We start from the raw sequence: 113,974 nt of genomic DNA on the forward strand, positions 1-113,974 counted from the left end.
CCAGCGGCCCCTTTTGCTGCCCCCCCCCCGTCCCCGCGGGGCGGCCCCCCCCCCCCGCTGTGGGGCCCGGGGGGGGGGGGGGGGGCCCCCCCCCCCCCCCCCGCCGCCGTTAGCCGACCCCGGGTTTGGCGTGAAGCTCGTCTAACGCCCGAGCCCGTCTCCCCGGCTCGCTGGACGAACCGACACGCCTCGTCCCCGAACCGCGACAACCAGCCACTCCACCCCACAGCACACGCGGCACTCGTCCAGTCACCACCAGCCACCCGGCTACAGAGTCATAACGAGCAGAAGGCGACTGAGACGCAACGGCCCCCCGCCGCTTCCGCAGGCACCCGATACCGGATTAAGCTCCGCTAACGCTCCTGATGAAGTCATGCCACACATAACGGGCAACAGGACGCGACAGCACAATCGGCACGGCTGCGCAGAACAGCCGGTTGAACGGAGTGACCACGAACATGGCAAGCAAGAAGTTCCTGAGCCTCACTGCCGCAACCGCGGCCCTCGTGCTCGGGCTCACCGCGTGTGGCAACGGGGACGCCGGCGGCGACAGCGCCGACGGCGGCAACGACGGCAACGGCGGCTCCGGCGAGGAGTTCACCTTCGGCATCCTCTACCCGCAGACCGGCAGCCTGGCCTTCCTCGGCCCGCCCCAGATCACCGCCGCCAAGTACGCCATCGACGAGATCAACAACGCCGGCGGCATCCTGGGCACCCAGGTCCCCGCCATCGTCGAGGGCGACGAGGCGGGCGACGCGGCCCAGGCCAACCAGGCCGCCAACGACCTCGTCTCCGCCGACGTCAACGCCGTCATCGGCGCCGCCGCCTCCGCCATGACGCAGGCCAGCTACGACACCATCACCTCCGCCAACGTCGTCCAGTGCTCCGGCTCCAACACGGCGCCCGACCTCAGCGACATCGACGACAACGGCTACTTCTTCCGCACCGCGCCCAGCGACCTCCTCTCCGGTCCGGTCCTGGCCCGCCAGATGGTCGACGACGGCGCCTTCGACGTCGCCGTCATCGCCCGCGCCGACGACTACGGCGACGGCTACCGCAGCGCCGTCGAGGCCGAACTGGAGGCCCTGGGCGCGAACGTGGTCGCGACCGAGAACTACGACCCGGACGCCACCAACTACGACTCCGTGGTCAACTCCGTCTCCAACGCCGACCCCGACGCCGTCGCCCTGATCTCCTTCCAGGAGGGCGCCCAGGTCATCGCCGAACTCATCGAGTCCGGCATCACCGGCGACCAGCTCTACATCACCGACGGCCTGAACGACCCCGAGCTCGGCACCACCGTCAACGAGGACGACCCCGACGTCATCACCGGCGTCACCGGCGTCGCCCCCGGTGCCGACAACCCCGAGTTCAACGAGGGCCTGCGCGCCTTCGACCCCGACCTCGACGTCTTCCAGTTCGCGCCGCAGGTCTTCGACTGCGTCACCGCGATCGCCCTGGCCGCCGAGTCCGCCGGGACCGTCGACCCCGCCGAGTACGTCGAGCACCTGCCCGAGATCAGCCGCCCCGAAGGCACCGCGTGCGGCTCCTTCGAGGAGTGCCGCGACCTCCTCGCCGACGGTGAGTCCATCGACTTCCAGGGCACCAGCGGCAACATCGACTTCGACGACAACGGCGACCCCACCTCCGCCACCTTCGAGGTCTTCCACTTCGGCGACGACGGCTACGAGACCCTCGGGTTCGAGGAGTACTCCGTCAACGAGTAACCACGGACGACCCGCCCCGCCACGGGCCACCACACCCCGGCCGAGCGGCGCCGCCCACCGCACACCGTGCGAACCGTCCGGGGGTGGGGGGGCCCCCCCCCCCCCCCCCCCCCCCCCCCCCCCCCCCCCCCCCCCCCCCCCCCCCCCCCCCCCCCCCCCCCCCCCCGCCCCCCCCCCCCCCCCCCCGCCCGGGGGCCCCCCCCCCCCCCCCCGGGCCCCCCCGGGGGGGGGGGGGGGGCCCCCCCCCCCCCACCCCCGGCCCCGTCCCACCCCCGCCCCGACCACCGCGAGACCCCGGCACGGCCGCACCCCGCGCGCCGTGCCTCGTCGTACACGGAACGGACCACGCGCCACGGCACACGCGCCCCGGGGCCCGACGCCCGCGCGTCCCCACCCCCCGGACGCTCCACGCCACCCGAACGGACGCCCCACATGCCCCACAGGCCCCTCGCCCTCCCAGCGGCCGCCCTGACCCTCGCCCTGACCCTCACCGCCTGCGGCGACGTCCTCGGCACCGGCCCCGACACCCCCGACAGCGACGAATTCACCTTCGGACTCCTCTACCCCCAGACCGGCAGCCTCAGCTTCCTCGGCCCCGCCCAGACCGCGGCCGTCAACTACGCCATCGACGAGATCAACACCGCGGGGGGCATCCTCGGCGCCCCCGTCCCCCCGCCCGTCATCGCCGACGAGGCCGGCGACGCGGCCCAGGCCACACAGGCCGCCAACGACCTCGTCTCCGCCGACGTCAACGCCGTCATCGGCGCCGCCGCCTCCGTGATGACCCGGGCCAGCCACCCCGCCGTCACCGGGGCGGGCATCGCCCAGTGCTCCGGCTCCAGCACCGCCCCCGACCTCACCCGAGTCGAGGACGGCGGCTACTTCTTCCGCACCGCGCCCAGCGACCTCCTCGCCGGACCCGTCCTCGCGCGCCGCATCGTCGACGACGGACACCTCGACGTCGCCGTCATCGCCCGCGCCGACGACTACGGCAACGGCTACCTCACGGCCGTCGAGACCGAACTCCAGGCCCTGGGCGCCAACGTCGTCCTCAGCGAGACCTACGACCCCGACGCCACCAACTTCGGCGCCGTCATCAGCGCGGCCGCCGACTCCGGAGCCCACGCCGTGGCCCTCATCTCCTTCCAGGAGGGCACGCAGCTCATGGCCGCCCTCATCGAGAGCGGGACCGAGAGCCAGTTCTACCTCACCGACGGCCTCAACGACCCCGACCTGGAAGCGAGCGTCGGCGCCACCTCCACCGGCGCCGTCACCGGCACCACCGGAGTCGCCCCCAGCGCCGACAACCCCGAGTTCAACGAGGGCCTGCGCGCCTTCGACCCCGACCTCGACGTCTTCCAGTTCGCGCCGCACATCTTCGACTGCGTCACCACCATCGCCCTAGCCGCCGAATCCGCCGGGACCGTCGACCCCGCCGAGTACGTCGGACACATCGCCGACGTCACCCGCCCGCACGGCACCGCGTGCACCGGCTTCGAGCAGTGCCGCGACCTCCTCGCCGACGGCCAACCCATCGACTACCAAGGCATGAGCGGCGACATCGACCTCGACGACAACGGCGACCCCACCTCCGCCACCTTCGAGGTCTTCCACTTCGGCGACGACGGCTACGAGATCCTCGAGTACATCGAGTACACCAACGACTGACCCCCGCGACCGGCACACGACGAGGGGCGGGACCCGACACGGGTCCCGCCCCCCACACACACCCCGATCAGCCCTTGGCGAGCGTCCCCAGGTACAGCTCGATCACGTTCGGATCGTTCAGCAGTTCCCGACCCGAACCCGTGTACGCGTTCCGGCCCTGGTCCAGCACGTAGCCGCGGTCACAGATCTGCAGGCACCGCCGCGCGTTCTGCTCCACCATGATCACCGAGACCCCGGCGGCGTTGACCTCCTTCACGCGCTGGAAGACCTCCTCCTGGTAGATCGGCGACAACCCCGCCGTCGGCTCGTCCAACAACAGCACCGACGGGTCCATCATCAGGGCCCGGCCCATCGCCACCATCTGGCGCTGACCACCCGACAACGACCCCGCCTTCGCCCGGCGACGGTCCGCCAGCAGCGGGAACAGCCCCGCCACCACCTCGAACCGCTCCGCGAACGACCTCGGCCGCAGGAACGCCCCCATCTGGAGGTTCTCCTCGATCGTCAGCGACGGGAACACGTTGCGCGTCTGCGGGACGTAGCCCACGCCCCGCTCCACCAACGAGTGCGCCGCCAACCCCGCGATGCTGGAACCCCGCAGAGTCAGACCGCCCTCGCGCACGGGGATCAGGCCGAAGATCGTCTTGATCAGCGTCGACTTACCCGCGCCGTTCGGACCGATGATCGCCACCACCTCACCCTCGGTGAGGGTCAGCGTGCACCCGTTCAGGATGTTCACACCAGGCACGTAGCCGGCCACCAGGTCCCTGGCCAACAGCAGGTAGTCGTCCGGACCACCCACCTCCAGCGACTCCGCCCGCGCGTGCTCCAACACCTCCTCGCGGTGCTCCTGCACGGCGGCGGCCTCCTCCGCCTCCACCGGGACCTCGTCCGGCGCCGGGCCGACCCCGCCGCTGCCCTCACTCATCGCCACTCCCCTGGGTCTCACCCTCGACGTCCTGGGCACCCAGGTAGGCGTCGATCACCTGCTGGTTGGACCGGATGTCCGAAGGACGGCCCTCCGCGATCACCTGCCCCTGCGCCAACACCACGATCCAGTCGCTGATCCCCATGATCACGTCCATGTCGTGCTCCACGAACAGGACCGTCTTGCCCTCGTCGCGCAACGACGTGATGTGGTGCAGCAACGACTGCACCAACGCCGGGTTCACACCCGCCATCGGTTCGTCCAGCATGATCATGCTCGGATCGGTCATCAGCGCCCGCGCCATCTCCAACAGCTTGCGCTGACCTCCCGACAACGCGCCCGCCATGTCGCGGCGCTTGTCGATGAGCTTGAACCGCTCCAGCAGGTCCAGGGCCTTCTCGGTGTTCGCCTTCTCCTGACGGCCCCACACCGGCCGCAGGAACGCGCCCGCCATCCGCTCGCCCGTCTGACCCGGCGCCCCCAACAGCATGTTGTCGAGCACCGTCATCCGGGTCAGCGCCTTGGTCAACTGGAAGGTCCGCACCATCCCGGCCCGCGCCACCTGGTGACCCCGGCGGCCGTTGATGCCCCGGCCCTCGAACGACCACTGTCCGCCGTCCACCCGCTCGAACCCCGTGAGGAGGTTGAACAGTGTCGACTTGCCCGCGCCGTTCGGACCGATCAACGCCGTGATCGTCCCGCGCTGCACCTCCAGGTGCCGCACGTCCACCGCGGTCAGACCACCGAACGAACGCTTCACGTCGTCGGCCACCAGGATCGGGTCGGCCTTCGCCGAACCCGGCTCCGGCACCGCCCCCGCCATCCGGTCGACCTCGACCGCCGCCTCGGAGGCGTTCACCTCGTCACTTGACATTGATCAACATCTCCTTGCGGTCACCGATCAGACCCTGCGGCCGGAACACGATCAGCAGCACCAGCAGCAGACCGACGAACGCCAACTGGATCGCACCGAAGTCCGGCCCCTGAAGGAACGGCAGGTAACCCTCACTGCCCAACCCGCGCAGCAGCTTGTCCGTGAAGTTCATCAGGAACCAGAACACCATCGAACCCACGATCGGCCCCAGCACACGGCCCGCACCGCCCAGCAGCAGGATCACCCACAGGAAGAACGTCACCTGCGGCTTGAACTGGTCGGGCGCGATCGCGCCCTGGTGCACCGCCATCATGCAACCGGCCAGGGCACCGATCAGACCGCCCAGGACCAGCGCCTGCATCTTGTACGCGAAGACGTTCTTGCCGAGGCTGCGCACCGCGTCCTCGTCCTCGCGGATGCCCTTCACCACACGGCCCCACGGGCTGTGGATCAACGCCCAGGTCAGCGCCGCCATCAGCGCCACCAGACCCCACGTCACCGTCATCAGCCACATGTGGTTGCCGGTGAACGACAGCGCGCCCACCCCGTACCGGGCGCCCGGGTCGAACAACCCCAACGCCTCGTTCCAACCGCGGAACTCCGCCGACAGGTTCTGGAGCCCGTACACACCGTTGGTCAGGGGCTCGGCGAAACCGGCCCGGTACACCAGCCGCAGCACCTCGGCGGCGGCGATCGTGGTGATCGAGAGGTAGTCCGCCCGCAACCGCAGCGTCGGAATACCCAACAACAGCGCCAACACCACCGCGCAGGCCAGGCCCACCAGGAACCCGGCCGCGAGCGGCAGGTCGAACACCGCCACGCTGATACCCACGCCATAGGCGCCCACCAGCATGAACCCGACCTGACCGAAGTTCAGCAGCCCGGCGTAGCCGAAGTGCATGTTCAGGCCGATCGCGGCCAGCGCGTAGATCGCGGCCACCGGTCCCACCGCGGATCGGGCGGACTCGGCGAGGATCAAGAAAATATCCATCGTCTACCTCTCCTAGCCGACCCGCTCGCGCCGACCGAGCAGACCCTGGGGCCTGATCAGCAGCATGAGGATCATCAGGGCCAGAGCCCACGCTTGCATGAGCTGTGCGGGGAACCACAGGGTGGACAGCATCGCCACCAGGCCGACCGCGATACCGCCGACCATCGCACCGTAGGCCGTGCCCAGGCCGCCCAGGATCACCGCGGCGAACATGAGCAGGAGCAGACGGAAGCCCATCTCGTAGTCCACGACCTGGTTCAGGCCGAACAGGACACCGCCCAGGGACGCCAGACCGCCGCCCAGGAACCACACGTACAGCGTCACCCGGTCCACGTCGATGCCCGACGACTCCGCCAGGTCCCGGTTGTCCGAGACCGCGCGCATCGCCTTGCCGATGCGGGTGAACTGGAGCATGCACGCCACGAGCACCAGGACCACGACCGCGACGGCCATGATCACCAGGTCGCGCGGAGGCATGGAGATCGGGCCGATATGCACCAGTTCCTGCACCTGGAAGCCCGCGTAGCGGCGCCGGTTGGCGCCGAAGAGCACCAGCAGCACGTGCCGCAGCACCAGCGCCAGACCGATCGAGACGATGAACATCTGGATCAGGGCGACGTTGCGCCGGCGCAGGGGGCGCCACAGGTAGCGCTCCATCGTGCCGCCCAGGACCGCGCCCATGACGACCGCGATACCGGCGGCCGCCCACAGCGGCACCTGCCAGTCGAAGCCGTCACCGATGACGCCCATCAGCGTCCCCAGGGCGATGCCGCCGAAGACCGAGGACCACTGGAGGACGATCAGCGTCGTCCGGTTGAGCCGGTCCTCCAGGAGCGCGCCCAACAGGACGGCGATCCCCAGCCCGGCGAAGATCGCCAGCAGGGAGTTGCCCAGCCCCGCGGCGCCGGTACTGAACAGCAGTGCCATCATCGCGCCGAAGGTGACCATGTCACCGTGCGAGAAGTTGATGACCTGCGTCGTACCGAAGATCAGGGAGAGGCCGATCGCGGAGACCGCGATGACCAGACCGAAGAGCAGACCGGCCGCGGCAAGCTGCACGAAGCGCTCACCGAACCCGCCGCTGACGCCCTCGACCGCGACCGACTCGTCGTCGGCGGCCGCGTCCTCCTCGGCTTCGTCGGACGCCTCGGCGTCCGGGGAGGGGGAGCTCTCACCCTGCCCCGCCGAGTCGCCCGGGTACTCCAGTCCGACGAGGAGGAGCCTCTGCTGCCCGGGCTCGACGTCGACCTCGGCCACACCGTCCGCCATGAGGGACGTCTCGCGTACGGCGAACTCGCTGGGGACGGACTCCTGGTCCACCACTACGCGGTAGTCGCCCGGTCCGGGCAACCCCACTTCCCACTTTCCATCAGGGTCGGTCTCCACCGCATCGATCTCGTCCTCACCCTGGAAGACCGTGATCAGGATGCCCTCGACACCCTGGTCCCGGTCGTCCGGCTGACCGATCTGACCGTGCAGCGACTCACCGCCCTGTTCGTCTGCCGTCGCCGCCGCCCCGGGGATCACCAGGAATGCGGTGATCAGGGCGAGCAACACGGTCACGAGGCGTGTGCGCACGCGCGCTCCTTGCGCATCTGAGGTCGGCGGAACCCGAATGGGGGGCATACGGGCTCCGCTGTCCTTTAGCTGTTCGGTGCGGTGAGTTTAGCCCCATTTATGCCAGTCATTCAGTGCCGCTTAAGCCACGTGATCCAACCGTCACCCCATCGTGCGCAACCGAGATCAAACCGGTACGGGATACGCGTTGACGCTGAACAGGTGTCGACGTTCCGGAGCCGTAACCTGCCCATCCGTACACAGTTTCCGGGAACGGACACACGAAGGGGCCGCGCCCGGACGGGCGCGGCCCCAGTTCGGTCGGCCGGGGATCGGATCGTTAGCCGGACTGTCCCCCGAGGGTCTCCACGACCGTCTCGGCGACCCTGCGCATGGTCAGTCGGCGGTCCATCGAGTTCTTCTGAATCCAACGGAAGGCCTCGGGCTCGCTCATGCCGTGGCGGGCCTGGAGCAGCCCCTTGGCCTGCTCCACCAGTTTGCGCGTCTCCAGACGGTCCTGGAGGCTGCCGACCTCGGCTTCCAGCGCCGCCAGCTCGGCGTAGCGGGAGGTGGCCATCTCGATCGCCGGAACCAGGTCCGACTTGCTGAACGGCTTGACCAGGTAGGCCATGGCCCCGGCCTCGCGGGCCCGCTCCACCAGCTCCCGCTGGGAGAAGGCGGTCAGGATCACGACCGGCGCGATGCGCTCGGCGGCGATGCGCTCGGCAGCGGAGAGACCGTCGAGCACCGGCATCTTGATGTCGGTGATCACCAGGTCGGGTTTGAGCTCCTGGGCAAGCCGGATGGCGGCCTCACCGTCGCCCGCCTCCCCGACGACGGCATAGCCGTCCTCCTCGAGCATCTCCTTGAGATCCAGGCGGATCAGGGCCTCGTCTTCCGCGATCACCACACGGCTCTGCGTCCTCGTCACGTACACGAGGTTACCGAGATCCGCTAGTATGCTGACCGTTGGCCCCGGCAATGCGCGTCAATCGTGACTCCACCGTTGACCGAGCGACGCCCCCGGAACTCCGGACAGGCAAACCGGACAAACCAGCCGGAATGATGGAATGGTAGACATAGGGGACTCAAAATCCCCCGTCCGCAAGGACGTGTGGGTTCGAATCCCACTTCCGGCACCAGCCAGCACAGCCGCCCCCGGGCGGCTTTTTTGCTGCCCAGAGCCCCCTTCCGGAGAATGTCCGAAGCGTGAGCAATCATGCACGCTATGTACTCACGCAAGATCGTTGACAAGGCTCTCGCCCTCCACCGCTTCGGTTGGAGCAACCAGTACGTCGCTCGCGCCTGTGGTGTGTCGGAGAAGGCTGTCACCCACTGGATCAACGGAACGCGCAGGGCGCGGGCCAAGGACGCGGAGCGTACCGCCTACTGCCCCAGGTGCGACGACGCACAGCTCGACGCCCCCGCCTACTCCTACCTCCTCGGCCTCTATCTCGGCGACGGCTACATCGGTGCCATCTCCAAGGGCGTCTACTACCTCTCCATCATCTGTTCCGACACCTGGCCCGGCCTCAAGGCGGAGTGCGAGACCGCGCTCGCCCGTGTCTACCCCGTATCGGTCTTCAAGGTGCAGCGGGAGGGCGCTACCGAGGTCAAGTCCACGTCGAAACACTGGCCGTGCGTCTTCCCCCAGAGGGGTAAGGGCCCGAAGCACTCCCGTCCGATCGTCTTGGAGCCGTGGCAGAAGACCATCGTGGACGAGCACCCCGAGGCCCTGATACGTGGCCTCATCCACTCGGACGGTTGCCGGGTGACCAATCGAATACGCAAGAAGACGCAGTCAGCAGACGGCCAAGCGGACTACTACGAGTACCCGCGTTACCACTTCACGAACGCGTCGACGGACATCATCCACATCCTCACCAGGGGTTTGGATCGGCTGGACATCGCGTGGAAGGTCCACGTGATCAAGCAGGAACCGCGCTACCGGGACAGGCACGTCGTCTCGGTCTCCCGCAAGGACGCGGTGGCGCGGATGGACGCGTTCGTCGGGCCCAAGTACTGAAGGCGCCCGCGCGCGGTGAGCGCGGGCCCGGACACGCGTCTCACCCCTCGCCGCGCCAGCGCTGGATGTCCTCCTCGGTGATCTCCTGCATCGGTGTGGGCTGGGTGATGCGGAGGTGGTTGCCGAAGGGGTCGCGCAGGGCGCAGTCGATGCCGTAGGGCTGCTGGGTCGGTTCCTCGGTGAACGTGACTCCGCGCGAACGCAGGGTGTCGTAGGTGGCCCGGCAGTCGTCGGTGTTGATGATGGCGGCGACGCCGAGGGCGCCCTTGGTGAGGAGTTCGCGGAGCTGGGCGACGGTCTGTTCGTCCTGGGCGGGCGGTCCGGGGACCTCCAGGAGGATGTGGCGTTCGGGGTCGGCGGGCAGGGTGATGGTGAGCCACCGCATGAACCCCATGTCGACGTCGTCGCCGACCTCGAACCCGAGTTTGCCGACGTAGAAGTCGAGGGCCTCGTCCTGGTCGAGAACGGTCACGGCGTGGATGGCGATCTGAGTGAGCATGCGTCAACGCTACGTCCGGGCTGGTCAGCCGTGCTTCTACGCCACGTCAGTTTCGGGTCTGGCTCAGGAGGCGCGCAGATGGTCGCGCAGGGTGCGGGCGGCGCGTCCGATGAGCGCTTCGGCGGCGGGTTGGTGGCGGGCGGGGACGGAGGAGGCGGTGAGGGCGGCGATGGCGTAGGCCTCGCCGCCCCTGTGGTCGACGACGCCGACCTCGTGGCGGTGGTTGAGGACGCTGCCGGTCTTGGAGGACCAGGTGCTGGCGTCGGTGCTGAACTCGGGGGCGAGTCGGTGGCGGATGACGTTGTCGGCCATGAGCGAGCGCAGGCGGGCGGCGGTGTCGGGGTGGATGGTGGTGGGCCTCCAGACGGCTTGGAGGAGGTCGACGTGGGCTCGGGCCGATCCGGAGTTGGCTCGTGTGACGTCGAGTTGGGGGATGCGGTGGCCGCGCCCGGCACTGGCGGCCTGGATGGCGAGGGTGTGGGCGAGGTGGGTCTCGTCGGGGGCGAGGCGTTCGGCGGGGGTCTGGTTGAGGTCGCGGACGCGGTGGCGGACGGTGATGCCGTGGAGGTCGTGGGCGCGCAGGATGTCGGTGACGTGGGCGGGTGGGGTGAGTTCGAAGAGGGCGTCGGCGGCGACGTTGTCGCTGACGCACAGGGCGAGGTAGAGCAGGTCGTCGACGGCGACGGTGGCGGGGTGGCGGAAGCGGCCGAGCCCGAGGGGTCCGGTGGTGGGGCCGTCGGGTGGGACGCGGACGGGGGTGGCGCCGTCGATCTCCCCTTGGTGGAGGCGTTGGAGGGTGGCGAGGGCGAGGGGGAGTTTGACGAGTGAGGCGGTGGCGTACTCGGTGTCGGGGTCGATGCCGATCTCGTGGCCGGTGTTGAGGTCGCGGACCAGGAGGGAGGCCTGGAGTCCGGCCTGTTCGAGTTCGGTCCGGAGTCGTTGGGTGATCACGGGGTGGGCGCTCCGAGGCATTGGGCGACGTGTGGGTGGAGGTGTGTGCGGAGTGTCTCGGCCTGTTCTCCGGTGGCGGTGTAGGTGCGGGTGGGTTGGATCTCTCCGATGGGGCGCCAGTGGAGGTCGAGGTCGTCGGCCTGGCGGGGTGAGCAGAGGAGGAGGTCGTGGGTGGTGAGGACTTCGGCGGTGGCGGTGGTGAGGTCGGCGGCGCGGGCGATCTGGGTGGGGTGGAGGCCGAGCGTGTCTCCGGTGTGGGTGAGGGGGTCGCGGATGTGAGGTGTGTCGTCCTCGGGTTGGAGCCAGAGTCGGCGGGGCGGGTCGGTGTCGTAGCGGTGGGGTCGGAGGGTTTCGAGGTAGTGGGTGCGGGCGTGGGGCGGGTGGTGGGTGGCGAGTCCGAGGGGGACGGTCCAGTGTGCCTGGTCGCGGGGGACGGCGGTGAGTGCCGTGCGGACCTGGCGGGTGTGGAGGAGTTCGTCGCGTTGGGCGGGGGGTGCGGGGTGGGGGTCGAGGTGGAGGTCGTGCGCGCGGGCGCGCGCGGTGAGGCGGGCGAGGTCGTGGGTGGTGCAGGTGGTGGGGACGGCCAGGCGCAGGGGTGTGCGCCGGGCCTGGGCGGCGTCGTGTTCGAGGGTGTGGGCGAGGTCGACGAGTCGGCGTGCGGTGGGCAGGACGGTGTGGCCGAACTGGGTGAGGGTGGCGCGTCGGGTGGTGCGGTCGAAGAGGGGGGCGCCGAGGTGTTTTTCGAGGGCGGCGATGCGGCGGCTGGCGACGGGTTGGGGGATGCGGGCGGCGGCCGCTCCGAGGGTGAAGCTGCCTCGGTCGCTGACGTGGATGAAGGCGGTGCAGGCTCCGACGAGGTCCATGGTCTGAGGTTATGCCGGAATCGCATGGAAGTGGCCATTGGTGTCTTGGACAGCATGGGTGGTGGTTGGTGAGACTGCGGGGGCGGGCCGGTTCTGGTTCGTACCTCTTCTGATTCGTGTTCCTTTGGGGGCTGTTGTGAGCTTTTCTGTGCGCGGTGTGTGGTGGCGCGGTCTCGTCGCGTCAGTGGCGCTGGTGCCCGTGGTGGGGTGTGGCGCGGCCGGGGGTGAGGGGGGCGCGGGCGCTTCGGCGGAGTCGGCGTCGGTGACGGTGGACTTCGTGGCGGAGTTCGAGGCTCTGGAGGAGGAGTTCGACGCGCGGTTGGGTGTGTACGCGTTGGACACGGGGTCGGGTGATGAGGTGGCGTTCCGGGAGGATGAGCGGTTCGCGTTCGCCTCGACGTTCAAGGCGCTGCTGGCGGGGGTGGTGCTGTCGGAGAACTCGTTGGAGGAGATGGAGCGGGTGGTGACCTTCGACGAGAGCGTGCTGGTGCCGCACTCGCCGGTGGTGGAGGAGAACCTGGAGTCGGGGATGTCGCTGTTGGAGCTGTGCGACGCGACGGTGCGGTTCAGCGACAACGCGGCGGCGAACCTGTTGTTGGAGGAGATCGGTGGCCCGGAGGGGTTCGGTTCGGCGTTGGAGGAGTTGACCGGTGACGAGGTGACCAATCCGGTGCGGTGGGAGCCGGAACTCAACGAGGCGGTTCCGGGTGACGAGCGCGACACGAGCACCGCGCGGGCCCTGACGGGGAGTCTGGAGGCGTTCGCCTTGGGCGAGGTCGTGCCGGAGGACCGTCGTGAGGTGTTGGTGGACCTGCTGGTGCGGAACACGACGGGTGATGACCTGATCCGCGCGGGTGTGCCGGACGGTTGGGTCGTGGGCGACAAGACCGGTGGCGGGGGTCACGGGACGCGCAACGACATCGCGGTGCTGTGGCCCGAGGGGGGCGAGGGCGACCCGATCGTGTTGGCCGTGCTGTCGAGCCGTGACGTCGAGGATGCGGAGTACGACGACGCGTTGGTCGCCGAGGCGGCCGAGGTGGTCGTGGAGGCCCTGGGGTAGGGGTGGTCCGGCGGGTGTCGCGGGGGTTCTGGTCGGGTCGGGGCAGGTCGGCCAGAACCTCTGTAACTACCCAACCCATTCGCCCCCAAAGAGGCCTTTTGTCACTTTATGTAGCCGCAAGCGGGCCGAACCGGTCACATCACGGCCACAACCTGAGCACAACCCGTGGGTTCGGTCGCCGGAAAGCCGACCCGTCCCTGATCCTTGATGTCGGAAAGCCCGGTCGGATCGGGCTCGCAGCGAGAGAGGGGCGACGGTTGTTGACCGCGGTGGCCGGGGTGATCGGCGCGCTGGTGATCGGGGCCTGGGTCGTGGTGGCCTGGGGTTCCCGGCGGCGGCAGCCGTGGTTGTGGACCCCGGTGGCGCTGCTGGTGGTCCTGCTCGTCGCGGTGGACCTGCCCGGCTGGTCGTTCCTGCCCCTGGCGGCCCTGGGCGCGGGCTCCTTCGCCGAACTGGTGGTGGGTTCGCGCGAGTCGCCTGCGATCCGAACCAAGGACCCCGACGCCCCGTTGAGCACGCAGCGGTGGGCGGCCGCGGCGGCCGCCCCCTTCCGGGTCGCGCTGGCCGAGCCCTGGGACGTGGTGGCGCGGCCGAGCCTGCGCCGCCGCTACCGGCGGATGCTCGAACGCCAGTGGTCGGTGGTGGACCGCGAGTCGTTGCTGGCGGCCGTGGACACCCTCTGGGCCGGGTTGCACCAGGGCCCGAGCCTGGACCTCGCGGTGGACCTGCGTACGGGTACGGCCCGTTCCCGCCTCCCCCTGGACCAGGGCGGCCTGGACACCGGCGAGACGGTGGAGCTGACCCCGGAGCAGGTGGCCCGGCTGCGCGCGGTCACGGGCGTGGACGAGGGTGACGAGACGGTGATCATCGGCGCCTACCAGTGGTGGAAGTCGGTGCACGTCATCCGGTTGGCGTGCGGTGGGGCGACGCTGGACTGGCTGAGCCCGGTGGAGACGCAGACGCTGTTGCGGCGGGTGGCCTCCGACCTCCAACGGCGGTACTCGTCGTGGGGACAGCTGTCCACGGCCTTCCACGCCGGGTACCTGCTGTGGCCCGACAAGGGTGTGGACGACGACCCGGTGGAGGACGACCGTCCGGACGCCGACCGTGTGTGGGTGGCGCTGGGCCTGTTGGACGAGGACCCGCGCAGCCCGTGGAACCTGCTGCCGTGGGACATGCCGCTGGACCGGGTGACGTTCGAGGGCGGGGTCTCCACCACCCAGGAGTAGGCCCCCGGACTTCCGGCGGTTCGACCGCTCCCCCGCGGCCCTTCCCGGTGCGCCACTCCCCCGGTCTACGGCCCCGGACACGACTTCGGCCGCACCGGTCGGCCCGGAGAGGTCGGCGCGGCTCAGTACGCCTTCCCCCGGGCCGGACCTGATGCGGCCCGTCGGTCGGCGCCCGCTCGGGGCGCCCGTTCACGCGTCGGTCAGCCGTTGCCGAGGGCGACGGCGTCGCCGAGTCGGTGGACGCGCAGGGAGTTGGTGGAACCGGTGGTTCCGGGCGGGCTTCCGGCGACGATGACGACCTTGTCACCCTTGTGGTAGTCGCCGAGCTGGAGCAGTTCGCTCTCCACCTGGCGGACCATGTCGTCGGTGTTGTCGACCCAGGGGACGAGGTTGCTCTCGGTTCCCCAGGTGAGGGAGAGACGGCCCCGGGTGTCGGCCTCGGTGGTGAAGGCCAGGAGCGGGATGGGTGAGCGGTAGCGGGCCAGGCGCCGGGCGGTCTCACCGGACATGGTGAAGGCGACCAGGGCCTTGGCGCCGACGGTGGCGCCGATCTCGGCCGCGGCGCGGGCGATGGCGCCGCCGGTGGTCTCCGGCACCCGGTTGAGGATGTGCGAGGCGCGCAGGGACTCCTGCTCGGCGGCGCTGACGATGCGCGCCATGGTCTCGACCGTCTCGATGGGGTACTGGCCCACGCTGGTCTCGCCGGAGAGCATGACGGCGTCGGCGCCGTCGAGGACCGCGTTGGCGACGTCGGAGGCCTCGGCCCGGGTGGGCCGGGGCGCGCTGATCATGGACTCGAGCATCTGCGTGGCGACGATGACCGGCTTGGCCTTGTCGCGACAGCGTTCGACGGCGCGCTTTTGCACCATCGGGACGTTCTCCAGGGGCAGTTCGACGCCGAGGTCGCCTCGGGCGACCATCACGCCGTCGAAGACCTCGATGATGTCCTGGAGGCGCTCGACCGCCTGGGGCTTCTCGATCTTGGCGATGAGGGGGACGGTGACGCCCTCCTCGTCCATGATGCGGTGGCACTCCTCGGCGTCCGCGGGGCTGCGGACGAAGGAGAGGGCGACCATGTCGACGCCCTGGGCCAGGGCCCAGCGCAGGTCGGCCTCGTCCTTGTCGGTGAGGGCGGGCACGCTGACGGCGACTCCGGGGAGGTTGAGTCCCTTGTGGTTGGAGACGGTGCCGCCGAAGACGACGCGGGTGTGGACCTCGGTGCTGGTGGTCTTGGTGCACTCCAGCACGACGCGGCCGTCGTCGATGAGGACGCGGTCACCCGGGCGGACGTCGCCGGGGAGGCCCTTGTAGGTGGTGGAGACGCGCTGGGCGTCACCGGGCACGTCCTCGATGGTGATGGTGAACTCGTCTCCGGCGGCGAGTTCGACGGGGCCGTCGGGGAAGGTTCCCACACGGATCTTGGGACCTTGGAGGTCGGCGAGGACCCCCACCGCTCGGTTGGCGTCCGCCGCGGCCTGCCTGAGGTTGGCGAGGCTGGCGCGGTGGTCGTCGTGGGTTCCGTGGCTGAGGTTGAGACGGGCGACGTCGAGGCCCGCGTCGACGAGGCGCCGGAGTGTCTCCGGGCTCGATGTGGCGGGGCCAAGGGTCGCAACGATTTTTGCTCGACGTGTCACGTCTATCACTTTAGAGCGTCCGGGGGATGGAGTGGTCTAAACCAGGTTGCGAATACACGTATCTGAGGTGGAGTCGGGGCGAACTCGGTCACCCTGCGTGAGTGGTGTTGGATGTGGGCGCGGCCCCGGGGGCCGTGTTCGTGTCCGAGGGAAGGGGTGTGCCGGTGTTCGATCGGTTCGCGGTGGAGTCCGCTCTGGCGGCGGAGGTGTCGGCGTTGGAGGAGGTCCTGCTGGGACTCTCCGAGACGGAGGTGGTGTTGCCCACACGGTGTGTCCCGTGGGATGTGGCCGCGTTGTCGGTGCACACGGTGGGTTCGTTGCACCAGGTGATGGTGGCGCTGGAGGGGGAGGCACCGAGCGTGTCGGAGCCCCTCGTGTCGGCCGCGGGGTACTACGTGCCGGAGGTGCGGTTCTCCCCGGAGGTGAACGCGGCCCGGGTGGAGGGGGCGGTGGAGCGGGCGGCGCGGCGTGAGGACGCGGCGGAGCCGGGACGGGTGCTGCGGGAGTCGTGGCGGGCCCTGGGGCGGCGTCTGGCGGACGAGTCTGCGGACCGGCGGATCGTGACGCGGCACGGCGACCCGATGCTGTTGACGGACTTCCTGGTGACGCGGGTGGTGGAGACGGTGCTGCACGGGTGGGACCTGGCGGACGCGCTGGGCCGGGAGCCGTGGACGGCGGGTGCCGCCGTGGAGGTGGTCCACGGGGTGGTGTTCGGTGCGGTGGACCCGCGCGAGCTGCGGCGGGTGCTGCCGGACCTGGCCGGGCCCGGGGGTGCCTCGGCGGCGGTGCGCGCGGTGACCGGGCGATCGGACTCCCCGGTGGACCGGGCGGCGCTGGAGGCGGCGGGGGTCCGCTTCCTCGCCCTGGGCTGACCCGCTGCCGGACGGCGGTGGGGCCGACCCGCGTTCGCGGCCCCGGCACCGCCCCGGGGCGGTGCCGTCCGGTGCGGGACCTCAGTCGGGTCGGCGGGGGCTGGGCAGGTCGGGCTGGACGTGTCCGTAGGCCCGCAGGACGCGCAGCCGCTGGATGGTGCGCATGCCCTCGCGTTCGAGGGTGGCGACGGTGTCCCACTCGTCCCAGCAGGCGTCCCATCCCCCGTCGGGGCGCTGCTGGTCCTCGAACGCGGTGAGGTTGCGTTCGAGTTCCTCGTCCGTGAAGAGCGGGCGGGCGATGTGGTGCGGGTGGGAGGCCAGGTCGAGCGGCGTGTGGACATGCCCGGTGGAGCGCGGGTGCACGTCGATGACGGCGCGGATCATGTGGGAGAGGTGGTTCATCGCGACGACGGCGCGGGCGCGGTCGGGGACGTGCTGGAGGAAGCAGCAGATACCGATGGCCTCGTGGGGGTCGGTCCACTTGAGGGTGTCGATCCGCTTCCAGCAGTAGGCGGTGGCGCGGTCCCGCCACGGGTGGGTGACGTTGTTCTTGTGCAGGAGTCCGGCGATCATCGCGGTGATGTCGAGTCGGCTGCCGAAGTCGTCGTTGTGGCGGAACCAGGGGGCGGCCTCGGTGTAGCGGGCGCTGGGCAGTGCCAGGGGCAGCCCGCCGTCCTCGTTGCTGACGGAGCTCAGGTATCGGCAGACGCCGACGCCCAGGGAGTCGGGAAGGGGTCCGAGTTCGTCCAGGTAGCGCAGGGCGATCTCGGTGGCGGCGGGCTGGCTGCCGTGGCCCCTCAGGTCGGGGTCGAGTCCGTTCCCGTAGCCGCCGTCGAGGTTGCGGTAGGCGGAGAGGGTGGCGCGGACGGGTTCGGCGGGGCCGCCCTGGAAGAGGTAGGCGAAGCGGTGCCGGTCGACGAGCCGGGCGCTGCGCATGGTGAAGTGTTCTGCTGCGCGGTACGAATCCCAGGTCACAACGGTCATGGTTCGACGGTACGACTGGGCCGGGGTCAGGAGAACAGCACCGCCTTGATCCATTCGCGATCTTTACGCGGTGTTCTCGGCGCGCTTGCGTTGGCGGTACAGGTAAAGGGTTCCGGCCCAGGAGAGGGCGACGCTCAGGGCCACGAGGAGCTGGATGGTGATCAGGTGTTCGGCGGGGTAGACGACCCCGGTGAGGTAGTGGGCGATGAAGCCCTCGGGCGGGAGCCCGGCCTGTCCGGCGTTGCGTCTCCCCCAGTCCTCCACGTGGGTGAGGGGGCAGGTCCAGCCGATGACGGTGATGCCGAGTCCGTACAGGGCGCAGGCCAGGTGGGGCCAGATCGCGCGGGGCCAGCGCCAGGCCAGGAGGCCGCCGAGCGCGACGTAGACGAGGAAGGCCAGGTGGAGGACCATGGCCCCTTCTCCGATGACGCGGTACACCATGGGTCGATGGTAGGCGCGACGAACCCCCCGTGGCGGGGCCACGGGGGGTTCGGGATGTTCCGGGTCAGACGAGCGGGCGCTCGGTGGGCGGGATGGCCACCGGCAGGACGGTGTCCTCGGAGAGGTAGCGGTCCACCCCGGCCGCCGCGGAGCGTCCCTCGGCGATGGCCCAGACGATGAGTGACTGGCCCCGGCCCATGTCCCCGGCGCAGAAGACGCCGTCGACGGTGGTGCGGTACTGGTCGTCGCGGACGACGTTGCCGCGCCCGTCGAGTTCGACGCCGAGCTGGTCGAGCAGGCCCTCCTTCTCGGGCCCGACGAAGCCCATGGCGAGGGTGACGAGGTCGGCGGGGATCTCCCGCTCGGTGCCCTCGACCGGAGCGAAGCCGTCCGGGCCCCGCTTGACGTCGACCAGCTTCAGGGCGCGCACGTTGCCCTGCCCGTCGTCGAGGAACTCCAGCGTGTTGACGGAGTAGATCCTCCTGCCGCCCTCCTCGTGGGCGCTGGTGACCTTGTACAGCATTGGCATGGTGGGCCAGGGCTGGTGGTCGGGGCGTGAGGCGGGCGGCTTGGGCATGATCTCCAGCTGGGTGACCGAGGCGGCCCCCTGCCGGTGGGCGGTGCCGACGCAGTCGGCCCCGGTGTCGCCGCCGCCGATGACGACGACGTGCTTGCCCTCGGCGTGGATGGGTGCGCGGTCGAGGTCGCCCTCCTGGACCCGGTTGGCCAGGGGCAGGTACTCCATGGCCTGGTGGATGCCGTTGAGTTCGCGGCCGGTGGCGGGCAGGTCGCGCCAGCGGGTGGCGCCGCCGGTGAGGACGACGGCGTCGTGGTCGGCCCTGAGCCGCTCGACGGTGACGTCGACGCCGACGTTGACGCCGGTGCGGAAGACGGTGCCCTCGGCGCTCATCTGGGCGAGGCGGCGGTCGATGTGCCGCTTCTCCATCTTGAACTCGGGGATGCCGTAGCGGAGCAGGCCGCCCACGCGGTCGGCGCGTTCGTAGACGGTGACGTCGTGTCCGGCGCGGGTGAGCTGCTGCGCGGCGGCGAGGCCGGCGGGGCCGGAGCCGACGACGGCGACGCTCCTGCCGGTGCGGTGGGTGGGGGGCAGGGGCCTGACCCAGCCCTCCTCCCACGCGCGGTCGATGATGTTGACCTCGACGTTCTTGATGGTGACGGCGGGCTGGTCGATGCCGAGCACGCAGGCGGACTCGCAGGGCGCGGGGCACAGGCGGCCGGTGAACTCGGGGAAGTTGTTGGTGGCGTGGAGCCGTTCGACGGCCTCGGCCCAGTCGTGGGTGTACACGAGGTGGTTCCACTCGGGGATGAGGTTCCCGAGGGGGCACCCGTTGTGGCAGAACGGGATACCGCAGTCCATGCAGCGTGAGGCCTGCTTGGTGACGGTGCCCCGGTCGAGGTCCTCGTGGACCTCGCGCCAGTCCTGGATGCGGACGTCGACGGGGCGGTGGCGGGGGAGCTCGCGCTCGGTGATCTTCAGGAAACCCTTGGGGTCAGCCATGGTTCCTCCTCCTCTCGTGTGCTGACTTCAGGACTGCGCGGAGGCCATGACGGCCTCGTTGACGTCGCGCCCCTCGCGCTCGGCCTCGGCGCGGGCGAGCAGGACCCGCTTGTAGTCGCGCGGCATGACCTTGGCGATGCGGCCGAGGCCGTCGGCGCCCTGGGCCAGGAGGCGTTCGGCGACCGTGGACCCGGTCTCGGCGTGGTGGCGGGTGAGGACGTCGGTGAGGAAGTCGCGGTCCTCGTCGGTGAGGTCCTCGATCTCGACCATCTCGGTGTTGACGCGTCCTGGGTCGAGGTCGAGGACGTAGGCGGTGCCGCCGGACATGCCCGCGGCGAAGTTGCGCCCGGTGCGGCCGAGGACGACGGCGCGGCCCCCGGTCATGTACTCGCAGCCGTGGTCGCCGATGCCCTCGACGACCGCGAGGGCGCCGGAGTTGCGGACGCAGAAGCGTTCGCCGACCACGCCCCGGAGGAGGATCTCTCCGGAGGTGGCGCCGTAGCCGATGACGTTTCCGGCGATGATGTGTTCCTCGGCGGCCAGGGTGGAGGCGGCGGCGGGGCGGACGACGACGCGGCCGCCGGAGAGCCCCTTGCCGACGTAGTCGTTGGCGTCCCCGAACAGCCGCAGGGTGACGCCGCGGGGCACGAAGGCGCCGAAGGACTGTCCCGCGGACCCGGTGAAGGTGACGTCGATGGTGTCGGCGGGCAGGCCCTCGGCCCCGTGGCGCTTGGTGACCTCGTGTCCGAGCATGGTGCCCACGGTGCGGTTGACGTTGCGGACGGGGAGCTCGAGGCGGACGGGGCGGCCGAAGTCGAGCGCACCCTCGCTGAGCTGGATCAGGGTGTTGTCCAGGGCCTTCTCCAGGCCGTGGTCCTGGGCGCGCCGGTGGGCGCGGTGGTCTCCGGCGACGGGTTCGACCTCGTGCAGGATCGGGGACAGGTCCAGGCCCTGGGCCTTCCAGTGGTCGACCGCTTCGGTGGTGTCGAGCAGGTCGACGGAGCCGATGGCCTCGTCGAGGCTGCGGAAGCCGAGCTGGGCCAGGTACTCGCGGACCTCCTGGGCGATGTACTCGAAGAAGGTCACGACGTACTCGGCCCTGCCGGAGAACCGCTCCCGCAGGACGGGGTTCTGGGTGGCCACGCCGACGGGGCAGGTGTCGAGGTGGCACACGCGCATCATGACGCAGCCCGACACGACGAGGGGCGCGGTGGCGAAGCCGAACTCCTCCGCGCCGAGCAGTGCGGCGATGACGACGTCGCGGCCGGTCTTCATCTGACCGTCGGCCTGCACCACGATGCGGTCCCTCAGGCCGTTGAGCAGCAGGGTCTGCTGGGTCTCGGCGAGGCCGAGCTCCCAGGGCGTGCCCGCGTGCTTGAGGGAGGTCAGCGGCGAGGCTCCGGTGCCGCCGTCGTGGCCGGAGATGAGGACGACGTCCGCGTGGGCCTTGGACACGCCGGTGGCGACGGTGCCCACGCCCGCCTCGGAGACCAGCTTGACGTGGACCCGGGCGGACGGGTTCGCGTTCTTGAGGTCGTGGATGAGCTGGGCGAGGTCCTCGATGGAGTAGATGTCGTGGTGGGGCGGCGGTGAGATGAGGCCGACTCCGGGCGTGGAGTGGCGGGTCTCGGCGACCCACGGGTAGACCTTGTGGCCGGGCAGCTGGCCGCCCTCGCCGGGCTTGGCGCCCTGGGCCATCTTGATCTGGATGTCGTCGGCGTTGGTGAGGTAGTGCGAGGTCACGCCGAAGCGGCCGGAGGCGACCTGCTTGATGGCGCTGCGGCGCAGGTCTCCGTTGGCGTCGGGGGTGAAGCGGGCCGGGTCCTCGCCGCCCTCTCCGGTGTTGGACTTGCCGCCGAGGCGGTTCATGGCGATGGCGAGGGTCTCGTGGGCCTCCGCGGAGATGGACCCGTAGGACATGGCTCCGGTGGAGAACCTCTTGACGATCTCGGAGACGGGCTCGACCTCGTCGACGGGGACGGGCTCGCGCACGCCCTCCTTGAGGCGGAACAGCCCGCGCAGGGTCATGAGCCGGGCGGACTGGTCGTCGACCCGGTTCGTGTACTCCTTGAAGATCTCGTACTTGCGCGCGCGGGTGGAGTGCTGGAGCCGGAAGACGGTCTCGGGGTCGAAGAGGTGGGGTTCGCCCTCGCGCCGCCACTGGTACTCGCCGCCGACCTCCAGGCGCCGGTGGGCGTTGGGGTTGGCGGTGTGGGCGCGGCGGTGGCGCAGGGCGACCTCCTCGGCGAGGATGTCGAAGCCGACGCCGCCCAGGCGGGAGGTGGTGCCGGTGAAGCAGCGGTCGACGACCTCCTGGCCCAGTCCGAGGGCCTCGAAGATCTGGGCTCCGGTGTAGGAGCTGACGGTGGAGACGCCGATCTTCGACATGACCTTGAGGACGCCCTTGCCGAACGCCTTGACGGTGTTGGCGACGGCGGTGTCGGCGTCGACGCCGCCGAGGGTGCCGCGTTCGACGAGGTCCCGGACGGTGGCCAGGGCCAGGTACGGGTTGACGGCGGAGGCGCCGTAGCCGACGAGGAGGGCCACGTGGTGGCATTCGCGGACGTCGGCGGCCTCGACGAGGAGGCCGACCTCGGTGCGGGTCTTCTCGCGGACCAGGTGGTGGTGGACGGAGCCGGTGAGCAGCAGCGACGGGATCGGGGCGCGCGCGGCGTCGGCGCGGCGGTCGCTGAGCACGAGGATGTGGGCGCCGTCGGCGATGGCGCGGGTGACCTCGGTGTTGATCTCGTCCAGTCGGGTGGAGAGGGCCGCTCCGCCGCCGTCGACGGGGTAGGTGCCGTCGACGGTGAAGGTGCGCAGTGCGGGGTTGTCGTCGCCCGCCGCGACGATGGCGGCGAGCTGGTCCTGGTCGACGACCGGGGTGGGCAGGACGAGGCGCTGGTTGCCGCCGGGGGTCGCCTGGAGGAGGTTGCCCTCGGCGCCCAGGAGGGTGGACAGGCTGGTGACCATCTCCTCGCGGATGGCGTCCAGCGGCGGGTTGGTGACCTGCGCGAAGTTCTGCGAGAAGTAGTCGAAGAGCTGGCGCGAGCGGGCGGAGAGCGCCGCGACGGGCGTGTCGGTGCCCATGGAGCCGATGGGTTCGGCGCCGGTGCGGGCCATCGGGGTGAGGATGATCCGCAGTTCCTCCTCGGTGTAGCCGAACACCTGCTGGGCGAGGTGGAGTTCGGTGACCGGGGCGGGCTCGGCGGCGGGGAGGTCGGCCAGGCGCAGGACGCCGGAGTCGATCCACTCCTGGTAGGGGTGTTCAGCGGCGAGTTCGGCCTTGATCTCCTCGTCCTCGATGATCCGCCCCCGGGCGGTGTCGACGACGAAGATGCGGCCGGGCTGGAGGCGTCCCTTGCGCACGACCGAGGCGGGGTCGATGTCGAGGACCCCCGCTTCGGAGGCGAGGACGACGAGGCCGTCCTCGGTGACCCAGTACCGGCCGGGGCGCAGGCCGTTGCGGTCCAGGACGGAGCCGACGACGGTGCCGTCGGTGAAGGACACCGAGGCGGGGCCGTCCCAGGGCTCCATGAGGGTGGAGTGGTACTCGTAGAAGGCCCGGACGGCCGGGTCCATCTCGGTGTGGTTCTCCCACGGCTCCGGGATCATCATCAGGACGGCGTGCGGCAGGGAGCGGCCGCCCAGGTGGAGCAGTTCGAGGGCGTCGTCGAAGGACGCGGTGTCGGAGTCGTCGGGGTCGACGATCGGGAAGACGCGGGCGAGGTCGCCGGGGATGAGGTCGGTGGCGAGCTTGGCCTCGCGCGACCGCATCATGTTCCGGTTGCCCTTGACCGTGTTGATCTCGCCGTTGTGCGCCACGTAGCGGAACGGGTGGGCGAGTGGCCAGGACGGGAAGGTGTTGGTGGAGAACCGGGAGTGCACCAGGGCCAGGCCGGACTCGTAGCGCCGGTCGGACAGGTCCGGGAAGAACGGCTCCAGCTGCGGGGTGGTGAGCATGCCCTTGTAGGCGATGGTGCGCGGGGACAGGCTGGGGAAGTAGACGTCGGCCTCGTGTTCGGCGCGCTTGCGGACGCAGTACGCGTGGCGTTCGAGGTCGATGCCGGTGCGGCCCTCGGTGGCGGTGCCGGGCGTGCCGGTGACGAAGAGCTGCACGAAGGAGGGCATGGCCTCGCGGGCGGCGGGGCCGCTGTACTGGGGCTCGAAGGGCACCTCGCGCCAGCCCAGGAGGGTGAGGTCCTCGTCCTCGACGATGGCCTCGATGGTGCGCATGGCGGCGGCGCGCTCGGCCGCGTCGGAGGGCAGGAAGCCGATGCCGGTGGCGTAGGCGCCCGCTTCGGGGAGCGGGAAGTCGCAGACCTCGGTGTAGAGCGCGTGAGGGATCTGGGTGAGGATGCCCGCGCCGTCGCCGTCGTCGGGGTCGGCGCCGGAGGCGCCCCGGTGGTCGAGGTTGCGCAGGACGGTCAGGGCCTTGCTGACGATGTCGTGGCTCTGGCGTCCGTTGAGGTCGGCCACGAACCCGACTCCGCAGGCGTCGTGCTCGAAGGCGGGGTCGTACAGGCCCCGGGGCGTGGTGCCGGTGTGCGTTCGGTCGGACGAACGCCGCGCGTGTCCAGTGGACATGGGCCCTCCAGTCGTCTCTCGTCGGCTTCGTGAAAAGCGCATTCGGGACGACGTTGGCCCTGCTGCGAGCGTGATGCTGTTGTGTCCGCCGGGGGCGGTTCACCCGTGGGGCGTGGTGCCGGTCGGTGTCACCGTGCGGCGTGCACTTCCTCGTGTCGCCGGTGACGCGGGCGGCCCCGTTCCGGGCGGGCTATCTCTTATACAGGCTGGTCCGGCCCCGGTGCGAATCGCCGGTCCGGACCGGAGCCCTCCGGGGTCGCCCCCGGTTCCGGCCTTGCGGGTTGTTCCACGAGGGAAACCCGCTAAACCTCCCATAGGTGACGAAGCACCGGAGCTTGGCCGGTTCTTCCCCGGGCGCGCGGGCGGCCCCGGACAGCGAAGTCCCAGGTTACCCCCGGGTCGTCCCGCCGCCCAAGAGCGGACGCGACGTGCGCGAGGGTGACATCCGACTCACCTTCGCGGCCGATGTCCGCGGGCCCGGCGGCGGCGCCGTCGCCGGGTCCGCGACATGGGAGGATCACACAATGGCAGGACACCCGACTTCTTCCGAACCGGTCGAACCACGGCTCGACGCCCCCGCCCCCCTTCCCGAGGCGGCGGAGGACCTCCTTCGCGCGCACGGGCCCGACGCTCCGCGTCCCCGGACGGTCCTGGCGCTCCTCCGCGACGGGCGGTGGTGGGGGGCCAACGACCTCGTACGCGCCAGCGGTGTGGCGCACGCCGTGGTGGCTCCGCTGTTGAGGTCCCTGGGTGAGGCGGGCGAGGTGGAGCGCGAACCCGGCGGCGAGCGGTACCGCCTGGCGCGCCCCGACCTCTACGCGGGAGCGGCGGCGCCCGCTCTGGCCGACCCGGTGGAGCACCTGCTCGCCGGGCACGGCCGGGCCGCCGCCGAGTTGGCTCGGGCGGTGGCCGAGGGGCCCGCCTCCGACCTGGACCTGGACCACGTCACGGCGGCACCGGAGACCGCCCTGCGCCGGGCCCTGTTCCTGGACACCCGGTTCGACCTGCGCGAACGGACACTGTTGTGCGTGGGTGACCACGACCTGACGTCCCTGGCCCTGACCCTGGTGCAGCCGCGGGCCCGTGTGGTCGTGGTGGACCTGGACGAGCGTGTGCTGGCCCACATCGACGCGGTGGCCGGGCGGCTGGGGCTGCCGGTGCGCACGCACGCAGCCGACCTGCGGCTGGGTCTGCCCGCGTCGCTGCGGGAGTGCGCCGACCTGGTCTTCACCGACCCGCCCTACACCCCGGACGGTGTGGACCTGTTCGTGCGGCGCGGGGTGGAGGGGCTGGCCGACCCGAGGCGGGGCCGGGTGCTGGTGGCCTACGGGGTCAGCGAGACCACGCCCAAGCTCGCGGCCGCGACCCAGTCCCGCATGGTGCGCTCGGGGCTGCTGCTCGAGGCGGTGTGGCCGGACTTCAACCGCTACCTGGGCGCGGAGTCGATCGGCGCGGCCAGCGACCTGTACGTGCTGCGGCCGCTCGCGCGTACGCCGACCTCCCCCGCCGCAGACGCCTCCCGCGTGTACAGCCAGGGGGTCAACGCCAAGGAGGCGCGGGGCGGGCTCGACGCGGAGCGGGCCGCCGCCGTGGTGGACCGGGTCACCGAGCTGGCCGGGAGCGGGCCCGCCCTGGTCGGCGACTGGCCCCGGGAAACGCCCGGGGAAGCCCGTGTGCGCCTGTCCACCTGGATGGACTCCCCCACCGGCGCGGGCGCGACGGCCGTGGTCAACCTCACGTCGGGGTGGGAGCGGCTGGCGCCCCGCGCCGCGCTGGCGTCCACCGCCGACGACACCTTCGTGCTGGTGCCCTCCTCCTCGCGCTGGGTGCGGGACGAGGCGGGCCAGCGGGCCTTCCGGGCCCTGGTGGAGCCGGGTCTTCGCGTCCGGTTCCTGCGGGGTGTGGGCGCCGCCGACCTGACGGCGGTCCGGTGCGCTCGGGCCCCGGAGCCGGAGGAGGCCGTCGACCGCGTGCTGGCGCACGTGCGGGCGCGCGCGCACGGGACGCTGACGACGACGCTGCGTACGGGCCTGGTGGAGGCCTTCGCCCGCCTGGGGCGGCCCACCAACAAGCGCACGGCCCGACTCGCGGTCGCCGAGGCGCCGGGCTGGGTGCCCGGGCACAGCCTGTTGGACCTGCCCGAACACCGGTTCGCCGAGCTCCGGGAGGTGGCCGCGGACCTGGTCGCCCAGGTGAGGCGATCCCAGGAGGCGGAATCCGGCTGACCGGTGGGGCGGGAGGCCAGGACGCGGGCGGGGCCCGGTGGGAGGTCGTTCCCACCGGGCCCCGCCCGCGTGTGCCGGGGTCGGTCCGCTATGTGCCGGGGACCGTCGGAACCTCGCCGGTGCCCTCGGCCGGGGGCTGTTCCGGGGTCGTCTCCGTCCCGGCGCCCTCACCCGCGCCGGGCACGCCCTCGGTGCCGGTGCCGTCGGTACCGGCGCCCTCCTCGGTAGTGGCGCCCTCCTCGGTACCGGGAGTGGTCTCACCGCCGCCGAGCTCGCCGATCCTGCGGAAGAACGGATTGCGGAAGTTGGCCAGGGTCACCAGCGGGGTGACCAGGCTGACCCGCTCCTCGACCGACTCGGAGTCGCCGGGCTGCACCCACACCACGACAAGGTAGTGGCCCGTGATGATGGCGTCGGCGGCGCTGTAGCCCGCGCCGAGGCGGTCGAAGGGCTCCTCACCGGACGGGGAGAGCACGAACCCGGGGTCGACCGGCTCCTCGCCCTCCTCGGTCTCGGGCAGTTCGAGCGCCTCGGCCACGGCGCGGCTGCCCTCGATGTCGGCGAGGTTGAACACCGCGACCACGCCGAAGACGTCGCCATCGGAGAGGTAGGTGGCACGCCCGGCCTGCGTGCAGTCGGCGTCGGCCAGCGCCTGCTTCACCTGGTCGCCCCAGACCGCCGCCGAGCAGTCCTCGACCAGCTCCGAGTCGCGCAGGGTGAAGTCCAGGCTCTGCCCGGAGATCTCGGAGTTGTGGCGCTCGAACAGTTCGCCGGCGTTGAGCGGGCGGGTGTCGCTCTCGCGGGAGGAGAGCACGGTGTTCATGTTGCTGTCCTGGGAGTCCTGGACCTTGTACAGGGCCGGACGCGTCTCGCGGGCCGCCTGTTCCCCGCCGTCGTCGCCGGAGAACTGCAGGTACAGCACCGTTCCCAGCGCGATGAGCGCGACGACCAGGGCGCCGATCAGGACGGTCAGCATCCCGCCGAAGCGGCGGGAACCCTTCTTGCGTCGGCCTCCGCCCTTGCGGCGCCCGCCCTCGCGGTTCTCGGAGCGGCTCTGTTCCGCCGGGGCTGGGAGCTCTGCGGGCTCGCTGTTTCTCCTCCGACGGCCCGGCCTGCCAGGCGTCGACGGTTCAGAAGGGGACACCCAAAGGACCTTTCCGTGGATGCGGGCCGGTCACGTGGTGACCGGCCCGCGTGCGCTCGGGGACGGCGGGGAACGCGTCCCGCCTGGTGTCGACCCCGGGGCCCTGTTCCCACTTTTCGGCGGAACACACCCCGGCGGGCGGGTCGATCTGTCCGCGATCCTATCGGGGTGCCCGACGGGGCCGGACAGACCCGCTTCCTACTCCCCCTCGTCCTCGGGCTTGTGCGCGACGACCTCGTCGTAGACGAAGGCGAAGGCGCTCTGGGAGACCACGCTCGCGGTGGCGAGCCCGGAGTCGTCCCCGGGCGGCGAACCGTCGGTGCGCGCGACCCAGTACACGGCCAGGTAGTGGCCCATCACCTGGGTGGTGGCCTGGCTGTACCCCTCCTGGAGCCCTTCGACGCCGTCGAGCTCGCGGGAGAGCAGGAAGCCCGCCCCGGTCTCCGCGTTGGTCGGGTCCATGGCGGCGGCCACCTCGCTGGCGCCGTCGCTGTCGGAGAGGTCGAACAGGGTCACCTGGGCGACGTACTTGTCCTTGGAGTCGGTGTACACGCCCGAGGCGGCGTTCAGGCAGTTGGCGTCCAGGAGGCTCTGACCGAGCTGCTCGCCCCACACCAGGGAGGTGCAGGAGTCGGTGACCTCGGACTCCTGGAGGTTGAGCTTCATCCCGGCCATGTCGAGTTCCTCGACCGACCCGAAGACGGACTCGTCCGTCATCGGTTCGACGTCGCCGGGACGGTTCTCGATGGAACCGAACACCTCCGGCCGGTCCGGCTCGAACAGGTACAGCTCCGGTGTGATGGTGCTGTGCCCCTCGGGCGGCGCGACGATGGTGTCCTCGCCCCGGTCGGTGTTGCCGCCGGTGCCGGTGACGAGCTGGTAGGTCAGCAGGCCCAGGAGCGCGACCAGGGCGATGCTGAAGGCTCCCAGGAGCACGCCGAGCACGGCGGTGCCGCGCTTGCGCTTGCTCTGCTCGGCCAGGGTGTAGACGATCTGGTTGGGCCGGTCGCCCAGGACCGACACCTTCTTGATCGCGGACGCGGAGAACGCGGAGACGCGCCCCACACCCTTCTTGTCCTTCCTGTCCTTCTTGTCCCTGCGTCGGCCCTTGCGGCCAGCGGCGGCTCCGGCCTCCTGCTCCGGCGCCTCCCCGTCCTCGTGGTCGTCGTCGTACCCGGTGTCCGGGTCGTCGTCGTAGTCGTCGTGCTCGGCGTCCGAACGGGCCCGGGTGTGGCCGTACTCCTCGGAGAAGTCCTCCTCCGGGTCGTACTGCTCCTCGTACCCGTCCTCGGGGCCGTAGTCGTCGACGTGCTCTTCGGTGCGGGCGCTGTCGGCGCGGCGGGACCCGCCGCGCCGACGTCTGCGTCCGTGACCGGACTCGGCTCTGCTCACGGTCTTTCTCAATCGTCAACCCGTGGTCTGCTCGACTGGTGCGGGCTTCGTCGTACGGTGTTCACGGCCACGGGCCGGGAGCACCGGTTTTCGGAATGGTCCCGCTCTACTCGGGCTTCGACCCGGAGTCGCCCCCCGCGCCGTCGGCGCCGTCCTCAGCCGTGCCCTCGCTACTAGATCGCTCAGGACTCGGGTGGTATTCCGTCCCGGCCTCCTCGGATGCCCCCGTGGCCTGGTCGAACACCGAGTCGTCGCCGTCGACGGCGCTGTACACGGTGCCCTCGTCCGCCTTCTCCCCGGTGGACGTGTCCCCGAACACCTGGGTCCCGGCGTCCTGACCGTGGGGGACGACGGCGGTGGAGAAGGAGTCGATGCGGCGGCCCGCCCAGACGAAGTAGGCGAGGGCGCCGAGGAGGACCACGATGGAGGTCCAGTTGTTCAGGCGCATACCGAAGAAGTCGTTGGCCGGGTCGACGCGCAGGTACTCGATCCAGAAGCGGCCCGCGCAGTAGCCCATGACGTACACGGCGAAGAGGCGTCCGCCCTGGAGGGAGGACTCGAAGCGGCGGCCGAGGTAGGCCAGCAGGACCGCGAGGAGCAGGCACCACAGGGACTCGTACAGGAAGGTCGGGTGGTAGGTGGTGACGCCGACCTCCATCCCGGCCCGCATGTGGCCCTCGGGGGTGGGGTAGATCTCCAGGGCCCAGGGCAGGTCCGTGGGGCGGCCGAAGAGTTCCTGGTTGAAGTAGTTGCCCCAGCGGCCGATGGCCTGGGCGAGCGGGATGGTGGGGGCGATCGCGAAGGAGAGCTTCGTCATGGACAGCCCGCGCTTGCGGGCGACCAGCCACACGCCCACGGCGCCCAGCGGGATCGCGCCCCAGATGCCGAGGCCGCCCTCCCACACGTACAGGGCCCGGATCGCCTCACGGTCCGGGCCGAAGTACAGGTGGGCGTCACTGATCACGTGGTAGAGGCGGCCGCCGACCAGACCCAGGATGACGGCCCACACGGCCATGTCCATGATCGTCCCGGCCTCGCCGCCCATGGACTTCCAGCGGCGCTCGCTCCAGTAGACCGCCACGACGACCCCGGCCAGGATGCACAGGGCGTAGAAGTGGATCTGGAACGGCCCGATGGGGATCGCGTTGATCTCGGGGCTGGGAATGGCCGCGAGGGCGCGGCCGAGCCCGGCCGCGCCCTCGGAAGCTGTCGACGACAATGTCACTGCTCTGCTCTCGGGTTCGCCCCGCGTGCGGGGTGGTGATCAGGGGTTCTCCTCCGCGTCACCCCCGCCGTCGACATCCTTGGGCCTGGTGCTGACCTTGCCGTCGCCCGCGTCGGCGATCGCGTCGGAAAGGCCCCTGGCGGTCATGGCGGTGTTGCCGTCGAGCAACTCGCCGTTGATGTAGACGGAAGGCGTGGCGCGGAACTCGTTGGCTCCGCTGTAGCGAGTGTAGGCCTTCCCCGTGGCCTCGATGATCTCGCCCGTGTAGGTACCGTCCAGGAAGGAGGGGTCGTGTCCGTTGCCGGCTCCCCAGCTGATGAGGTCGGACAGGACCATGGTCCCGATGTTCTCCTGGCCGATCTGGTCGACGGCGTCCGCGGTGAGTGCGGGCAGGTAGTCCTCGGTGAACTCCTTGACGATCTCCGCCTCGCCCTCGACGCGGTCGTCGAACGCCCGGGCGTCCTCGTCGGAGGCGCCGGTGTCGCGGAACCACTGCTTGAGCTCGTCGACGGTGAAGCCGTCCTTGGTCTCGGTGGGCTGGTTCTCGAAGAGGGTGTCGTTGTACTCGACGAACACTCCGTAGTCGGCGGCGGCGCGGGCGGCGGCCCCGGCCCGCAGGGAGTTCGAGCTGATCGGGACGGGCTGCTGGGCGAAGATGCTGACCGGCCGGTAGTGCACGATGGCGGCGCCGGAGGCCGCCTGTTCCTTGAGGACGTCGCCGCTGAAGTGCTCGAACTGGCGGCAGGCGGGGCACTGGTAGTCGGCGTAGACCTCGACCACCGGGGCGGTGGTGTCGGGTTCGGCCATGACGACGCTGCCGTCGTCCTGGAGGGTCTGCTCGGCCAGCGGGCCGTCGTAGCCCTCGCTGCGGTCGGAGGTCATGACGGCGTAGCCGATGCCGACGACGAGCAGGACGACGGCCGCGGCGGCGCCGACGACGATGAGGGTCCGCCTGCGTTTGGCCGCCCGCTTCTCCTTCTCCCGCTGTTCCCTGAGCTTCTCGCGGGAGCGCTTGCGCGCTTCACTCCCCATGGTGTTCCTCTGTTTCTGGCTTTCTGGGATGGTCGACCGTCACTCGGGGGTTCCGGGGCGTGGGCCCCGCCGCCGTGCTGGCCCTAGCGGAAGAGCCCGAGGGCGCGGTCGAGGGCGAAGGGGGACCGCGGCCAGAGCGCGATGAAGGCGCCCATGGCCGCGAAGGCGACGTCGCGTGCGATGGAGAGCCCGTAGGTGGTCTCGCCCGGGTCGACCTGTCCGCCGCCGCCGAAGCAGCCGCAGTCGATGTTGAGTCCGCGGGCCATGGCGGAGACGATCCCGGCGATGAAGACGACCATGAGCAGGGCGCTCACGGCGCCGACCTGCCGGGAGGCCAGGCCCGCGAGGAGGAGCGCGGCGAGCGCGAGCTCGAAGAGGGGGAGGACGTGTCCGATGAACCAGGCGACCTCGGTGGGGAAGAGGTCATAGGCCTCGACCGCCTGGACGGACAGGGCCGGGGGGAACTTGGTGACGGCCGCGGTGATGAGGACGGCGGCGAGTCCGATCCGGCAGGCGAGGGTGAGCCAGGGTTGGACGGTCTCCCAGCGGCCGGCGGGCTGGGTGGCGGGGGCGTCGTCGTGGGTGTCCGTCATCTGTGAGGCCTTCGGGAGTGGGGGTCGGTTCGTCCGCGTCCATGGCGCTGGGTGCGCGCGATGTCGCTCTTCGTGTCGAACCCAAAGCCTACTGTGTGTAGCGAGTCAGTGGCACAGGGCGGTGACCGCAGGCGCGCGACCGGGGGGCCGCGCGTCCGGCGCACCGTCATCACACCACCCGTGGCGTGGTGGGGAGGCCGCTTCGAGAGGATTCGCGGGGCCCTCTCACCCGATTCTCACCCTCTTAACCCTCGGCTGGACCTGCCGTTCGGGACGGTGGACGCGAGACCCCGGTGTGGGTCGCGCCGGTCCGGCGCGACCCACACCGGGGTCGTCGGTGCGGCCGAGGGGCGGCCGTGGGGGCGGTTAGCGGGAGCGGACCCCGGCGGCGAGTTCCTCGGCGAAGGAGCGGACCGCGATGAGTCCGGTCTCCAGGTCCGGTGCGTCGAGCACCCGCTGGCAGAAACCGGCGCCGACGATGACGCCGTCGGCGTAGGCGGCGACCTCGGCGGCCTGCGCGGCCGTCGAGATGCCCAGACCCACACAGATCGGCAGGCCGGATTCCCGGGTGACCCCGCGGGTACGGCGCACCAGGGTCTCCGCGGTGTCGGCGACCTGGGTCCGGGTACCGGTCACGCCCATCAGCGAGGCCGCGTACACGAACCCGCTGCACGCGCCGGTGGTGAGCTCCAGGCGCCGGTCCGTGGAGGAGGGGGCGACGAGGAAGATCCGGTCGAGCCCGGCCTTGTCGGAGGCGGCGAACCACTCCTCGGCCTCCTCCGGGATGAGGTCGGGGGTGATGACCCCGGCCCCGCCCGCCCCGGCGAGGCCGGTGGCGAAGCGCTCGACCCCGTAGCGCTCGATCGGGTTCCAGTACGACATGACCAGCGCGGCGGCGCCGGTCGCGGCGGTGGCCTCCACGACGCGGAACACGTCGTCGGTGGTGGTGCCCGAGGCCAGGGCACGGTCGGCGGCGCGCTGGATGGTGGGGCCGTCCATCATGGGGTCGGAGTAGGGCAGCCCGACCTCGATGACGTCGCACCCGCCCTCGACCATGGCCTGGACCACCCGGATCGAGGACTCCACGTCGGGGAACCCGGCGGGCAGGTAGCCGACGAGCGCGGCCCGCCCGGCCTCCCGGGTCTGGGCGAGCTTGGTCTGGAGCGTGGTCGTCATGCCTGTCCCTCCGAGTCGACGAGGCCGAAGTAGGTGGCCGCGGTGTGGACGTCCTTGTCGCCGCGCCCGGAGAGGTTCACCAGGATGACGGCGTCCGGTCCGAGCCTCCTGCCGAGCCGGAGCGCGCCCGCCAGGGCGTGGGCGCTCTCGATCGCCGGGATGATGCCCTCCGTGCGGCACAGCAGCCGGAAGGCGTCCATGGCCTCGGTGTCGGTGACGGGCTCGTAGGTCGCGCGGCCGGTGTCAGCCAGGTGGGCGTGCTCGGGGCCGACGGCCGGGTAGTCGAGCCCTGCGGAGATCGAGTGGCTGGGCAGGGTCTGCCCGTACTCGTCCTGGAGCACGAAGGTGCGGGCTCCGTGGAAGACACCGGGGCTGCCCGCGGTGATGGAGGCCGCGGTCCGCCCCGTGTCGGCCCCCTCTCCCCCGGCCTCGAACCCGTACAGGGCGACGCTCTCGTCGGGGATGAAGGCGGCGAAGACCGCGATGGCGTTGGAGCCGCCGCCGACACACGCCGCGACGGCGTCGGGGAGCCGCCCGGTGAGGTCGAGGACCTGCTGGCGTGCCTCGGCGCCCACGGTGAAGTGCAGGTCGCGGACGAGCTTGGGGAAGGGGTGCGGACCCGCCGCCGTGCCGAACAGGTAGTGGGTGTGGTCGACGTTGGCCACCCAGTCGCGGAAGGTCTCGTTGATGGCGTCCTTGAGGGTGCGGCTGCCGATGGTGACCGGGACGACCTCGGCCCCGAGCATGCGCATGCGGGCGACGTTGAGGGCCTGCCTCCTGGTGTCCTCCTCCCCCATGTAGATGACGCAGTCCAGGCCCATGAGGGCGCAGGCGGTGGCAGTGGCCACACCGTGCTGGCCCGCTCCGGTCTCGGCGATCACACGGGTCTTGCCCATGCGTTTGGTGAGCAGCGCCTGGCCCAGCACGTTGTTGATCTTGTGCGAGCCGGTGTGGTTGAGGTCCTCGCGCTTGAGGAGGACGCGCGCGCCGCCCGCGTGCTCGGAGAGGTTGCGTGCCTCGGTGAGGAGGCTGGGACGCCCCGCGTAGCTCTTGAGGAGTTCGTCGAACTCGGTGTGGAAGGCGGGGTCGTCCTTGGCCTTGGCCCATTCGGCCTCGACCTCGTCGAGGGCCGCGATGAGGGCTTCGGGGGCGAACCGGCCGCCGAAGCGGCCGTAGTGCCCGCGGTCGTCGGGCACCGGTTGGGCGTGGCTCATGGGAAGTCTCCTGGTAAGAGGAGGCCGAGCGCGCGGGTCCGCCCGGGGCGTGGCGCCACGGGGGCCGCGCGCCGACCGGTCGTGCGCCGCCTGGCTCGGGCGGCGGGGTGGTTCGGATCGACGCGGCGGCGGGAACCCGTGGGCGTTCCTACGGGCTCCCTAGAGCCATCGCCATCGGCGCCGGAGCGGGCGCGCGGGCCGCTCGTGCTCCGTGTTCGCCTTCGTCGGTCCCATCGTGTGCGCCTTCGTCAGTTCCGGTCACGCAGCGCGGGGTGGGCGCCGGCGGTGACCAGGTCGGCGACGGCCTCACGCGGGTCGCGGCCCCGGACCAGGCTCTCGCCCACGAGGACGGCCCCGGCTCCGGCTCCGGCGTAGGCCAGCAGGTCGTGCGGGCCACGAATCCCGGACTCGGCGATTCTGACGCGGTCCGCCGGGATGAGGGGGGCGAGCCGGGCGAAGGTGTCCCGGTCGACCTCCAGGGTCTTGAGGTTGCGCGCGTTGACGCCGATGACGGTGGCTCCGGCGTCCAGCGCGCGGGTGACCTCCTCCTCGTCGTGGACCTCGACCAGGGGGGTCAGGCCCAGCGAGCGGGCGCGCTCGACCAGGGAGACCAGGGCGTCCTGGGGCAGGGCGGCGACGATGAGGAGGATCGCGGAGGCTCCGAAGACGCGGGCCTCCCACAGCTGGTAGGAGCTGACCACGAAGTCCTTGCGCAGCAGGGGTGTCTCGACGGCGGCGTGGACGGCGCGCAGGTCGTCCAGGCTGCCGTTGAACCGGCGCTGTTCGGTGAGGACGCTGATCCAGGTCGCGCCGCCCGCCTCGTAGTCGCGGGCGAGGGCGGCGGGGTCGGTGATGGTGGCCAGCGGCCCCTTGGAGGGGCTGGCCCGCTTGACCTCGGCGATGACGTGGACCCCGGGGCGGCGCAGGGCGGCCTCGGCGTCCTGGGGGGCGGGCACCGACTCGGCTCGGGCCTTGAGGCGGTCCAGGGGGAGTTCCGCCTGTCGCTGCGCCAGGTCAGCGCGTACTCCGTCGAGGATCTCGTCGAGCACGCTCACAGGTTCTTGCTCCCTCGTCCATGGTTGCGGTTCGCGGCGGCCGACCCGGAGGCGGACGCGCGGCGGTTCCGGTCGGGTGCGGCGCGGGGGCCGTCACACCGTGTGCTGGTCATCGTATCCACCCTCGGGGGCCGCGGGGCCCCCGCCCCCGGATCACCGCGCCGGGGGATTACGGGCGTTCGGTACGAACCGGGGTCTTCGGGACGCCGCTCCGGGTTCACCAGGCGGGCAGGAGCGGTGTGCCGGGGGCGAGGAAGGAGAACCAGGGCAGGTTGCGGGCGATCCAGAAGACCACGAAGGCCGCCAGGAGGGTCCAGACGAACCAGACGGGGGCGGGTCGGGGCGGGCGGGCGCGCGGTCTGAGGGAGCCGGCCAGCCAGGTCGCGTAGGTGAACGCGAGGTAGGGCAGGAGCAGCACCAGGAGCGGGTTCATGCCGAGGGCGCCGACCGGGTCCAGGCGGGTGAGCAGGGCGACGGCCCGCATCGTGCCGCAGCCGGGGCAGAACGTGCCGGTGAGCAGGAGCCAGGGGCAGGTGGGGTAGTTGCCCGGTTCGTTGGGGTCCACCAGGTGCAGCAGGACGGCTCCGGCCAGGCCGAGGAGGCCGAGGGAGACCGGCCAGACGGCCGGGTGGACGCGGCGGAGGAGGGGGGCGGGGCGGTCGGCGTGCGGCACCCGACCACCCTACCGGCGGCCCCCGTGCGGGAGCCGGGGGTCAGCCCGCGACGGCGAGGATCACGCCCGTGAACACCAGCGCCACGTAGAGGACGACGGCCAGGGCCGACGCCACGAAGCAGCAGAGGCCGATGATGCCGAGGATCTTGGCGGTGTTGGCCGCGGACTCGGCACCGGCGTAGTCGCCGATGTGCCACTTGCTGCTGACCTGGAGCGCGAAGACCAGGCCGATGATCCCGATGACGCTGGTCATGCCGAAACAGCCGAAGATGCCCAGGATGTTGAAGGCCGTGTAGCTCTTGGGCGGTTCTCCCGCGGGCGGGTACGCGTGGAATCCGGGAGCGCCGTGGAACGGGACCTGCCCCGGAGGCGGTGGACCATGGGTCATGGAGGGTGTCCTCGGCGGAAGTCGGTTGGCGGGGGCCGCGCGGGCCCCCGGGCGCCCGCGCTCGGGCGGGTCGCCGGAGGCTCCGGACGCGGTGACTACTTCGCGGCGGCGGTGGCGGGGGCGGTCTTGCGACCGGCCTCCCACTCCTCGCGGGTCGGCGGGATCGGGCGGGGCTCCTTGCGGCCCAGGCCGGCCTTCTTCATGACACCGGCCACGGCGGCCAGGGCGATGCTGGCGACCAGGGCGATGACCGTCCAGGTGATCAGGGCGCCGCCGAAGATGATGGCGACGGCGGCCACGGTCCAGGCGACGATCCAGGAGACGGTGAGGAACCAGGCGGACACGGTGTTGCCGTGGTCGTCGTGCTCTTCGTGGTGGGCGTCGGCCATCAGGGGCTCTCCTCGGGTTGGGCTGGCCGGTCGGCCAGCGGTGCGGGTTCGGTGTGGTCACCGGAGGCGGCGCGGGCCGCCCGTTCGGTTGCGGCGGGCGCTCCGGCCTCCGGGGCGCCAAGAGTGGGGTCCTCACCCGCGTCCAGCGATTTCCACAGGTCGGCTGGTGTCTCCGCCTGGCGCGGACGCGGTGCGGCGTCCCGATCGTACCGGTTTCCCATACCGGGCCAGGCGGGGGCACGCAGTACCGCGACCAGCCCGGTCAGGATCAGCAGGACCGCCCCGGCGGCGCCCATCGCGGGTCCCAGCGCGTGGAGCTCGGGCGTTCCGGCTCCCTGCGCGGCGCCCGCGGTGTCGGTGGCCAGCCGGGCGACGGCCTCGGTGAGCGTGCCGGGGCGGGTGGCCGACCAGAGCGAGGTGAGGGCGAACGCGCCGCACGCCGCGATGAGCGCGCCCACGACGCGGCGGGGCCAGGAGCGGGCGGCGTACAGCCCCGCGATCCCCGCGAGCCCGGCCCAGCCCAGGCCGCGTAGCGCGCCGGTGAGGTCGCCTCCGGTGAGGTCGACGGTGACGGCGGCGACCGGACCGGGCGAGGCGAGTTCGCCGGTCGCCCACACGCGCCCGGAGGCGGCCAGCATGAGTGCGGCGCCGGCGGCCATGGCGAGCGTGGTGACCCCGTACTCGCGGCGTGCGCGCGCCGTGGCGCGGCTCACAGCAGGGCTCCGGCGTCGAAGCACGTGCGGTCGCCGGTGTGGCAGGCGGCGCCGGTCTGGTCGACGCCGACCAGGAGGGTGTCGCCGTCGCAGTCGAGGGCGACCGACACCACGCGCTGGGTGTTTCCGGAGGTGGCGCCCTTGACCCAGTACTCCCCCCGGCTGCGGGACCAGTACGTGGCCTCGCGTGTGGTGAGGGTCCGGTGCAGGGCCTCGTCGTCCATCCAGGCCAGCATGAGGACCTCCCCGGTGTCGTGCTGCTGCACGACGGCGGGGACCAGGCCGTCCGCGGTGCGCTTCAGACGTGCGGCGATGTCCGGGTCAAGGTGGGTGGCGCTCATGTGTTCCAGGTTATGGCCGCCGCGCGCGCCGTGCCCACCGGGTGCTGTTTGACACCGGTCACTCCCCGGCGCGCGGAGGGGATTAGAGTGCGTGCGTCCCTGACGTCGCCGTTCCGACGGTTCTGCCAGCTTGGGAGCTCACGTGACCGCCGAGCACCTGTCCGCCGACCTGGCGGGCAAACCCGCCGCCCTGACCGCGCTCGCCCAGCGCTTTCCCCGCTGGGACCCCTACGCGGCGCTCCCCGCGCTGCTGGGGGACGAGCCCGCCTCCGTGCGGTTCCTGGCCCTGGGTCCGGCGCGGGGCGCCTGCGAGGTGGCGGCGGCCCGGCTGCGGCGCGGGGGCGTGGCGGCGCACGCCGACTACTCGACCTCCGTGGAGGAGCCCCCGGCGGGCCCGGAGACGCTCGTGGTGGCGGTGAGCCTGGGTGACGGCCAGCGGGAGCTGTGCGTGGCCCTGGACCGCTACGTGGGGCGCTCGCCGGTGATCGTGTTGGCCCCGGACGAGGACGCGGTGGTGGGGCGGTACGCCGACCTGCTGGTGCCCTTGCGCGCGGGTGGGGAGCAGTCGGGGACGGGATGTCGCGCCTACCAGCACGCGCTGGCGCTGCTGCTGTTGCTCGGGCACCGGCTGGGGGCTCCCGCGACGGGGAGCAGTGCGAACTTCCCGGGGTTGCTCCGGCGCGTGGCCAACGCGTCGCGGGTACTTCTGGACGGTGCCCCGGAGTGGGTGCCGCGGGCCGCCCGGGTGCTGGACTCCCCCGACGGGGTCGCGCTGGTGGCCCCGGCCGAGCGGTTGGCCTCGGCCGGGCAGGGGGTGCGGGTGCTGCGCAGGGGCCCGATCCGGGTGGCGCGCGCCGCCGAGACCGGCGAGTGGTCGCACTCGGACCGGTACCTGGCGGCGGTGACCGACCACCGGGCGCTGCTGTTCGCGGGGTCCGCCCACGACCAGCGCTTCGCCGAGCACCTGGGGCAGCTGCGCGGGGCCTTCGTGGCGGTGGGCGCCACCCCCGGACGCGAGCGCGTGCCGGGGGCGGGGCTGAGCGTGCGCTACCCGGGTGACGGCGACCCGGACGTGAGCCTGCTGACCGAACCGCTGGTGGCGGAACTGCTCGCGGCGCACTGGTGGCGCGGGTAGGCCGGGGCGCCCGGTCAGGCCGAGGAGCGGACCCAGGAGGCGTACAGGTCCGCGTACACGCCGGGGCGGGCCACGAGCTCGTCGTGGGAGCCGCTCTGGGCGATGCGTCCCTCGTCGAACACGAGGACCCGGTCGGCGGCCTCGGCGGTGGAGAGCCGGTGCGCGATCGCGACGGAGGTGCGCCCTCGGGTCAACCGGTCCAGGGCCCGCTGGATGCGGACCTCGGTGTGCGGGTCCACCGCCGAGGTGGCCTCGTCCAGGACGAGCAGGTCCGGGTCGGCGACGTAGGCGCGCACGAGTGCCACGAGCTGGCGCTCACCCGCCGAGAGCGACTCGCCGCGCTGTCCCACCGGGGTGTCCAGACCGTGGGCGAGACTGGCCAGCCACTCCCCGAGGCCGAGCTCCCCGATCGCGGCCTCCAGCTCGGCGTCGGTGCTCTCGGGGCGTGCGAAGCGGATGTTGTCGCCCAGTGAGCTGTCGAACAGGAACCCCTCCTGGGGCACCATGACGACGCGACTGCGCAGCGAGGAGAAGGCGACCTCGCGCAGGTCGACGCCGTCCAGCCGGACGGTGCCGGAGGCGGGGTCCATGAGGCGGGTGAGGAGCTTGACGAAGGTGGTCTTGCCCGACCCGGTCTCGCCCACGACCGCGACCCGGGTGCCGGGGGCGATCTCCACGTCCACGTCGTCCAGGACCACCGGGCCCTCGGGGTAGGAGTAGGTGACCCGGTCGAAGCCGACGCGGACCGGCCCGCGCGGCAGGACGCGCCCGGCCTCGCCCGGGTCGGCGATGTCGGGGACGGTGTCGAGCACCCCGAGCACACGCCGCCAGCCCGCGATGGCGTTCTGCGCCTCGTTGAAGATCTCCGTGGCCATCATCATCGGCTGGATGAACAGGGTCATGAGGAACAGGAAGGCGATGAGCTGACCCGCGGTGAGGTCCCCGCCGACGCCCAGCCACACGCCGACCAGCACGACCGCGACGTTGCCGACCGCGGCGACGATCTCCGCGAAGGGAGAGACGGCCATGGACAGGCGCTGCGCCTTCACCTGGGCGCGGCGGGTGGCCAGCACCGTGGTGTCGATGCGTGTGGCGGTGCGCTCCTCGGTGCCGTGGGCGCGGATGACGGCGGCGCCCATCACGGTCTCTCCGATGGCGCCGAGCATGTCACCGGTGCGTTCGCGAACCGTCAGGTAGGCGCGGGAGAGCAGCTTCTGGAGCCAGCGCACGCCGAAGAGCAGCGGCAGGAAGCAGATCCAGACCACGAGGGTGAGCTGCCAGGAGTAGACCGCCATGAGCGTCGTGGCGACCAGCAGCTGGCCGGTGCTGACGAGCAGGAGCAGGCCGCCCCACTGCATGAAGGTGCTGATCTGGTCGACGTCGCCGGTGACCCGGGAGACCAGGGCGCCCTTGCGCTCGCTGTTCTGGGTGAGGACGGACAGGTCGTGCACGTGCCGGAAGGCCTTGCGGCGCAGGGTGGCCAGACCCGACTCGGTGGCCCGGTACAGGCGCAGGTTCATCAGGTACGAGCAGATCATGGTGAGGACGAGCAGTCCGGCGCAGGTCGCCACCATGCGGGTGACGAACCCGAGGTCCGGTCCGCCCTGCGCGGACAGCCCGTGGTCGATGATCTGCTGCACGGCGACCGGGACGATGACCTTGCCCCCGGTGGCCGCGAGCGCGAACAGCAGGGTCAGCCACAGGCCCCGGGCGAACTCCGGGGACAGCTGGAGGCCGCGCCGGACGGTGCCCAGCGCGGAGTCCTGGTTCCGGTGCAGGGCGGGGGCGGCGTCGTGTTCGGGGCGCCCGGCCCCGGGCTCCCGCTCCGACCTGTCGTCGGTGCGGGGCTGGGTCGGTGCGCTCATCGGCTGGTCTCCTCGGTGGCGTCGGGGCCGTGTCCCGCGGCGGGTCGGTGGGGTTCCGCGGGACCGGGCTCCTCGGGGACGGGTGTGCGCTCGGCCTCGTTCTCGGCGGAGGCGCGCTCGTAGGCGGTGACGAGCCTGTGGTAGCCGCTGGAGGCGGCCAGGAGCTCGGTGTGGGTACCGCGCGCCAGGACGCGGCCGCCCTCCATGTAGACGACCTCGTCCGCGAGCTCGATGGTGGCCCTGCGGTAGGCCACGACGACCACGGTGGCGGCGTCGTCGCGTTCGCGCAGCCCGGCCAGGATCTGGGCCTCGATCTGCGGGTCGACGGCTGAGGTGGCGTCGTCCATGATCAGCAGCCGGGGGCGGCGGACGATGGCGCGGGCCAGTGCCAGGCGCTGGCGTTGGCCGCCGGACAGGGAGGTGCCCTTCTCGCCGAGGCGGGCGTCGAGCCCGCCGTCGAGTTGGGCGACGAACCCGTCCGCGCGGGCGAGGCGGAGCGCGGCCCAGATCTGGGCGTCGTCGACCCCGGCCGCGCCCAGGGAGACGTTGTCCCGGACGGTGTCCTCGAACACGAAGGTTCCCTGGGGCACGAGGGCGGCGTGCCGGGGGATCTGGTCGCGGGCCAGGTCGCGGACGTCGGCGCCGTCGTAGCGGACGGTGCCGGAGTCGGGGTCGACCAGCCGCATGAGGACCGTGGTGAGCGTGGACTTGCCGGACCCGGTGGGCCCCACGAGGGCCACCGTGCGGCCGGGGGCGATGTCGAGGTCGACCCCGTTGAGGACGGTGGTGCGGGCCCCGGTGGCGGAGTGGTCCAGCAGGTCGCGCCCGCCGCCCTCGGCGTCGTAGGCGTCGGCGTAGGAGAAGGTGACGTCGCGCACGCTCAGGGCCAGGCCGCGCTCGGCGGCTTCCAGGGTCCGGTCACCGTGCTCCATGGTGCCGCCGGAGCCGAGGACCGACTGGACCCGGTCCCATCCGACGACGCTGCGGGGAAGGTCGCCGAGAATCCACCCGAAGGAGCGGATGGGCAGGGCCAGGAGGGTGAAGAGGAAGGCGATCTGCACGAGGTCGCCGGGTTCGATGGCGCCGGTGGACAGGCGCCACATGCCGAGAAGGAGGACGGCGAGGACGCCGAAGTTGGGCAGGGCCTCGGTGAAGGGGTCGAACAGGGACCGCATGCGGCCGACCTGGATGAGGGCGTCGCGCAGGCGGTGGGCGGCCTCGGTGAAGCGTTCGGTCTCGGTGTCCTCGCGGCCGAGGGTCTTGACGACCAGGGCGCCGTCGAAGGACTCGTGGGCGACGCCGCTGACCTCGGCGCGCAGGGCCTGGGCGCGGGAGGCCATCGGGGAGACGCGGCGCTGGAAGACGACGTTGGCGGCCGCCAGGACGGGGAAGACCACGAAGGCGACCAGCGCGAGGACGGGGTCGGTGACGATCATCGCGACGGAGGCGATGACCAGCATGAACACACTGCCGACGGCCATGGGCAGCGGGGCGAGCGGCTGCCATGCGGCCTCGACGTCGGCGTTGGCGTTGGACAGGAGCTGCCCGGTGGGGTGGCGGTGGTGCCAGGAGAGCGGGAGCTCCAGGTACTTGCGGGCGACGGCGCGACGGTACCGGGCCTGCATCCGGAACTGCATGAGCCCGGCGAGCAGGCGGCGCAGGGCCAGGCCCACGGCCTTGCCGAGGCCGACCGCCATGAGCAGCGCGGCCGCGGCGACCAGGGCGGCCGTGGTGGTCTGCCCGGCGGAGAAGGCGGGGATGATCGTGTGGTCGGTGAGGTAGCCGAGGACGGAGGCGGAGCCCACGGTGACGCCCGCGTGCAGCATCGCTCCGGCGACGGCGGCGAGGAAGATCCACGGCTCGGTGCGGGCGGCCACGCCCAGGACGCGCATCCCTCGTGCGAAGACCCCCTTGTGGGGGTCGGTCGCCTGGGCCGGAGCGCCGGTGCCGGTGCCCTCGGCGCTGGGTTCGCCGGGCGGGTCCGCCTCCCGCGTCGTCTGGTCCGCCGTGGTGGTGCCCTGCGCCATACGCCCCCCGTTTCCTCTTCTCGGCCGGTTCGCTCCGGCCGGCCCGACCCGCGCGCCGCCGGCTCCCGGGCATGCCGAGGGGCACGGTTCGCGTGTGTGCGGGCCAACCTATCCAGCGGCACCGACAGCTGCCACCGGATTGTTTCAGCGCGGGACACAACCGTGCTATTCCGTACAACGGGAACTTCCCGGAGGGGCCGGGGCGTCCACGCGTCGGGCCCGGTGCGCCACCAGTGGCGTACCGGGCCCGACCTCCGTCACGTCAGACCGGGGTGTCCCGGGCCGCTAGTGGCCGCGCACGGCCTCCAGCTCGCGGGCCTGGTCGCCCTCCTCGGCGGGGGCCTCCTGGACCGGAGCCTGCTCGGCGGTCTCGGCACCCTCCTCGGCGGGAGCCTGCTCGACCGGAGCCTGCTCAGCGGCCTCGGCGCCCTCCTCGGCGGGGGCCTCCTCGGCCACGGCCTCGGCGTTGTCGGCGCGGCAGCTGTCGACGCCGGTGATGACGGCCTTGTAGGTGAGGCGGCCGAAGGCGCCGTCGACGCCGATGCACAGGTCGCGCTGGGCGTTGCGCACGGCCCGCTCCGTGGCGGAGTTGTAGCGGCCGTTCACGGTCAGGCCGGCGTCGAACTTCTCGTTGAGCAGCACCTGCACGGCGCGGACGCCGTATCCGCGGTCGTCGCGCTGGAAGGCGTCGGCCGTGGTCGGGAACAGCATGTTCCTGATCTTGATCCAGCTCTGCGACTCGAGGACGCCGTTGACGGTGATGCCCTCCCGGCGCTCGAAGTCGCGGAGCGTGCGGTCGAACTCCCGGGTGAAGGTCGAGCTCGGGTTCTCCGTGACGTAGGTGAGGTGGTTGAGGAAGTACTGCGCGGCCAGGATGTCGACGCTCGGGCCGGGGTTCTGGAGCGAGTAGTTGGGCCAGACCTGGGCCTCGATCATCTGGATGACCTCGGCCGAGGTCCGGTCGTAGTCGTCGGCGGCGGCGGTCGGGGCCATGAGGGTCAGACCGCCGAGGGCGATGGCACCGGCGGTGGCGAGAGAGGCGAACCGGCGAGAGAGGCCGGTGAAGACGTGCTTGGACATGATGGGCGACAATCTCCCTGTCGTGGCTGGGTAAGACGCGCTCATGCTCACACGGATCACAGCTTGATCAACGCCATGACACGCTTTGATTACTGACAGTAATCATTGACACGGTTGTGCAGGTCACAGGCCCTGAGCGAGTCTCACTCAGGGCCTGTTCCGACCTCTCCACGGCGTGTCGCGGTGGCCACCGCGCCGCGCTACCGGACCGGGTACCCCGCCTCGCGCAGGCTCCGCTTGACGTCGGCGATGGTGAACTCACCGAAGTGGAAGACGGTCGCGGCCAGGACCGCGTCCGCGCCCGCCGCCACCGCCGGAACGAAGTGCTCCACGGCGCCCGCGCCGCCCGAGGCGATCAGCGGGACGTCCACCCGCGCCCGCACCGCGCGGATCAGCTCCAGGTCGAAACCGGTCCGGGTGCCGTCGGCGTCCATCGAGTTGAGCAGGATCTCCCCCGCGCCCAGCTCGGCGGCGCGCTCGCACCACTCCAGCGCGTCGAGACCGGCGCCGCGACGCCCGCCGTGCGTGGTGACCTCGAAGCCGCTGGCGGTGGGCGGGCCGCCCTCGGGCACCCTCCGCACGTCGGCGGAGAGCACCAGGACCTGGCGGCCGAAGCGGGCCGCGATCTCGCCGATCAGCTCCGGGCGGGCGATCGCGGCGGTGTTCACGCCCACCTTGTCGGCGCCCGCGCGCAGCAGCCGGTCCACGTCCTCGGTGGAGCGCACCCCTCCCCCGACGGTGAGCGGGATGAACACCTGGTCGGCGGTGCGGCGCACCACGTCGAAGGTGGTCTCCCGGTCGCCGCTGGAGGCGGTGACGTCCAGGAAGGTGAGTTCGTCGGCCCCCTGCGCGTCGTAGGTGCCCGCGAGCTCGACCGGGTCACCGGCGTCGCGCAGGTTCTCGAAGTTGATGCCCTTGACCACGCGTCCGGCGTCGACGTCCAGGCACGGGATGACGCGGATCGCCAGGCTCACCGGTCGGCCCCCCGCACCGTGGTCAGGGCGTCCTCCAGGGAGAAGGCTCCCTCATACAGGGCGGTGCCCATGATGGCGCCCTCCACGCCCAGCGGGACCAGGCTGGAGATGGCCTCCAGGTCGGCGAGGCTGGACACGCCGCCGCTGGCGACCACCGGCTTGTCGGTGCGCTCGCACACGGTCCGCAGCAGGTCGAGGTTGGGCCCCTTGAGGGTGCCGTCCTTGTTGACGTCGGTGACCACGTACCGGGCGCAGCCCTCGGACTCCAGGCGGTCGAGGGTCTCCAGGAGGTCGCCGCCGTCACGCGTCCAGCCCCGGGCGGCCAGCGTGGTGCCGCGCACGTCCAGGCCGATGGCGATCCGGTCGCCGTGCTCGGCGATGATCCGGGCGCACCACTGCGGGTTCTCCAGGGCGGCGGTACCGATGTTCACCCGGGTGCAGCCGGTGGCCAGGGCGGCGTTCAGCGACTCGTCGTCGCGGATACCGCCGGACATCTCGACCTTGACGTCGAGGCGGTCCACGATGTCGCGCAGCAGGTCGCGGTTGTGGCCCCGGCCGAAGGCCGCGTCCAGGTCGACCAGGTGAATCCACTCGGCACCGGCGTCGCGCCAGGCGCGGGCGGCCTCGAAGGGGTCGCCGTACTGGCCGCCGGAGCCCGCCCGGCCCTGGACGAGCTGGACGGCCTGCCCGCCCGACACGTCCACGGCGGGGAGCAGTTCGAGTACGGGTGTCGACGTGGTGTGGTCGCCGGTCATGGTGCCTTCTCGTGCTCGGTTGGTTGAGGGACTGGGTTCACGGGGCCGCCGTCGGGCGGGCCCCGGGGGTCACAGGGTCGCGACCCAGTTGGCCAGGACGCGGGCTCCGGCGTCGCCGGACTTCTCCGGGTGGAACTGGGTGGCGCTGAGGGGTCCGTTCTCCACGGCGGCCACGAAGGGCTCGCCGTGCTCGGACCATGTCACCTGGGGGCCGCGTACGCGCTCGCTGTGGCTGACGAACTCCCACCGCCGGACCGCGTAGGAGTGCACGAAGTAGAAGCGTTCCTCGGGGCGCACGCCCGCGAACAGGCGTGAGCCGTCGGGCGGGGAGACGGTGTTCCACCCCATGTGCGGGACGACGGGCGCCCGCAGGCGCTCGACCGTGCCCGGCCACTCGCCGCAGCCCTCGGTGGCGCGGTCCTCCGCGCGGGCGTCGGCCTGTTCGACACCCCGGTCGAACAGGACCTGCATGCCCACGCAGATCCCCAGGACGGGGCGGCCCCCCGCGATGCGGCGGCCGATGATCCGGTCTCCGCCCGCCGCCATCAGGCTGGCCGCGCAGGCGCTGAAGGAACCCACGCCGGGGACGACGAGCCCGTCGGCGTCGAGGGCGGCGTGCGGGTCGGAGGTGACGGTGACGTCGGCACCGGTGCGCTCCATGGCGCGCTGGGCCGAGCGGAGGTTGCCCGACCCGTAGTCGAAGACGACCACACGTGACATCTGCGTGCCCTTCGTTTGGTGAGGTGGCGGGGGCCCGGCGGCTAGAGGTAGCCGAGCCGCAGCACGCCGGAGACCACGGCGAGCACGACGCACCCGGCCAGGGCCACGGCGATCAGGCGGTTCCTCCCCCACAGGGCGTAGACGCCACCTGCGAGGAAGCCGCCCAGGACCAGCAGGAACAGGCCCCAGAGGTCGGTGTCCATCTACAGGACGCCCTTGGTGGAGGGGACCCAGTCCACGCGGGGGTCGTTCTCGGTGGCGGTGCGCAGTGCCCGGGCCAGCGCCTTGAACTGCGCCTCGACGATGTGGTGCGCGTTACGGCCGTAGGGCACGTGGACGTGCAGGGCCACCCGTGCCTGGGCCACGAACGACTCCAGGATGTGCCGGGTCATGGTGGTGTCGTAGTCGCGGCCGATCAGCGGTGCCATGCCCTCGGGCTCGGAGTGCACGAGGTAGGGGCGGCCGGAGACGTCGACGGTGACCTCGGCCAGGGCCTCGTCCAGGGGCACCTTGGCGTCAGCGAAGCGGCGGATGCCCGCGCGGTCGCCGAGGGCCTCGCGGAAGGCGGCGCCCAGGGCGAGGGCGGTGTCCTCCATCGTGTGGTGCGCGTCGATGTGCAGGTCGCCCTCGGTACGCACGGTGATGTCGAACAGCCCGTGCTTGGCGAGCTGGTCGAGCATGTGGTCGAAGAACCCGACCCCGGTGGAGACGTCGGCGACGCCGGTGCCGTCCAGGTCGACCTCGACCAGGACCTTCGTTTCCTTGGTTGCGCGTTCGACGCGCCCGATGCGGCTCATGGTGCCCGATCCTTGGTGGTGCCGTGGTGGTGCGGTGGGTGGGGTTGCGGTCGTGCCCGGCGGTGTCAGCCGCCGGTGACCTTGAGGAGCGCCGTCCGGAAGGCGGCCATCTCGTCGGCGGTCCCGACGGTGACGCGGAGCCAACCGTCCGGTCCGGTCTCGCGGATGAGGACGTCCTGGTCGAGCAGGTCCCGCCAGACCCGGCCGCGGTCCTCGAACTCGCCGAAGAGGACGAAGTTGGCGTCGGAGTCGGCCACCGCGAAGCCCTGTTCCCTCAGCCAGGTGACGAGGGCGTCGCGTTCGGCGCGCAGGTCGGCGACGGCGCCGAGGAGCTCCTCGGCGTGCTCCAGGGCGGTGACGGCGACCGTCTGGGTGACGGCCGACAGGTGGTAGGGCAGGCGGACCAGCTGGAGGGCCTCCACCACCGCCGGGTGCGCGGCGAGGTAGCCCACGCGGGCCCCGGCCAGCGCGAAGGCCTTGGACATGGTGCGCGAGACGATGAGCCGCGGGTGCTCCGGCAGCAGGGTCAGGGCGCTGGGAGTGCCCTGCCTGCGGAACTCGGCGTAGGCCTCGTCGACGACCACGACCCCGGGGGCGGCCCGGACGACGCGCTCGATGTCGGCGATCTCCAGGGCGGTGCCGGTGGGGTTGTTGGGCGAGGTCAGGAAGACGACGCTGGGTCGGTGCTCGGCGATGGCCGCCAGCGCGGCGTCCACGTCGATCCGGAAGTCCGCGTCGCGCGGCACCGGCACCCAGTGCGTCCCGGTGCCCCGGGAGATGATCGGGTGCATGGAGTACGACGGTTCGAAGCCCATGGCGGTGCGGCCCGGGCCGCCGAAGGCCTGGAGCAGCTGTTGGAGGACCTCGTTGGAGCCGTTGGCGGCCCAGACGTGCTCGGACGTCAGCCCGTGGCCGAGGTAGGCGGCCAGGTCCCGGCGCAGGCGGACCGCGTCGCGGTCGGGGTAGCGGTTGAGGCCCAGGGCGGTGTCGGCCACCGCGTCGGCCAGCGCCTTCGCCAGTCGCGGGGAGGGGGCGTGGGGGTTCTCGTTGGTGTTGAGGACCACCGGCACGTCCAGCTGGGGAGCGCCGTAGGGCGATCGGCCGCGCAGGTCGTCGCGGAGCGGCAGGTCGTTCAGAGTGAAGCTCACTGGTGTCACACTCGTGGTCGGTCGTGGCGGGACGCGCTCCGGGGGCCGCGGTGACCGCCGTGGTCACGCGGCCGCCCGCGCGGGGCGTCCCGCCGGGGCGGGCGTCTGACGGCCTCCGGTTCGCTTCGGCCGTTGTTCGGGCGCCGCCGGGGGTGGTGCCCCCGGCCTTCCCCGGTGCTGCTGGAACACCCCCTGGTCAGGGCGTGTTCCCGTCCTCGCCGCGCGCGGCCACGGCCTCGCCGTGCGCGGGCAGGTCCTCCGCCCGGGCGAGGGTGATGACGTGGTGGGCGACGTCGGCCAGCGCGTCGCGGTCGTACTCGACGACGTGCACCCCCCTCAGGAAGGTCTGCACGCTCAGCCCGCCGGAGTGGCAGGCGCAGCCGCCGGTGGGGAGCACGTGGTTGGAGCCCGCCGCGTAGTCGCCCAGGGACACCGGGGAGTAGTCGCCGACGAAGATCGCTCCGGCGTTGCGCACGCGCGCGGCCCAGGCCGGCGCGTCGGCGGTCATGATCTCCAGGTGCTCGGCCGCGTAGGCGTCGACCACGTCCAGCCCCTGTTCGAGGTCGTCGACCAGGACGATGCCGGACTGCGGGCCGGACAGGGCCTGGCGCACGCGCTCGCTGTGCTTGGTGGCGGCCACGCGCGCCTCGAGGCGCTCGGTGACCGCGTCGGCCAATGCCTCGTCCGGGGTGACCAGGACGGAGGCGGCGACGACGTCGTGCTCGGCCTGGCTGACGAGGTCGGCCGCGACGTAGTCGGGGTTGGCGGTGGAGTCGGCCAGGACGGCGATCTCGGTGGGCCCGGCCTCGGCGTCGATGCCGATGACGCCCTTGAGGAGGCGCTTGGCGGCGGCGACCCAGATGTTGCCGGGGCCGGTGACCATGTCGGCGCGGGCGCAGTCGTCGGTGCCGTACGCGAACATCGCCACGGCCTGGGCCCCGCCGACCGCGTACACCTCGTCGACGCCGAGCAGGGCGCAGGCGGCGAGGATCGTCGGGTGGGGCAGTCCGCCGAACTCCTTCTGGGGTGGCGAGGTCACCGCGAGGGAGGACACGCCCGCCTCCTGGGCGGGGACGACGTTCATGATGACGCTGGAGGGGTAGACGGCGCGGCCGCCCGGCACGTAGAGGCCGACGCGGTCGACCGGAATCCACTTCTCGGTGACGGTGCCGCCGGGCACGACCCGGGTGGTGTGGTCCTGGCGGCGCTGGGCGTGGTGGACCTTGCGGGCGCGGCGGATGGACTCCTCCAGCGCCGCGCGCACGGCGGGGTCGAGTTCGACCAGGGCGGTGTCGATGGCGTCCTTGGGGACGCGGATGTCGGTGAGCCGCACGCCGTCGAAGCGTTCGGTGAGTTCGACCAGTGCCGCGGTCCCCCGATGGCGGACGTCCTCGCAGAGCGGTCGGACGCGTTCGGTGGCGTCCGCCACATCGATTTCGGCGCGCGGAAGCGCGTCGCGCGGGTCGTCCTGGGAGCCTCGGAGGTCGATTCGACTGATCACGGGACCAGTCTAGGGGGCTCGGCCCCTCACACGGGTGGCGGTGTCCGGATGATGGACACCACACCCGTCCGACCGGCGCGAACTCCGTCCGGGACGACGCCCGCGCCCGGCCCCGCACATCACCCCGAAAAGGCGGCGAACAAGCCTTGCCTAACTTTGGGACACCTAACCTCACATAACGAAAGAAAGGCTTACCTTATCCATTGCGACACCACTTCGGGGTGTTTCACAAAATGCCTTTAAATGGGTTATCGTGATGACATGACTTCCAACAAGACCGGCGATAGCGGCCATTCCAAGTTCCACCGACTCCTCATCGACCAGGTGCGGCACGAGTTCACCGCCTCGCACCAGTACGTGGCGATCGCCGCCTGGTTCGACGACCAGGACCTGCCCCAGCTGGCCAGGGTCTTCTACGAACAGTCCCTGGAGGAGCGCGACCACGCGATGATGATCGTGCGCTACCTGCTGGACAACGACGTCGCGTTCGCCCTTCCCGGCGTGGACGAGATCGAGACCGATTTCGCGGTCACGCGTGATCTGGTCGCTCTGGCGCTGCGCCAGGAGCGCGAGGTCACCGACAACTTCCAGCGGCTGGCCCGGGTCGCCCGCGACGAGGACGACTACGCCGGGGAGCAGTTCCTCCAGTGGTTCATCCAGGAGCAGGTGGAGGAGGTCGCCAAGATGTCGACCCTCCTCAACGTCGTGGACCGCTCCAACGGCAACCTGTTCGACGTGGAGACCTTCGTGGCCCGCGACATGCCGAGCGAGGAGCACGGCAGCCAGGGCGCGCCCGGCACCGCCGGTCCCGCCGTCTCCTGACGGTCGGTCCGTCGCGCCGACCGGGACGCGGGAGCCCCGTCCGGCCGCCCCGGGCGGGGCGCCCGCGTCCGCGCCCCGGCGCGGGCATACTGGGACCATGCCAGAGGCCCTGCCGATCTTTCCGCTGAACACCGTGCTGTTCCCCGGTATGACGATTCCGCTCCACGTGTTCGAGCAGAGGTACCGGCGCCTGGTCACGGAGCTGCTCGGCCCGACCCTGGCCGGGGGTGAGGCGGGGGGCCGCGAGCGCGGACCCGCGCGGTTCGGGGTCGTGTGGATCGAGCTGGGGCACGAGGTGGCCGGCGAGTCCGGGCAGGGGGCGGGCGGCGCCGACACCGGGGCGCCCAGCACCGCCGGGCCCGGGGCCTCGCCCTCCCTTCCGCTGGTGAGCGCGACCGGCTGCACGGCCGTGGTGCGCGACGTGCGCACCTACGAGGACGGCCGCTACGACCTGGTGATCGAGGGCGGGACCCGGTTCGCCGTCAACGACCTATCGGAGGTGGACGCATCCTCCACCGACGCCTACTCCACGGCCTCGGTTTCCCTGCTGCCCGAGGCGATGGGCCCCGACGCCGAGGAACACGCCGACAGGGTGCGCGACCTGTACGAGGTGTACCAGCGCAGGCTCGCGGAGATCGGCATGGCGACCGAGACCGCCCGCGAGCTGCCGAGCGACCCCGTGGCGCTGTCGTACGCGGTGGCGACCGCCGTCGTCCTGGACTCGGCGGAGAAGCAGCGCCTGCTGGAGGCCGAGGACGCCGCGACCCGGCTGGCGGTGGCGGCGCGGTTCCTGCGTCGGGAGAACCGGATCGTGGCCGCACCCGACCTGCCGAACCTTCCCGCGGGCCCCTTCCTCGACAACGGGGTCTCCTTCAACTAGGACGCGCCCGCCGGACCCGCCTCCCGCCTGCGGCGGCGGCGCCCCATCGGAGGAGTAGCCTGCCCTGAGGTCGGACGTACCGAAGTGGAAGGCCCAGGTGACCCATGAGTGGAAAAGCCACGCCCGCGACCGTGGCCGCCAGCAGGACCAAGACCACGTTCACGCTGCATCCCTACGAGGCGGTCGGGGGCGAGGGCCACTCCTACGGCGCGGACGCCGCCGACGCGATCGGAGTGCCCCACGAGCAGGTGTTCAAGACCCTGGTGGCCGAGGTGGACGGTGTGTTCACCGTCGGAGTGGTGCCGGTGAGCACGTCGCTCGACCTCAAGGCTCTGGCCATGGCGGTCGGGGGCAAGAGGGCGACCATGGCCGACCCGGGCAGGGCCGAGAAGATCACCGGGTACGTGCGCGGCGGCATCAGCCCGCTGGGGCAGCGCAAACGGCTGCGCACGGTCATCGACTCGTCCGTGACGGAGCTGCGTTCGGTGTACGTGTCCGCCGGTCGGCGGGGCCTCCAGATGGAGCTCACGCCCAGGGACCTGATCGCCCTGACCGAGGCGTCCGTGGCACCGATCGGCACCGTCTGAGGGACCGTCGCCCCGCAGGGCCCGGGGGTGTCCTCCCCCACCGGCGAAGTGGTCCGGTGACCGGGTCCCGGGACCCCTCGGACCAGCTGGGTCACAGGGGTCCGTGGACCCGCACACATTCGCCCACGGAGTGTTGCCCGACCCCTTACCCAGGGGTAGCTTTGTGACATGGGCAACACTTCATCCCCCTATCGTTCCGTCCCCGACATGTTCGCTTCCCGCGTCGCCGAGTCCGGTGACCGGGAGGCGTTCACCTATCCGGTCCCCTCCCCCTCCGGCGGAGACGAGAAGTGGGAGTCACTGACCTGGAACCAGACCCGCGACCGCGTCCGCGCGCTGGCGTTGGGCCTGCACTCCCTCGGTGTGACCTCCCAGGCCCGTTGCGCGATCGCGTCGAGCACGCGCGTGGAGTGGGTCCTGGCCGACCTCGCGATCCTGTGCGCGGGCGGTGCCTCCACCACGATCTACCCGAGCTCGGGCCCGCCCGACTGCGCCTACATCGTGTCCGACTCCGGCAGCATGGTGGCCTTCGCCGAGAACGACGAACAGGTCGCCAAGCTGCTGGAACAGCGGGGGGCGATGCCCGGCCTGTCCCGGGTCATCGCCTTCGAGGGGGACAACGGGGGCGACGACGACTGGGTCATGGGCCTGGCCGAGCTGGAGGCCGCCGGCACCCGACTGCACGAGGAACGGCCCGAACTCTTCGACGAGCTGGTCGCCTCCGTCCGCGCCGACCACCTGGCCACGCTCATCTACACCTCCGGCACCACCGGCCGCCCCAAGGGCGTGCGTCTGGACCACGCCAACTGGCTGTACGAGGCCGAGGCGCTGCGGGTCATGGGCGACGAGATGCGCGCCCAGGGCTGGGAGATGCTGGACGCCGACGACGTGCAGTACCTGTGGCTGCCGCTCGCGCACAGCTTCGGCAAGGTCATGCAGGTCGCCCAGCTGCGCCTGGGGTTCACCACGGCCGTCGACGGCCGCGTCGACCGCATCGTCGACAACCTGGCCGTCGTGCGCCCCACCTTCATGGCGGCGGCCCCGCGCATCTTCGAGAAGGTGTTCAACCGGGTCGTCATGCAGGCCAAGGAGGGCGGGCCCGCGAAGTACCGGATCTTCAGGTGGGCGGTCGGCGTGGGCGACCGGGTGGCCCGGCTCCGCGAGGAGGGCAGGGAGCCCCGGGGCGCCCTCGCCGCCCAGCACCGCGTCGCCGACCGGCTGGTGTTCGCGAAGCTGCGGGCCCGGTTCGGCGACCGGCTGAAGTTCTTCGTGTCCGGCAGCGCACCGCTGGCCCCCGAGATCGGGAGGTTCTTCTACGGCGCGGGGATCACCATCCTGGAGGGCTACGGCCTGACCGAGACCTCGGCGGGGGCCTTCCTCAACCGGCCCGGCGACGTGCGCTTCGGGTCCGTGGGACTGCCCCTGCCCGGCACCGAGGTACGAATCGCCGAGGACGGCGAGGTCCTGCTGCGCGGCGGAAGCGTGATGCGCGGCTACCACAACCTCTCCGGCGCCACCGAGGAGGTGCTCGACGAGGACGGATGGTTCGCCACCGGCGACATCGGCGCCCTGGAGAACGGGCGCCTGCGGATCACCGACCGCAAGAAGGAACTGATCAAGACCTCCGGCGGCAAGTACGTGGCTCCGCAGAGCATCGAGAGCCGCTTCAAGTCCCTGTGCCCCTACGTGGGCAACCTGGTGGTGCACGGCGACCGCCGCCCCTACTGCGTGGCCCTGGTGACCCTGGACCCCGAGGCCATCGAGGTCTGGGCCGAGGCCAACGGACTGGGCGCGCTGAACTACCTCGGCCTGACCCGCGAGCCGCGGGTGCGGGCGATGCTCCAGGAGGCCATCGACGAACTCAACCGCGGTCTGCCCCGGCACGAGTCCGTCAAGGACTTCGCGGTGCTCCCGAACGAGCTGACGGTGGAGCAGGGGGAGATCACCCCGAGCCTGAAGATGCGCCGCAGGGCGGTGGAGGAGCGGTACCGGGACCTGCTCGACGGCATGTACGAGGGCTCCGTCGAGAGGCTGTGAACCACGGCCGGGACCGGGGGCCGGTCAGCCGGAGGTCCCCGCCTCCCCCGGGTGGGGGCCACCGGGCCGGGGGGCCCGGCCCTCGCCGCCCTCGGAGGCCTCCGAGGGCGGGGCGAGCACCCGGACCGGTTCGGGAACACCGGGCTGGTCCGCGCGCATCAGGCTGAAGGCGTCCAGCAACCCGTACTGCAGGACGTGCACGAAGGGCCACGCGACCAGGAAGGCGGTGGCCTGGAGCTGGAGGGCCGCGACGACGGTGCCGCCGGGGTCGGTGGCCAGCATCGCCTCCCGGGCCGGACCGTCCAGGGCGACGCCGATCCGCCACACCAGGACGGACGCGGCGGCGGCGCCCAGCGTGCCCGCGACGAGGCCGACGGTCCGCAGGTCCTGGAACCTGCGCCGGGCCAGGGAGAACTGGACCATGTAGGTGGCGTAGCCCGTGACCAGCCCCGCCAGGGCGGTGATGACGACGAAGTAGCCCTCTCCGGCGAACACGTCCTCCGAGGCGCCCGTGAACACCCCTCCGTCCGGAAGGACCACCACCTCGGGGCGCGGCGCGAGCCACCACCACAACGGCGCCAGGAGCACACCGAGCAGGACGGTCCCCCCGAAGAGGGCCGCGCCCACGACCAGCCCGCGCACCGGCCCCGTACCGCTCAGTCCCGCCATCACCGCTCCTCGTCATCGCCGCCCGGGCCCACCGAAAACCAGTGGATACCGGACATGGCCCGAAGGAGAATACCGCCATGAGCGACAAGAGCAGCCTTCAGAACCCTCCCGAGCGTGTCGACACTCCCACAGCGGCCGACGAACGCACGATGCTCCTGGCCTGGTTGGACTGGCACCGCGCGACGGTGCACCGCAAGTGCGCGGGCCTGGCCGCCGACCTGTCCTCCTCGGCGCCGCTGCCGGGCTCGCCCATGACCACCATCGGCGGGATCGTCTCGCACCTGCGCTGGGTGGAGGCGTTCTGGTTCGAGGTGGTGATGCTCAACCAGCCCGACGTCGCCCCCTACTCGACGCAGGACCCCGACGGGGAGTTCCGGGCGGGCGCGGAGCGGCCCCTGGACGAACTCCTCTCCGAGTACGCCGACCAGTGCGCGCGATCCCGGGAGATCACCTCCCACCTGGAGCTGGGCAACTTCGCCCGGCGAGTCCTGAACGACCTCGACCGGGTCACCCTGCGCTGGGTGGTCCTGCACATGATCGAGGAGACCGCCCGGCACAACGGGCACCTGGACGTCCTGCGGGAGCTGGCGGACGGCGTGACCGGAGAGTAGGACCCACGACGCGAACGGGCCCGGGACGGTGTGTCCCGGGCCCGCGTCGTGTGCGCGTCAGTCCTGGTCGTCGTCCGCGCCGGCGCCGTCGTCGTCGGCGAGGATCAGGTAGAGCCCCCGCTTGGTCTCGGCCAGCAGCCGCTTGGCGCGGTCCAGCTGGTCCGGGGTCCCGGCCTGGGCGACCTGGGCCGCGGCGGCCGAGAGCTGGTAGGCCAGGGTGCTGATCTCCTCGTAGCGGGACCGCGCGTCGGCGTAGGCGTCGGCGCCCGCCTCCCACGGCGGGGTGAGGTCGGCGCCGTTCTCCTCCAGGTGGGCGACTCCCTCGTCGGTGAGCTGGTAGGGGCGGCGGCGCCCCTCCCCCGCGACCGGTGCGACCAGACCCTCGTCCTCCAGCTGTTGGAGCATGGGGTAGACCGAACCGGGGCTGGGACGCCAGGCCCCGCCGCTGCGTTCGCGGCCCTCCCGGATGATCTCGTAGCCGCTGCGCGGCTCCTCCGCCAGGAGCATGAGGATGCCGGTACGCACGTCACCGCGCCGGGCCCGGGGGCCGCCCCTGCGGCGCCCGTGCCCGCCCCCGAAGGGGAAGCCCGGACCGAAGGGGCCTCCCGGGCCGCCGTGGTCGGGAGGACCGCCGTGACCGAAGGGACCGGCCGGGCCCGCTCCCCACGGCGGAGGCGGGGCCCCGGGAGGACCGGGCGGGGGCGGCGGGTGGCCGAACGCGTCGCGGCGCGAGCCCCGTTGGTCGTCGTGGTCGTCATGGTCGTGTCGAGGGCCGTGGTGGGCCCGGGGGGTGTCGGTCGGCCGCCAGGTCCAGGGCAGCTGGGGGCGCTCGGTGCGCCGCCCGCCCCAGGACCAGGGGCCGGGAAGTGCCATCGCGGTCATGTCGTTCTCCTCAGTGTCGACTGTTTGTCATCGTTCACGACTGTTTTTGCGTGTTCCGATAGATCAAAGATATATCGTTAACTCTGTCGTGACAAGGGCACGGACAGAGAAATCCCCGTGTGCGGTGTCGCACACGGGGATCGTCGGGCAGGCGCCCGGTCCACCGTCGGGGGCCGGGGGCCCGGTCAGTAGTCGACCGCGTACGCCCCCAACAGGCTCTTCATCTCACCGTTGAACTCCGGCGAGATGCGCACCGAGTAGCGGTCCACCGCGTAGATCCGGGACCGCACCGGGTTGTCCACCCGGATGCGTACCGGGGTCTCCCCCTTGTGCGTGCTCAGCACCTGGCGCAGGTCGTCGATCAGCGCCGCGTCCAGACGCTCCTCCGCCACCGTCAGCAGGACCGGAGGCTCCCCCTCGGTGACGTGCGAGATGTCCAGGATCGACATCTCCGACGCGAACATCGACCAGGTGCCGTCCCGGTCGTTGAGCCGCCCCTTGACCGTGACCGCCGTGTCCTCCAGCAACGCCTCCACGTACAACGGGTAGGTCTTGGGGAAGAACAGCACCTCCATGCTGGCGTCCAGGTCCTCCACCGTCGCGATGGCCCACTGGTTGCCCGCCTTGTTGGTGCGCTTGTCCACCTTGGAGATCAGCCCCGAGATACGCACCTCGCCCCGCTCACGCGCCAGGTCGCCCGCGACGATCTGCGCGATCGAGGTGTCCCGCGAACGCGCCAGCACCCGCTCCGCCCCGGCCAGCGGGTGGCTGGACACGTACAGGCCCAGCATCTCCCGTTCGAAGGCCAGCTTGGTCTTGCGGTCCCACTCCTCGTCACCCCACTGGATGTTCAACCCGATCGGCGTGGAGTCCCCGTCGTCGTCACCGCCGCCGAACAGGTCGAACTGGCCGTGCGCCTCCTGCTTCTTGGAGCTGATCATGCCGTCCACCGCCACCTCGTGGTGCCGGTACAGCTCACGCCGGGGCTGGCCCAGGGAGTCGAACCCGCCCGCCTTGATCAGCGACTCGATGACGCGCTTGTTGCACGCCGCCAGCTCGATCTTGGACAGGAAGTCCGTGAAGGACGTGTACTTCCCCTTCTCCGTACGGGTCTTGACGATCGAGTTCACCACGTTCGCGCCGACGTTGCGGACCGCGCCCATGCCGAAACGGATGTCCTTGCCGACCGGGGTGAAGCGCAGGCCCGACTCGTTGACGTCCGGCGGCAGCACCTTGATGTGCTGCGCCCGGCACTCGGCCAGGTACACCGCCATCTTGTCCTTGTCGTCACTGACCGAGGTCAACAGCGCCGCCATGTACGCGGCGGGGTAGTTGGCCTTGAGGTAGGCGGTCCAGTAGGAGACCAGCGCGTACCCGGCGGCGTGCGACTTGTTGAACGCGTAACCCGCGAAGGGGAGCATGACGTCCCACAGGGCCTGGATGGCCTCCTGGGAAAAACCGCGCTCCTTCGCCCCGGGGAAGAACTTGGCCTCCTCCTCCTCCAAGGCTTCCTTCTTCTTCTTACCCATGGCGCGCCGCATCAGGTCGGCACCGCCCAGCGTGTACCCGGCCAGCTGCTGGGCGATGGCCATGATCTGCTCCTGGTACACGAGCAGGTGGAAGGTCTCCCCGAGGATCGGCTCCAGCGCGTCCTTGAGTTCGGGGTGAATCGGGGTGATCTCCTGACGCCCGTTCGAGCGGTCCGCGTAGTCGTTGTGGGCGTTCGCTGCCATCGGACCGGGGCGATACAGGGAGAGGACGGCTGCGATGTCACCGAACTTCTTCGGCTCCATCCGCTTGAGCAGGTTGCGCATCGCGCCGCCGTCCAGCTGGAACACGCCCAGAGTGTCGCCCCGGGAGAGCAGCTGGTAGGTCTTCTTGTCGTCGAGCGGCAGCTGGGCGAGGTCGATGTCGGTCCCCTCGGCCTCCTTGATGCTCTTGACCGCGTCGTCCATGATCGTCAGGTTGCGCAGGCCCAGGAAGTCCATCTTGAGCAGACCCATGTCCTCGCACTGAGGGTAGGGAAAGCCGGTGATGATGGCGCCGTCGGAGTCCCGCTTGTGGAGGGGGATGACGTCGAGCAGGGGCTCCTTGGAGAGGATGACGCCCGCGGCGTGCACACCCGTTCCGCGGGTCAGGCCCTCGATGCCGCGCGCTGTCTCCATGACCTTGGCGACCTGCGGGTCGTTGTCGACCAGGTTGCGCAGCTCGGTGGTCTCGCTGTATCGCTCGTTCTCGGTGTTGAAGACGGCGTCGAGCGCGATCTCCTTGCCGCCGACCGCCGCCGGAAAGGCCTTGGTGATCTGGTCACCGACAGAGTAGGGCATGCCCAGGATCCGGGTGGAGTCCTTCACCGCGGCCTTGGCCTTGATCGTGCCGAACGTCAGGATCTGCGCAACCCGCTCCTCGCCGTACAACTGGGTGACGTAGTCGATCATCTCCCCGCGCCGACGCTCGTCGAAGTCCAGGTCGACATCGGGCATGGTCACACGTTCGGGGTTGAGGAACCGCTCGAACAGCAGACCGTGCTCCAGGGGGTCGAGGTCGGTGATGCCCAGGACGTAGGCGACCATCGACCCCGCCGCCGAGCCACGGCCCGGGCCCAGGGCGATCCCATTCTTGCGGGCGTGTTGGCAGATGTCGGAGACCACCAGGAAGTAGGCAGGAAAGCCCATTTCGTTGATGATGCCGAGTTCGAACTCCACCCGGCGGCGGACGTCGTCACCAGTGCCGTCCGGGTAACGGGACGGGAGCAGCCGTTCCACTTCCTTGGCCAACCAGGAGGCCTGGGTCTCCCCCTCCGGAATAGGGAACTCCGGCATGAGGTCCCGGTGTGCGAAGACCTCGTCGTAGGCACCGGCCTCGACCCGTTCCGCGATGAGCAGGGTGTTCTTACACCCCTTAGCCCACTCCTCGAAGTTGAGCAGGCCGCGCATTTCGTCGGCGGTCTTGAGGTAGTAGCCCGAACCGTTGAACCGGAACCTGGTCGGGTCGTCCAGGTTCTTTCCCACGCCCACCGCCAGAAGGGCGTCGTGCGCCGAGGACTGGGACTCGTACACGTAGTGGGAGTCGTTGGTGACCAGCGGTGGGATGCTCAGTTCGCGACCGACCTTGAGCAGTCCGTCCCGGACCTCCTTCTCGATCGGCACGCCGTGGTCCATCAGCTCCAGGAAGACGTTCTCCCTGCCGAAGATGTCCTGGAGACCGGCGGCGTACTCGATCGCCTCCTTCTCCTGCCCCAGCCTCAGCCGCGTCTGCACGCCACCGGAGGGGCACCCGGTGGAGACGATGATGCCCTCGTTGTACTGCTGCATGAGTTCGAGATCCATGCGGGGCTTCATGTAGTAGCCCTCGGCGGAGGCCAGGGACGACATCCGGAACAGGTTGCGCAGCCCCTGCGCGTTCCGCGCGAGCATGGTCATGTGCAGGTACCGGCCGCCGCCGGAGATGTCCTTGCCGCCCTCGGCCGAGGCGTCGTCGGAGGAGTTCGAGCGCCCCCAGAAGACCCGCTTCTTGTGGAACCGCGACTCGGGGGCGACGTAGGCCTCGATGCCGATGATGGGTTTGACGCCCGAGCCTTTGGACTGCTGGTAGAACTCGTAGGCGCCGAACATGTTGCCGTGGTCGGTCATGGCCACGGCGGGCATCCCCAACCTCGCGGCCTCCTTGAACAGGGGCTTCAGCTTCGCCGCACCGTCGAGCATCGAGTACTCGGTGTGGACGTGCAGATGTGCGAAGGAGTCGGCCATGACGCGGGTGCCCCCAGGCGGGTAGACGGACGGGTGGTGTCCCCTGAGCCTACGACTTCCCCACGACTTTCGGAGCCGCCTGTGGACACGGCACCCGCCTGGGCGGTGGAACCCGACCCGGTGGCTCGGACGTTCACACACGGGGGCGGCTGGGATTCCCGCCCCCTTCACGGCCCGGACTGCAGCGTGACACCTCAATCCGAAGCCATACACTTCGGCGCCGCCCACAGGGGCAGTCCCCGTGCTCACAGGCGGCCACGAGAGTTCGCGCCCTACCGGCACCCTGCCCACAAGTGGCCGGTGAGCGAAGTACAGCACTTCTCGGCTGGTTCCAGGGGAAGAGTCCCTGAGGCACCACCCCTGTGGGTCAGGTGCGATTGCGAGTGTTCCTCACCATCAGGAGAGCCATGAACGAATCCCACAGTGAGTTCCAGCTCGACGTGCGCATCATCGCGGAGCCCACCAAGGCAGCGACGAACGCCCCGGCCTCCGGGGACTGCACCGACACCTGCGCCACACTGCCGAACTGCTTCGTCGAGTCTCCGAGTTAGAAGCCGTGCCGCCGTCGCCGGACTGACGGAGGCGGCGGCCTCCCGTCTCCCTCACCAGCTTCGCCTCCGAACACGGGTCAGGTGAACCGAAATCTCCCGCTACACATGCGCGGACACCGTCATGTTGCGCTCTCCGCTTATGGCGTTCCACCCGCTGCCCGCCATCTATCCGAACGCGTCGGAGCGCGGTGGTTCCGAAGTGCAGGAACTCACGAGCTGGGTACGAGCGGCGGTCTCCGCCGATGCCGTGCTGCGCGAAGCCATCGAGATCTCCAGCCCACCCCTGGCCCGGACACTGGACCAGATACTCGAGGGCGTGGACCCACCACCGCGCAAGATTCGCCGAGTGGCGAGGTCCCTGGTTCGCTACCTCCTGCGCATGCGCAGCCGTTCGACACCGTTCGGAGTGCTGGCAGGGGTCGGCCAGGCCACCATCGGCTCTGATGCGTTTGTCCGATGGGGTGATGAGCACCAAAAGATCGCGTCCGTGGATCTCGCATGGCTCTCCTCCTGGGTACGCGGTTACGAGACGCGCCCTGACGTCCTCGTTCACCTCCAGGTCGTGGTGAACAACCTCTGCCGTGTTCGAGGTCATCGGCTGCTGCTCGCAGACGGCCGCACGGCCGAGCAGGGTTGCGCCCACCTGTCCGTGCGGCTGACTGACCCGATCCGCTCCGTGCTGGAAGCGGCGCGCACCCCCACCCCCTACCGGGACGTCCGGAGCCGGCTCCAAGAGGAGCATCCGGACGTGCCGGGCGCCGTGATCGACTCGCTGCTCCGGCAGATGACCGGAGCGGGGCTGCTTCTGACCCGGTTACACCCTGTTCCGGGGGAACCCGACCCTCTGACCCATGTCATGTCCGTGCTGGAGGGCTTCCCCGACGGAAGCCTCCCGCCCGACGTGGCTGATGACCTGCACCGCATCCACCGGGCCCGGCAGGACCTGGCTGTCTACGGCGGTCTGCCCGTCGGTTCGGGGCTCGGGGTGCTGAGGTCGGCGCGGGCACGGCTACAGGTCGTACACGACACCGCGAACGACCACGCTGTCCAGGTCGACCTGGCCCTGGACATCGGTGTCAAGCTGCCGCGTCTGGTCGCTGCCGAGGCCGAGGGAGCAGCGAACGTACTCACCCGGTTGAGCGCTGCCCATCGCGCGCCCATGCTCGACTTCCACCGCCGTTTCGTCCGCAGGTACGGCGTTTCCACCTTGGTGCCCGTCAAGGAGGTCCTCGATCCAGAGAGGGGAGTGTCACCACCCGCGGGCTACCGGCACGGAACGGACACGACGCGTGCAACGCCCCCGGCCCAGAACAGCCGTGACCGCATACTCTCCACCCTGGCCCAGGAAGCGACTCGAGCGGGCGCCGAGGTCGTCCTGAGTGAGGAGCTGGTACTCGCGCTGTCCGGTCCGGGCCCGCACGATCCGCCACCCACCGAAGCGGAACTGTGCGCCCACCTGCTCGCCTCGTCCACCGAGGCACTGACCTCGGGAGACTTCCTTCTCGCTCTGACCCCCGCTTTCGGTTCCCCCACCATCGGCGCGATGACCGGCCGTTTCTCCCATCTCTTCCACGACGGGCGGTGCGCTCAGCCGCAGGATACGAGCGCCTCGACTCAAATGCCGGGTCTCCCGCCCCTTCGCGCACGGTTGGAGTTTCCACCACGGCAATCGCGCAACCTCAACATCCTTCGAGGCCGCGGGGCAACAGAGCACATCATCCCCTTGGGCACATTCAGCGATCCCGACGATCCCAGGGTCCTCGCCCCTGACGACCTCTTCGTCTCGGCCACGTCCGACCGGCTCTTCCTCTATTCGCTCCGTCACCAGCGCGAGGTCACACCAGTCGGGTACCACGCGTTGAACTACCGCTCTCATGCGCCTCAGCTCGCTCGGCTGCTCCGCGAGATCGGACTCGGCGGGACACGGCCCTGGCAACCCTGGCTCTGGGGAGCAGCGGTACACCTCCCCCACCTACCCCGGGTCCGCTACCGGCGCACGATCCTTGCTCCGGCTCGCTGGCGGGTACCTGCCGCGCTGCACACGCCCCAGGGAAACGTCGACGCCTGGCAGGACTCCTTCGCCCGCTGGCGGGACCTCTGGGATGTTCCGGACATGGTCCAGCTACTGGCACCGAGAGTCAGCCGGGACCGACAGCTGGTCCTGGACCTGCGGGAGGAATCCCACCGACGCCTATGCCGGGAGGAACTAGGGCGGCACGACGAGATCGTCATCTCCGAGTGTCCTTCGGCCGCACCCGAGAACACCGGCTGGTCGGCGGGGCACGGCAACGAGGTCGTCTTCCCCCTCACCCTGCGAGAGAGGTTCGCTCCGCGCTCGCACCCCGCGTCCCTGAGGCGCTACGAACCGGAGCTCGAACACCTCCCCGGCGGTTCATGGCTGAGCGCCCAGGTCTCCTGTTCACCTGAGCTCATGGACGACGTCATCGTCGAACACCTCCCCCGACTTCTCGAAAGCCTGCCCGGTGACGACTGGTTCCTCGTCCGGTACGACGATCCGCACCCCCATCTACGCCTAAGGTTCCGAGACACCCCGGACTCACTCAACTCCGTGGTGCTACCCCGGCTGCGGGCCTGGGTCGCCCACCTGCGCGACGCGTACATGGTGGACCGCCTTGATCTGACCACGTACGCCCCTGAAAGCGGCCGATACGGCTCGGGGTCAGCGATGACGGCGGCGGAGCAGGTGTTCATCACCGACAGCCACGCCGTCCTCGACCAACTGCGTTGCCTGCGCTCCGGCCGGACGAACATACCTGCGCTGGTACTGGCCGCCGCCAACCACGTCGAGATCGCGCGTTCCTTATTGGGAGACGACCATCGTGCCTGGTTCGAACACCTCCCCAAGAACCCTCAGCATCAGGTCTTCCGAGCGCACAGGGAGATCGCATTCGCCCTCGCCTCCGACAGTGACGGGGCCGGTCACCTGAGCGCCTTCGGAGGAGAGCGGGTCATGGAATCCTGGAACCTCCGCCGTACGGCCCTGGCGAAGTATCGCGCCCAACTCGACGGGTTCTCGGGAGGCGGCCAAGGCCCGCAGCCGGAGACGGTGCTCACTTCCCTCCTCCACATGCACGTGAACCGTCTCCTGGGCATCTCCCCCGAAACGGAGGCAGCATCACTCGCGGTGGCCCGCGACGTCGTTCGCGCCCAACAGTGGCGCACGAACAGCGGCCGGACTCCATGAACCGCCCACAGGATGCGCGTGGGCGTGCGAGTGAGTTCACGTATCGGATCGCCGAACGACTCGCCGTCCCCCCATCCGGCCTCCCGAGCGCGACGTCACTGGATCAGGGGCCTTGGGGTGTCGCCCTCCTGTTCGCGGAGTTGGGCCACGTGGATTCCGCATACCGCTCGATCGCGCATGACTGGCTGTCCGCGGCTGGCACGGAGGTGTTCACCCAGGACGACAACGGCCTGTACCAGGGAGCACCCGCGCTCGCCTTCTCCCTGACCGCAGCGGCGAGACCGGGGGACTACTCAGAGGCACTCCCACGGTTGGACGATTTCGTCGTAGGCCGCGTGCACACGCTCCTTCGACAGGACCAGGAACGCCGGCGGTCGGGGCGTTCCGGCGTTCGCCTCAAGTCCTACGACCTGGTGTCCGGGGCAACTGGCCTGGGGCTCCTCTTGCTGCGCAGGCGTTCCTCCCCCACCGCGCTCCAAGCACTGCTCTCCTACCTGGTGGAACTCACCGTTCCGGTTCGTGGCCCCGGCGGACGGCCAACACCGGGTTGGTGGACCCCCGACAGCCCCACTCCCGGCCTCCCGACGCCGTATCCTCTGGGACACCTCAATCTCGGGATCGCCCACGGTGTGAGTGGCGTTCTCGCCCTGTTGGCCCTGGCCTGGGCCGAAGGAGAGCGCGTTCCGGGACAGACAGCCGCGATCACCCGGATCACCGAATGGCTGCTGCGATGGGGGCCCAGAGCGGGTGACAGCCCAGGGGCGGAGTCCTGGCAGGGTTGGCCGGGAATCCTCAGCTCCGAATCCGGCCGCCAGGGTGCACCCGCCCTTCCGAACCGGCCGACGTGGTGTTACGGCACCGCTGGCACCGCCCGGGCCGTACAGCTTGCCGGGGTCGCCCTGCTGCGGCCGGATTGGGAGGCCGCGGCTGTCGAAGGGCTCACCGCTGTGCTCCACAACCCCACTCTCACCGGGTTGGTCACCGAGCCGTCGCTCTGTCACGGATGGGCCGGAGTGCTACAGGCCACGTGGCGCGTGGCGGGCACGAGCGACGATCATCGGTTACAGGAGCAGATTCCGGCGATCGCCGAACAGGTCATGGACCACCTCGATCCTGAGAGGATGGCCGGTGGTCTCCTCGAAGGACTCGCGGGGGTCGCGTTGGCACTGCACACCTTCGCCACGGACACCGAACCAGCGAGCGGCTGGGACCGCTGCCTCGCGCTGAGCTGATCGGACTCCGGGGCAGGCCACGACGCGCCCGCGCGCGTCGGAGGTCCTAGGGCCACGGACTGCCGCCGGGTTATCGGGCCTCTAGGTCCCTCTACTCACAGAGCGCTCATGGGGGAACCAGTGTGGTCAGTTCCGCACGGCCGTGGCGAGAAACGTGCCCCACTCACGCGAGTCGAGGGAAATGTGGCCCAGAACGGGATTCCTGGAGTCGCGAAGGTGCGTGTGGCGGTGGCTCCGGGCGACCTCGACACAGTCGCCGCCCTTGCTTCCGCTGTGGGAGGACTTCCACCACTCGAGTTCGGGAAGCTCTCGCGCGTTCGTCATAGCTCTCTCGCAATCCCCATCATCAGCTCAGCAGAGGCACGGGGCGACAAGGCCTGCATGCACAGTGCGCTGAACGCCTGCCGCGTCGGGAGGACGTCCTTCGCCCGATGCGACATTGTGCCAGCACCACCGGCTTCGACGTACAGGAGTGGCTCCTGGTGCGAGAAGTCCAGGAGGTTCCACGAACCGTCCAGGCCAGCGTGTTCCATCGCCCCCATCGGCAGAATCCCGATCGTCACGGCGTGACTCTCCACCAGATCGATGAGATGTTCGATCTGCCGTTTCAGCACGATCGTCCCACCAATCGGCCGCCGGACGACGAGTTCGTCCATCACGGCTGTCACTACCGGCGGGCGATCGCCGTGGAGGATCTGCTGACGTTGCATCCTGGCCGCCGTCTGGCGGGCGACCTCGCTTCCACCCATGTACGGGCGACCGCAGGCGAGCACCGCCCTCGCGTACTCCTCCGTCTGCAGGAGTCCCGGCACCGTCTGGGACTGGAAGGTACTGATCGCCGCGGCTTCGCTCTCCAGTGCGGCGTAGGGCCTGAACCAGCTCTTGTACACATCGTTCGAACGCTCGAGCAGAGGAAGTATCCGAGCGAGCGCCCCGCCGGTGTGAAGCACCTCGTCACAGTACTCGGTGAACTTGGATGTGGCCCGGTCACCCTCCCGGGTTTCCAGGGGCGACCGCTTGGCGGTCTCCACCATCGAGATCATGGACTTCGAGTACGGAATGAGATCCGCGAGCTGGGCCTGGGTCAGACCGGCCGCCTCCCGGTGACGCTTGAGCTCGGTGGCGTAGTACCTCAAGGCCAGCGACGCCGCACGCGGCTCGGATTCGGTCTCCTCATCCTGAACGACACGCAACTCGGTCACGGCAGACACTCCAACAGGGGGTCAGGGGTGGCCACGTTCCGGTCCCGGCGGACCGGCCTCTCCAGCGTAGTTCCGTGTTCACTCTTGGCGGGGGTGTTTTCCAGGGCCGGTCCCGGCCACCGGTTCACCCTTCCCTGGACCGGTCCATAACAGAGCACCGGCCGGCCGGGGCCAGGTGGGGGCGGCTGTCGATAGGGATTCGACGCCGTTCCGACGGTGGTGGTACACCGCTCGGACACGCGCGCCTGTTAGCCTCCGGCGGTCGGCCCCCCGCTCCCCCGCTGAGAGGACTCCCCTCCCGTGAACCACACGCCCCGCCGAATCGCCTCCACCGCCACGCTGGTGTTGGCGGCCTCCGCGCTGACCGCCCTGCCGTCGTCGGCGGCCGAGTCACCGTCGGTCCCCGCCCCGCCCGGGGCGCACGAGGTGCGCTTCGCCACCTTCAACACGGCCCTGGAGCGCCGGGAACAGGGCGCCCTGGTGGAGGAGCTCGCCACCCCCGACAGTGAACAGGCCCGCAACGTGGCCGAGATCATCCAGCACGTGCGCCCCGACGTGCTGCTGGTCAACGAGTTCGACTACGACGAGGAGGGCGCGGGCCCTCGCCTCTTCCAGGACAACTACCTGTCCGTGGGCCAGTCCGGCGCCGAGCCCATCGAATACCCGTACGTGTACACCGCGCCGGTCAACACGGGTGTGGCCTCGGGCGTGGACCTGAACGGGGACGGCGCGGCGGTGACCGAGCCGGGCACCCCCGAGTACGCGGAGGACGCCTTCGGCTACGGGGTCTTCCCCGGCCAGTACGGGATGGTCGTGTACTCGATGTACCCGATCGTCACGGACGAGGTGCGCACCTTCCAGAACTTCCGCTGGGCGGACATGCCCGACGCCCTGCTGCCCACCGACCCGGAGACCGGTGAGTCCTACTACTCCGAGGAGGCCCTGGAGGTGCTGCGGTTGTCCTCCAAGAGCCACTGGGACATCCCGATCGACACCGGCCGCGGCCGACCGGTGCACCTGCTGGCCAGCCACCCGACGCCGCCGACCTTCGACGGCCCGGAGAAGCGCAACGTGGCGCGCAACCACGACGAGATCCGCTTCTGGGCGGACTACGTGACCCCTCGGGCCGGCGGGTACGTCTACGACGACGCGGGGGTGCGCGGCGGCCTGGCCCCGGGGGCGCCGTTCGTGATCGCGGGCGACCTCAACGCGGACCCCAACGACGGCGACGGGCACCCCGAGGCCGTGACGCGACTGCTGGAGCACCGCCACATCGTGGACGTGCGCCCCTCCAGCCAGGGCGGGCGCGGGGCCGCGCAGCGCCAGGGCGGCGCGAACGAGGAGCACACGGGCGATCCCGACCTGGACAGCGCGGACTTCAACGACGTGCCCGGGCCGGGCAACCTGCGGGTGGACTACGTGCTGCCCTCGCGGTCGCTTCCCGCGCGCGGTTCGGGTGTGTTCTGGCCGACCGTGGACGATCCGCTGTTCCGGCTGACGGGCGACTACCCCTTCCCCAGCTCCGACCACCGCCTGGTGTGGGTGGACGTGCTGCGCCCCTAGCGGTCGCGGCGGCGGGTGGGGTCCGCCCCCTCAGACGTCGTCGGCCGCGGGCTCCCCGCGCCTGATCCGGTAGTCGATCGGCGCGTAGAACGCCGCGCCGACGCACGCGAGTAGCAGCGCGGGGACGAACAGGTGGTCGAAGGCCTCCACGAACCCCGCCGAGCCGGTGTTCTGGCCCCGGGTCGCGACGACGGTGTGCGGGGCGCTCCCCCAGTACCGGACCTCGACGGGCGCCCCCACCCTCGGCGGTACGCCCGACACGGTGGCCCGGTACTCCACGCCGTCCACGGTGTAGGAGAGCTCCCCGTCGTAGTCGGTACATGACCTCGCCTCGCACTTCCAGTAGTCCTCGACGACGGCCTTGGTCGTGCGCGGGTCCACCACCGGCTCGGCCAGGGCCGACTCAAGGAAGAGGAAGAAGCAGCCCGCCAGCCCGCAGAGCACGAGAGTTATTCCGGGGGACGACCAGAGGGCGCCCCGTGAGCGTTCGCGAAGGCTGTCGGTTCCTGGAAGCAGGGGATAGCGCGCCGACACTCGCGCGTGCCAGGCGAAGGCGCCGCCCGCGGCGACCAGGCAGGCGAGCGCGCCCAGAGCCGCGGTCCCCGCGGGCCAGCGTTCGCCGTGGGGCCTCACGATGGCGGGCGTGTCGGGTACCACGTCGATCCGGACCAGGACCTGGTGGCCCTGCCTCCACTGCCTCTGCACGTACTGACGATCCACCTGTTGATCGGACGGCGTCGGGACCGTGAACAGCACTCTGCGGCCCTCCAGCAGGTAGATGGCCTGGAGAGAGCCCCCATGGTGCTCCCTGACCTGTGCGTACACAGTGATCCCGCGTTCGTCCAGGGCGCGGTTGCGCGCCCCCCACACCCTGGCCAACACGGTGAGGACCAGGCAGGCGCACAGGCACAGGACCGGCAGGAGGAACCAGCGCGCGCGGTCCTCACGGCGGTTCCGAAGGCTGACCAGCTCGGCCAGGGTCCTCTCGAACTCCTCCCTGGCCTGATCGGCGGCCCGCTCGGCGTCGTGCTGCGTCTGGAAGGCCAGTTCGAGTTCCCGACGGTTGTGGTCCCTCATGCGTCGCATGGCCCTGCGGTGTTCGGTCCAGTGACGGCTTCCGGCCCTGGCCTGGTGGAGGCCGATGGCCAGGAGGGCCGAGGCCGTGGATCGGCGTCGGGGCGGGGGTGGGTTCACGGGGGCCTCCCTGGTGCGCCCGGCGGTGGGGGTCCGGGTCGGCACCCGTGGGACGCGGCGGGGCGCGGTCCGGTTGCCCGCCCCGCCGCCCGTGGCCGGGCCCGGCCAGCAGCGGCCGTGGCGTCCTCACCCGCCGTCCCGGGCCTCCTCCTGCGCCGCCGCCAGTCCGGCGCTGATGACGCTGTCCATGATGGCGGCGAGGCGGTCGGCTCCCAGGCGCGGCGCGTGCTCGGCCATGCGCTCCACGAGGAGGCGTTCGCGGTCCATGTCGCGTCCGGCGAAGTAGCCGACCGGCTTGAGGCGCTGTACCTGGGCGGCGACCAGGGCGCGGCGTTCGAGGAGCGCGGCCAGTTCGGCGTCCATCTGGTCGATGCGGCCGCGCAGGCGCAGGATCTGCTCGTGGGCGGGCGCGGGTTCGCTGTGGCGGTCGTGCACGGTGGTCCCTCTCGGGTGGATGCGTTCGCGGAGGCGGCGCGGCCGTTCGACCCGTCGGGGTGGTGTGCACCGGGACGTCGGCCGCCCGAAAAGACGAAAGAGCACCGGGCCGAAGCCCGAGTGCTCTGTTGCCGACGTTCCCGTTTCCGCCTACGTGCGAGCGGCCGACGGGTGCGTCGGCTGGCTAAACACGCGATAGCGGTGGGTCACGGTGGTGATGTTACTACACGGTGGGGGCGCGCCCCCGCCTCGGGGAGGCGGGTCACTCGGGGACGTCGACCCGGATCATGAGCGCGCTGGCCTCGGCGGTCACCTCACCGTGGGCGCGGATGCGTCCGGCCACGTAGACCTTGCGGCCCTCGACGCGTTCCACCCAGGAGGTGATCTCCAGAGGGGTGAACAAGGGGGTGGGGCGGCGGTAGTCGATCTCCAGCCGGGCGGTGAGGCCGGGGCTGGTCTCGACGGAGGAGACGCTTCCGATGGCCTGGTCGAGCATGGCGGCGATCCACCCGCCGTGCACCAGCCCGGGCGGACCCTGGTAGGTGGTGTTGAGGGTGACCTCGGCGCGCAGGCCGTCCTCGGTGCGGTCGAGGAACATCGGCGGGGCGGCCGGGTTGGTCTCGCCCTCGACGATGTTCGTGATGGTGCCGATCACGGTGGTGCCGTCGCCGAGTTCGCGCCGCACCATGGTGCCGATCTCCCGGCGGGCGACGTTGAGCCGGTCGGTGAGGCCCTCGACGACGGCGGCGGTCTCGGCCAGGGTGTCGGAGTCGACCTCGGTGTTGGCGACGGCGTCGACGAGGTCGTGCACGCGGGAGACCAACGTGCGCAGCTCGGCGGGGATCGAGTGGGCGTCGACGAGCGGGAGTCCGTAGGCTCGCGGGTCGTCGGGGCTCTCGGTGGCCGGTTGCGTGTTGACCGTCATGTGTTCCTCGTCGGATCGGTTGTTCGCGCTCGGACTGGCGGGGGCGCCGCGCGGGCGCGCCGGCGGGGGCCGGCATCAGAACCGAATCCTACTCGGTAGTACCCGTCCGGGGCGTGCCCGAGGCGTGCGCTCCCCGTCACACCGGACGGGGAGCCCGTCCGTGAAGGGCCCGGTCAGGCCAGCTGGTGCTCCATGTGCAGGTGCGGGATTCCGGCGTCCATGAACTCCTCGCCGTGGGCCGTGTAGCCCAGTCGCTCATAGAAGCCGAGCGCGTGCGTCTGCGCGTGCAGCTCGACCCGCGCGAGCCCGGACTCGCGGGCCAGGTCCTCGGCGGCGCGCACCAGCGCCGCCCCGGTGCCGTTCCCCCGGCCGTCGGGCAGGACCGCCATGCGCCCCAGGAGTCCGGAGCCGTCGCCCTGGTCGACGAGCCGGACCGTGCCCACCGGGACGCCGTCGACGACGGCGAGGAGGTGGGCGGCGGTGGAGTCGCGGTCGTCCCACTCCTCCTCGATGGGCACCCGCTGTTCGGCGACGAAGACGGCGCCCCTGATCACGAAGACGGCCGCACGGTCCCGGTCGTCCAGGGCCCGGCGGATCTGTGGCTTGCTCATGGGCGCAGACTATCCGTGCCCGGGTCGACGCCGACGGCCGCCCCCGACCCGTTCTAACCTGGACATATGGATCTGCCCAGCGACGTTCACCCCACCGTCGAGGACCCGCGCGTGGAGCGCGCGCGGTACTGGCGTTTCTCCGGGCTGCCCGACACCGAGCTCCTCACGGCGCGGTTCGTCACCACGGCCTTCACGAGGCACACCCATCCCACGTACACGATCGGCATGATCACGGCCGGGATCGAGGAGTACTCGCACGCGGGCGGGAGTTCGCGGGTGGGGCCGGGCGGTCTGGCCGTGGTCGGCCCCGACGAGGTGCACACCGGCCACGCAGGGGTGCCCGAGGGATGGGGGTACCGGGTGTTCTACCCCGCGCCCGAGGTGGTCGAGGGCATCGGCCGGGAGCTGGGGATGCGCGGGACCCCGGGCTTCGCCGGGTCCGGTATCCACGCCCCCGAGGTCTCGGCGGTGCTGGTGCGGGCGCACATGGCGGCCGAGCGCGGGGAGCGGCTGACCGCCTCCTCCCTGGCCCGGCAGGGCATCGCCATGCTGCTGCGCTCGCACGGGCGCGAACGCGGCTCGCGGGGACCGGACCCCGCCGCGCGACCCGAGGTGGCGCTGGCGCGGGAACTGCTCGCGGCGCGTCTGGTGGACCCGCCGACCCTGGAGGAACTGGCGACGCACACCGGGCTCGGGCCGTTCGCCCTGGCCAGGGCCTTCCGGGCGGCCTACGGCCTGCCCCCGCACGCCTATCTGAACCAGATGCGGGTGGACCGGGCCCGCTCCCTCCTGCTCCGGGGGCGCCGCGCGGGCGAGGTGGCCGTGGAGGTCGGCTTCGCCGACCAGTCCCACCTGACCCGCCATTTCCGCCGCCACCTGGGCGTCCCGCCCGTCGCCTACCAGCGCGCCCTGCGTGCCTCCTGATCCTCGCCCCGGCACCCACCGGATCGTCAGAGGACGCCGCACCGCCGGGGCCCTGACCACGGAGCTGGTCGACAACCTGTGGGTGCGCCTGGTGGACGTGGAGCGGGCCCTGGCCGCGCGCCGCTACGCCCTGCCCCTGGACGTGGTCCTGGAAGTGGACGACGCGTTCTGCCCGTGGAACGCGGACCGCTACCGGCTGCGCGCCGACGGTGATGACGTCCGGTGCGAACGCACCGGGGCCACCGCCGACATGCGGCTGTCCGCGGCCGAACTCGGCGCCGCCTTTCTGGACGGGACGACGTTGGCGTCCCTGGCGGCGGCCGGACGCGGCGCCGAGCCGACGCCGGGCTCCCTGTCGCGTTGCTCGACGGCCTTCCGGGCCGAACGGGAGCCCTTCCATCCCTCCGGTCGGGCCTTCCCCGCCTACTGACCGGCCCTACCGGCGCGCCGGTCCGCGCAAGAACGTTCAAGACCCGCCGACGCGCCCCCTCTAGCGTGGGCGAACGTGAAGACCTTCTCCGTACTCCGCTCACCGGCGGTGCGGGACAGCCTGGGGATCGGTGTCGCCGTCGGCGCCGCCGGTCTGGCCTTCGGCACCGCCGCCGTGGCCGCCGGGCTGTCACCCGCCCAGTCGGTGTTCCTCAGCCTGTTCATGTTCACCGGCGCCTCCCAGTTCGCCCTGGTCGGGGTGATCGCGGGGGGCGGCAACCTCGTCGCGGGCGCGCTGGGCGCCCTCCTGCTGGGGGCCCGCAACACCCTGTACGGGCTGCGGTTGGCCGACATACTCGGGTACCGGGGCACCCGGCGGGCCTTGGCCGCGCACGGGGTGATCGACGAGACCACGGCGGTCACGCTGATCCAGCCGGACCGGGAGTCGGCGCGTACCGCGTTCGTGACGACCTACGTGGTCCTGGGCACCTTCTGGGTCGCCACGACCCTGGTGGGGGCCTTGGCCACCGACCGCGTGGACGACGTCGACGCCTTCGGGCTGGACGCCGTGGGTCCGGCCATCTTCCTGGGGCTGCTGTGGCCCCGCCTGCGTGAGGGAGGGCCGCGCACCTGGCTGATCGCGGCCCTGGGGGCGGGGCTGGCGCTGGCCGCGACCCCGTTCCTTCCGCCCGGGGTCCCGGTACTGTTGGCCGCCTCCGCCGCACTCCTGTCCTTCGTGGGCGCGGACCACGAGCCGAGGGGGGCCCGCGACCGCCCGGGCCCGGGGAGCCCGGCAGCGGGCCCGGGCGGTCGGGGGGCGCGGTCATGACGTTGTGGATCGTGCTGATCGCCACGGCCGCCGGGTGCTACCTGCTCAAGTACGCGGGGCTGGCGGCCCCACGCCGCCTGCTGGACAACCCGTGGCTCCAGCGCTTCGCGATGGCCGTGCCGCTGGCCCTGCTGGCCGCGCTGATCGCCGTGCAGGCCCTGGGCGACGGCCAGGCCCTGCACTGGGACACCGCCCGGATGGCGGGCGTGGGTGCGGCCCTGCTCGCCCTGGTGCTGCGCGCACCGTTCCTGCTGGTGGTGGTGGCCGCCGCCGGGACGACCGCCGCGCTGCGCGCCCTCGGGGTGGCGTAGGAGCCTCCCGTGGCGGTACGGGCGGGGTTGTCCACAGGCGGCGGGGGTCGGCCTTGACCGGTCATGGGCCGCCTGCCAGAGTCAGCCGCACGTGTTCTGTGGCACACCCCTGCCCCGGGGGCGCGCCGAGTGGACCTTGCGACGATGGAAGGACCCGCCTCCATGGCCCCAGCCGCACCACGGCCCCAGCCCCCCACCGACACCGCCGCGCACGCGGCGGTGTCGGTCCTGGCCGCCGCCGGGATCAGACGGTGCTACACCGTCCCCGGCGAGAGCTTCCTCGAACTGGCCGACGCCATCGACCAGCACCCGGAGATGGCCCTGGTCTCCACCCGCCACGAGGGCGGCGCCGCCTTCATGGCGGAGGCCGACGCCAAGCTCACCGGGGTCCCCGCGGTGGCCGCCGCGACGCGCGGCCCCGGGGCGGCCAACCTGGCGGTGGGCGTGCACACCGCCATGCAGGACTCCACCCCGATGATCGTCTTCCTCGGCCAGGCCGAGACCGAGCGCCTGGGCCGGGAGGCCTTCCAGGAGGTGGACCTGACCGCCTTCTACGCGCCCATCACCAAGTGGTCGACCACCGTGCACCGGGCCGACCGGCTGGCCGAGGTGACGGCGCGGGCGATCCGGATCGCCACCACCGGCAGACCGGGCCCGGTGGCCATCGCCGTGCCGGGCGACCTGTTCGGCCAGCGGGTGGGCCCGACGCCCGCGCCGCACGTACCGGTGGTCCCGCGGCCCCCGCTGGGCGAGGAGGACCGGGACCGGCTGTCGACCTGGCTGGCCCGGGCCGTGCGCCCGGTCATCATCGCCGGGGGCGGGGCGCGCGCGGCGCGCGCGGACCTGGTGCGCGTGGCCGAGTTGTACAGCGCCGGGGTCTACGCGTCCTGGCGGCGCCAGGACGTGTTCCCCAACGACCACCCGCTCTACCTCGGACACCTGGGACTGGGCGCGCCGAGCGGGGTGCTGGGGGCCCTGGCCGACGCGGACGCGGTGCTGGTGGTGGGCTGCCGGATGAGCGAGACCACCACACAGGGGTACCGGCTGCCCGAGTCGGACGAACGCACGCGCGTCGCACAGATCGACATCGACCCCCAGCAGGTCGGCGCCACCAAGGACGTGTGGCTGGGGGCGGTGGCCGACGCGGGCGAGGCCTTGCGGTCCCTGGCCGCCGCTCCGGTGAAGGCGCCCTACCGCGACTGGAGCGCGGCCCGGCGGCTGTGGGTGGAGAGCGCCACCGTCCCGGCGGAGGCCGAGCGGCACCGGGGCGCCCGCATGCACCCGTGGTCGGTGATCGCCGGGATGCGGGAGGCCCTGCCCGAGGACGCCCTGATCACCAACGACGCGGGCAACTTCGCCTCGTTCCTGCACCGGGGGTGGTGGTACCGGCACGCGGACTCCCAGCTGGCGCCGACCAGCGGGGCCATGGGTTACGCCGTTCCCGCCGCGGTGGCCGCCAAGCTGGCCGCCCCCGACCGGACGGTGGTGGCGGTGGCCGGTGACGGCGGCGCGCTGATGACCGGGCAGGAGCTGGAGACGGCGGTGCGCCACGGCGCGGCGATCACGGTGATCGTGTTCCAGAACGGGCTCTACGGAACCATCGCGATGCACCAGGCGCGTGAGCTGGGACGGATCGCGGCGACGGAGATCAGCGGGCCCCTGGACCTGGCCGGGTACGCCCGCGCGCTGGGGGCCCGGGGCGCCACCGCGCACACCCGTGAGGAGCTGGAGAAGGCCCTGTCCGAGGCGGTGGGCGCGGACCTGCCCACCCTGGTGGACGTGCGCACCGACCCGGAGGTGATCAGCCCGACCGCCACCCTGACGGATCTGCTCGGCGAGGCCTGAACGACGGCGGGGGCGGGACGGCCCCGCCCCCGCCGTCACCCCTTCCGACTCACTCGGTGTAGGAGGCGGCCGCCTCCCGCAGCGCGCGGACCACGGCCCTGATCGCGGGCCGACGGGAGGCGTCGGTGCGCCAGAACACGTACACCTGGCGCACCATGGCGGGCTGGACCGGTACCACCCGCACCCCCTCGGGCAGGGGGCCACGCCCGAGCCGGGGCATGACGGCGGCGCCGATCCCGGCCGCGATGAGCGCCAGCTTGGTCTGGTGTTCCTCCACCGAGTGGATGACATGGGGCTCGGCTCCGCGCGCCCGGATGATGTCGTGCAGCCAGTCGTCGCAGATGGAACCCCTGGTCCAGCTGATCCACGGCAGGTCCAGGATCTCGTCCAGCTCCAGGATCTCGCGATGGGCCAGGGGGTGGTCCGAGGGCAGCGCGATGTCGCCGACGTCCTCCATGAGCGAGGCGCGGGTCATGCCCTGCGGCAGTTGCAGCGGCGCCCCCATCCAGTCCACGACCAGGGCCAGGTCGGCGTCGCCGCGCACCATCGCGGGGACGCTCTCCTGGGGTTCGTCCTCGTGCAGCTCGACGCGTAGCCCCGGGTGGGCCTCACGCAGGGCGGGCAGCGCGGTGGGCAGCAGCCCGCGCACCGCCGTGGGGGTGGCGGACAGCCGCAGGTGACCGGTGACCTCGCCCCGGTGGGCCTCCAGGTCGGCCTGCGCCCGGTGGACCAGGGAGAGGATGCGGGAGGTGTGTTCCACCAGGAGCTCGGCGGCGTCGGTGAGGCGCACACCCCGCCCGTTGCGCTCGACCAGCGGCTGGCCGACCTCGCGTTCGAGCTTGGTCAGCTGTTGGGAGACGGCGGAGTTGGTGACGTGCAGGGCCTGGGAGGCGGCGCTGAGGGACCCGTGGGCGGCGATGGCGTGGAGGACGCGGAGCCGTTCGACACTGAGCATGTAAGCAAAACTAACGCGCTGGTTTAGTGAAACGAAGTAGACCTAAGCGATCGTGTGCGGATAGAAACATCCCATGACCACTCTCCCCGGCGCCCTCGCCACGCCGGTAGCCGCCCCGCACCCGCCGCGCTCCCCCTTCCTGGACTGGCGCGCCAAGTTCGTCCTGCTCGCGCTCATCTGGGGCATGAGCTTCGTCCTCATCCGGATCGGCGCCGAGGTCCTCGCCCCGCTCCAGCTGGCCCTCGGGCGCATGGGAACCGGAGCCCTGGCCCTACTCGCCGTCCTGTTCCTGAGCCGAGGTCGGCTGCCGTCCTCGCCCCGGCTGTGGGGACACATGTTCGTGGCCGCCCTGCTGCTGAACACCGTGCCGTTCACCCTGTTCGGCTACGCCGCCCAGCTGATCCCGTCCGCCCTGATGGGGATCGTCAACGCCTCCACCCCGCTGTTCGGGGTCGTGTTCGCCATGCTGATCCTGACCGACGAACGCCCCGACCGGACCCGCCTGCTCGGCCTGGGCATCGGCTTCCTCGGGGTCCTCACCGTCTTCGGGGTCTGGAACTCCCTGGGCGGCCTCGACGTCTCCGGCGACGACGCCCTGATCGGCATGCTCCTGGTCGTGGGCGCCACCGTCTGCTACGGGATCGGCACCCCCTACCTGCGCCGGTTCGTGGCGGGCAGCCCGCACACCGCGCTGGAGCTGAGCTCCCTCCAGATGCTGCTCGGAACCCTGCCCCTGCTGGTGCTGACGCCGCTGTTCACCTCGGCGCCGACCGACCTGACCTGGCGGGCGGCGCTCGCCGTGACCGCGCTGGGCGTGTTCGGCACCGGGTTCGCCTACATCCTCAACTACGCGGTGGTCCGCGTGGCGGGCGCGACCGTGGCCACCACCGTCACCTACGTGGTCCCGGTGGTGGCCGTCACCGCGGGGGTGGTCCTGCTCGGCGAGACCCTGACCTGGAACCAGCCGGTCGGAGCGCTCGTGATCATCCTGGGCGCGGCCCTGTGCCAGGGGGTCCTACGCGTCCGCCGCCCGGCCCCGGAGGGGGCGGGACGGCGGAGTACGTGAGGCCGAGGGGGCCCGGCGGGGCCGTGGCGGTCAGTCCTCGCGGAGGACCTCCACGGCCGCCCGCAGATCGTCGGGGTAGGGACTGGAGAACTCCACCGGGCGGTGCTCGGTGGGGTGGTCGAAGCCCAGCCGCACCGCGTGCAGCCACTGGCGCCGGACCCCGAGCCGCTCGGCCAGTGTGGGGTCGGCACCGTACAGGTGGTCGCCCACGCACGGGTGCCGCAGGGCGGACATGTGCACCCTGATCTGGTGGGTGCGGCCCGTCTCCAGCTTGATCTCCAGCAGACTGGCGGCCCGGAAGGCCTCCTGGGTGTCGTAGTGCGTCACCGAGGGGCGCCCGCCCGCGACCACCGCCCAGCGGCCGTCGCCCGCCGGGTGGCGGTCGATCGGAGCGTCGACGGTGCCGCGCAGCGGGTCCGGGTGCCCCTGGACCAGCGTGTGGTAGCGCTTGTCGACGGTGCGTTCCTTGAACGCCCGCTTGAGCACGCTGTAGGCGGTCTCGCTCTTGGCCACGACCATCAGGCCGGTGGTGTTGGCGTCCAGCCGGTGCACGATGCCCTGACGCTCGGCGGCGCCGCTGGTGGCCAGCCGCACCCCGGAGGCCAGCAGGCCCTCCAGCACGCTGGGCCCGGTCCAGCCGACCGTGGGGTGCGCGACCACGCCGACCGGCTTGTCCACCACGATGATGTCGGCGTCCTCGTGCACGATCCGCATGCCCGGGACGGCCTCGGCCCGGGGCACCGGGGCGGTGGGCGGCGGCGGGAGGGTGACCTCCAGCCACGCCCCGGCGCTCACCCGGTCGGACTTGGCCGCCTCGGCACCGTCGAGGAGCACCCCGCCGTCGCCGATGATCTCGGCCGCGCGGGTCCGGGAGAGCCCGAACATCCGCGCGATCGCGGCGTCGAGCCGGTCGCCCTCGAGGCCGTCGGGGACGGGCAGACTCCTGATGTCGCTCATGCGCCGTTCCCCTTGTCGTTGTCGCCGTCCTTCGCGGACGGCTCGTCCGGCTCCGCCGTCTCGTCCACGGCCCGGGTGCCGTCCAGGTTGAGCCCCTTGAACGTGAGCGCCACCACCAGACAGGCGCCGACGACCACGCAGGAGTCGGCCAGGTTGAAGACGGGGAAGGTCCCGACGCTGATGAAGTCGACGACCGCGCCGGTGCCGGGGGTCTCGCCCCGGAAGTAGCGGTCGACGAGGTTGCCCGCGGCGCCACCCATCATCAGGCCCAGGGTGGCACCCCACCAGAGGCTGCGCACCCGCCAGCCGATCCAGGCGATCGCGAGGACCACGACGGAGGCGATGGCGGTGAACACCCAGGTGTAGCCGGTGCCCAGCGAGAACGCGGCGCCGGTGTTGTAGACCAGGGTGAACTGGACGAGGTCGCCGACGACGTCGAGGCGCTCGCCCGGAGAGAAGGCCGCCAGCACCCACTCCTTGGTCAGGAAGTCGGCGACGATCGCGGTCAGCGCGACCAACAACAGGAGTACGTACCTGCGCGGCCGGGCAACGGTGTTGTCGGTCGTGGTCATGTTGCTGTCCCCGGAGGGCTCTACCTCAGTCAGCGACGCTCCTCGCGCTGTTTGCAGGGGACGCACAGGGTGGCACGCGGAAAGGCCTGGAGTCGTGCCTTTCCGATGGCCTGGCCGCATGACTCGCAGACCCCGTAGGTCCCCGCGTCCATCCGTTCGATCGCCCGCTCGCTCTTGGCGAGCAGGTCACGAGTATTGTAGGCCAACGCCAGATCGTGTTCGCGCTGGAAGGTCTTGGCCCCGGCGTCCGCGGGGTCGTCCCCGGCACCCTCCACGGGGTCGGTGAGCCGCTCGGCGAGCTCCCGCTCCCCCTCGCTCAGCTCCTCCCGCTGGGCCGCGATCTCGCCCTCCAACTGCTCGCGGACCGCCGCGAGCTCCTCCGGCGTCCAGGGCTCCTCGCCCGGTCGCACCGGCAACGCCGCCGCCTGGGTGGCCTTCATCGCACTCCCCCTCCGCCTGCCCCACGACCTCCGCACCCCTCCCGAACTGGGGTTCTCCCCATCGGAGCGGTCGTGAGTGGTGCCGTGAGCCTAGGCAATCAGCCGCGCCAAGGCAACGATCCCGACGGTGGGGCGCGCACGCCTCACTCCGCCACGGCGAACCCGCCGTAGTCCTCGGCGAGGAGCCGAAGGTGCGGTTCGTCAAAGACCGCCGATCCGCCGTGCGGCCCGGTCAGCACCTCGATCACCCAGTCGGCGTCCTCGGCGTCGTCCTCGCCCGCGAGGGCGTCCCGGTGCACCCCGCACGGCTCGTAGCCCTGCTCCAGGAGCTGTTCGGCGAGCTCCTCCGCGTCGTCGCGATCGTGCAGGGTCACCAGGACCGCGCCCCGTGTCCGCTCCGTCATGGCCCGTCCTCACCCCTGTTCAGCGGCGCACCCGGCCGCACTGCGTTATCCTGGTGACGTGTCGATGGGGACGAGTAACGCTGGCCCCGACCGGACGCACCCAGCCTAGAGGGGCGGGTACGGCCCAGCGACCCGGGGACGGTGGGAGCCCGGGGGCGACGACCAGCGCGAAGATCACCCCGGAGCCGCCGGAAGAACGGGTGTCGCACCGTGCGCGCACCCCAGTAGAACCGGCACGAACCAACGAAGTGGGACCCGCCCGCGAGCCGCCCAGCGGTCTCGGACGCGGCTCCAAGGAGGGTGGTACCGCGGGGCTGCGCCTCGTCCCTCCGTCAGGAACGCCCCTGATGGAGAAAGGTACGACGGTGACCGACGACCCCCGGCCCGAATCCCGCGCGCTGCCCCAGCTGCCCGCCCAGATCGACCTGCCCGCGACGGAGCGCGAGATCCTCGGCCGCTGGTCGAAGGAGAACGTCTTCCAGCGCTCGCTCGACCAGACGCGCGGCAACGAGAACTGGGTGTTCTACGAGGGTCCGCCGACCGCGAACGGCCAGCCCGGCGTGCACCACGTGGAGGCCCGCGCCTTCAAGGACGTCTTCCCGCGCTTTCGCACCATGCGCGGCTACCACGTCGACCGCAAGGCCGGCTGGGACTGCCACGGCCTGCCGGTCGAGGTCGCGGTGGAGAAGGAACTGGGTCTGAGCGGCAAGAAGGACATCGAGGCCTTCGGTATCGCCGAGTTCAACGACCGCTGCCGCGAATCCGTCCTGCGCAACGTGGACGCCTTCACCTCCATGACCGAGCGCATGGGCTACTGGGTGAACATGGACGACGCCTACCGCACCATGGACCCGCAGTACGTGGAGTCCGTCTGGTGGGCGCTCAAGCAGATCTGGGACAAGGGCCTGCTGGTCCGCGACTACCGGATCAGCCCCTACTGCCCGCGCTGCGGCACGACGCTCTCCGACCACGAGCTGGCCCAGGGCTACGAGACCGTCACCGACCCCTCGGTGTACGTGCGCTTCCCGGTCACGTCCGGCCCGTTGGCCTCCCCCGAGCACCCCACCTCGCTGCTGGTGTGGACCACCACCCCGTGGACCCTGGTGTCCAACACGGCGGTGGCAGTGCACCCGGAGGTCCGGTACGTGGTGGCCACCGACGGCGACGAGCGCCTGGTGGTCGCCGAGCCGCTGTTCGAGAAGGTCCTCGGCGAGGGCTGGGAACTCACGGGCGAGAGCTTCGAGGGCGACGAGATGGAGCGGTGGACCTACCAGCGCCCCTTCGACCTCGTGCCCTTCGACGAGCCCGCGCACTTCGTGGTGCTCGCCGACTACGTCACGGTCGAGGACGGTACGGGTCTGGTCCACCAGTCCCCGGCCTTCGGCGCCGACGACATGCTGGTCTGCCGCTCCTACGGCCTGCCCGTGGTCAACCCGGTGCGGCCGGACGGCACCTTCGAGGCCGAACTGCCGCTCGTGGGCGGGGTCTTCTTCAAGGAGGCCGACAAGACGCTGGTGCGCGACCTCAAGGACCGCGGCCTTCTCTTCCGGCACCTCGACTACGAGCACTCCTACCCGCACTGCTGGCGCTGCCACACCGCGCTGCTCTACTACGCGGTGCCGTCCTGGTACATCCGCACCACGGCCGTCAAGGACGAGCTGCTCGCGCAGAACGACGTCACCACCTGGGTCCCCGAGAACGTCAAGGAGGGCCGCTTCGGCGAGTGGCTGCGCGGCAACGTCGACTGGGCGCTGTCCCGCAACCGCTACTGGGGCACCCCGCTGCCGATCTGGGAGTTCCCCGACGGCCGCCAGATCTGTGTGGGGTCCCTGGAGGAGCTGAGCCGCCTCAGCGGCCAGGACCTGTCCAACCTGGACCCGCACCGCCCCTACGTGGACGACGTCGTCATCCCCGACCCCGACGCCGACCCGTCCCTGCCCGAGGAGCAGCGGGTGGCCCGCCGGGTGCCCGAGGTCATCGACGCCTGGTTCGACTCCGGTTCCATGCCGTTCGCCCAGTGGGGCGCACCGCACGAGAACAAGGAGACCTTCGAGGAGAACTTCCCCGCCCAGTACATCTCCGAGGCCATCGACCAGACCCGCGGCTGGTTCTACTCGCTGCTCGCGGTGAGCACCCTGGTGTTCGGCCGCAACTCGTTCGAGAACGTGGTCGTGCTCGGCCACATCCTCGCCGAGGACGGCCGCAAGATGAGCAAGCACCTCGGCAACGTCATGGAGCCCATCGCGGTGATGGACCGGCACGGCGCCGACGCGCTGCGCTGGTTCATGCTGGCCAGCGGCTCGCCGTGGACCGCCCGCCGGGTCGGTCACGCAGCCCTGGAGGAGATCGTCCGCAAGGTGCTGCTGACCTACTACAGCACCACGTCGTTCTTCACCCTGTACGCCAACGCCGGGAACGGCTGGGACCACTCCAGGCTGGCCGAGGCGCCCGCCCCGCAGGACCGGCCGGTGCTGGACCGCTGGCTGTTGTCGGAGCTGAACGAGGTCGTGCGGGACGTCACCCGGGCGATGGAGGAGTTCGACACGACCGGGGCCGGACGCCGTCTGACCGCGTTCGTCGACGACGTCTCCAACTGGTACGTGCGCCGCTCCCGCCGCCGGTTCTGGGGCGGGGCCGACACGCCCGAGGGCGCGGCCGCCTTCGCGACGCTGTTCGAGGCGTTGGAGACCGTCACCCTGCTGATGGCCCCGGTCGTCCCGTTCCTGACCGAGCACGTGTGGTCGGCGCTGCGCCGCCCGGAGGCTCCCGACTCGGTGCACCTGGCCTCCTGGCCCCGGGTCGACGACGCCCTGATCGGCCCCGAGCTGTCGCGGAACATGGCGCTCACCCGCCGCCTGGTGGAGCTGGGCCGGTCCGCGCGCGTGGACTCGGCCATGCGTACCCGGCAGCCGCTGGCCCGCGCCCTGGTGGGCGCTCCGGGCTTCGCCGACCTGCCGGAGCAGCTCCGCGCCCAGGTGGCCGAGGAGCTCAACGTGGCCGGGCTGGACGCGCTGTCGTCGGTCGGCGGCGACCTCGTGGACTACGTGGTCAAGCCGAACTTCCGGGCCCTGGGCAAGCGGTTCGGCAAGCGTACGCCGCTGGTGGCCAAGGGCATCCAGGCCGCCGACCCGGCCGTGCTGGTGGCCCAGGTCCGCGACACCGGCTGGGCGCAGGTGCGGGTCGAGGACGAGCCGGTCGAGGTCAACGCCGACGAGGTGCTGGTCACCGAGCAGCCCCGCGAGGGTTGGGCGGTGGCCTCCGAGGCCGGGGAGACGGTGGCCCTGGACCTGGAGCTGACTCCGGAGCTGCGCCGCGCCGGTCTGGCCCGTGAGATGGTCCGGATGCTCCAGGAGGCCCGGAAGAACAGCGGTCTGGACGTGTCGGACCGTATCCGGGTGTGGTGGACGACCGAGGACGAGGCGCTCCGTCAGGCGTTGACGGAGCACGGCCGGATGATCGCCGGTGAGGTGCTGGCCGACGCGTTCGCGGCCGGGACGGGCGAGGACGCGCCGCACTCCGCGGAGTCGGAGGAGTTCGACGTGGTGTTCGCGTTCCGCCGCGCCTGAGCCGCCCCCGCGCGCTGACGACGAAGGGCCCCGCTCGGGAGATCTGGGCCCTTCGGTGGTTCGGGGTTCAGCGGGCGGCGGAGGTGTCGGCCTCCGGGGCGTGGTCCGCGTTCCGGGGCCGGTTCCCGGCCTGCTCCGCGCCGTCGACGCCCTCGCCGTCCTCGACGGGACGGGTGGGCTCGTTGGCGGCGGTCTCGTCGGTGGCGGGCGAGCCCGGTCCGGTCTCGTCGGCCTCTTCGGTGGCGTCGGGGACGTCGTCGATCTCGGCGTCGTGCTCCCGGGCGCTCTCGGCGCCGGTTCCGACCGTCTCCTCCGCGACGTCCCGGGGGGTGTCGGGCGCGTCGGCGGCCTCGTCCGATTCCCGGGCCTCGTCGGTCTGATCGCCCGGCTCGACCGGGGCGTCCTCGACGGACTGGGCCTCCTCGGAGGCCTCGTGTTCGGCACCCGGTTCGGCCACCGGCTCCGTCTCTTCCTCACGCGCGTCCGGCTCGGGGGCCGCGTAGGGCTCGGAGGTCGGAGTCTCGGGTGTGTCGGGGGCGGAGGCCGTCGGGACGGACTCGTCGGCGTCGGGCTCGGGGGTCGGAGCCTCGGGTGTGTCGGGGTCGACGGCCTCGGACTCGCCCGTCACCGCCGTGGCGGACGCGGCGGTCACGGCTTCGGAAGACTCATCGGCCTCGGGTACGTCGGACTCGGACGACTCGGGAATCTCGCGCTCGACGGCCTCGGGCTCGGGCTCTGGTACGTCGGGCTCGGAAACGACCCCGGTCTCGGGGGGTTCACTCTCCCCTGCGGGCTGGACGGGGTCCGGCGTGTCCTCTCGAAGGGCGTCGCCCTCCCGGGCGTCGGAGGCCTCGGTGTCCAGCGGGGTGTGGTCCGGTCCGTCGGGTTCGGGGACGGTCTCGGCGTGCGCGGAGTGTTCCTGCGGCCGCGGCTCGGACTCCGGAGTCCCGGTCGGCTCCGGCCAGCTCCCCACGGTGGGGGTCTGCCATCGGGGGACCTCGAACTCCGCCTCTTCGTCACTGTCGTCGGCCGCCGCGGCGGGGGGCGCGTCGGCCTCGTGCCCCTGGGGCACGGGGTGCTCCGTGACGGCGGATTCCCGCACCGGCCGCTCAGCCGGTGCGGGTACGCGCCCGGAGTGCTCCGGTTCCCACTGTGTGCCCGGTTCCGTGCCGACCGCCGTCGCGGCGGCCATCACGGGGACGGACGACTTCCCCAAACCGTCCGTCCGTTCCCGGTCCCTTCCGCTCCCGCCGAACCGTTCCTGGACGAGTGCGCCCAACAACAGGAGGACGCTCAGTCCGCCGAGTCCCAGGGCGACGTACACCAGGGTGGGCTCGGCGAGTACCAGGGCGGCCGCGACGACGACGAGGGCCGCCAGTACCGCCACGGTGGCGAGGAGGCTAAGGATCACGGGTCGACCAGGGCCTTTACACGTGTGGAGCCGGAGTTTTCAGTTGTTCGGAGCCGTGTCCGCTGACGGGTCAGCGACGCTCGTGCGGGGCCTCACCCGGGTGGAAACCACCGTGCTGGGCGGGCTCGGGCTGACCGAACGGGCTGCCGCCGGGGCCGTGCTGCTGGAGCGCCGGGGACCCGCCGGACTGGGGCGCCATCGTCTGGAACCCGCCGGTGGTGTTCGGGTTGGGCTCGATCGACTTGCCGTCCTCGTTGAGCTCGCGCAGCTGACGCTCGAAGTAATCCTTCAGACGGCTGCGGTACTCGCGCTCGAAGTCCTTGAGCACGTTGACCTTGTGCTCCAGCTCCTCGCGCTGCTGGACGAGGCTGCCCATGACCTGGCGGTGGCGCTCCTGGGCGTCACGGTCGAGGTTCTCGGAACGGGCCCGGGCCTCACCGATGATCTGGTCGGCCTGGCGGCGCGCCTTGCCGAGGATGTCCTCGGACTCGTGGCGGGCGCGGCCGAGGGTCTCGTCCGCCTCACGGCGGGCGTCGGAGATCGCCTGGTCGGCGGTCTGCTGGGCCAGGGCCAGGACGCGGGCGGCCGTGTCCATGTTCTCCTCGCCGCCCATGGCGAGGTTGGCTCCGGTCATGCCCATCTGCGGCTGCGGCGCGGGCGGCTGGGGCTGCGGCTCGACGGGCTGCTGCGCCTGGACGGGCTCCGGGCGCATCTGCTCCATCTGCTGCGGGGCCTCGGGGGCCTGCTCCTGCTGGAAGTCCTGCATGCCCGCGTTGGGGACCTTGCCCCGAAGGCACTCGGCCAGTTTGCCGCGCAGTTCCTCGTTCTCCTGGATGAGGCGGTCCAGCTCGGACTCGACCTCGTCGAGGAAGGCGTCGACCTCTTCTTCGTCGTACCCCGGCCGGAGCCGGGTGGTACTGAACTGCTTGTTCCGCACATCAGCGGGTGTCAGCGGCATGTTCGTCTCCTTGGCGCGCTTGGAGTCTGTCCGTAGGGACGCTACCTGATCGTGACCTTACGGCAATCCAGATCATGACCAAGACCACATATCGGAATCCGGGCCGGTACTTTCCGTCCCCGATTCCCTACGCGAAGCTCACCATCAGAGCCCTCAGAACACTCTGAAGGATGATCACGACAAAGAAGAGAATCAGCACACTCAGGTCGAGTGCGACGCTTCCCAGCCGGATCGGCTTGATGAACCTGCGCAGGAACTTCAGTGGCGGGTCGGTGATCGTGTACACGATCTCGGCGAGCACGAGCACGAACCCGGTCGGCCGCCAGGTCCTGGAGAAGGACATCACCATCTCCAGAACCACCCGCGCTATCAGCACGAAGACAAACAGCTGAAGCAGTAGCAGCAGCACGTACAGGACCATACTCACGGTCGTTCCCCGACCCAATCTCTGGACAAATGTGATGATCTAGCTCTGATTGAAGAACCCTCGCTCGGCGATCCGCGCCTTGTCTTCGGCGGTCACCTCGACGTTGGCCGGGGACAGCAGGAACACCTTGTTCGTCACGCGTTCGATACTGCCATGGAGACCGAAGATCAGACCAGCCGCGAAGTCGACCAGACGCTTGGCGTCGCTGTCGACCATCTCGGTCAGGTTCATGATCACCGGCGTACCTTCCCGGAAGTGCTCTCCGATCGTACGCGCCTCGTTGTAGGTGCGTGGATGGAGCGTGGTGATCCGAGCCAGGTCGGCGGTTGAGGCTGTCGTGGTCGTTCCACCGCGCCGTTCACCCGTTCCCAGGTAGTCGCCGGTGTCCGTCACAGCGTCGCCTCGTGTTTCCTCGCCTCGTGGAGTGTCCGCGTCGCGGTCACGCCGCTCCTCCACGCCCTCGTCGAAATCGTCGAACTCATCATATTCGTCCGCATAGCGGTGATCGTAACGGTCGTCCTCCACGAGGCCGAGGTAGACCGCCATCTTGCGCATCGCGCCGGCCATCTCATGTCCTCCGTCGTCCCCGCGGCGTTCTCACCGCAGCCGACTCCTCCGTCGTTTCCAGCCCCTGCGCCCCGCCTCAGCGGGGTGTTCGTCCATTCGGGCGAACGCCACAGACGGGCCCCAAGGTCTATGTGGGGACATTACCCCACGATCGGTCCCCGAGCGCCAAGCAACGCCGTGCCGAGCCGCAGGTGTGTCGCGCCTCTTCCGACCGCGGCCTCCAGGTCCCCGCTCATCCCCGCGGAGACCACCGTCGCCTGAGGGTAGCGATCCCGAATCCGGCTCGCCACCTCGTACAGGACGGCGAAGGCGGCGTCGGGGTCGCCACCGAGCGGGGCCACCGCCATCACGCCCCCGAGTGTCAGCGCCTCGTGCGCGTCGATGTCGTCCGCGAGCGTCGGCGCGTCGGCCGGGTCCACACCGCCGCGCGGACCGAGCACCCCGGCCCGGGAGTCGGTGTCCAGGTTGACCTGGACCAGGCAGGTCAGGCTCCGTCCGGCCGCGGCCGCGCGGTCCCCGAGCGCCCGAGCCAGCTTCGCCCGGTCGACCGAGTGCACCACGTCGGCGTAGGAGGCCACCGAACGCGCCTTGTTGGTCTGGAGCTGGCCCACGAAGTGCCAGGTCAGGTCGAGGTCCGCGGTCTCGGCGGCCTTGGGGGCCGCCTCCTGGTCGCGGTTCTCCCCGACGTCGGTGACGCCCAGCGAGGCGAGAATGCGCACATCACTGGCCGGATAGGTCTTGGTCACGCCGATCAGCGACACCTCGGAGGGGTCGCGGTCGGCCCGCTGGCAGGCCGCCTCGATCCTGGCCCGCGCGGCCGTGAGGTTGGCGCGGACCCGCTCGGTGCGCTCGGGGTCGGTCTGTGACACGGTCGTTCGTTCCTTCTGGGTCGGAGAGGGTGCGCGTGACCGGAACCGGCCCCGGAGGGCGGCTCGGTCGGACGGCTCGGCGGTCAGGTGCGCCAGAGGAAGGAGGCGAACCGTCCGGTGGGCGCGTCGCGCCGGTGGGAGAAGAGTTCGGGGCTCTCCAGGGTGCAGCGTCCGTCGGCCGTGACGTCGGTGACGCCCGCCCGTCGCAGCTGTGCGGTGACCGCGGCGACCATGTCCACACCGGGGGTTCCCCGACGGGTGGTGGAGGCGGCCTCGGGGGTGCGTTCGGCGGTCTGGTCCCGGAGTTCGGCGGGGACCTCGTAGCAGCTGCCGCAGATCGCGGGGCCGAGGAAGACGGTGAGGCGGTCGGCACGGGCGCCCTGGGCGACCATCGTGTCGACGAGGTTGGCGGCGACCCCGTGCGCGGTGCCCAGACGGCCCGAGTGCGCCGCGCCCAGGACACCGGCCTCGGCGTCGACGGCCAGGACCGGCAGGCAGTCGGCGGCCATCGAGGCCAGGACCAGGTCGGACCGGGTGGTGACCACGCCGTCGCAGGTGCCGACCCCGCCGGGCTCCGTCGCCACGAGCACGTCGGCGCTGTGGACCTGGTTCATCCACACGACCCGGTCGACGTCGAACCCGAGCTCCTGGGCCGCCCGTGCGCGGTTGGCGGTGACCGCCTCGCGTGAGTCGCCGGAGCCCAGACCGAGGTTGAGCGAGTCGAACGGAGGCTGGCTCACGCCGCCCTTGCGTTCGGTGACGGCGGCACGGACTCCGTGCCCCAGGTCGATGACGTTGCCCATCGAAGCGACGTGGTCCTTCCCTGTGCCCGGCGGGGGAGGCGGGAGCGGCGGCGGGATGGCGCCCGCCGTCCTCCGCCGCGCCCCGCCGAGGGCGGCGACGGCCCCGCCGCTGGTGGGTCGGGGCCGCTGACACGTCGATGGTACCGGGACCGCGCCGGACTACTTGAGGAACTCCGGCACGTCGAGGTCGTCGGGGTCGTCGAAGATGACCCGACGCCGGGGCGTGGGCACCTCGCCCCGGCGCTCGGAGACCTCCGAGACCGACTGGACGGGGTGGTCCGGCGTCTCCTGTTCCGCCTCGGCCTCAGCGCCGTCGGCCTCTGCCGCCGAGACCACCCGCACCGTCTCCGACTCGACCGCCTCGGACTCGCCCTGGAGCGGTTCGGCCGGGGCCTGGACCTGCGGCTCGGGACGGGCCGGCTCCGGCTCGACCGCGGGCTGGACCGGCGGCATCGCGGGCCGGGGCGCCTCCTGGACCGGCTGGGCCGGACGGGACGGGGTCATCCACGGCATGCTGCTGGCCGGCGCCCCGCTCGCGTCCGCGCCGGGGGGCGTCGCCTTCGTGGACGACTCCTCCCTGCCGGACGTGATGCCTGCCGTGGGGGCGACGGCCTCAGGAGGGTCCACCGGCTGGCGCTCCCGGGTGGCGGTACCGGTCGTCTCGGGTTCGTCGAACCCCGCCGCGATCACGGTCACCCGGACCTCGTCGCCCAGGGCGTCGTCGATGACGGCGCCGAAGATGATGTTGGCCTCGGGCGCCGCGGAGTTGGCGACCAGCTGCGCCGCCTCGTTGATCTCGAAGAGTCCGAGGTCGGAGCCGCCCTGGATGGACAACAGCACACCGTGGGCGCCGTCGATGCTCGCTTCCAGCAGTGGTGAGGAGATCGCCAGTTCGGCGGCCGCGACCGCCCTGTCGTCCCCTCTCGCCGATCCGATCCCCATCAGCGCCGATCCCGCCCCGGACATGACCGACTTGACGTCGGCGAAGTCCAGGTTGATCAGGCCCGGGGTGGTGATCAGGTCGGTGATGCCCTGGACACCGGAGAGCAGGACCTGGTCGGCCGCCTTGAAGGCGTCCAGGACGCTGACCTGCCGGTCCGAGATGGACAGGAGCCGGTCGTTGGGGATCACGATGAGGGTGTCGACCTCCTCACGGAGCATCGCTATCCCCGACTCGGCCTGGGTCGCCCGCCGCTTGCCCTCGAATCCGAAGGGGCGGGTGACCACACCGATGGTGAGTGCTCCGAGGGAGCGGGCGATGTTCGCCACGACCGGGGCGCCGCCCGTGCCGGTGCCGCCGCCCTCACCCGCGGTGACGAAGACCATGTCGGCCCCCTTGAGGACCTCCTCGATCTCCTCGCGGTGGTCCTCGGCGGCCTTGCGGCCGACATCGGGGTTGGCGCCCGCGCCAAGGCCACGGGTGAGCTCGCGGCCGACGTCGAGCTTGACGTCCGCGTCGCTCATCAGCAGCGCTTGGGCGTCGGTATTGATCGCGATGAACTCGACGCCTTTGAGCCCCTCTTCGATCATTCGGTTGACGGCGTTGACACCGCCGCCGCCGATACCGACGACTTTGATGACCGCGAGGTAGTTCTGCGGTGCTGCCACGACGAGGGGCCTTTCCGCTCGCATACGCCGTTCCGTCACCGCGTCCGTCGGCCCTGGGGCCACGGGAGCGCCGGCGGTCCGGCATCCGGTTCTACAGTGTGCGTTTCGGGTACCCCCGCACAGCGCCCTGGGGCGACCGTGAGTGGGGGGACCCGGGGCCACCGAAGACCGTTCTGGAACGGTTCCCGTGTACCCCTGAAAGCGTGTCTTACTGCGTTGTTGACGTTGGTTGTGCTTCCCGACAGTAAGCGGACCGCCGAGTGCGAGCAACCGGTGACGAGTTCAGCCTAACGGCGTATAACGCGAGGAAGCGAAGTGCACACTCGGCGCGTCGCGTCTGGAATGTCCTCGTGGGAGCTTCGGTTCGGGGCGCGGAGCACCCGCTCGCGCCCCTTGTCCCCCGAAGCGGCTCTTGCCCCGGCTCGTACGGAGGTATCCCGTTCCTTGGGGCACGCTTCACCGGACGATGGCCAGATCGGGCGTCGCGACGTCGTAGACGCGACCTTCCTCGGGCGGGTGCTCACGCATCAGCACGCGCAGAACATCGCTCTTGCCCGCGGTGTCGTGCGCGTCTCCCCACTCCACGACCGAGCCGTCACCGAGTTCCACGGTGATGTGCCCGGTGTCGGTGGCGTCGATGAGCTGTATCTGGGCGATGAGGGAGTCCGGCGCCTCCTCGACGATGTCGGCGGCGGCGCGCACCGCCGTGTTGCCCTCGATCTCCCCGGTCACCCGGACCAGCGGGTGCGTTCCCGGCCGGTCGGCGGAGTCCTCGATGCGCACGCCGTCCCCGTCGACGAGCCGGTACTCCTCCCCCACCCGGATCGCGAGCAGGGGGCGGCGTTCGACCACCTCCACCCGGAGGGTGGCGGGCCACCCCCGGGTGACCTCGGCGGACTCGACCAGGTCGAGGCTCTCGGCGCGCTCGCCGCCCTGATCCAGGTCGACCCGGACCAGCGGGGTGCCCGTCTCGACGGCCACGGCCGCGACCACCTCCTCCCGCGACACCCGGTCCAGGCCGGTGACCGCGACGTCGCGCACCACCAGCAGCCGGGAGCCGAGCAGAACCCACGTGACCACACAGACCAGGGAAACGACGAGCAGGACGGCGAAGGCGACCTTCCAGGGGTCCGACCCACCGCGTCCCCCGGCCCCGTCGCCGGTCGTGCCTTGGGCCCCGCCTCGTTCCGTGGTCTTCGCTCTGCTGCGGTCAGCGGCCACGTGGGTGCTCCTCTAGCTGGTCTCGGTACCTTCGGCGACCCGGGCCAGCTCCTCCACGATCAGCGGCCCCAGTTCGGTGACGTCGCCGGCGCCCATGGTGAGGACGATGTCCCCGGGGCTGGCCAGCGCCGCCGCCGTACGCACGGCGTCGGCCCGCTCGGGCACGTACCGGACGCGGTCGTGGGTGACCCGGGAGGTGATGAGCTCCCCCGTGACCCCGGGCTCGGGGTCCTCGCGGGCCGCGTAGACCTCCGTCACCACGACCTCGTCGGCCAGGCTCAGGGCGGTCGCGAACTCCTCGGCGAAGATCCGGGTGCGGCTGTACAGGTGGGGCTGGAACAGCGCCACCACACGGCCCTCGGGGATCTCCTCCTCGGAGTCCTCGGAGAAGGAGCGCAGGGCGGCGCGGGTGGCCCGCAGGTCGGCGTCGATCTCGGTGGGGTGGTGGGCGTAGCTGTCGTAGACGCCCACGCCGTTGCCCTCGCCCTTGAGCTCGAAACGGCGCGCGGCACCGGCGAAGTCGGCGACGCCCTCCACCGCGATCTCCAGGTCGTGTCCGAGTTCGTCGGCCACGGCCACGGCGGCGGCGGCGTTGAGGACGTTGTGCCGTCCGGGCACGGCCAGGGTGCCGTCGATCGGCTCGCCGTCGGCGGTGGTGAGGGTGAACTCGGTGGTGAAGCCGCGCGCGCGGATACGGGTGATCCGGTAGTCGGCGTCCTCGGCCTCACCGTAGGTACGTACCCGCTTGCCCCGCTCGCGGGCGAGTTCGGCGACGGTGCGCGCCCCGGGGTCGTCGATCCCGACGACTAGGGTCCGCTCCACCCGCTCGACGAAGTCCGCGAAGTTGGCGTGGATCTCGTCGATCCCGCTGTAGTTGTCCAGGTGGTCGGCCTCGACGTTGGTGACCACGGCGACCTTGGGCGAGAGCATGAGGAAGGACCCGTCGCTCTCGTCCGCCTCCACGGCGATGACCTCGCCGAGACCGGCGTCCGCGCCCAGGCCGGTGGTGACCAGCTTCCCGCCGATCACGTACCCGGGGTCGGCCCCCAGGTGTTGGAGGACCACGGTGACCATGGAGGTGGTGGTGGTCTTGCCGTGGGTGCCCGAGACCGCGACCCCCTCCCGGCCCAGCAGGAGCGCGCCCAACGCGGCCGCCCTGGGCAGGACCCGGATGCCCCGGGCGCGCGCCTCGGCGAGCTCGGGGTTGTCCTCGCGGATCGCCGAGGAGACCACCAGGGTGTCGGCCTTGCCGAGGTTCTCGGCGGCGTGGCCGACGAAGACCGTGGCGCCCATCCGTTCGAGCTCGCGCAGGGTCTCGCTGTCGCGGGCGTCGCTGCCCGAGACCTCGACCCCGGACTGGAGCAGCACGCGGGCGATGCCGGACATGCCCGCCCCGCCCAGGCCGATGAAGTGGGTGCGGCCGAGTTCGTCGACGGGGACCGGGTCGGTCGGGGTGACCAGGCTCATCGTGTGTCCTTCCCGTCGTCGTAGAAGGCGTCGTCGCCGTCGTCCTCGGACAGTTGCATCTCAGGGGTGGGCTTGTCGCCGCGGGCGATCGCCAGGACCTCCCGGGCCAGTTCGGTGTCGGCGTCGCGGCGGCCCATGCGGGCGGCCGCCTCCGACATGGCGACGACGCGGTCGGTGTCGGTGAGCAGCGGAATGAGCTGGCCGGTGATCCACTCGACCGAGACGTTGGCGTTCTCGACCATCAGACCGCCGCCCGCCTGGACGATCGGCTGGGCGTTCAGCGCCTGCTCCCCGTTGCCGATGGCCAGCGGCACGAAGGCGCCCGGCAGGCCCACGGCGGTGAGTTCGGCACAGGTCATGGCACCGGAGCGGCACATCGCGACGTCGGCGGCGGCGTAGGCCATGTCCATGCGGTCCACGTAGGGGACGGCGACGTAGGGGACGCCGTCCTGGGTGAGGTCCTGGGGCTCGTCGGCGTTCTTGGGGCCGACCACGTGCAGGACCTGCACACCCGCCGCGCGGAACGCCGGGGCGGCCTGGAAGGCGGTCTCGTTGATGCGCTGGGCGCCCTGGGAGCCTCCGAAGATCAGCAGGGTGGGCAGGTCGGGGCGCAGACCGAAGTACGTGCGCGCCTTGTCGCCCATGGCCAGCCGGTCCAGCGAGGTGATCTGCTGGCGCAGCGGGATGCCGATGAAGCGGCCGTTGCGGATCTGGGTGTGGGGGTGGCCGGTGAACACGTGCGGGGTGAGGCGCGCGCCGAGCCGGTTGGCCAGGCCCGGGAGGGGGTTGGCCTCGTGCACCACGATCGGGACGCGTCGGCGCCGGGCCGCCAGGTAGCCGGGGGTGGCCACGTAGCCGCCGAAGCCGACCAGGACGTCGGCCTGGAGCTTGTCGAGCTGCTCCCCCGCGGCGCTGAGGGCCCCGGCCAGCTTGCCGGGGACCGTGAGCAGTTGCGGGGTGAGCCTGCGCGGCAGGGGGACCGCCGGGATCAGGCCCAGTTCGTAGCCGCGCATGGGGACGAGCCGGGTCTCCAGACCCCGCTCCGTTCCCAGGCAGAGGATCTCCGTGTCGGGTTCCACGCGCCGGAGCGCGTCCGCTAGGGAGAGTGCGGGCTCGATATGCCCGGCCGTGCCGCCTCCGGCGAGGGCTACCCTCATCGTCGCCGATTCCTCCTTGGCCGATCACCCGCCGGGACCGGTCCGCTCTTGTTCTTGGCCGTGGTCTTGGTACCACTGCGTGCGCCGCGCTCACCCGTCCTGCGTGGGGTGCGCGGCGCCGTGGTGCGCTTGGAGGGCGCCGAACCGCTCTGATTCCGGACGGAAGCGACGATGTTCTCCAGACCAAGCCAGCTTAGAGCCCTTTGGGCCCGGCTGGGACCCCGGGCCGCCAGGGCCTTCTGGGCCTGGGGTTCGTGGCGGGCCATCGCGAGCAGCACCCCGAGCGCGATCATCGTGGGGATGAGCGCGGAACCGCCGTAGGAGACCAGCGGCAGCGGGATGCCGGTGACGGGGACCAGGCCGATGACGGCGGCGATGTTGATCATGGACTGACCGATGATCCAGGTCACGATGGCGAAGGACGCCAGACGCGCGAACGGGTCCTTGACCCGGAAGCCGATGCGCAGCCCGGCGAAGCCCAGCATGCCGAACAGGCCGAGGACCAGCAGGGAGCCGATGAGTCCGAACTCCTCGCCGATGATGGCGAAGATGAAGTCGGACTCGGCGAAGGGCAGGAAGCCCCACTTCTCCCGGCTGGCGCCGATGCCGACCCCGAAGATCCCGCCGGTGCCGAGGGCGTAGAGGCCGTGCAGGGACTGGAAGCCGGAGCCGCTCGGGTCGGACTCGGGGTCGAGGAAGACGGCGATGCGGGTCATACGGAAGGGCTCGATCGCGATGACGATCGCGGCCAGTCCCAGGACCAGGCCGAACATGGCGACGAAGAGCCGCGCGGGAGCGCCGACCACCCAGAGCAGGCTCAAGAAGATGAGCAGCAGCACCAGGGAGGTGGACAGGTCCGACCCGAGCAGGACGAGGAGGACGAGCAGGCCGCAGCCGGGCACCAGCGGGATGAGCAGGTGGCGCCACTCGGTGAGTTCCCTCAGCTCCTCCTTGCGCGCCAGGATGTTCGCGCCCCAGAGGGCGAAGGCGAGCTTGGCGGGTTCGGAGGGCTGGATGACCAGTCCGCCGATCTCCAGCCACCGCATGGCTCCGTTGATCTCGGTGCCCTGGAAGGCGGTGAGCAGGAGCAGTGCCACGGACAGGATCATGGCCGGGTAGCCGACCATGCGGAAGACCCACAGGGGCAGCTGGGAGGCGATCACCATGAGCGGCAGGCCGATCATGGCCGAGACCATCTGCCGCTGGACCACGGAGAAGGCCGACCCGGTCTCGGTGATGGAGTTGACCATGGTCGAGGACAGCACCATGACCAGGCCCAGCGAGATCAGCATCACCGCGGTACTGAGCACCAGGTAGTAGGAGGTGAGGGGGCGGTCCAGGGACCGGGCCCACTCACGCCAGAGACCGCGTTCGCGGCCACCGGCCGCCGTACGTTCCCGGGTACGGGACACCCCGGGAACCGTTGTCGTCGCCGCCATCCACACCCTCCGCACGATTCGCGCCTCAATACTTGCGTACCGGCGGGTCGGGAACCGTGGACATTTCCCGCGTGTTGGCCATCTTTGGCGGCGGGCGGGGTGCCCCGCGACACACCGGAGGCCGCCCGCGCGCCGGAGGTGACGCACGGGTGGCCTCCGGTGACTCAGCGCAGGCGCAGGACGGCCTCGGCGAAGAGGCGGCCGCGCTCCGGGTAGTTGGTGAACATGTCCATGGAGGCGGCGGCCGGGGCGAGCAGCACCGTGTCCCCGTCGCGGGCCAGGTCGGCGGCTCGGGCGACCACCGCGTCCATCACCGTGTGACCGGCGGGCGCGTCGGGCTCGGGTCCCTCCACCTCCACCACCGGCACGTGCGGGGCGTGCTCGGCCAGGGCCTCGCGGACGCGCTCGCGGTCGGCGCCGATCAGCACCGCGCCGCGCAGGCGGGCCGCCGCACCGGCGACCAGCTCGCCGACCTCGGCCCCCTTCAGCAGGCCGCCCGCGATCCACACCACCGACGCGTAGGAGTTCAGCGACGCGGCCGCCGCGTGCGGGTTGGTGGCCTTGGAGTCGTCGACGTAGTCCACGCCCGCGACCGAGGCCACGTGCGCGATGCGGTGGGGTTCGGGGACGAAGGCGCGCAGCCCGGCCCCGACCGAGGCGGGAGCGACCCCCACCGAGCGGGCCAGGGCGGCGGCGGCCAGGGCGTTGGCCACGTTGTGCGGAGCGGCGGGCCGCACGTCGCCCAGGGTGGCGAGCTCCTCGGCGCTGCCGTGCGGGTCGTCGACGAAGGCGCGGTCCACCAGCAGGTCCTCGACCACTCCGAGCTCACCCGCGCGCGGTGTGTCCAGGCGCAGCCCCACCACCGGGGTGTGCGGGTCGCCCTCCTCCTCGGCGAGCCGCGCCGACCAGGCGTCGGCGGTGTTGACGACGCGGACGGTGCCGCGGGCGAACACCCGGCCCTTGGCGCGGGCGTAGGGCTCCAGGCCGCCGTGCCAGTCCAGGTGGTCGGGGGCGACGTTGAGCACCACGGCCGCGTGGGGCCGGACGCTGCTGGACCAGTGCAGCTGGAAGCTGGACAGCTCCACGGCCAGGACGTCGTGCACGTGACCGTCCTCGTCGGGCAGTACGGCGTCCACGATCGGGGTCCCCACGTTGCCGACGGCGAGCGCGTCGCGGCCGTCCGCGCGCAGGATGGACTCCAGCATGCGCACGGTGGTGGTCTTGCCGTTGGTGCCGGTGATGGCGAGCCACACCTGGTCCGCGGGCCTGAGCCGCCAGGCCAGTTCCACGTCGCCGATGACCTCCACCCCGGCCTCGGCGGCGCGGAGCAGGAGCGGGGAGTCGGGGCGCCACCCGGGCGAGGTGACCACGAGGTCGCAGTCCTCGGGCAGCGGCGTGGAGCCCAGGACGACCTCGGCACCGGCCTCGGTCAGGGGGGCGGCCACGGCCCGGGTGGTGTCGTCGTCCCGGCCGTCCACGACGACGACGCGGGCCCCCCGCGCCAGGAGTGCCCTGGCGACGGGGGGCCCGGAGACACCCAGACCGGCGACGCACACGCGCGCGCCCTCGAGGGCGTTCCCACCCTCGGCGGGGGCGGCGGTGCGGGAGCTGTCGGAAGGTTGCTGGTGCGGCATGCCTCTAGCTTGGCATCCATTCCAGGTAGAAGAGTCCGATCGCGATCGCCATGAACAGGCCCTGGATGATCCAGAACCGGATGACGATGGTGGTCTCCGCCCACCCCTTCAACTCGAAGTGGTGCTGGAGCGGCGCCATGCGGAACACCCGTTTGCCGGTGAGGCGGAACGAGGTGATCTGGATCATCACGGACATGGTGATGATGACGAACAGGCCGCCGATGAGCAGCAGCAGGAGCTGGGTGCGGGTCGTGATGGCCAGACCCACGATGAGACCGCCCAGGGCCAGCGAACCGGTGTCGCCCATGAAGATCTTCGCCGGCGGGGCGTTGAACCACAGGAAGCCGATGCACGAGCCGAGCACCGCGGAGGCGACCACGGCCAGGTCCAGGGGGTCGCGGACCGTGTAGCAGCTGGAGGTGAGCGCCTCCACGCAGGACTGGCGCAGCTGCCAGTTGCCGATGATGACGTAGGCGGCCAGCGACAGGATCGTGGCACCGGTGGCCAGGCCGTCCAGGCCGTCGGTGAGGTTGACCGCGTTGGAGAAGCCCACGATGAGGAACAGCGCCCAGATGACGAACACGCCGATCATCAGGGGCGGGCCGAAGTCGCGGAGGAACGACAGCTGGGGGGCGGCCGGGGTGTAGCCGTAGCCGTTGGGGAACTGGGTGACCCCGTAGGCGAAGCCGACGCCGATGACGGCCTGGCCGACCATCTTCGCGCCGCTGCGCAGGCCCAGGCTGCGGCGCTTGTAGATCTTGATGAAGTCGTCCAGGAAGCCGACACAGCCCATACCGACGAACAGGAACATGACCAGGAGGCCGGAGGCCGTGGGCCCGGACGCGGCCGGTTGGATCGCCCACAGCAGCAGGTGGGAGCCGAAGTAGCCCACCACCGCGCCGAGGATGATCACGATGCCGCCCATGGTGGGCGTGCCCTGCTTGGTCTTGTGGCCCTCGGGTCCGTCGTCGCGGACCTCCTGGCCGAACTTGAACCGGTACAGGAGCTTGATGAGCGGCGGCATCAGCACCATGGAGATGATCAGCGAGAGCCCCGCCGCGATGGTGATGCCGATCACTGGACATCACCCTTGGTGATGAGGTCGATGACCCTTTCGAGCGCAGCCACGCGCGATCCCTTCACAATGACAACGTCTCCTGTGCGCATCCGTTCGCGCACCGCGTCGGCTGCCGCCTCCGCGTCGGGAACCCGGATGCTCTCACCGTGCCACCGCCCCTGCTGGGCGGCGCGTTCGGCTCCGACTGCGATCCCCTCGGCCTCCGCGCCGACCACGACGAGGTGGGCCACTCCGGCCTCGGCGGCCAGCTCCCCCACGCTCTCGTGTTCGGCCCGTCCGTCATCGCCGAGCTCGGCCATGTGGGCGAGCACCGCGATGGACCGGCGGTCCCGGGCGAGCGCGCCCAGGGTGGTCAGCGCCGCCCGCATCGACTCGGGGTTGGCGTTGTAGGCGTCGTTGACGAGGGTGGCACCGTGGTGTTCGGTGACCTCCATACGCCAGCGGCTGACCGGGGTCGCCGCGCCGAGGGCGGCGGCGATGTCTTCGATGTCCATCCCGAGGTCGTCGGCGACGGCCGCCGCGGCCAGCGCGTTGCCGACCTGGTGGGCACCGACCAGCCCCAGCCGGACCGGGGCCGTGCGGCCGCGCAGGCGCAGGGTGAAGGACGGGGCGCCGTCGGCGCCGATGACGGTGTCCGTGGCGCGCACCTGGGCGTCCTCGGCGGTGCCGTAGAGCACCACGCGGGCCCGGGTGCGCGAGCTCATGGCGCGCACGAGCGGGTCGTCGGCGTTGAGCACGGCCAGCCCGCCCTCGCCGCGCCGGTCGCTGCCGGGGGGCAGGGACTCCACCAGCTCGCCCTTGGCCCGGGCGATGGCGTCCCGGCCGCCGAACTCGCCCATGTGGGCGCTGCCAACGTTGAGCACCACGCCGATCCGGGGCGGCGCGACGCGGCACAGGTGGGCGATGTGCCCGATGCCGCGCGCCGCGACCTCCAGCACGAGGTTCTTCGTGCCGGTGTCGGCGCGCAGGACCGTGAGCGGGTGGCCGATCTCGTTGTTGAACGAACCGGCGGGCGCGACGGTCGGACCCAGGTTGGCGACGACCTGCGCGATGAGGTCCTTGGTGGTGGTCTTCCCGGAGGAGCCGGTGACCCCCACGACCTCGGTGGTGTCCCTTCCGCGCCCGGGGTCGCCGAGTTCGGTGGCCACGTGCCGGGCGAGTCGGGCCAGGGCCGCCACGACCTCGTCGTCGCCCCCGTCCACCAGCAGGTGGGGTGCGTCGACCGGGCGCGAGGCCAGGACCGCGACGGCTCCGGCGGCGACGGCGGAGGCGGCGTAGTCGTGTCCGTCGACGCGTTCACCGCTCAGCGCGACGAAGAGCGCTCCGGGCGCCACCTGTCGGGAGTCGATGACGACGGGGCCGTCGACGACGGCGTCGGGGCGCGCTGATCCGCCGATGGCGGTTTGGGTGATCTCAGCGATCCGATCGAGCGTGAGCGCGATCAAATCCACTCCTCAGGTCAGGCCCGGCCCACGGCGCCCCAAGGGCATTGGCCACCCGGCCTCGGGATCGGGTCAGGGGATGGCACCGCGGATACCGTGCGCGCGGTGCCGCGCCGGGCCACGGACTCCGGCTGGTACCGGGCCGCGGGCGCCTGGGTGGGCGGCACGTGTCGGGCTGCGATTGCCGGACCTACCTTAGAACATGTTGGGGCGTCTGGGGTCCCGGCAGGGCCCTGTGCGGAGCAATATGCTCCACTTCGTGATCGGCGACACCTCACGCGCGTACGATTCGCGCACGTCGCGACGGCGCACGCCACCGGGACGCGGTCTGGGACCGCGTCCCGGAAAGAGGTCGTCACCCTCCACGGCGCGTCTCGGGTGTGTCGGGCGTCAGGCCTCGTCGGGCGCGCGGTGGACGTCCTGGAGGGCCTGGCCGAGGCGTTCGCTGGAGCGGGTGCGCAGGGCGTCCTCGATGGCGCCCCGCAGGACCTCGCGGTCGTCGAAGGGCAGCACCTCGCCCTTGACGTACTGACCGGTCTCGTGCCCCTTGCCCGCGACCACGACGACGTCGCCGGGGCCGGTCCGGTGCACGCCCAGACCGATGGCCTCGGCGCGGTCGAACTCCACGGTGACCCGCGCGCGCTGGTCCTCGGGGACCTTGGCCACGCCGTCCAGCATCGCCGACGCGATGGACACCGGGTCCTCGCCGCGCGGGTTGTCGTTGGTGATGATCAGCTGGTCGGCCAGGCGCGCGGCGGCCTCGCCCATCAGCGGCCGCTTGGCCCGGTCGCGGTCACCGCCGCAGCCGACCACCATGGTGATCTGGCCGTCGGTGGTCTCCCGCAGCGCGCCGAGCACGGCCTCGATGGCGCCGGGCTTGTGCGAGTAGTCCACCAGGGCCGCGAAGTCCTGGGGGCCCGAGGCGCCCCTGACCTCGACCGGTTCCATGCGGCCCGGAACCCCGGGCGCCGCGGCCACACCCGCGATCGCCGTCTCCATGGGCACGCCCGCCTCGACCAGGCCCACGACGGCCGCCATGGCGTTGGAGACGTTGAACGGCCCGGGCAGCCCCACCGAGGCGAGGGCCTCCATGCCGCCCGGACCCACGATGCGGAAGGTGCTGCCGGTGGCGCCGAGCTCGACGTCCACGGCCGTCCAGTCGGCGGCCATGGCGTGCTCCGCACCGGCGTCCGAACCGCCCTCCACGGCGAAGGTGGTGACGGGGACCGCGCCGCGGCCCTGGACCATGTCCACCAGGGCGCGGCCGAACCGGTCGTCGACGTTGACCACCGCGATGTCGCAGTACTCGGGGGTGAACAGACGCGCCTTGGTGTCGAAGTAGTCGCGCAGGTCCGAGTGGAAGTCCAGGTGGTCCTGCGAGAGGTTCGTGAAGATCGCGACGTCGTACCGGGTCCCGCCGACCCGGCCCAGGGCCAGGGCGTGGCTGGAGACCTCCATGGCCGCGGCCGACGTCCCGTGCTCGCGCATGACCGCGAACAGGCCGTGCAGGTCCGTGGCCTCGGGCGTGGTCAGCGAGGAGGCGACCCGTTCGTCGCCCACCCGCATCTCCACGGTACCGACCAGGCCCGTGCTCATCCCGGCCTGCCGCAGGCCGGACTCGATCAGGTAGGTGACCGTGGTCTTGCCGCTGGTGCCGGTGGTGCCCACCAGGAGCAGTTCTTGGGCGGGGTCGCCGTAGACCCAGGCCGCGGCCGTTCCCAGCACGGCGCGGACGTCCGGCACGACCAGCACGGGCAGGCCGGTCGCGGCGGCGCGGTCGGCGCCCGCCGCGTCGGTGAGGACGGCCGCCGCCTCGGCGTCGGCCACCTGTTGGGAGAAGTCGGCGCCGTGCGCGCGGGTCCCCGGCAGCGCGGCGTACAGGTCGCCCTGCCGCACCTTGCGGGAGTCATGGGTGATACCGCGGACATGGATCTCCCTGTCGGGCATGTCCGCTGGACGGTCCGCGCCGAGGTCGGGGCGCAGGAGAGTGGCGTCCGGACCGAGCAGCGCTGCGAGGTCGGACAGTGGACGGAGTCTGGCGTGTTCAGGTCGCATTACCGGTGGCACGTGTGGAGGTTAACGGCTGCGGGGGTCCCGCCGGTAATTTCCACGCTGCCCAGGGGTGATACTTCGGTCGGAGGAGGTACCGCCATGACGGAGCCGTCACGACCGCTCGTGCTGGACGGGGGTCTGGCCACGAGCCTGGAGGCGCGCGGCCGCGACCTGTCCGGCGGCCTGTGGTCCGCCCGCGTCCTGGTCGAGGAGCCGGAACTCGTCGCCCGTGTCCACCGCGAGTACTTCGCGGCGGGCGCCGACGTCGCCATCACCGCCAGCTACCAGGCCGGTGTGGAGGAGCTGACGCGGCACGTCCACTCGCGATCCGAGGCGCTGGCGCTGCTCGCCCGTTCGGTCGGGCTCGCCCTCGCCGAACGCGACGCCCACGGCAGCGGATTCGTGGCGGCCGGCGTGGGCCCCTACGGGGCCGCCCGAGCCGACGGCTCCGAGTACACCGGCGACTACGACCTCGACGAGGACGACCTGTTCCACTGGCACCGGGAACGGTGGCGGGTGCTCACCGACAGCGGCGCCGACCTGGTGGCCTGTGAGACCCTGCCCTCGCGCGCCGAGGCCAGGGCCCTGGCCCGGCTCCTGGAGGAGACGCCGCACGTGCGGGCGTGGTTCTCCTTCTCCTGTTCGGACGCGGCGCACCTCGCCGACGGCACGCCGCTGCGCGAAATGGCCGCCGAACTCGCCGCCCTCGACCGTGTCGTGGCCGTCGGTGTCAACTGCGTGCCGCCCGGCGACGTGCCGGGGCTCCTGCGCGAGGTCGCCCTCGCCGGCGCCCCCGGCGCGGCCTACCCGAACTCCGGAGAGCGCTGGGACGCCGCGGAGCGGCGGTGGACCGGGGTGACGGACCCCGTGGACTTCGGGCGGGCCTCCGCCGGCTGGGTCTCCGACGGAGCCGTCCTGGTGGGCGGCTGCTGCCGCACCGGACCGGAGCACGTACGCGCGGTCCGGGACGCGGTGGACGCCCTCCCCGTCGACGCTCCGTAGCCCGGGCCGGGTACCCGGCCCGGGCGCGGGGTCAGCGGTCCTCCTCCTCTTCGAAGAGGCGGATGGCGGGGGGCTCGGTGTCCGTCGGCGGAACCTTCATGGTCTTGAGGGCGAAGGACATGATGTCGTTGAACACCGGTCCCGCGGCCTCGCCGCCGTAGTAGGTGTCCTTCGGGTTGTGCAGGACCACCTGGACGACGAGCTCGGGGGCGTCGGCGGGCGCGAACCCGGCGAAGGTCGCCGTGTAGCCGCCGCCGTCGTACCCGCCCGTCTCCGGGTTGATGCGGTTGGCCGTGCCGGTCTTGCCCGCGACCCGGTATCCCTCGATGCGCGCCTGCGGGGCGGTGCCCTCGTCGCTGGTGACCGCCTCCAGCATCAGGGCGAGCTGGTCGGCGGTGTCCTCGCTGACGATCCTGGTCCTCTCCGGCGCCTCGGAGGGGGTGAACTCCCCGTCCGTGTCGACGGTCCCGGCGATGAGCCGGGGCTCGACCCGGACCCCGCCGTTGGCGATGGTCGCGTAGACCGACGCCATCTGGGCGGCGTTCACCGAGAGTCCGTGCCCGATGGACACCGAGGGGAGCTGGGTCCCCCACCAGTCGTCGGGGTCGGTGAGCACGCCCGACTCCTCTCCGGGAAGGGCCAGGCCGGTGGGCTGCCCCAGACCGAAGTCCTTCATGTAGGAGTGCAGCACCCCGGCCTTGACCTGGTCGGCGATCTTGATGGTGCCCACGTTGCTGGACTGGGCCATGATCCCGTTGACGGTGAGCCGCTGGGTGCCGTTGTTGGTGGAGTTGCGGAACGTCTGGTCGTAGTACTGGAGGGTGTACGGCACCGTGTACACCGTCTCCGGTGTGGTCAGCTCCTCCTCCAAAGCGGCCGCGAGCGTGATCACCTTGTTCGTGCTGCCCGGCTCGAAGGTCTCGGCCACGGCACCGTTGGACCACTCCTCCGGTCCGGTGGCGTCGATGTCGTTCTGCGAGTAGGACGGGTAGTCCGCCATCGCGAGGATCTCCTGGTCGGTGTTGGTGACGATGGCGCTGCCGCCCTCGGCGTCCAACTCCTCCACCCTTTCGGCCAGCGCCTGCTGGACGAACCACTGGAGGTCGCGGTCCAGGGTCAGGCGCACGTCCTGGCCGGGCTCCGGCTCGCGCACCAGCCCTCCCGCCATGGGGATCTGGGTACCGTCGTTGCCCACCTCGACCTGGCGCTTGCCGGACTCACCCGCCAGTGTCGAGTCGAGGTAGCCCTCCAGGCCCTCCAGACCGTGGCCCTCCGAGCCCACGAAGCCGACCAGGTCGGCAGCTCCGGTCTCCTCCGGGTAGACCCGTTCGTAGTCCACCTCGGCTCCCACCCCGGACAGGCCGAGTTCGCGCAGGTCCTGCCAGTCCCCCGGCGAGACCCTCTTGGCCACCACCTGGTAGCGGCTGGGAGCGGCGTCGACCTTGGCCCCGACCTCCTCCCGGTCCAGCTCGAACCGGGAGACCAGTTCGTCCACCAGCTGGTCGCGCTGCTCCTCCTCGACCTCCTCCGGGTCGACGAAGACGGTGCGCACCTCCACCGACAGGGCGAAGGGGTTGCCCGCGGCGTCGGTGATCTGCCCGCGCAGAGTGGGGATGTCGATGGTCTGGAGGCGCAGGTTGGCGGCGGCCTCGGCGTAGCGCTCGGCGTCCACTCCCTGGATCTGGGTGAGTCTTCCCGCGAACAGCAGGAGGATCACCACGATGATGGCCCCGCCGATCTTGATGCGCTTGTTCGGATCGCCCTGCTGGAAGGTGCGGCGCAGGAGCGGCGGCGGGGGCGGCGGAGGCGCGGACGTACGCCGGGGCCGCTCCCCGCCCCTCCTCACCTCACGCGCGGTGCCCCTGCGGCCGGTGCCGGAACCGGTACGGGCGCCGCTGGCCGGACGCCGGGGCTCGCGCTGGGGGCGCTTGCTGGGGCGGGACCCGGAGCGTCCGGCGGCTCCGGGCCCTCGGGGGTCTCGGGGACGCCGGTCGCGGGGGTTGCTCACTCTCCGCTCCCAGCGGTCCCGGTGCCGGCCCCCGTACCGCCGGAGACCTCACCGCTGTCCGGGTCGAGGAAGAGGGGCGCGTCCCCCTGTTCCATGCCCATGCCCTCGGCCTCGCTCGCGATGCGCTCGGAGGTCTCCAGGTGGGCCACGGACTTCTCCAGCTGCTGCTCCACGTAGGACATCTCCCGGTTCTCCGACTGGAGACTGGTGATGGTGTACGCCTCCTGCGCGACGACGCTGCGCAGCACGAGGAGCGCCACCAGCGCCCCGCCGAGCAGGCACAGGATGAGCAGCACGAAGGGGATCTTCGGTGCGGGGCCGGTACCCGCGGGGCGGGCGCTGCCCGGGTTGGCCGCCGGGCGCGCCGGACGCCTGGGCGCGGCGGGGCGCTTGGCGGCCCCGGTACGCCTGGTCGTCGTGCGCTCCCTGGTGGTACGGCGTGTGTCCGTCTTCGTGCCCATCTGGTCTCCCTACTGCCGCGACGGCCAGCGCACGCGTTCGGCGGCCCGGAGGCGTGCCGACTGGGCGCGCGGGTTGCGTTCGTTCTCTTCGTCCGTGGGGAGTTCCGCGCCCCTGGTCAGGAGCCGGAGTTCCGGTTGGCGGTCCGGGAGGGGGACCGGAAGGTCGGCGGGGGTGGTGTCGGTGGCCAGGGCGGCGAAGGCCCTCTTGGTCATCCTGTCCTCCAACGAGTGGTAGGACAGCACCGCGATGCGGCCGCCGACGTCCAGCCGGGACGTCGCGGCGGGGAGGGTCTCCTCCAGGATGGAGAGCTCGGCGTTGACCTCGATGCGCAGGCCCTGGAAGGTGCGCTTGGCGGGGTGTCCGCCGGTGCGGCGGGTGGCCGCGGGGATCGCGTCGCGCACCAGTTCGGCCAGTTCACGGGTGGAGTCGATCCGACCCTGGGCGCGTCGGCGCTCGATGGCGCGGGCCACCCGGGAGGCGAAGCGCTCCTCACCGTAGGTGCGCAGGACACGGGTGAGTTCGGCGACGGGGTAGTCGTTGACGACCGCGGCGGCGGTGAGCTCCTGGGTACCGTCCATGCGCATGTCCAGGGGCGCGTCGTGGGCGTAGGCGAAACCACGGTCGGTCTCGTCCAGCTGTGGCGAGGACACACCGAGGTCCAGCAGGACCGCGTCGGCGTACTCCGCTCCGGCCTCGTCGAGGGCGCGCGGGATCTCGGAGTAGACGGCGTGGACGAAGTGGGTGCGGTCCGCGAAGGGCGCGAGCCGCCTGGCGCTGCGTTCGAGGGCGGTGGGGTCGCGGTCCACGCCGACCAGCCGCAGGGTGGGGCAGGCCCTGAGCAGGGCCTCGGAGTGCCCGCCCAGACCGAGGGTGCCGTCGACGAGGACGGCCCCGGGCCTGCTCAGCGCTGGCGCGAGCAGTTCCACGATCCGGTCGAGCATGACCGGTACGTGCAGGGGATCGATCCCCTCCCTGGCCGCCCTGACGCGGGCGGCGATGTCGTCCTGTGTGGCCCCGTGGTCCGTCGGGTCGGGCCCGTCGGACCGCCCGTACTGCCGGTTGTCCCCCATGCGCTGCTGTTCCTCCACGCTGTCGCGATCTCCCCCTGGGTCCGTACGACGCGCTGGGCGCGCCCCACGGTGTCCTTCGCGTGGCCCTTCCGAAACGGTCGGCAGGGCCTCCGGACACGGCCGCTATTGTCCACCTTCCGGCGGACGTACGCTCACGACCTGGCACCGGGGAAGTCGCGCCAGCTCGTGATGACCGTCTCCGGAGACCGCCACCGGTCCCGGCGTCGCATGGGCTGTGCTGGTGGATCGGGGGCGTTCGGGCGCCCGCCGCGTCGTCACAGCACTCCGGGCAGCACCTCCTCTGAGAGTTGCGAGAACGCCTGCTCCTGCACGGCCTCGTACTCCGACCACGCGGCGGCGTCCCAGATCTCCAGTCGCGTGTTGGCCCCGATGACGACGCACTCGCGGTCCAGGCCCGCGTAGGCGCGCAGTTTCGACGGGATCGTGACCCTGCCCTGCTTGTCGCAGGACTCGTCCGACGCGCTGGCGAAGAGGACGCGGCTGTAGTCGCGGACCGCCTTGGCGGTGACCGGCGCGGAGCGCAGGGCGTCGGTGAGGCGGCGGAACTCGTCCGCCGGAAAGACGTAGAGGCAGCGCTCCTGGCCCTTCGTGATCACCAGACCCCCCGACAGTTCGTCGCGGTACTTCGCGGGAAGGAACAGCCGTCCCTTCTGGTCGAGGCGAGGTGTGTGGGTGCCGAGGAACACGCACTCACCCCCTCACCCCTATGCGGAGAATTCACCCCTCTCCACGGTGCTCCACCTTACTCCACTCCTCCCCACCGTCAACAGCTTCAATCGGTATTCGACCGCCGAAGAATCGATAAATGCGCAGGTCAGAAAGGCGGCTTGCGCGTGGTGTCCGTGTGGGGCGCGATGACGCCCGCGTGCGTCGCGCACCGCCTCCGCCACCGGCCGCTCCGCACGGCGGCCGATTCCGGCACTTTGGTTTGCAATCGATGTGATTGGCCCTAGCCTCGGAGCGATACACAGGGATACAGGCAGACACACCGAGCGAGAGGGTTCCCGTGTCACTCGGCACACAGCATGACGGCCACGGAGGCGACGTGCGGGGAGACGTCGGTGCCGTCGTCGCCGTCGCCGACCGCGTCCGCGGGGCGATCGAAACGGTCATCGAGGGCAAGCCCGAGGTCCTGCGCATCGCGCTGACCGTCCTGTTCGCCGAGGGCCACCTCCTCGTCGAGGACGTCCCCGGGGTGGGCAAGACGATGATGGCCAAGGCCCTGGGCCGGGCCGTGGACTGCTCGGTGCAGCGCGTGCAGTTCACCCCGGACCTACTGCCCAGCGACATCACCGGGGTGAGCGTCTACCACCAGGACCGCAACGAGTTCGAGTTCAACCCCGGTCCGGTGTTCGCCAACATCGTGCTGGGCGACGAGATCAACCGTGCCTCGCCCAAGACCCAGTCGGCCCTCCTGGAGTGCATGGAGGAGCGCCAGGTCAGCGTGGACGGTCAGACCCGTGCCCTGGAGCGCCCGTTCATGGTGGTGGCCACCCAGAACCCGGCGGACATGGAGGGCACCTACGCGCTGCCCGAGGCGCAGCGGGACCGGTTCATGGCCCGCGTCTCGGTGGGCTACCCCTCCCCTCAGGCCGAGCTGGACATGATCGACAGCCACAGCTCCCGCTCGCCGCTGGAGCAGATGGCCCCGGTCACCAACGCGGCGGAGATCCGTTCCCTGGTGGAGCGCGTGCACAACGTGCACATGGCCCCCGGGATGCGCCGCTACGTCGTGGACCTGGTCAACTCGACCCGCACCGCCCCCGAACTCAAGCTGGGCGCCTCGCCGCGCGCCACCCTGCACCTGGTCAGGGCCGCGCGGGCGCACGCCGCCCTGGAGGGACGCCACTACGTCGTGCCCGACGACGTGCAGGCGCTGGCCGTCCCGGTGCTGGCCCACCGCCTGCTGCCCGGCCCCGAGGCCCAGATGGAGCGGCTCGGCGCCGAGCAGATCGTGGCCAAACTGGTCTCCCGTCTGCCCGTGCCCGGTCCCCGCTGACCCCTGCCCCCCGACCCCCTAGAGACGGACCATGCGCCCGCAACGTACCCTCACCGCACGCGGTGGTCTGATGCTGTTCTCCGGTGTCGTCACGCTCGTGTGCGGCTTCGTCATCGGCCAGCGGGAACTCGTGGGGGTGGGTCTGTTCCTCCTCCTGGTACCGCCGGTCTCGGCGCTGACGATCCTCGGCGCGGCCGGCCGGGTGGCGCAGAGCCGGGCGTTGCAGCCGAGCCGCGTCACCGCCGGGACCGACACGCGTGTCCTGGTCCGGGTCGGCAACGCCTCGCCCGCCTGGCCCGTGGTGTGGGTGCGGGTCGAGGACACCCTCCCGGTCCGGTTGGGGTACGAGCCCCGTTACACGGTGGGCTTCCTGGCGCCGCGCGCGGTCCGCGACATCACGTACCTGGTGCGGCCGCAGGTGCGCGGCCGCTACCCTGTCGGTCCTCTGCGGGTGAGCGTGACGGACCCGCTGGGCTGTGTCCGGGTGACCCGACGGGTGGGCGCGCCCAGCGCCCTGCTGGTGACACCGCAGGTGGTCCCGCTGGCCGCGCTCGGCGCCTCCGACGGTTCCCAGGGGGAGAACTCCCCCCGCCGTTCCGTGGCCGGGGCCGGCGAACAGGACCCGATCCCCCGCGAGTACCGGTACGGCGACGAGATGCGCCGGGTGCACTGGCGCTCCACCGCCAAGCACGGCGAGCTCATGGTGCGCCGCGACGAACAGCACTGGCGCGAGCACAGCACCCTGCTCCTCGACACCCGCTCGGCCGCGCACGAAGGCGAGGACTCCGGGGACTCCCTGGAGACGGCGGTGAGCGTGACCGCGTCGGTGGCGGTGCACCTGCTGGAGGGCGGGCACGAACTGCGCCTGCACACCGAGCGGGGCCGACTCCACACCGAGCACGCGTCCGGCGTGCTGGACGGCCTGGCGACCGTGGAGGCCTCCGAGGCGGACAGCCTGTACGGGGGCATCAGCGCTCTGGAGGGCGCCCGGGGCTCCTCCTCCAGTCTGGTGGTGGCGGTCCTGGGTGCGATCTCCCCCGAGGACGCCGCCTCCCTGTCCAGGGTCAGGGGCTCGGGTCCGCACGTGGCGGTGCTGTGCACGCGGGCCGCCTGGACCGACCCCGAACACGTCCGGCGTACCCGCGACCTGCTGGCCGCCAACGGCTGGCGGGTGCTCGCCGTCGCCGACCCCGCCGAACTTCCCCCGTTGTGGCGGCACGCGACCACCCCCGACTCCGGGGTCGGGTCCGCGTCCGCCGCGCCCCACGGCGGCCACGCCCCCTCCGGGGCGCCTCCGGCCCCGGCGGGCGCACGTGTCCCCTGGGAGGGGTCCCGTTGATCCTGTCGAGAACGCTGATGCCCGCGGCCACCCTGGTCGCGATGCTGGCGACGCTGCCCCTGCTCGGAGGGCTGATCCGGGGCGACGGCTGGTGGGGGCCCGCCGTGGTCCTCATGGTCGCGGTGACCCTGGTGTCGGCCCTGTACCGCCTGACCGGCCGGAGCGCGTTCCCGGTGCCGTTCCTCCAGCTCCTGGTCGCGGCGCTGCTGTTCACCCCGATCCTCACCCCCGGCACCGGGTTCCTCGGGGTCGTTCCGACGGCGGCGACCTTCGAACGGGCGTGGGCGCTGTTCGAGCAGGGCGTCCACAGCATCAACACCAGTGCCGTGCCCGTCCCGACCACCACCGGGCTCCAGCTGATCATCGCGCTGACCTTCCTGGTGTTCATGATGACGGCGGACTTCCTCGCCGTCACCGCCCGCTGCCCGGGCATGACCGGCGGACTGACACTGGCGCTCATCGTGGTGCCGCTGGCCGTCGACGGCGGCGGCCTGACCTGGGTCCAGGCCGTGGTCTGCGCGGGCGGTTACGTCGTCCTGCTGGCCACGGACATGTGGGTGCGGGGGCGCGAGTGGGGGGTGCGGGTCCCGGACGGGCACACCCCGGGCAGCCGGTTCGCCGCGGGCGCCGCGCAGGCGGGCATCGTGGTGGCCTCGGCCTCCACGGCGATCCTCCTGGCGCTGTCCCTGCCGATGATGGTGCCGTCGCTGCGCACCGACGCGTTCCAGACCCTCGCGGACGGCGCCGAGTTCCACGCCGGCGGCAGTGTGACCACCGTCCATCCGCTGGTCTCGCTCCGCCGTGACCTGGCCGCCTCCTCCGACCGCACGGTACTGACCTACCAGACGGACGCCGAGCAACCCGACTACCTGCGCACCTACGTCCTGGACGAGTTCGGCGGGGAGAACTGGACGATGTCGCCGGTGCGGACCGGACGCGAGTCCACCCTGGACGGCACGCTGCCGCCGCCCCCGGGCCGCGACTCCGCCGCCCCCGCCTCCGTGAGCACGAGTGTCACTCTGGACCCCGACGCCCCCGGCATGGAGTTCCTTCCCCTGCCCTACCCGGCCCGCTCGGTGGAGGCGCCCGGCGACTGGTACGTGGACCCCGAATCACTGATGGTCTACACCACCAACCCGCCCCCGGACGGGTTCGACTTCACCGTGGAGTCCGCGGAGAACAGCCCCGAGGCGCGGGACCTGGCCGACGCCGGTCGCCCGCGCTCCCTCTCCGGCTCCTACCTCGACCTCCCGAGCGGCATCGACCGCCGCGTGGGCGAGCTCACCGACTCCCTGACCGAGGACGCCGACTCCGCCTACGAGCGCGCCGTCGCCCTCCAGGGCTTCTTCACCGGCGGCTCCTTCACCTACGACCTGCGCCCGCCCGCCGTGCCGAACGGCGCCGACCCGCTGGCCCACTTCCTCCTGGAGGACCGGATCGGCTACTGCGAGCAGTTCGCGGGGGCCATGGCGGTCATGGCCCGCCAGGCCGACATCCCCGCCCGGGTCGCGGTGGGCTACACCTCCGGCCAGCGCGGGGGCGACGGCGAGTGGTCGGTGTCGGTGAGCGACGCGCACGCCTGGCCGGAACTGTACTTCGAGGGCGCTGGATGGCTGCGCTTCGAGCCCACCCCGAGCTCGTCCCAGGGACAGGGCACCGCGACGGTCCCCGAGTACACGGGGGACGGCGGGACCGACTCCGAGCGCCGCCCCGACCCGGAACCGAGCGCCTCGGCCGCCCCCGAGCCGAGCGCCTCCCCCGAGGACGACCCCTCCACCGCTCCCGCCGAGCCGACCCCCACCCCCCAGGAGGAGGACGAGGCGGAGCCCACCGACCCCGCCGTGAGCGCCTCCGGAGAGGGCACGGGCTCGTCCGCAGCGCCCTGGTGGCCGGTCGCGGCGGGCGTCCTCGGCGGTCTGCTGCTGTTGGTCGCACCCGCGCTGGCGCGTGCGGTGGTGCGCTGGTCGCGCCGGGCCGCGGTGGCCTCGGGCGGGGCCGACGGTGCGCACGCCGCGTGGCGGGAACTCCGGGACACCTGTCTGGACCTGGGCACGGAGTGGTCGCTCACCGAGAGCCCCCGGGCCACCGCCGCCCGGCTGGGGGCGGTCCGTCCGAACGGTTCGCTACTGCCCTCCGAGGCGCACGCCGCCGTGTGGCGGCTGGCCCTGGCCGAGGAGGCGGCCCGCTACGCCCCGGACCCGGGCGTGAACGGGTCCGGCCTCGCCACCGACCTGGCCGTGGCCGTGTCTGGGGCGAGGTCGGCGGCCACCCGTGTCGAGCGCTGGCGGGCCCTGGCCCTGCCGCGTTCCCTGGCCCCGTGGCGCCGCCCCCGGACCGCCGCCGACGCCGTACCCGTCGCGGCCTGATCCCGTTCGGGCCGCGGGGCGGTGTGTCCCGTACGGGGCACGCCGCCCCGCTCCCACGGTGACCCGCCCCCGCGGCACGGCGCCGTCCCACGGACGTGCCCGCGCGGCACGACGCGTCGGCACACGGGCGCGGGAGGACGGATCAGGAATCTCCCGCACACGACGGTGGGGTCCACACACGCCGTACGTGTGTGGACCCCACCGTCGTGAACGGGCGAACGTTCGAGGCACGCGGCGCCCGGCGCGGACCGGTGTCCGCCCCGGGCGGGCTCCTACTCCTCGCCCTCCTGGCGACGACGCCACCGCTCCTCGAAGCGGTTCATCATCCCGGGACGCTTGGCACCCCTGCGCCTGTGTTTGTCCTCCGCCTCGGCCTCCGCGAGCATCGCCTCCGCGCCGCCCCCGGCGGACTTGCGCCAGGCGTTGGCGCCCAGCAGGAAGGAGGCCAGCATGAAGATGAACCCCAGGACGCTGATGGTGACCGGAAGCGCCAGCGACGAGTCCGGACTACTCAGCAACAGCCCCAGGAGCAGCAACCCCATGCCGAGCACGAAGCCGATGACGGCCTTGATGATCCAGCGCTTGTAATGGACTCCCGGGTTCGTCTGCCGAACAGTGTTCGCGAACTTCGGGTCCTCGGCATACAGCGCCTGCTCGATCTGGTCGAGCATGCGCTGCTCGTGTTCAGAGAGCGGCACGGCGCCTCCCTACGGCAGTCCCCGGTTGGGGTGACGGGTACTGATGAACAGTCTCTTGGTCAGTGGTATGCCCAGAATACGGTGCACTAGCGCCTAGTGGAAAGAAAAGCTGCGTGTGTACCTGACCCACTACGGCCACGATACCCTCGCCCTGTATCGGAAACACCGGCTTCCATGCCTCTCTTCTTACCCTTACTCCGGTCCTGTTCTGAGAACGCTCAGAGGTCCCCGGAAGTTGCCGCATCATACGTCGTTTTCGTCACGCTTGGCCAATACGGCCGACTGTATCGCGCTTGGACCGAAACGGGCTCTCACCCGGTCCATAACCCGTTCAACGTCCCGCCAACCCGTGTCCTCCTCACCCAACGCGAGCTGGTGGTGCGCCCCCTCCACCGGAGCGACTCCCTCCAACCGGACCCCCACCAGGCGCAGCGGGGTACCCCGCAGCCCCGACGCCGCGTAGAGCGCACGCGCCACGGCACTGATCTCCCGGGCCACGTCCGTGCTCTCGGACAGGGTCCGCGCCCTCGTGATCGTGGAGAAGTCCGCGCGGCGCAGCTTCACGCTCACCGTGCGCCCCACCTGACCCGACAACCGCAGCCGGTGCGCCACCTTCTCCGACAGCCGTAGGAGCTCGCGGTCGATCAGCTCGGGGGTGGCCACGTCCTCCGCGAAGGTCTCCTCCGCTCCGACGCTCTTGTCCTGGCTCTCGGGGACGACCGGGCTGGGGTCCTCGCCCCGCGCGAGCGCGGCCAGGCGGGAACCCGCCTTCTCCCCCAGCTCCATCCGCAGCAGGCCCGGGTCGGCCGCGGCCAGGGCCCCCACCGTGCGCAGGCCCAGCCGTACGAGGGTGCGCTCGGTCTTGTCCCCCACCCCGGGCAGGGCCCCGATGGGCAACGGGTGCAGGAAGCCGCGTACCTCCCGCGTGGGCACCAACAGCAGACCGTCGGGCTTGCAGTGCGTGGAGCCGAGTTTGGCCACGAACCGCGTGGCGGCCACCCCGACCGAACAGGTGAGCCGCTGCTCGCGGCGTACCCGCTCGCGGATCATCGCGGCGATCCGCACCGGTCCCCCCAGACGGCGACGGGCACCGGACACGTCCAGGAAGGCCTCGTCCAACGACAGCGGCTGCACCAGCGGCGTCACCGAACCCAGGATGTCCATGACGGCCTCGGAGGCCTTCCGGTAGGCCGCGCCGTCCGGCGGGTAGACCAGCGCCTCCGGACACAACCGCATCGCCTGGGCCATGGGCATCGCCGAGTGCACGCCGTGGCGGCGGGCCAGGTAGTCGGCGGAGGAGACCACGCTGCGCGGGCCGGTTCCGCCCACGATCACCGGGCGGCCCCGCGCCTCCGGGTGACGCAGCTGCTCCACACTCGCGAAGAACGCGTCCATGTCCAGGTGCAGGATCGCGCAGTCGTCGTCCGGACCGGAACCGTCCAGGGGGAAGTCCG

99 protein-coding genes and 1 tRNA gene (1 of these 100 running past the window's edge) are annotated in these 113,974 nt (G+C 71.5%); 29 read left to right on the plus strand and 71 right to left on the minus strand.

Annotated elements, in window-relative coordinates; all coding sequences use genetic code 11:
• The first annotated feature begins 458 nt into the window (after nucleotides 1–458).
• Nucleotides 459–1,727: an ABC transporter substrate-binding protein gene (locus tag ACFYL4_RS00040; protein WP_357770079.1), complete on the plus strand. Its 1,269-nt coding sequence runs from the start codon at nucleotides 459–461 to the stop codon at nucleotides 1,725–1,727.
• 432 nt (nucleotides 1,728–2,159) lie between these two features.
• A complete protein-coding gene (locus ACFYL4_RS00045) occupies nucleotides 2,160–3,395 on the plus strand; it encodes an ABC transporter substrate-binding protein (RefSeq protein ID WP_387515253.1) in 1,236 nt (411 codons plus the stop codon).
• A gap of 67 nt (nucleotides 3,396–3,462) precedes the next feature.
• Here ACFYL4_RS00045 and ACFYL4_RS00050 read toward each other — a convergent pair whose 3' ends face one another.
• From ACFYL4_RS00050 to ACFYL4_RS00070, 5 genes are all read right to left on the minus strand, one after another.
• A complete protein-coding gene (locus ACFYL4_RS00050) occupies nucleotides 3,463–4,323 on the minus strand; it encodes an ABC transporter ATP-binding protein (protein WP_387515255.1) in 861 nt (286 codons plus the stop codon).
• Nucleotides 4,316–5,197 (minus strand): ABC transporter ATP-binding protein, encoded by an 882-nt coding sequence (locus tag ACFYL4_RS00055; RefSeq protein WP_387515257.1) that lies wholly within the window; start codon nucleotides 5,195–5,197, stop codon nucleotides 4,316–4,318. The genes ACFYL4_RS00050 and ACFYL4_RS00055 overlap by 8 nt, the downstream gene beginning before the upstream one ends.
• Nucleotides 5,187–6,188: a branched-chain amino acid ABC transporter permease gene (locus ACFYL4_RS00060; RefSeq protein WP_357768925.1), complete on the minus strand. Its 1,002-nt coding sequence runs from the start codon at nucleotides 6,186–6,188 to the stop codon at nucleotides 5,187–5,189. Before ACFYL4_RS00060 ends, ACFYL4_RS00055 begins: the two co-directional genes overlap by 11 nt.
• A 12-nt stretch (nucleotides 6,189–6,200) precedes the next feature.
• Entirely contained in the window at nucleotides 6,201–7,766 is a 1,566-nt protein-coding gene (locus ACFYL4_RS00065) for a branched-chain amino acid ABC transporter permease (protein ID WP_387515260.1), read from the minus strand.
• Nucleotides 7,767–8,085: 319 nt separating this feature from the next.
• A complete protein-coding gene (locus ACFYL4_RS00070) occupies nucleotides 8,086–8,655 on the minus strand; it encodes an ANTAR domain-containing response regulator (RefSeq protein WP_387515919.1) in 570 nt (189 codons plus the stop codon).
• A 146-nt stretch (nucleotides 8,656–8,801) separates the two neighbouring features.
• Between ACFYL4_RS00070 and ACFYL4_RS00075 the strand changes: the two genes are divergently transcribed.
• Both ACFYL4_RS00075 and ACFYL4_RS00080 read left to right on the plus strand, forming a co-directional pair.
• A tRNA-Leu gene (locus tag ACFYL4_RS00075) sits at nucleotides 8,802–8,887 on the plus strand.
• Between the two features lie 86 nt (nucleotides 8,888–8,973).
• Complete coding sequence (locus ACFYL4_RS00080; RefSeq protein ID WP_387515262.1) at nucleotides 8,974–9,771, plus strand: transcriptional regulator; 798 nt, start codon at nucleotides 8,974–8,976, stop codon at nucleotides 9,769–9,771.
• Nucleotides 9,772–9,811: 40 nt separating this feature from the next.
• Here ACFYL4_RS00080 and ACFYL4_RS00085 read toward each other — a convergent pair whose 3' ends face one another.
• From ACFYL4_RS00085 to ACFYL4_RS00095, 3 genes are all read right to left on the minus strand, one after another.
• Entirely contained in the window at nucleotides 9,812–10,270 is a 459-nt protein-coding gene (locus ACFYL4_RS00085) for a VOC family protein (protein ID WP_387515264.1), read from the minus strand.
• 63 nt (nucleotides 10,271–10,333) lie between these two features.
• Nucleotides 10,334–11,221, minus strand: coding sequence for a serine hydrolase (locus tag ACFYL4_RS00090; RefSeq protein WP_387515266.1), 888 nt, complete (start codon nucleotides 11,219–11,221; stop codon nucleotides 10,334–10,336).
• Nucleotides 11,218–12,084, minus strand: a complete 867-nt coding sequence (locus ACFYL4_RS00095; protein WP_357768916.1) for a LysR family transcriptional regulator — start codon at nucleotides 12,082–12,084, stop codon at nucleotides 11,218–11,220. Before ACFYL4_RS00095 ends, ACFYL4_RS00090 begins: the two co-directional genes overlap by 4 nt.
• A gap of 136 nt (nucleotides 12,085–12,220) precedes the next feature.
• Here ACFYL4_RS00095 and bla point away from each other — a divergent pair, with 136 nt between their 5' ends.
• Both bla and ACFYL4_RS00105 read left to right on the plus strand, forming a co-directional pair.
• Nucleotides 12,221–13,144, plus strand: coding sequence for a class A beta-lactamase (gene bla, locus ACFYL4_RS00100; RefSeq protein ID WP_387515268.1), 924 nt, complete (start codon nucleotides 12,221–12,223; stop codon nucleotides 13,142–13,144).
• A 257-nt stretch (nucleotides 13,145–13,401) separates the two neighbouring features.
• A complete protein-coding gene (locus tag ACFYL4_RS00105) occupies nucleotides 13,402–14,373 on the plus strand; it encodes a DUF1266 domain-containing protein (protein ID WP_357768912.1) in 972 nt (323 codons plus the stop codon).
• A 200-nt stretch (nucleotides 14,374–14,573) separates the two neighbouring features.
• On the opposite strand, the gene pyk is transcribed toward ACFYL4_RS00105, so the two are convergent.
• On the minus strand, nucleotides 14,574–16,007 hold the full coding sequence (pyk, locus tag ACFYL4_RS00110) for a pyruvate kinase (RefSeq protein WP_357768910.1): 1,434 nt from the start codon (nucleotides 16,005–16,007) through the stop codon (nucleotides 14,574–14,576).
• 164 nt (nucleotides 16,008–16,171) lie between these two features.
• On the opposite strand from pyk, the gene ACFYL4_RS00115 reads away from it, so the two are divergent.
• Entirely contained in the window at nucleotides 16,172–16,879 is a 708-nt protein-coding gene (locus ACFYL4_RS00115) for a maleylpyruvate isomerase N-terminal domain-containing protein (RefSeq protein ID WP_387515921.1), read from the plus strand.
• A gap of 81 nt (nucleotides 16,880–16,960) precedes the next feature.
• Here the strand turns inward: ACFYL4_RS00115 and ACFYL4_RS00120 are convergent, their stop codons facing one another.
• The 4 genes from ACFYL4_RS00120 to gltB form a co-directional block, all read right to left on the minus strand.
• Nucleotides 16,961–17,854, minus strand: coding sequence for a prenyltransferase (locus tag ACFYL4_RS00120; protein ID WP_357768931.1), 894 nt, complete (start codon nucleotides 17,852–17,854; stop codon nucleotides 16,961–16,963).
• A 72-nt stretch (nucleotides 17,855–17,926) separates the two neighbouring features.
• Nucleotides 17,927–18,304, minus strand: coding sequence for a DUF2784 domain-containing protein (locus ACFYL4_RS00125; RefSeq protein WP_387515271.1), 378 nt, complete (start codon nucleotides 18,302–18,304; stop codon nucleotides 17,927–17,929).
• A 64-nt stretch (nucleotides 18,305–18,368) separates the two neighbouring features.
• Nucleotides 18,369–19,823: a glutamate synthase subunit beta gene (locus ACFYL4_RS00130; RefSeq protein WP_387515273.1), complete on the minus strand. Its 1,455-nt coding sequence runs from the start codon at nucleotides 19,821–19,823 to the stop codon at nucleotides 18,369–18,371.
• 27 nt (nucleotides 19,824–19,850) lie between these two features.
• Nucleotides 19,851–24,407, minus strand: a complete 4,557-nt coding sequence (gltB, locus tag ACFYL4_RS00135) for a glutamate synthase large subunit (RefSeq protein ID WP_387515275.1) — start codon at nucleotides 24,405–24,407, stop codon at nucleotides 19,851–19,853.
• Nucleotides 24,408–24,931: 524 nt separating this feature from the next.
• Between gltB and ACFYL4_RS00140 the strand changes: the two genes are divergently transcribed.
• Nucleotides 24,932–26,632: a bis-aminopropyl spermidine synthase family protein gene (locus tag ACFYL4_RS00140; RefSeq protein WP_387515277.1), complete on the plus strand. Its 1,701-nt coding sequence runs from the start codon at nucleotides 24,932–24,934 to the stop codon at nucleotides 26,630–26,632.
• Nucleotides 26,633–26,720: 88 nt separating this feature from the next.
• Here ACFYL4_RS00140 and ACFYL4_RS00145 read toward each other — a convergent pair whose 3' ends face one another.
• From ACFYL4_RS00145 to hisI, 13 genes are all read right to left on the minus strand, one after another.
• On the minus strand, nucleotides 26,721–27,608 hold the full coding sequence (locus ACFYL4_RS00145) for a hypothetical protein (protein WP_387515924.1): 888 nt from the start codon (nucleotides 27,606–27,608) through the stop codon (nucleotides 26,721–26,723).
• 366 nt (nucleotides 27,609–27,974) lie between these two features.
• Nucleotides 27,975–29,168, minus strand: a complete 1,194-nt coding sequence (locus tag ACFYL4_RS00150; protein WP_357768898.1) for a hypothetical protein — start codon at nucleotides 29,166–29,168, stop codon at nucleotides 27,975–27,977.
• A gap of 106 nt (nucleotides 29,169–29,274) precedes the next feature.
• Nucleotides 29,275–30,387 carry a prolipoprotein diacylglyceryl transferase gene (gene lgt, locus ACFYL4_RS00155; RefSeq protein ID WP_357768896.1) on the minus strand — a complete coding sequence of 371 codons (1,113 nt, stop codon included), beginning with the start codon at nucleotides 30,385–30,387 and terminating at the stop codon, nucleotides 29,275–29,277.
• Nucleotides 30,388–30,432: 45 nt separating this feature from the next.
• Nucleotides 30,433–31,425, minus strand: coding sequence for a DsbA family protein (locus ACFYL4_RS00160; protein WP_387515280.1), 993 nt, complete (start codon nucleotides 31,423–31,425; stop codon nucleotides 30,433–30,435).
• A gap of 83 nt (nucleotides 31,426–31,508) precedes the next feature.
• A complete protein-coding gene (locus tag ACFYL4_RS00165; protein ID WP_357768892.1) occupies nucleotides 31,509–32,018 on the minus strand; it encodes a MauE/DoxX family redox-associated membrane protein in 510 nt (169 codons plus the stop codon).
• A 366-nt stretch (nucleotides 32,019–32,384) separates the two neighbouring features.
• Nucleotides 32,385–33,194, minus strand: a complete 810-nt coding sequence (trpA, locus tag ACFYL4_RS00170; protein ID WP_357768890.1) for a tryptophan synthase subunit alpha — start codon at nucleotides 33,192–33,194, stop codon at nucleotides 32,385–32,387.
• Entirely contained in the window at nucleotides 33,191–34,408 is a 1,218-nt protein-coding gene (trpB, locus tag ACFYL4_RS00175; protein ID WP_387515282.1) for a tryptophan synthase subunit beta, read from the minus strand. Before trpB ends, trpA begins: the two co-directional genes overlap by 4 nt.
• A gap of 248 nt (nucleotides 34,409–34,656) precedes the next feature.
• Nucleotides 34,657–35,463 carry an indole-3-glycerol phosphate synthase TrpC gene (gene trpC, locus ACFYL4_RS00180; RefSeq protein ID WP_357769971.1) on the minus strand — a complete coding sequence of 269 codons (807 nt, stop codon included), beginning with the start codon at nucleotides 35,461–35,463 and terminating at the stop codon, nucleotides 34,657–34,659.
• 217 nt (nucleotides 35,464–35,680) lie between these two features.
• Nucleotides 35,681–36,136, minus strand: a complete 456-nt coding sequence (locus ACFYL4_RS00185; RefSeq protein WP_387515284.1) for a DUF2752 domain-containing protein — start codon at nucleotides 36,134–36,136, stop codon at nucleotides 35,681–35,683.
• Between the two features lie 40 nt (nucleotides 36,137–36,176).
• A complete protein-coding gene (locus tag ACFYL4_RS00190; RefSeq protein ID WP_387515286.1) occupies nucleotides 36,177–36,524 on the minus strand; it encodes a CD225/dispanin family protein in 348 nt (115 codons plus the stop codon).
• Between the two features lie 95 nt (nucleotides 36,525–36,619).
• Entirely contained in the window at nucleotides 36,620–36,913 is a 294-nt protein-coding gene (locus tag ACFYL4_RS00195; protein WP_357769975.1) for an HGxxPAAW family protein, read from the minus strand.
• Entirely contained in the window at nucleotides 36,913–37,572 is a 660-nt protein-coding gene (locus tag ACFYL4_RS00200) for a Trp biosynthesis-associated membrane protein (RefSeq protein WP_387515927.1), read from the minus strand. The genes ACFYL4_RS00195 and ACFYL4_RS00200 overlap by 1 nt, the downstream gene beginning before the upstream one ends.
• 50 nt (nucleotides 37,573–37,622) lie before the next feature.
• On the minus strand, nucleotides 37,623–37,967 hold the full coding sequence (gene hisI / locus ACFYL4_RS00205) for a phosphoribosyl-AMP cyclohydrolase (RefSeq protein WP_387515288.1): 345 nt from the start codon (nucleotides 37,965–37,967) through the stop codon (nucleotides 37,623–37,625).
• A gap of 142 nt (nucleotides 37,968–38,109) precedes the next feature.
• Here hisI and ACFYL4_RS00210 point away from each other — a divergent pair, with 142 nt between their 5' ends.
• Entirely contained in the window at nucleotides 38,110–39,102 is a 993-nt protein-coding gene (locus ACFYL4_RS00210; RefSeq protein WP_357769977.1) for a sugar isomerase, read from the plus strand.
• Between the two features lie 14 nt (nucleotides 39,103–39,116).
• On the opposite strand, the gene ACFYL4_RS00215 is transcribed toward ACFYL4_RS00210, so the two are convergent.
• From ACFYL4_RS00215 to hisD, 10 genes are all read right to left on the minus strand, one after another.
• A complete protein-coding gene (locus ACFYL4_RS00215) occupies nucleotides 39,117–40,967 on the minus strand; it encodes an ABC transporter ATP-binding protein (RefSeq protein ID WP_387515290.1) in 1,851 nt (616 codons plus the stop codon).
• Nucleotides 40,964–42,994 (minus strand): ABC transporter ATP-binding protein, encoded by a 2,031-nt coding sequence (locus ACFYL4_RS00220; protein WP_387515292.1) that lies wholly within the window; start codon nucleotides 42,992–42,994, stop codon nucleotides 40,964–40,966. Before ACFYL4_RS00220 ends, ACFYL4_RS00215 begins: the two co-directional genes overlap by 4 nt.
• A 285-nt stretch (nucleotides 42,995–43,279) precedes the next feature.
• Nucleotides 43,280–44,074 carry a peptidoglycan-binding protein gene (locus ACFYL4_RS00225; RefSeq protein ID WP_387515294.1) on the minus strand — a complete coding sequence of 265 codons (795 nt, stop codon included), beginning with the start codon at nucleotides 44,072–44,074 and terminating at the stop codon, nucleotides 43,280–43,282.
• 200 nt (nucleotides 44,075–44,274) lie between these two features.
• Nucleotides 44,275–45,048 carry an imidazole glycerol phosphate synthase subunit HisF gene (hisF, locus tag ACFYL4_RS00230; RefSeq protein ID WP_387515296.1) on the minus strand — a complete coding sequence of 258 codons (774 nt, stop codon included), beginning with the start codon at nucleotides 45,046–45,048 and terminating at the stop codon, nucleotides 44,275–44,277.
• Nucleotides 45,045–45,803 (minus strand): bifunctional 1-(5-phosphoribosyl)-5-((5-phosphoribosylamino)methylideneamino)imidazole-4-carboxamide isomerase/phosphoribosylanthranilate isomerase PriA, encoded by a 759-nt coding sequence (gene priA, locus ACFYL4_RS00235; protein ID WP_357756939.1) that lies wholly within the window; start codon nucleotides 45,801–45,803, stop codon nucleotides 45,045–45,047. Before priA ends, hisF begins: the two co-directional genes overlap by 4 nt.
• A gap of 69 nt (nucleotides 45,804–45,872) precedes the next feature.
• Nucleotides 45,873–46,523: an imidazole glycerol phosphate synthase subunit HisH gene (gene hisH, locus ACFYL4_RS00240; protein ID WP_357756942.1), complete on the minus strand. Its 651-nt coding sequence runs from the start codon at nucleotides 46,521–46,523 to the stop codon at nucleotides 45,873–45,875.
• Nucleotides 46,524–46,564: 41 nt separating this feature from the next.
• A complete protein-coding gene (locus ACFYL4_RS00245) occupies nucleotides 46,565–46,726 on the minus strand; it encodes a hypothetical protein (protein WP_357756945.1) in 162 nt (53 codons plus the stop codon).
• The gene (hisB, locus tag ACFYL4_RS00250) at nucleotides 46,727–47,320 is read right to left on the minus strand and encodes an imidazoleglycerol-phosphate dehydratase HisB (protein ID WP_357756948.1); all 594 of its coding nucleotides are present in this window, start codon (nucleotides 47,318–47,320) and stop codon (nucleotides 46,727–46,729) included.
• A gap of 65 nt (nucleotides 47,321–47,385) precedes the next feature.
• Nucleotides 47,386–48,468 carry a histidinol-phosphate transaminase gene (locus tag ACFYL4_RS00255; RefSeq protein WP_357756951.1) on the minus strand — a complete coding sequence of 361 codons (1,083 nt, stop codon included), beginning with the start codon at nucleotides 48,466–48,468 and terminating at the stop codon, nucleotides 47,386–47,388.
• Between the two features lie 196 nt (nucleotides 48,469–48,664).
• Nucleotides 48,665–49,969, minus strand: a complete 1,305-nt coding sequence (hisD, locus tag ACFYL4_RS00260) for a histidinol dehydrogenase (RefSeq protein WP_387515299.1) — start codon at nucleotides 49,967–49,969, stop codon at nucleotides 48,665–48,667.
• Nucleotides 49,970–50,230: 261 nt separating this feature from the next.
• On the opposite strand from hisD, the gene ACFYL4_RS00265 reads away from it, so the two are divergent.
• The 4 genes from ACFYL4_RS00265 (at nucleotide 50,231) to ACFYL4_RS00280 (ending at nucleotide 54,295) form a co-directional block, all read left to right on the plus strand.
• Entirely contained in the window at nucleotides 50,231–50,791 is a 561-nt protein-coding gene (locus ACFYL4_RS00265; protein WP_357756957.1) for a ferritin, read from the plus strand.
• A gap of 97 nt (nucleotides 50,792–50,888) precedes the next feature.
• Complete coding sequence (locus ACFYL4_RS00270; RefSeq protein WP_357756960.1) at nucleotides 50,889–51,671, plus strand: LON peptidase substrate-binding domain-containing protein; 783 nt, start codon at nucleotides 50,889–50,891, stop codon at nucleotides 51,669–51,671.
• Nucleotides 51,672–51,775: 104 nt separating this feature from the next.
• Nucleotides 51,776–52,258, plus strand: a complete 483-nt coding sequence (ybaK, locus tag ACFYL4_RS00275; RefSeq protein ID WP_357756961.1) for a Cys-tRNA(Pro) deacylase — start codon at nucleotides 51,776–51,778, stop codon at nucleotides 52,256–52,258.
• A 168-nt stretch (nucleotides 52,259–52,426) separates the two neighbouring features.
• Entirely contained in the window at nucleotides 52,427–54,295 is a 1,869-nt protein-coding gene (locus ACFYL4_RS00280; protein WP_387515302.1) for an AMP-dependent synthetase/ligase, read from the plus strand.
• A gap of 24 nt (nucleotides 54,296–54,319) precedes the next feature.
• On the opposite strand, the gene ACFYL4_RS00285 is transcribed toward ACFYL4_RS00280, so the two are convergent.
• Entirely contained in the window at nucleotides 54,320–54,964 is a 645-nt protein-coding gene (locus tag ACFYL4_RS00285) for a hypothetical protein (RefSeq protein WP_387515304.1), read from the minus strand.
• A gap of 77 nt (nucleotides 54,965–55,041) precedes the next feature.
• On the opposite strand from ACFYL4_RS00285, the gene ACFYL4_RS00290 reads away from it, so the two are divergent.
• Nucleotides 55,042–55,575 carry a DinB family protein gene (locus tag ACFYL4_RS00290; protein WP_387515306.1) on the plus strand — a complete coding sequence of 178 codons (534 nt, stop codon included), beginning with the start codon at nucleotides 55,042–55,044 and terminating at the stop codon, nucleotides 55,573–55,575.
• Between the two features lie 57 nt (nucleotides 55,576–55,632).
• Here ACFYL4_RS00290 and ACFYL4_RS00295 read toward each other — a convergent pair whose 3' ends face one another.
• Entirely contained in the window at nucleotides 55,633–56,457 is an 825-nt protein-coding gene (locus tag ACFYL4_RS00295; protein WP_357756971.1) for a PadR family transcriptional regulator, read from the minus strand.
• A 185-nt stretch (nucleotides 56,458–56,642) separates the two neighbouring features.
• Nucleotides 56,643–60,206, minus strand: a complete 3,564-nt coding sequence (gene dnaE, locus ACFYL4_RS00300; RefSeq protein WP_357756974.1) for a DNA polymerase III subunit alpha — start codon at nucleotides 60,204–60,206, stop codon at nucleotides 56,643–56,645.
• Nucleotides 60,207–60,613: 407 nt separating this feature from the next.
• On the opposite strand from dnaE, the gene ACFYL4_RS00305 reads away from it, so the two are divergent.
• The 3 genes from ACFYL4_RS00305 (at nucleotide 60,614) to ACFYL4_RS00315 (ending at nucleotide 65,194) form a co-directional block, all read left to right on the plus strand.
• Nucleotides 60,614–60,757 (plus strand): hypothetical protein, encoded by a 144-nt coding sequence (locus ACFYL4_RS00305; protein ID WP_387515309.1) that lies wholly within the window; start codon nucleotides 60,614–60,616, stop codon nucleotides 60,755–60,757.
• 121 nt (nucleotides 60,758–60,878) lie between these two features.
• On the plus strand, nucleotides 60,879–63,962 hold the full coding sequence (locus ACFYL4_RS00310; protein WP_387515311.1) for a lantibiotic dehydratase: 3,084 nt from the start codon (nucleotides 60,879–60,881) through the stop codon (nucleotides 63,960–63,962).
• Entirely contained in the window at nucleotides 63,959–65,194 is a 1,236-nt protein-coding gene (locus ACFYL4_RS00315) for a lanthionine synthetase C family protein (protein WP_387515930.1), read from the plus strand. Before ACFYL4_RS00310 ends, ACFYL4_RS00315 begins: the two co-directional genes overlap by 4 nt.
• A gap of 126 nt (nucleotides 65,195–65,320) precedes the next feature.
• On the opposite strand, the gene ACFYL4_RS00320 is transcribed toward ACFYL4_RS00315, so the two are convergent.
• Together ACFYL4_RS00320 and ACFYL4_RS00325 are read right to left on the minus strand one after the other, a co-directional pair.
• On the minus strand, nucleotides 65,321–65,518 hold the full coding sequence (locus tag ACFYL4_RS00320; protein ID WP_357756980.1) for a DUF397 domain-containing protein: 198 nt from the start codon (nucleotides 65,516–65,518) through the stop codon (nucleotides 65,321–65,323).
• Nucleotides 65,515–66,396 (minus strand): helix-turn-helix transcriptional regulator, encoded by an 882-nt coding sequence (locus ACFYL4_RS00325; RefSeq protein ID WP_357756983.1) that lies wholly within the window; start codon nucleotides 66,394–66,396, stop codon nucleotides 65,515–65,517. The genes ACFYL4_RS00320 and ACFYL4_RS00325 overlap by 4 nt, the downstream gene beginning before the upstream one ends.
• A 300-nt stretch (nucleotides 66,397–66,696) precedes the next feature.
• On the opposite strand from ACFYL4_RS00325, the gene ACFYL4_RS00330 reads away from it, so the two are divergent.
• A complete protein-coding gene (locus ACFYL4_RS00330) occupies nucleotides 66,697–67,959 on the plus strand; it encodes an endonuclease/exonuclease/phosphatase family protein (RefSeq protein ID WP_357756986.1) in 1,263 nt (420 codons plus the stop codon).
• A gap of 30 nt (nucleotides 67,960–67,989) precedes the next feature.
• On the opposite strand, the gene ACFYL4_RS00335 is transcribed toward ACFYL4_RS00330, so the two are convergent.
• The 4 genes from ACFYL4_RS00335 to ACFYL4_RS00350 all read right to left on the minus strand — a co-directional run bounded on the left by ACFYL4_RS00335 (nucleotide 67,990) and on the right by ACFYL4_RS00350 (nucleotide 71,124).
• Complete coding sequence (locus ACFYL4_RS00335) at nucleotides 67,990–69,153, minus strand: hypothetical protein (RefSeq protein ID WP_387515314.1); 1,164 nt, start codon at nucleotides 69,151–69,153, stop codon at nucleotides 67,990–67,992.
• 126 nt (nucleotides 69,154–69,279) lie between these two features.
• Nucleotides 69,280–69,588 carry a chorismate mutase gene (locus ACFYL4_RS00340; protein WP_357756992.1) on the minus strand — a complete coding sequence of 103 codons (309 nt, stop codon included), beginning with the start codon at nucleotides 69,586–69,588 and terminating at the stop codon, nucleotides 69,280–69,282.
• 262 nt (nucleotides 69,589–69,850) lie between these two features.
• On the minus strand, nucleotides 69,851–70,513 hold the full coding sequence (locus ACFYL4_RS00345; protein WP_357756995.1) for a PaaI family thioesterase: 663 nt from the start codon (nucleotides 70,511–70,513) through the stop codon (nucleotides 69,851–69,853).
• 173 nt (nucleotides 70,514–70,686) lie between these two features.
• Nucleotides 70,687–71,124 carry a GNAT family N-acetyltransferase gene (locus ACFYL4_RS00350; protein WP_387515316.1) on the minus strand — a complete coding sequence of 146 codons (438 nt, stop codon included), beginning with the start codon at nucleotides 71,122–71,124 and terminating at the stop codon, nucleotides 70,687–70,689.
• Between the two features lie 66 nt (nucleotides 71,125–71,190).
• Here ACFYL4_RS00350 and ACFYL4_RS00355 point away from each other — a divergent pair, with 66 nt between their 5' ends.
• The 5 genes from ACFYL4_RS00355 (at nucleotide 71,191) to ACFYL4_RS00375 (ending at nucleotide 75,462) form a co-directional block, all read left to right on the plus strand.
• Nucleotides 71,191–72,048, plus strand: a complete 858-nt coding sequence (locus ACFYL4_RS00355) for an AraC family transcriptional regulator (RefSeq protein ID WP_357757000.1) — start codon at nucleotides 71,191–71,193, stop codon at nucleotides 72,046–72,048.
• Nucleotides 72,038–72,478: a sterol carrier protein domain-containing protein gene (locus ACFYL4_RS00360; protein ID WP_387515319.1), complete on the plus strand. Its 441-nt coding sequence runs from the start codon at nucleotides 72,038–72,040 to the stop codon at nucleotides 72,476–72,478. Before ACFYL4_RS00355 ends, ACFYL4_RS00360 begins: the two co-directional genes overlap by 11 nt.
• A 75-nt stretch (nucleotides 72,479–72,553) precedes the next feature.
• A complete protein-coding gene (locus ACFYL4_RS00365) occupies nucleotides 72,554–73,306 on the plus strand; it encodes an AzlC family ABC transporter permease (RefSeq protein WP_387515320.1) in 753 nt (250 codons plus the stop codon).
• Nucleotides 73,303–73,617 (plus strand): AzlD domain-containing protein, encoded by a 315-nt coding sequence (locus tag ACFYL4_RS00370; RefSeq protein WP_357757006.1) that lies wholly within the window; start codon nucleotides 73,303–73,305, stop codon nucleotides 73,615–73,617. Before ACFYL4_RS00365 ends, ACFYL4_RS00370 begins: the two co-directional genes overlap by 4 nt.
• Nucleotides 73,618–73,779: 162 nt before the next feature.
• Nucleotides 73,780–75,462 carry a thiamine pyrophosphate-dependent enzyme gene (locus tag ACFYL4_RS00375; RefSeq protein WP_387515322.1) on the plus strand — a complete coding sequence of 561 codons (1,683 nt, stop codon included), beginning with the start codon at nucleotides 73,780–73,782 and terminating at the stop codon, nucleotides 75,460–75,462.
• A gap of 49 nt (nucleotides 75,463–75,511) precedes the next feature.
• Here the strand turns inward: ACFYL4_RS00375 and ACFYL4_RS00380 are convergent, their stop codons facing one another.
• Entirely contained in the window at nucleotides 75,512–76,417 is a 906-nt protein-coding gene (locus ACFYL4_RS00380) for a LysR family transcriptional regulator (protein ID WP_387515324.1), read from the minus strand.
• Nucleotides 76,418–76,490: 73 nt separating this feature from the next.
• Between ACFYL4_RS00380 and ACFYL4_RS00385 the strand changes: the two genes are divergently transcribed.
• The gene (locus tag ACFYL4_RS00385) at nucleotides 76,491–77,483 is read left to right on the plus strand and encodes a DMT family transporter (RefSeq protein WP_387515326.1); all 993 of its coding nucleotides are present in this window, start codon (nucleotides 76,491–76,493) and stop codon (nucleotides 77,481–77,483) included.
• 30 nt (nucleotides 77,484–77,513) lie between these two features.
• Here ACFYL4_RS00385 and ACFYL4_RS00390 read toward each other — a convergent pair whose 3' ends face one another.
• From ACFYL4_RS00390 to ACFYL4_RS00405, 4 genes are all read right to left on the minus strand, one after another.
• Nucleotides 77,514–78,440: an RluA family pseudouridine synthase gene (locus tag ACFYL4_RS00390; RefSeq protein ID WP_357757017.1), complete on the minus strand. Its 927-nt coding sequence runs from the start codon at nucleotides 78,438–78,440 to the stop codon at nucleotides 77,514–77,516.
• Nucleotides 78,437–79,012 (minus strand): signal peptidase II, encoded by a 576-nt coding sequence (gene lspA / locus ACFYL4_RS00395; RefSeq protein ID WP_387515328.1) that lies wholly within the window; start codon nucleotides 79,010–79,012, stop codon nucleotides 78,437–78,439. Before lspA ends, ACFYL4_RS00390 begins: the two co-directional genes overlap by 4 nt.
• A 29-nt stretch (nucleotides 79,013–79,041) precedes the next feature.
• Nucleotides 79,042–79,452, minus strand: a complete 411-nt coding sequence (locus ACFYL4_RS00400; RefSeq protein ID WP_357757022.1) for a TraR/DksA C4-type zinc finger protein — start codon at nucleotides 79,450–79,452, stop codon at nucleotides 79,042–79,044.
• Between the two features lie 143 nt (nucleotides 79,453–79,595).
• Nucleotides 79,596–79,856 (minus strand): hypothetical protein, encoded by a 261-nt coding sequence (locus ACFYL4_RS00405; RefSeq protein ID WP_387515330.1) that lies wholly within the window; start codon nucleotides 79,854–79,856, stop codon nucleotides 79,596–79,598.
• Between the two features lie 365 nt (nucleotides 79,857–80,221).
• Here ACFYL4_RS00405 and ileS point away from each other — a divergent pair, with 365 nt between their 5' ends.
• Nucleotides 80,222–83,422, plus strand: a complete 3,201-nt coding sequence (gene ileS / locus ACFYL4_RS00410) for an isoleucine--tRNA ligase (protein WP_387515933.1) — start codon at nucleotides 80,222–80,224, stop codon at nucleotides 83,420–83,422.
• Nucleotides 83,423–83,489: 67 nt separating this feature from the next.
• Here the strand turns inward: ileS and ACFYL4_RS00415 are convergent, their stop codons facing one another.
• From ACFYL4_RS00415 to ACFYL4_RS00485, 15 genes are all read right to left on the minus strand, one after another.
• A complete protein-coding gene (locus ACFYL4_RS00415; protein ID WP_387515332.1) occupies nucleotides 83,490–84,833 on the minus strand; it encodes a hypothetical protein in 1,344 nt (447 codons plus the stop codon).
• 70 nt (nucleotides 84,834–84,903) lie between these two features.
• Entirely contained in the window at nucleotides 84,904–85,791 is an 888-nt protein-coding gene (locus ACFYL4_RS00420; protein WP_357757030.1) for a DivIVA domain-containing protein, read from the minus strand.
• Nucleotides 85,792–85,918: 127 nt separating this feature from the next.
• Nucleotides 85,919–86,218, minus strand: a complete 300-nt coding sequence (locus ACFYL4_RS00425; protein ID WP_357757033.1) for a YggT family protein — start codon at nucleotides 86,216–86,218, stop codon at nucleotides 85,919–85,921.
• A 39-nt stretch (nucleotides 86,219–86,257) separates the two neighbouring features.
• Complete coding sequence (locus ACFYL4_RS00430) at nucleotides 86,258–86,785, minus strand: cell division protein SepF (protein WP_357757036.1); 528 nt, start codon at nucleotides 86,783–86,785, stop codon at nucleotides 86,258–86,260.
• 140 nt (nucleotides 86,786–86,925) lie between these two features.
• Complete coding sequence (locus ACFYL4_RS00435) at nucleotides 86,926–87,654, minus strand: YggS family pyridoxal phosphate-dependent enzyme (protein WP_357757039.1); 729 nt, start codon at nucleotides 87,652–87,654, stop codon at nucleotides 86,926–86,928.
• An 83-nt stretch (nucleotides 87,655–87,737) separates the two neighbouring features.
• The gene (gene pgeF, locus ACFYL4_RS00440) at nucleotides 87,738–88,457 is read right to left on the minus strand and encodes a peptidoglycan editing factor PgeF (protein ID WP_387515335.1); all 720 of its coding nucleotides are present in this window, start codon (nucleotides 88,455–88,457) and stop codon (nucleotides 87,738–87,740) included.
• A 159-nt stretch (nucleotides 88,458–88,616) separates the two neighbouring features.
• Nucleotides 88,617–90,065 carry a cell division protein FtsZ gene (gene ftsZ / locus ACFYL4_RS00445; RefSeq protein ID WP_357757044.1) on the minus strand — a complete coding sequence of 483 codons (1,449 nt, stop codon included), beginning with the start codon at nucleotides 90,063–90,065 and terminating at the stop codon, nucleotides 88,617–88,619.
• A 456-nt stretch (nucleotides 90,066–90,521) separates the two neighbouring features.
• Nucleotides 90,522–91,286 carry a cell division protein FtsQ/DivIB gene (locus ACFYL4_RS00450; RefSeq protein ID WP_387515337.1) on the minus strand — a complete coding sequence of 255 codons (765 nt, stop codon included), beginning with the start codon at nucleotides 91,284–91,286 and terminating at the stop codon, nucleotides 90,522–90,524.
• A 12-nt stretch (nucleotides 91,287–91,298) separates the two neighbouring features.
• Nucleotides 91,299–92,753 carry a UDP-N-acetylmuramate--L-alanine ligase gene (gene murC / locus ACFYL4_RS00455; protein ID WP_387515339.1) on the minus strand — a complete coding sequence of 485 codons (1,455 nt, stop codon included), beginning with the start codon at nucleotides 92,751–92,753 and terminating at the stop codon, nucleotides 91,299–91,301.
• Complete coding sequence (murG, locus tag ACFYL4_RS00460) at nucleotides 92,750–93,910, minus strand: undecaprenyldiphospho-muramoylpentapeptide beta-N-acetylglucosaminyltransferase (protein ID WP_357757052.1); 1,161 nt, start codon at nucleotides 93,908–93,910, stop codon at nucleotides 92,750–92,752. The genes murC and murG overlap by 4 nt, the downstream gene beginning before the upstream one ends.
• Entirely contained in the window at nucleotides 93,907–95,349 is a 1,443-nt protein-coding gene (gene ftsW, locus ACFYL4_RS00465; RefSeq protein WP_387515341.1) for a putative lipid II flippase FtsW, read from the minus strand. The genes murG and ftsW overlap by 4 nt, the downstream gene beginning before the upstream one ends.
• Before the next feature lie 164 nt (nucleotides 95,350–95,513).
• Nucleotides 95,514–96,983: a UDP-N-acetylmuramoyl-L-alanine--D-glutamate ligase gene (gene murD / locus ACFYL4_RS00470; RefSeq protein WP_387515343.1), complete on the minus strand. Its 1,470-nt coding sequence runs from the start codon at nucleotides 96,981–96,983 to the stop codon at nucleotides 95,514–95,516.
• A gap of 4 nt (nucleotides 96,984–96,987) precedes the next feature.
• Entirely contained in the window at nucleotides 96,988–98,061 is a 1,074-nt protein-coding gene (gene mraY, locus ACFYL4_RS00475; RefSeq protein WP_017544493.1) for a phospho-N-acetylmuramoyl-pentapeptide-transferase, read from the minus strand.
• Nucleotides 98,058–99,506, minus strand: coding sequence for a UDP-N-acetylmuramoyl-tripeptide--D-alanyl-D-alanine ligase (gene murF, locus ACFYL4_RS00480; protein WP_357757061.1), 1,449 nt, complete (start codon nucleotides 99,504–99,506; stop codon nucleotides 98,058–98,060). The genes mraY and murF overlap by 4 nt, the downstream gene beginning before the upstream one ends.
• 387 nt (nucleotides 99,507–99,893) lie before the next feature.
• Nucleotides 99,894–101,558, minus strand: coding sequence for a UDP-N-acetylmuramoyl-L-alanyl-D-glutamate--2,6-diaminopimelate ligase (locus tag ACFYL4_RS00485; RefSeq protein ID WP_387515345.1), 1,665 nt, complete (start codon nucleotides 101,556–101,558; stop codon nucleotides 99,894–99,896).
• A 96-nt stretch (nucleotides 101,559–101,654) separates the two neighbouring features.
• On the opposite strand from ACFYL4_RS00485, the gene mmuM reads away from it, so the two are divergent.
• Nucleotides 101,655–102,557: a homocysteine S-methyltransferase gene (gene mmuM / locus ACFYL4_RS00490; RefSeq protein WP_357757065.1), complete on the plus strand. Its 903-nt coding sequence runs from the start codon at nucleotides 101,655–101,657 to the stop codon at nucleotides 102,555–102,557.
• Between the two features lie 31 nt (nucleotides 102,558–102,588).
• On the opposite strand, the gene ACFYL4_RS00495 is transcribed toward mmuM, so the two are convergent.
• From ACFYL4_RS00495 to mraZ, 4 genes are all read right to left on the minus strand, one after another.
• Nucleotides 102,589–104,565, minus strand: a complete 1,977-nt coding sequence (locus ACFYL4_RS00495; RefSeq protein WP_387515348.1) for a peptidoglycan D,D-transpeptidase FtsI family protein — start codon at nucleotides 104,563–104,565, stop codon at nucleotides 102,589–102,591.
• A complete protein-coding gene (locus tag ACFYL4_RS00500; protein WP_357757070.1) occupies nucleotides 104,562–105,026 on the minus strand; it encodes a hypothetical protein in 465 nt (154 codons plus the stop codon). Before ACFYL4_RS00500 ends, ACFYL4_RS00495 begins: the two co-directional genes overlap by 4 nt.
• A 9-nt stretch (nucleotides 105,027–105,035) precedes the next feature.
• Entirely contained in the window at nucleotides 105,036–106,097 is a 1,062-nt protein-coding gene (rsmH, locus tag ACFYL4_RS00505; RefSeq protein ID WP_357757384.1) for a 16S rRNA (cytosine(1402)-N(4))-methyltransferase RsmH, read from the minus strand.
• Nucleotides 106,098–106,372: 275 nt separating this feature from the next.
• Nucleotides 106,373–106,804 (minus strand): division/cell wall cluster transcriptional repressor MraZ, encoded by a 432-nt coding sequence (gene mraZ, locus ACFYL4_RS00510; protein WP_357757073.1) that lies wholly within the window; start codon nucleotides 106,802–106,804, stop codon nucleotides 106,373–106,375.
• A 320-nt stretch (nucleotides 106,805–107,124) separates the two neighbouring features.
• On the opposite strand from mraZ, the gene ACFYL4_RS00515 reads away from it, so the two are divergent.
• Genes ACFYL4_RS00515 through ACFYL4_RS00525 form a run of 3 tightly spaced genes read left to right on the plus strand, consistent with a single transcriptional unit; the run spans nucleotide 107,125 to nucleotide 111,822 of the window.
• On the plus strand, nucleotides 107,125–108,117 hold the full coding sequence (locus ACFYL4_RS00515; protein WP_357757076.1) for a MoxR family ATPase: 993 nt from the start codon (nucleotides 107,125–107,127) through the stop codon (nucleotides 108,115–108,117).
• A gap of 31 nt (nucleotides 108,118–108,148) precedes the next feature.
• Nucleotides 108,149–109,456 (plus strand): DUF58 domain-containing protein, encoded by a 1,308-nt coding sequence (locus tag ACFYL4_RS00520; RefSeq protein ID WP_357757079.1) that lies wholly within the window; start codon nucleotides 108,149–108,151, stop codon nucleotides 109,454–109,456.
• Between the two features lie 17 nt (nucleotides 109,457–109,473).
• Nucleotides 109,474–111,822: a transglutaminaseTgpA domain-containing protein gene (locus ACFYL4_RS00525; protein ID WP_387515937.1), complete on the plus strand. Its 2,349-nt coding sequence runs from the start codon at nucleotides 109,474–109,476 to the stop codon at nucleotides 111,820–111,822.
• Between the two features lie 272 nt (nucleotides 111,823–112,094).
• On the opposite strand, the gene ACFYL4_RS00530 is transcribed toward ACFYL4_RS00525, so the two are convergent.
• Both ACFYL4_RS00530 and dinB read right to left on the minus strand, forming a co-directional pair.
• Nucleotides 112,095–112,520, minus strand: coding sequence for a DUF3040 domain-containing protein (locus tag ACFYL4_RS00530; RefSeq protein WP_357757082.1), 426 nt, complete (start codon nucleotides 112,518–112,520; stop codon nucleotides 112,095–112,097).
• 243 nt (nucleotides 112,521–112,763) lie between these two features.
• Nucleotides 112,764–113,974: the 3' portion of a DNA polymerase IV gene (dinB, locus tag ACFYL4_RS00535; RefSeq protein WP_357757084.1), read on the minus strand. It continues 76 nt past the right edge of the window; the window shows 1,211 of its 1,287 coding nt (coding positions 77–1,287); its start codon lies beyond the right edge, outside the window — the gene reads right to left on this strand; the stop codon is at nucleotides 112,764–112,766.

The organism is Nocardiopsis sp. NPDC006938 (assembly GCF_042869555.1).
In the GTDB taxonomy this organism is placed as follows: domain Bacteria; phylum Actinomycetota; class Actinomycetes; order Streptosporangiales; family Streptosporangiaceae; genus Nocardiopsis.

Excerpts from the sequence above, each read along its gene's own strand:
- mmuM (WP_357757065.1), top strand. The coding sequence starts at position 101,655 with ATGACGGAGCCGTCACGACCGCTCGTGCTGGACGGGGGTCTGGCCACG.
- ACFYL4_RS00350 (WP_387515316.1), bottom strand. The coding sequence starts at position 71,124 with ATGAGCAAGCCACAGATCCGCCGGGCCCTGGACGACCGGGACCGTGCG.
- ACFYL4_RS00225 (WP_387515294.1), bottom strand. The coding sequence starts at position 44,074 with ATGTCCAAGCACGTCTTCACCGGCCTCTCTCGCCGGTTCGCCTCTCTC.
- ACFYL4_RS00190 (WP_387515286.1), bottom strand. The coding sequence starts at position 36,524 with ATGACCCATGGTCCACCGCCTCCGGGGCAGGTCCCGTTCCACGGCGCT.
- ACFYL4_RS00320 (WP_357756980.1), bottom strand. The coding sequence starts at position 65,518 with ATGACGAACGCGCGAGAGCTTCCCGAACTCGAGTGGTGGAAGTCCTCC.
- ACFYL4_RS00520 (WP_357757079.1), top strand. The coding sequence starts at position 108,149 with ATGCGCCCGCAACGTACCCTCACCGCACGCGGTGGTCTGATGCTGTTC.
- dnaE (WP_357756974.1), bottom strand. The coding sequence starts at position 60,206 with ATGGCCGACTCCTTCGCACATCTGCACGTCCACACCGAGTACTCGATG.
- ACFYL4_RS00130 (WP_387515273.1), bottom strand. The coding sequence starts at position 19,823 with ATGGCTGACCCCAAGGGTTTCCTGAAGATCACCGAGCGCGAGCTCCCC.
- ACFYL4_RS00080 (WP_387515262.1), top strand. The coding sequence starts at position 8,974 with ATGTACTCACGCAAGATCGTTGACAAGGCTCTCGCCCTCCACCGCTTC.
- ACFYL4_RS00420 (WP_357757030.1), bottom strand. The coding sequence starts at position 85,791 with ATGCCGCTGACACCCGCTGATGTGCGGAACAAGCAGTTCAGTACCACC.
- ACFYL4_RS00345 (WP_357756995.1), bottom strand. The coding sequence starts at position 70,513 with ATGACGGTCAACACGCAACCGGCCACCGAGAGCCCCGACGACCCGCGA.
- ACFYL4_RS00200 (WP_387515927.1), bottom strand. The coding sequence starts at position 37,572 with ATGGCCGCCGGCGCCGCACTCATGCTGGCCGCCTCCGGGCGCGTGTGG.
- ACFYL4_RS00125 (WP_387515271.1), bottom strand. The coding sequence starts at position 18,304 with ATGGTGTACCGCGTCATCGGAGAAGGGGCCATGGTCCTCCACCTGGCC.
- ACFYL4_RS00045 (WP_387515253.1), top strand. The coding sequence starts at position 2,160 with ATGCCCCACAGGCCCCTCGCCCTCCCAGCGGCCGCCCTGACCCTCGCC.
- ACFYL4_RS00095 (WP_357768916.1), bottom strand. The coding sequence starts at position 12,084 with ATGGACCTCGTCGGAGCCTGCACCGCCTTCATCCACGTCAGCGACCGA.
- hisB (WP_357756948.1), bottom strand. The coding sequence starts at position 47,320 with ATGAGCCGCATCGGGCGCGTCGAACGCGCAACCAAGGAAACGAAGGTC.
- ACFYL4_RS00380 (WP_387515324.1), bottom strand. The coding sequence starts at position 76,417 with ATGCTCAGTGTCGAACGGCTCCGCGTCCTCCACGCCATCGCCGCCCAC.
- ACFYL4_RS00315 (WP_387515930.1), top strand. The coding sequence starts at position 63,959 with ATGAACCGCCCACAGGATGCGCGTGGGCGTGCGAGTGAGTTCACGTAT.
- pgeF (WP_387515335.1), bottom strand. The coding sequence starts at position 88,457 with ATGGGCAACGTCATCGACCTGGGGCACGGAGTCCGTGCCGCCGTCACC.
- ACFYL4_RS00215 (WP_387515290.1), bottom strand. The coding sequence starts at position 40,967 with ATGAGCGCACCGACCCAGCCCCGCACCGACGACAGGTCGGAGCGGGAG.
- ACFYL4_RS00145 (WP_387515924.1), bottom strand. The coding sequence starts at position 27,608 with ATGCTGACCGTCCTGATCGGCGCCCTGGTCGTCGCGCTCATCGCGCTG.
- hisI (WP_387515288.1), bottom strand. The coding sequence starts at position 37,967 with ATGAGCGCCACCCACCTTGACCCGGACATCGCCGCACGTCTGAAGCGC.
- ACFYL4_RS00060 (WP_357768925.1), bottom strand. The coding sequence starts at position 6,188 with ATGGATATTTTCTTGATCCTCGCCGAGTCCGCCCGATCCGCGGTGGGA.
- ybaK (WP_357756961.1), top strand. The coding sequence starts at position 51,776 with ATGAGTGGAAAAGCCACGCCCGCGACCGTGGCCGCCAGCAGGACCAAG.
- murC (WP_387515339.1), bottom strand. The coding sequence starts at position 92,753 with ATGAGCCTGGTCACCCCGACCGACCCGGTCCCCGTCGACGAACTCGGC.
- ACFYL4_RS00140 (WP_387515277.1), top strand. The coding sequence starts at position 24,932 with ATGGCAGGACACCCGACTTCTTCCGAACCGGTCGAACCACGGCTCGAC.
- ACFYL4_RS00405 (WP_387515330.1), bottom strand. The coding sequence starts at position 79,856 with ATGACGGAGCGGACACGGGGCGCGGTCCTGGTGACCCTGCACGATCGC.
- ACFYL4_RS00310 (WP_387515311.1), top strand. The coding sequence starts at position 60,879 with ATGTTGCGCTCTCCGCTTATGGCGTTCCACCCGCTGCCCGCCATCTAT.
- ACFYL4_RS00290 (WP_387515306.1), top strand. The coding sequence starts at position 55,042 with ATGAGCGACAAGAGCAGCCTTCAGAACCCTCCCGAGCGTGTCGACACT.
- ACFYL4_RS00195 (WP_357769975.1), bottom strand. The coding sequence starts at position 36,913 with ATGGCCGACGCCCACCACGAAGAGCACGACGACCACGGCAACACCGTG.
- lspA (WP_387515328.1), bottom strand. The coding sequence starts at position 79,012 with ATGACCACGACCGACAACACCGTTGCCCGGCCGCGCAGGTACGTACTC.
- ACFYL4_RS00165 (WP_357768892.1), bottom strand. The coding sequence starts at position 32,018 with ATGACGGACACCCACGACGACGCCCCCGCCACCCAGCCCGCCGGCCGC.
- ACFYL4_RS00055 (WP_387515257.1), bottom strand. The coding sequence starts at position 5,197 with ATGTCAAGTGACGAGGTGAACGCCTCCGAGGCGGCGGTCGAGGTCGAC.
- ACFYL4_RS00305 (WP_387515309.1), top strand. The coding sequence starts at position 60,614 with ATGAACGAATCCCACAGTGAGTTCCAGCTCGACGTGCGCATCATCGCG.
- ACFYL4_RS00525 (WP_387515937.1), top strand. The coding sequence starts at position 109,474 with ATGCCCGCGGCCACCCTGGTCGCGATGCTGGCGACGCTGCCCCTGCTC.
- ACFYL4_RS00295 (WP_357756971.1), bottom strand. The coding sequence starts at position 56,457 with ATGACCGCGATGGCACTTCCCGGCCCCTGGTCCTGGGGCGGGCGGCGC.
- ACFYL4_RS00355 (WP_357757000.1), top strand. The coding sequence starts at position 71,191 with ATGGATCTGCCCAGCGACGTTCACCCCACCGTCGAGGACCCGCGCGTG.
- ACFYL4_RS00220 (WP_387515292.1), bottom strand. The coding sequence starts at position 42,994 with ATGGCGCAGGGCACCACCACGGCGGACCAGACGACGCGGGAGGCGGAC.
- ACFYL4_RS00385 (WP_387515326.1), top strand. The coding sequence starts at position 76,491 with ATGACCACTCTCCCCGGCGCCCTCGCCACGCCGGTAGCCGCCCCGCAC.
- ACFYL4_RS00370 (WP_357757006.1), top strand. The coding sequence starts at position 73,303 with ATGACGTTGTGGATCGTGCTGATCGCCACGGCCGCCGGGTGCTACCTG.
- ACFYL4_RS00375 (WP_387515322.1), top strand. The coding sequence starts at position 73,780 with ATGGCCCCAGCCGCACCACGGCCCCAGCCCCCCACCGACACCGCCGCG.
- ACFYL4_RS00500 (WP_357757070.1), bottom strand. The coding sequence starts at position 105,026 with ATGGGCACGAAGACGGACACACGCCGTACCACCAGGGAGCGCACGACG.
- rsmH (WP_357757384.1), bottom strand. The coding sequence starts at position 106,097 with ATGGGGGACAACCGGCAGTACGGGCGGTCCGACGGGCCCGACCCGACG.
- ACFYL4_RS00285 (WP_387515304.1), bottom strand. The coding sequence starts at position 54,964 with ATGGCGGGACTGAGCGGTACGGGGCCGGTGCGCGGGCTGGTCGTGGGC.
- gltB (WP_387515275.1), bottom strand. The coding sequence starts at position 24,407 with ATGTCCACTGGACACGCGCGGCGTTCGTCCGACCGAACGCACACCGGC.
- ACFYL4_RS00245 (WP_357756945.1), bottom strand. The coding sequence starts at position 46,726 with ATGGACACCGACCTCTGGGGCCTGTTCCTGCTGGTCCTGGGCGGCTTC.
- trpB (WP_387515282.1), bottom strand. The coding sequence starts at position 34,408 with ATGAGCCACGCCCAACCGGTGCCCGACGACCGCGGGCACTACGGCCGC.
- murD (WP_387515343.1), bottom strand. The coding sequence starts at position 96,983 with ATGCCGCACCAGCAACCTTCCGACAGCTCCCGCACCGCCGCCCCCGCC.
- ACFYL4_RS00400 (WP_357757022.1), bottom strand. The coding sequence starts at position 79,452 with ATGAAGGCCACCCAGGCGGCGGCGTTGCCGGTGCGACCGGGCGAGGAG.
- ACFYL4_RS00485 (WP_387515345.1), bottom strand. The coding sequence starts at position 101,558 with ATGCGACCTGAACACGCCAGACTCCGTCCACTGTCCGACCTCGCAGCG.
- ACFYL4_RS00280 (WP_387515302.1), top strand. The coding sequence starts at position 52,427 with ATGGGCAACACTTCATCCCCCTATCGTTCCGTCCCCGACATGTTCGCT.
- ACFYL4_RS00050 (WP_387515255.1), bottom strand. The coding sequence starts at position 4,323 with ATGAGTGAGGGCAGCGGCGGGGTCGGCCCGGCGCCGGACGAGGTCCCG.
- murG (WP_357757052.1), bottom strand. The coding sequence starts at position 93,910 with ATGAGGGTAGCCCTCGCCGGAGGCGGCACGGCCGGGCATATCGAGCCC.
- ftsW (WP_387515341.1), bottom strand. The coding sequence starts at position 95,349 with ATGGCGGCGACGACAACGGTTCCCGGGGTGTCCCGTACCCGGGAACGT.
- trpA (WP_357768890.1), bottom strand. The coding sequence starts at position 33,194 with ATGACGACCACGCTCCAGACCAAGCTCGCCCAGACCCGGGAGGCCGGG.
- ACFYL4_RS00270 (WP_357756960.1), top strand. The coding sequence starts at position 50,889 with ATGCCAGAGGCCCTGCCGATCTTTCCGCTGAACACCGTGCTGTTCCCC.
- ACFYL4_RS00085 (WP_387515264.1), bottom strand. The coding sequence starts at position 10,270 with ATGCTCACTCAGATCGCCATCCACGCCGTGACCGTTCTCGACCAGGAC.
- ACFYL4_RS00430 (WP_357757036.1), bottom strand. The coding sequence starts at position 86,785 with ATGGCCGGCGCGATGCGCAAGATGGCGGTCTACCTCGGCCTCGTGGAG.
- ACFYL4_RS00390 (WP_357757017.1), bottom strand. The coding sequence starts at position 78,440 with ATGAGCGACATCAGGAGTCTGCCCGTCCCCGACGGCCTCGAGGGCGAC.
- ACFYL4_RS00265 (WP_357756957.1), top strand. The coding sequence starts at position 50,231 with ATGACTTCCAACAAGACCGGCGATAGCGGCCATTCCAAGTTCCACCGA.
- priA (WP_357756939.1), bottom strand. The coding sequence starts at position 45,803 with ATGACCGGCGACCACACCACGTCGACACCCGTACTCGAACTGCTCCCC.
- ACFYL4_RS00160 (WP_387515280.1), bottom strand. The coding sequence starts at position 31,425 with ATGGGGAGTGAAGCGCGCAAGCGCTCCCGCGAGAAGCTCAGGGAACAG.
- hisH (WP_357756942.1), bottom strand. The coding sequence starts at position 46,523 with ATGTCACGTGTGGTCGTCTTCGACTACGGGTCGGGCAACCTCCGCTCG.
- ACFYL4_RS00040 (WP_357770079.1), top strand. The coding sequence starts at position 459 with ATGGCAAGCAAGAAGTTCCTGAGCCTCACTGCCGCAACCGCGGCCCTC.